The organism is Methylophaga sp. (assembly GCF_048266885.1).
In the GTDB taxonomy this organism is placed as follows: domain Bacteria; phylum Pseudomonadota; class Gammaproteobacteria; order Nitrosococcales; family Methylophagaceae; genus Methylophaga.
In genome coordinates, this window is sequence record NZ_JBLWYR010000003.1 from 1 (window position 1) to 115,343 (window position 115,343).

114 protein-coding genes, 1 tRNA gene and 1 other RNA gene (1 of these 116 running past the window's edge) are annotated in these 115,343 nt (G+C 44.9%); 52 read left to right on the plus strand and 64 right to left on the minus strand.

From position 1 onward, the window contains the following. From ACN0V2_RS02010 to ACN0V2_RS02025, 4 genes are all read left to right on the plus strand, one after another. Positions 1–813, plus strand: an 813-nt coding sequence (locus ACN0V2_RS02010) for a hypothetical protein (RefSeq protein ID WP_417549121.1), incomplete at its 5' end; no start/stop codon positions are given. Positions 814–1,108: 295 nt separating this feature from the next. Then, positions 1,109–2,419, plus strand: coding sequence for an ergothioneine biosynthesis protein EgtB (gene egtB, locus ACN0V2_RS02015; RefSeq protein ID WP_417549122.1), 1,311 nt, complete (start codon positions 1,109–1,111; stop codon positions 2,417–2,419). Beyond that, entirely contained in the window at positions 2,419–3,435 is a 1,017-nt protein-coding gene (gene egtD / locus ACN0V2_RS02020) for an L-histidine N(alpha)-methyltransferase (RefSeq protein ID WP_417549123.1), read from the plus strand. The genes egtB and egtD overlap by 1 nt, the downstream gene beginning before the upstream one ends. Before the next feature lie 92 nt (positions 3,436–3,527). Further along, on the plus strand, positions 3,528–4,403 hold the full coding sequence (locus ACN0V2_RS02025; protein ID WP_417549124.1) for an ADP-polyphosphate phosphotransferase: 876 nt from the start codon (positions 3,528–3,530) through the stop codon (positions 4,401–4,403). Between the two features lie 24 nt (positions 4,404–4,427). On the opposite strand, the gene ACN0V2_RS02030 is transcribed toward ACN0V2_RS02025, so the two are convergent. After that, on the minus strand, positions 4,428–4,898 hold the full coding sequence (locus ACN0V2_RS02030) for an Lrp/AsnC family transcriptional regulator (RefSeq protein WP_417549125.1): 471 nt from the start codon (positions 4,896–4,898) through the stop codon (positions 4,428–4,430). 332 nt (positions 4,899–5,230) lie between these two features. Between ACN0V2_RS02030 and leuA the strand changes: the two genes are divergently transcribed. The 4 genes from leuA to ACN0V2_RS02050 all read left to right on the plus strand — a co-directional run bounded on the left by leuA (position 5,231) and on the right by ACN0V2_RS02050 (position 10,929). Further along, complete coding sequence (leuA, locus tag ACN0V2_RS02035) at positions 5,231–6,910, plus strand: 2-isopropylmalate synthase (RefSeq protein WP_417549126.1); 1,680 nt, start codon at positions 5,231–5,233, stop codon at positions 6,908–6,910. A 240-nt stretch (positions 6,911–7,150) separates the two neighbouring features. Further along, positions 7,151–7,507: a hypothetical protein gene (locus ACN0V2_RS02040; protein ID WP_417549127.1), complete on the plus strand. Its 357-nt coding sequence runs from the start codon at positions 7,151–7,153 to the stop codon at positions 7,505–7,507. Between the two features lie 163 nt (positions 7,508–7,670). Further along, complete coding sequence (locus tag ACN0V2_RS02045) at positions 7,671–8,141, plus strand: LEA type 2 family protein (RefSeq protein WP_417549128.1); 471 nt, start codon at positions 7,671–7,673, stop codon at positions 8,139–8,141. 679 nt (positions 8,142–8,820) lie between these two features. After that, complete coding sequence (locus tag ACN0V2_RS02050; RefSeq protein WP_417549129.1) at positions 8,821–10,929, plus strand: methyl-accepting chemotaxis protein; 2,109 nt, start codon at positions 8,821–8,823, stop codon at positions 10,927–10,929. A 42-nt stretch (positions 10,930–10,971) separates the two neighbouring features. Here the strand turns inward: ACN0V2_RS02050 and ACN0V2_RS02055 are convergent, their stop codons facing one another. After that, positions 10,972–11,766, minus strand: coding sequence for an SDR family oxidoreductase (locus ACN0V2_RS02055; protein ID WP_417549130.1), 795 nt, complete (start codon positions 11,764–11,766; stop codon positions 10,972–10,974). A 587-nt stretch (positions 11,767–12,353) separates the two neighbouring features. Between ACN0V2_RS02055 and ACN0V2_RS02060 the strand changes: the two genes are divergently transcribed. From ACN0V2_RS02060 to ACN0V2_RS02085, 6 genes are all read left to right on the plus strand, one after another. Continuing rightward, positions 12,354–12,818 (plus strand): DUF2383 domain-containing protein, encoded by a 465-nt coding sequence (locus ACN0V2_RS02060; protein WP_417549131.1) that lies wholly within the window; start codon positions 12,354–12,356, stop codon positions 12,816–12,818. Positions 12,819–12,908: 90 nt separating this feature from the next. Next, entirely contained in the window at positions 12,909–13,316 is a 408-nt protein-coding gene (locus tag ACN0V2_RS02065) for a hypothetical protein (RefSeq protein ID WP_417549132.1), read from the plus strand. Positions 13,317–13,459: 143 nt separating this feature from the next. Beyond that, positions 13,460–14,164: a hypothetical protein gene (locus tag ACN0V2_RS02070; RefSeq protein WP_417549133.1), complete on the plus strand. Its 705-nt coding sequence runs from the start codon at positions 13,460–13,462 to the stop codon at positions 14,162–14,164. A gap of 196 nt (positions 14,165–14,360) precedes the next feature. After that, positions 14,361–18,059: a methionine synthase gene (gene metH / locus ACN0V2_RS02075; protein ID WP_417549134.1), complete on the plus strand. Its 3,699-nt coding sequence runs from the start codon at positions 14,361–14,363 to the stop codon at positions 18,057–18,059. A 74-nt stretch (positions 18,060–18,133) separates the two neighbouring features. After that, positions 18,134–18,337 (plus strand): SlyX family protein, encoded by a 204-nt coding sequence (locus tag ACN0V2_RS02080; protein ID WP_417549135.1) that lies wholly within the window; start codon positions 18,134–18,136, stop codon positions 18,335–18,337. Between the two features lie 48 nt (positions 18,338–18,385). Further along, on the plus strand, positions 18,386–20,383 hold the full coding sequence (locus ACN0V2_RS02085) for a tRNA(Met) cytidine acetyltransferase TmcA (protein ID WP_417549136.1): 1,998 nt from the start codon (positions 18,386–18,388) through the stop codon (positions 20,381–20,383). On the opposite strand, the gene ACN0V2_RS02090 is transcribed toward ACN0V2_RS02085, so the two are convergent. From ACN0V2_RS02090 to ACN0V2_RS02125, 8 genes are read right to left on the minus strand one after another with little or no spacing between them, the layout of a single operon-like run. Next, the gene (locus tag ACN0V2_RS02090; RefSeq protein WP_417549137.1) at positions 20,372–20,719 is read right to left on the minus strand and encodes a Rieske (2Fe-2S) protein; all 348 of its coding nucleotides are present in this window, start codon (positions 20,717–20,719) and stop codon (positions 20,372–20,374) included. The genes ACN0V2_RS02085 and ACN0V2_RS02090 overlap by 12 nt on opposite strands. A 2-nt stretch (positions 20,720–20,721) precedes the next feature. Next, entirely contained in the window at positions 20,722–21,576 is an 855-nt protein-coding gene (locus ACN0V2_RS02095; RefSeq protein ID WP_417549138.1) for a PfkB family carbohydrate kinase, read from the minus strand. A 12-nt stretch (positions 21,577–21,588) separates the two neighbouring features. Beyond that, positions 21,589–22,236 carry an adenylate kinase gene (locus ACN0V2_RS02100; RefSeq protein ID WP_417549139.1) on the minus strand — a complete coding sequence of 216 codons (648 nt, stop codon included), beginning with the start codon at positions 22,234–22,236 and terminating at the stop codon, positions 21,589–21,591. Between the two features lie 40 nt (positions 22,237–22,276). Next, positions 22,277–23,116, minus strand: a complete 840-nt coding sequence (locus ACN0V2_RS02105) for an HDOD domain-containing protein (RefSeq protein WP_417549140.1) — start codon at positions 23,114–23,116, stop codon at positions 22,277–22,279. Further along, complete coding sequence (locus tag ACN0V2_RS02110; protein ID WP_417549141.1) at positions 23,107–23,286, minus strand: hypothetical protein; 180 nt, start codon at positions 23,284–23,286, stop codon at positions 23,107–23,109. Before ACN0V2_RS02110 ends, ACN0V2_RS02105 begins: the two co-directional genes overlap by 10 nt. Then, positions 23,271–24,254: a S49 family peptidase gene (locus tag ACN0V2_RS02115; RefSeq protein WP_417549142.1), complete on the minus strand. Its 984-nt coding sequence runs from the start codon at positions 24,252–24,254 to the stop codon at positions 23,271–23,273. Before ACN0V2_RS02115 ends, ACN0V2_RS02110 begins: the two co-directional genes overlap by 16 nt. Positions 24,255–24,298: 44 nt before the next feature. Further along, positions 24,299–24,961, minus strand: a complete 663-nt coding sequence (locus ACN0V2_RS02120; protein WP_417549143.1) for an HAD-IA family hydrolase — start codon at positions 24,959–24,961, stop codon at positions 24,299–24,301. Then, positions 24,958–25,917, minus strand: a complete 960-nt coding sequence (locus ACN0V2_RS02125) for an RluA family pseudouridine synthase (RefSeq protein ID WP_417549144.1) — start codon at positions 25,915–25,917, stop codon at positions 24,958–24,960. The genes ACN0V2_RS02120 and ACN0V2_RS02125 overlap by 4 nt, the downstream gene beginning before the upstream one ends. 542 nt (positions 25,918–26,459) lie before the next feature. Here ACN0V2_RS02125 and ACN0V2_RS02130 point away from each other — a divergent pair. Next, on the plus strand, positions 26,460–28,880 hold the full coding sequence (locus ACN0V2_RS02130) for a ribonuclease E/G (RefSeq protein WP_417549145.1): 2,421 nt from the start codon (positions 26,460–26,462) through the stop codon (positions 28,878–28,880). Positions 28,881–28,896: 16 nt separating this feature from the next. Continuing rightward, positions 28,897–29,157 (plus strand): hypothetical protein, encoded by a 261-nt coding sequence (locus tag ACN0V2_RS02135; protein WP_014708114.1) that lies wholly within the window; start codon positions 28,897–28,899, stop codon positions 29,155–29,157. Here ACN0V2_RS02135 and kdsB read toward each other — a convergent pair. Genes kdsB through ACN0V2_RS02170 form a run of 7 tightly spaced genes read right to left on the minus strand, consistent with a single transcriptional unit; the run spans position 29,125 to position 36,170 of the window. After that, positions 29,125–29,883, minus strand: coding sequence for a 3-deoxy-manno-octulosonate cytidylyltransferase (gene kdsB, locus ACN0V2_RS02140; RefSeq protein WP_417549146.1), 759 nt, complete (start codon positions 29,881–29,883; stop codon positions 29,125–29,127). The genes ACN0V2_RS02135 and kdsB overlap by 33 nt on opposite strands. Next, positions 29,883–30,062, minus strand: coding sequence for a Trm112 family protein (locus ACN0V2_RS02145; protein ID WP_417549147.1), 180 nt, complete (start codon positions 30,060–30,062; stop codon positions 29,883–29,885). Before ACN0V2_RS02145 ends, kdsB begins: the two co-directional genes overlap by 1 nt. After that, entirely contained in the window at positions 30,063–31,043 is a 981-nt protein-coding gene (lpxK, locus tag ACN0V2_RS02150) for a tetraacyldisaccharide 4'-kinase (RefSeq protein WP_417549148.1), read from the minus strand. Continuing rightward, complete coding sequence (gene msbA, locus ACN0V2_RS02155) at positions 31,043–32,797, minus strand: lipid A export permease/ATP-binding protein MsbA (protein WP_417549149.1); 1,755 nt, start codon at positions 32,795–32,797, stop codon at positions 31,043–31,045. Before msbA ends, lpxK begins: the two co-directional genes overlap by 1 nt. Then, positions 32,794–33,219 carry an ExbD/TolR family protein gene (locus ACN0V2_RS02160; RefSeq protein ID WP_417549150.1) on the minus strand — a complete coding sequence of 142 codons (426 nt, stop codon included), beginning with the start codon at positions 33,217–33,219 and terminating at the stop codon, positions 32,794–32,796. The genes msbA and ACN0V2_RS02160 overlap by 4 nt, the downstream gene beginning before the upstream one ends. Beyond that, a complete protein-coding gene (locus tag ACN0V2_RS02165; RefSeq protein ID WP_417549151.1) occupies positions 33,216–33,851 on the minus strand; it encodes a MotA/TolQ/ExbB proton channel family protein in 636 nt (211 codons plus the stop codon). The genes ACN0V2_RS02160 and ACN0V2_RS02165 overlap by 4 nt, the downstream gene beginning before the upstream one ends. Before the next feature lie 51 nt (positions 33,852–33,902). Beyond that, positions 33,903–36,170, minus strand: coding sequence for a DNA internalization-related competence protein ComEC/Rec2 (locus ACN0V2_RS02170; protein ID WP_417549152.1), 2,268 nt, complete (start codon positions 36,168–36,170; stop codon positions 33,903–33,905). A gap of 89 nt (positions 36,171–36,259) precedes the next feature. Between ACN0V2_RS02170 and ACN0V2_RS02175 the strand changes: the two genes are divergently transcribed. Continuing rightward, positions 36,260–36,760 (plus strand): DUF2062 domain-containing protein, encoded by a 501-nt coding sequence (locus ACN0V2_RS02175; protein ID WP_417549259.1) that lies wholly within the window; start codon positions 36,260–36,262, stop codon positions 36,758–36,760. A 1-nt stretch (position 36,761) separates the two neighbouring features. Here ACN0V2_RS02175 and lolD read toward each other — a convergent pair whose 3' ends face one another. The 3 genes from lolD to rpiA are packed head-to-tail and all read right to left on the minus strand — an operon-like array spanning position 36,762 to position 39,393. Further along, positions 36,762–37,442, minus strand: coding sequence for a lipoprotein-releasing ABC transporter ATP-binding protein LolD (gene lolD / locus ACN0V2_RS02180; RefSeq protein ID WP_417549153.1), 681 nt, complete (start codon positions 37,440–37,442; stop codon positions 36,762–36,764). Beyond that, entirely contained in the window at positions 37,435–38,682 is a 1,248-nt protein-coding gene (locus tag ACN0V2_RS02185; protein ID WP_417549154.1) for a lipoprotein-releasing ABC transporter permease subunit, read from the minus strand. Before ACN0V2_RS02185 ends, lolD begins: the two co-directional genes overlap by 8 nt. Before the next feature lie 48 nt (positions 38,683–38,730). Continuing rightward, the gene (gene rpiA, locus ACN0V2_RS02190) at positions 38,731–39,393 is read right to left on the minus strand and encodes a ribose-5-phosphate isomerase RpiA (protein WP_417549155.1); all 663 of its coding nucleotides are present in this window, start codon (positions 39,391–39,393) and stop codon (positions 38,731–38,733) included. A gap of 116 nt (positions 39,394–39,509) precedes the next feature. On the opposite strand from rpiA, the gene ilvA reads away from it, so the two are divergent. Further along, on the plus strand, positions 39,510–41,024 hold the full coding sequence (gene ilvA, locus ACN0V2_RS02195) for a threonine ammonia-lyase, biosynthetic (RefSeq protein ID WP_417549156.1): 1,515 nt from the start codon (positions 39,510–39,512) through the stop codon (positions 41,022–41,024). On the opposite strand, the gene ACN0V2_RS02200 is transcribed toward ilvA, so the two are convergent. After that, complete coding sequence (locus ACN0V2_RS02200) at positions 41,025–41,735, minus strand: SIMPL domain-containing protein (protein WP_417549157.1); 711 nt, start codon at positions 41,733–41,735, stop codon at positions 41,025–41,027. Positions 41,736–41,875: 140 nt separating this feature from the next. Here ACN0V2_RS02200 and pgl point away from each other — a divergent pair, with 140 nt between their 5' ends. From pgl to apaG, 3 genes are read left to right on the plus strand one after another with little or no spacing between them, the layout of a single operon-like run. Next, positions 41,876–42,586 (plus strand): 6-phosphogluconolactonase, encoded by a 711-nt coding sequence (gene pgl / locus ACN0V2_RS02205; protein WP_417549158.1) that lies wholly within the window; start codon positions 41,876–41,878, stop codon positions 42,584–42,586. Between the two features lies 1 nt (position 42,587). Beyond that, positions 42,588–43,559 carry a glucokinase gene (glk, locus tag ACN0V2_RS02210; protein ID WP_417549159.1) on the plus strand — a complete coding sequence of 324 codons (972 nt, stop codon included), beginning with the start codon at positions 42,588–42,590 and terminating at the stop codon, positions 43,557–43,559. Between the two features lies 1 nt (position 43,560). Beyond that, positions 43,561–43,941 carry a Co2+/Mg2+ efflux protein ApaG gene (gene apaG, locus ACN0V2_RS02215; RefSeq protein WP_292362304.1) on the plus strand — a complete coding sequence of 127 codons (381 nt, stop codon included), beginning with the start codon at positions 43,561–43,563 and terminating at the stop codon, positions 43,939–43,941. 9 nt (positions 43,942–43,950) lie between these two features. On the opposite strand, the gene ACN0V2_RS02220 is transcribed toward apaG, so the two are convergent. After that, positions 43,951–44,811, minus strand: a complete 861-nt coding sequence (locus ACN0V2_RS02220) for a pentapeptide repeat-containing protein (protein WP_417549160.1) — start codon at positions 44,809–44,811, stop codon at positions 43,951–43,953. Positions 44,812–44,874: 63 nt separating this feature from the next. On the opposite strand from ACN0V2_RS02220, the gene ACN0V2_RS02225 reads away from it, so the two are divergent. The 3 genes from ACN0V2_RS02225 (at position 44,875) to ACN0V2_RS02235 (ending at position 48,745) form a co-directional block, all read left to right on the plus strand. Then, complete coding sequence (locus tag ACN0V2_RS02225; RefSeq protein WP_417549161.1) at positions 44,875–46,446, plus strand: flagellar hook-length control protein FliK; 1,572 nt, start codon at positions 44,875–44,877, stop codon at positions 46,444–46,446. Further along, positions 46,443–46,721 carry an EscU/YscU/HrcU family type III secretion system export apparatus switch protein gene (locus ACN0V2_RS02230; RefSeq protein WP_417549162.1) on the plus strand — a complete coding sequence of 93 codons (279 nt, stop codon included), beginning with the start codon at positions 46,443–46,445 and terminating at the stop codon, positions 46,719–46,721. Before ACN0V2_RS02225 ends, ACN0V2_RS02230 begins: the two co-directional genes overlap by 4 nt. A 212-nt stretch (positions 46,722–46,933) precedes the next feature. Continuing rightward, entirely contained in the window at positions 46,934–48,745 is a 1,812-nt protein-coding gene (locus tag ACN0V2_RS02235) for a putative bifunctional diguanylate cyclase/phosphodiesterase (protein ID WP_417549163.1), read from the plus strand. Positions 48,746–48,791: 46 nt separating this feature from the next. On the opposite strand, the gene ACN0V2_RS02240 is transcribed toward ACN0V2_RS02235, so the two are convergent. From ACN0V2_RS02240 to ACN0V2_RS02355, 24 genes are all read right to left on the minus strand, one after another. Beyond that, entirely contained in the window at positions 48,792–49,178 is a 387-nt protein-coding gene (locus tag ACN0V2_RS02240; protein ID WP_417549164.1) for a DUF2802 domain-containing protein, read from the minus strand. A gap of 18 nt (positions 49,179–49,196) precedes the next feature. Further along, complete coding sequence (locus ACN0V2_RS02245) at positions 49,197–49,379, minus strand: hypothetical protein (RefSeq protein WP_417549165.1); 183 nt, start codon at positions 49,377–49,379, stop codon at positions 49,197–49,199. Between the two features lie 8 nt (positions 49,380–49,387). Beyond that, positions 49,388–49,867 (minus strand): chemotaxis protein CheW, encoded by a 480-nt coding sequence (locus ACN0V2_RS02250; RefSeq protein ID WP_417549166.1) that lies wholly within the window; start codon positions 49,865–49,867, stop codon positions 49,388–49,390. A gap of 105 nt (positions 49,868–49,972) precedes the next feature. Beyond that, the gene (locus ACN0V2_RS02255; protein WP_417549167.1) at positions 49,973–50,554 is read right to left on the minus strand and encodes a chemotaxis protein CheW; all 582 of its coding nucleotides are present in this window, start codon (positions 50,552–50,554) and stop codon (positions 49,973–49,975) included. Then, positions 50,547–51,344: a ParA family protein gene (locus tag ACN0V2_RS02260; protein WP_417549168.1), complete on the minus strand. Its 798-nt coding sequence runs from the start codon at positions 51,342–51,344 to the stop codon at positions 50,547–50,549. Before ACN0V2_RS02260 ends, ACN0V2_RS02255 begins: the two co-directional genes overlap by 8 nt. Continuing rightward, complete coding sequence (motD, locus tag ACN0V2_RS02265; protein ID WP_417549169.1) at positions 51,341–52,255, minus strand: flagellar motor protein MotD; 915 nt, start codon at positions 52,253–52,255, stop codon at positions 51,341–51,343. Before motD ends, ACN0V2_RS02260 begins: the two co-directional genes overlap by 4 nt. A 4-nt stretch (positions 52,256–52,259) precedes the next feature. Beyond that, on the minus strand, positions 52,260–53,000 hold the full coding sequence (locus tag ACN0V2_RS02270; protein ID WP_417549170.1) for a flagellar motor protein: 741 nt from the start codon (positions 52,998–53,000) through the stop codon (positions 52,260–52,262). A 2-nt stretch (positions 53,001–53,002) separates the two neighbouring features. Continuing rightward, positions 53,003–54,040, minus strand: coding sequence for a protein-glutamate methylesterase/protein-glutamine glutaminase (locus tag ACN0V2_RS02275; protein ID WP_417549171.1), 1,038 nt, complete (start codon positions 54,038–54,040; stop codon positions 53,003–53,005). Positions 54,041–54,048: 8 nt separating this feature from the next. After that, positions 54,049–56,046, minus strand: a complete 1,998-nt coding sequence (locus ACN0V2_RS02280; RefSeq protein ID WP_417549172.1) for a chemotaxis protein CheA — start codon at positions 56,044–56,046, stop codon at positions 54,049–54,051. A gap of 12 nt (positions 56,047–56,058) precedes the next feature. Continuing rightward, the gene (locus ACN0V2_RS02285; RefSeq protein ID WP_417549173.1) at positions 56,059–56,790 is read right to left on the minus strand and encodes a protein phosphatase CheZ; all 732 of its coding nucleotides are present in this window, start codon (positions 56,788–56,790) and stop codon (positions 56,059–56,061) included. An 18-nt stretch (positions 56,791–56,808) separates the two neighbouring features. Beyond that, entirely contained in the window at positions 56,809–57,198 is a 390-nt protein-coding gene (gene cheY, locus ACN0V2_RS02290; RefSeq protein WP_176718893.1) for a chemotaxis response regulator CheY, read from the minus strand. A 16-nt stretch (positions 57,199–57,214) separates the two neighbouring features. Next, positions 57,215–57,943: an RNA polymerase sigma factor FliA gene (locus ACN0V2_RS02295; protein WP_417549174.1), complete on the minus strand. Its 729-nt coding sequence runs from the start codon at positions 57,941–57,943 to the stop codon at positions 57,215–57,217. Position 57,944: 1 nt separating this feature from the next. Beyond that, the gene (locus tag ACN0V2_RS02300; protein ID WP_417549175.1) at positions 57,945–58,817 is read right to left on the minus strand and encodes a MinD/ParA family protein; all 873 of its coding nucleotides are present in this window, start codon (positions 58,815–58,817) and stop codon (positions 57,945–57,947) included. Continuing rightward, complete coding sequence (gene flhF / locus ACN0V2_RS02305) at positions 58,810–60,006, minus strand: flagellar biosynthesis protein FlhF (protein WP_417549176.1); 1,197 nt, start codon at positions 60,004–60,006, stop codon at positions 58,810–58,812. Before flhF ends, ACN0V2_RS02300 begins: the two co-directional genes overlap by 8 nt. A 15-nt stretch (positions 60,007–60,021) precedes the next feature. After that, positions 60,022–62,100 (minus strand): flagellar biosynthesis protein FlhA, encoded by a 2,079-nt coding sequence (gene flhA, locus ACN0V2_RS02310; RefSeq protein ID WP_417549177.1) that lies wholly within the window; start codon positions 62,098–62,100, stop codon positions 60,022–60,024. Between the two features lie 3 nt (positions 62,101–62,103). After that, complete coding sequence (gene flhB, locus ACN0V2_RS02315) at positions 62,104–63,243, minus strand: flagellar biosynthesis protein FlhB (protein ID WP_417549178.1); 1,140 nt, start codon at positions 63,241–63,243, stop codon at positions 62,104–62,106. Beyond that, the gene (gene fliR, locus ACN0V2_RS02320) at positions 63,236–64,018 is read right to left on the minus strand and encodes a flagellar biosynthetic protein FliR (RefSeq protein ID WP_417549179.1); all 783 of its coding nucleotides are present in this window, start codon (positions 64,016–64,018) and stop codon (positions 63,236–63,238) included. Before fliR ends, flhB begins: the two co-directional genes overlap by 8 nt. 2 nt (positions 64,019–64,020) lie before the next feature. Next, on the minus strand, positions 64,021–64,290 hold the full coding sequence (gene fliQ, locus ACN0V2_RS02325; protein WP_417549180.1) for a flagellar biosynthesis protein FliQ: 270 nt from the start codon (positions 64,288–64,290) through the stop codon (positions 64,021–64,023). 2 nt (positions 64,291–64,292) lie between these two features. Then, positions 64,293–65,030 carry a flagellar type III secretion system pore protein FliP gene (gene fliP / locus ACN0V2_RS02330; protein ID WP_417549181.1) on the minus strand — a complete coding sequence of 246 codons (738 nt, stop codon included), beginning with the start codon at positions 65,028–65,030 and terminating at the stop codon, positions 64,293–64,295. Then, positions 65,027–65,446 (minus strand): flagellar biosynthetic protein FliO, encoded by a 420-nt coding sequence (gene fliO / locus ACN0V2_RS02335; protein WP_417549182.1) that lies wholly within the window; start codon positions 65,444–65,446, stop codon positions 65,027–65,029. The genes fliP and fliO overlap by 4 nt, the downstream gene beginning before the upstream one ends. After that, on the minus strand, positions 65,443–65,901 hold the full coding sequence (fliN, locus tag ACN0V2_RS02340; protein ID WP_417549183.1) for a flagellar motor switch protein FliN: 459 nt from the start codon (positions 65,899–65,901) through the stop codon (positions 65,443–65,445). Before fliN ends, fliO begins: the two co-directional genes overlap by 4 nt. Next, entirely contained in the window at positions 65,898–66,920 is a 1,023-nt protein-coding gene (gene fliM, locus ACN0V2_RS02345) for a flagellar motor switch protein FliM (RefSeq protein WP_417549184.1), read from the minus strand. The genes fliN and fliM overlap by 4 nt, the downstream gene beginning before the upstream one ends. Positions 66,921–66,922: 2 nt before the next feature. Further along, positions 66,923–67,432, minus strand: a complete 510-nt coding sequence (locus tag ACN0V2_RS02350; RefSeq protein WP_417549185.1) for a flagellar basal body-associated FliL family protein — start codon at positions 67,430–67,432, stop codon at positions 66,923–66,925. A 49-nt stretch (positions 67,433–67,481) separates the two neighbouring features. Continuing rightward, positions 67,482–67,889, minus strand: coding sequence for a flagellar basal body-associated FliL family protein (locus ACN0V2_RS02355; RefSeq protein WP_417549186.1), 408 nt, complete (start codon positions 67,887–67,889; stop codon positions 67,482–67,484). 239 nt (positions 67,890–68,128) lie between these two features. Between ACN0V2_RS02355 and asd the strand changes: the two genes are divergently transcribed. Next, complete coding sequence (gene asd / locus ACN0V2_RS02360; protein WP_417549187.1) at positions 68,129–68,866, plus strand: archaetidylserine decarboxylase; 738 nt, start codon at positions 68,129–68,131, stop codon at positions 68,864–68,866. A gap of 63 nt (positions 68,867–68,929) precedes the next feature. Here asd and zwf read toward each other — a convergent pair whose 3' ends face one another. Continuing rightward, on the minus strand, positions 68,930–70,399 hold the full coding sequence (gene zwf, locus ACN0V2_RS02365) for a glucose-6-phosphate dehydrogenase (protein WP_417549188.1): 1,470 nt from the start codon (positions 70,397–70,399) through the stop codon (positions 68,930–68,932). Positions 70,400–70,477: 78 nt separating this feature from the next. Between zwf and glgA the strand changes: the two genes are divergently transcribed. Continuing rightward, complete coding sequence (gene glgA / locus ACN0V2_RS02370; RefSeq protein WP_417549189.1) at positions 70,478–71,944, plus strand: glycogen synthase GlgA; 1,467 nt, start codon at positions 70,478–70,480, stop codon at positions 71,942–71,944. Then, complete coding sequence (ppc, locus tag ACN0V2_RS02375) at positions 71,941–74,784, plus strand: phosphoenolpyruvate carboxylase (RefSeq protein WP_417549190.1); 2,844 nt, start codon at positions 71,941–71,943, stop codon at positions 74,782–74,784. The genes glgA and ppc overlap by 4 nt, the downstream gene beginning before the upstream one ends. Here the strand turns inward: ppc and ACN0V2_RS02380 are convergent. The 7 genes from ACN0V2_RS02380 to trxA form a co-directional block, all read right to left on the minus strand. After that, complete coding sequence (locus ACN0V2_RS02380; protein ID WP_417549191.1) at positions 74,781–75,998, minus strand: DEAD/DEAH box helicase; 1,218 nt, start codon at positions 75,996–75,998, stop codon at positions 74,781–74,783. The genes ppc and ACN0V2_RS02380 overlap by 4 nt on opposite strands. 106 nt (positions 75,999–76,104) lie before the next feature. Next, positions 76,105–76,977, minus strand: a complete 873-nt coding sequence (locus ACN0V2_RS02385; RefSeq protein WP_417549192.1) for an EamA family transporter — start codon at positions 76,975–76,977, stop codon at positions 76,105–76,107. After that, on the minus strand, positions 76,977–77,504 hold the full coding sequence (locus ACN0V2_RS02390) for a DUF411 domain-containing protein (RefSeq protein ID WP_417549193.1): 528 nt from the start codon (positions 77,502–77,504) through the stop codon (positions 76,977–76,979). The genes ACN0V2_RS02385 and ACN0V2_RS02390 overlap by 1 nt, the downstream gene beginning before the upstream one ends. Continuing rightward, the gene (locus ACN0V2_RS02395) at positions 77,491–77,742 is read right to left on the minus strand and encodes a hypothetical protein (protein ID WP_417549194.1); all 252 of its coding nucleotides are present in this window, start codon (positions 77,740–77,742) and stop codon (positions 77,491–77,493) included. The genes ACN0V2_RS02390 and ACN0V2_RS02395 overlap by 14 nt, the downstream gene beginning before the upstream one ends. Before the next feature lie 2 nt (positions 77,743–77,744). Continuing rightward, positions 77,745–78,842 (minus strand): TRAP transporter substrate-binding protein, encoded by a 1,098-nt coding sequence (locus ACN0V2_RS02400; protein ID WP_417549195.1) that lies wholly within the window; start codon positions 78,840–78,842, stop codon positions 77,745–77,747. Positions 78,843–78,857: 15 nt separating this feature from the next. Then, complete coding sequence (gene uvrD, locus ACN0V2_RS02405; protein ID WP_417549196.1) at positions 78,858–81,020, minus strand: DNA helicase II; 2,163 nt, start codon at positions 81,018–81,020, stop codon at positions 78,858–78,860. Positions 81,021–81,148: 128 nt separating this feature from the next. After that, a complete protein-coding gene (gene trxA, locus ACN0V2_RS02410; RefSeq protein WP_417549197.1) occupies positions 81,149–81,475 on the minus strand; it encodes a thioredoxin TrxA in 327 nt (108 codons plus the stop codon). Between the two features lie 100 nt (positions 81,476–81,575). Here trxA and rhlB point away from each other — a divergent pair, with 100 nt between their 5' ends. From rhlB to ACN0V2_RS02425, 3 genes are read left to right on the plus strand one after another with little or no spacing between them, the layout of a single operon-like run. Then, entirely contained in the window at positions 81,576–82,892 is a 1,317-nt protein-coding gene (gene rhlB / locus ACN0V2_RS02415; protein ID WP_417549198.1) for an ATP-dependent RNA helicase RhlB, read from the plus strand. Continuing rightward, positions 82,879–83,205 carry a hypothetical protein gene (locus ACN0V2_RS02420; RefSeq protein ID WP_417549199.1) on the plus strand — a complete coding sequence of 109 codons (327 nt, stop codon included), beginning with the start codon at positions 82,879–82,881 and terminating at the stop codon, positions 83,203–83,205. Before rhlB ends, ACN0V2_RS02420 begins: the two co-directional genes overlap by 14 nt. Then, positions 83,192–83,884, plus strand: coding sequence for a hypothetical protein (locus ACN0V2_RS02425; protein WP_417549200.1), 693 nt, complete (start codon positions 83,192–83,194; stop codon positions 83,882–83,884). Before ACN0V2_RS02420 ends, ACN0V2_RS02425 begins: the two co-directional genes overlap by 14 nt. A 5-nt stretch (positions 83,885–83,889) precedes the next feature. Here the strand turns inward: ACN0V2_RS02425 and ACN0V2_RS02430 are convergent, their stop codons facing one another. The 4 genes from ACN0V2_RS02430 to ACN0V2_RS02445 are packed head-to-tail and all read right to left on the minus strand — an operon-like array spanning position 83,890 to position 88,124. Further along, on the minus strand, positions 83,890–85,062 hold the full coding sequence (locus ACN0V2_RS02430) for a UbiH/UbiF/VisC/COQ6 family ubiquinone biosynthesis hydroxylase (protein WP_417549201.1): 1,173 nt from the start codon (positions 85,060–85,062) through the stop codon (positions 83,890–83,892). Next, positions 85,059–86,261 carry a 2-octaprenyl-6-methoxyphenyl hydroxylase gene (gene ubiH, locus ACN0V2_RS02435; protein ID WP_417549202.1) on the minus strand — a complete coding sequence of 401 codons (1,203 nt, stop codon included), beginning with the start codon at positions 86,259–86,261 and terminating at the stop codon, positions 85,059–85,061. The genes ACN0V2_RS02430 and ubiH overlap by 4 nt, the downstream gene beginning before the upstream one ends. Positions 86,262–86,265: 4 nt before the next feature. After that, complete coding sequence (gene pepP, locus ACN0V2_RS02440; protein WP_417549203.1) at positions 86,266–87,576, minus strand: Xaa-Pro aminopeptidase; 1,311 nt, start codon at positions 87,574–87,576, stop codon at positions 86,266–86,268. Next, positions 87,576–88,124 (minus strand): UPF0149 family protein, encoded by a 549-nt coding sequence (locus tag ACN0V2_RS02445; RefSeq protein WP_417549204.1) that lies wholly within the window; start codon positions 88,122–88,124, stop codon positions 87,576–87,578. Before ACN0V2_RS02445 ends, pepP begins: the two co-directional genes overlap by 1 nt. Positions 88,125–88,229: 105 nt before the next feature. On the opposite strand from ACN0V2_RS02445, the gene ACN0V2_RS02450 reads away from it, so the two are divergent. The 3 genes from ACN0V2_RS02450 (at position 88,230) to ssrS (ending at position 88,966) form a co-directional block, all read left to right on the plus strand. Next, entirely contained in the window at positions 88,230–88,439 is a 210-nt protein-coding gene (locus tag ACN0V2_RS02450; protein ID WP_069294960.1) for a TIGR02449 family protein, read from the plus strand. Then, the gene (locus ACN0V2_RS02455; RefSeq protein ID WP_069294959.1) at positions 88,436–88,741 is read left to right on the plus strand and encodes a cell division protein ZapA; all 306 of its coding nucleotides are present in this window, start codon (positions 88,436–88,438) and stop codon (positions 88,739–88,741) included. The genes ACN0V2_RS02450 and ACN0V2_RS02455 overlap by 4 nt, the downstream gene beginning before the upstream one ends. Before the next feature lie 40 nt (positions 88,742–88,781). After that, positions 88,782–88,966: non-coding RNA, 6S RNA (gene ssrS / locus ACN0V2_RS02460), on the plus strand. Between the two features lie 24 nt (positions 88,967–88,990). On the opposite strand, the gene ACN0V2_RS02465 is transcribed toward ssrS, so the two are convergent. Then, positions 88,991–89,491: a MarR family winged helix-turn-helix transcriptional regulator gene (locus ACN0V2_RS02465; protein ID WP_417549205.1), complete on the minus strand. Its 501-nt coding sequence runs from the start codon at positions 89,489–89,491 to the stop codon at positions 88,991–88,993. A 146-nt stretch (positions 89,492–89,637) separates the two neighbouring features. On the opposite strand from ACN0V2_RS02465, the gene ACN0V2_RS02470 reads away from it, so the two are divergent. From ACN0V2_RS02470 to sodC, 3 genes are read left to right on the plus strand one after another with little or no spacing between them, the layout of a single operon-like run. After that, positions 89,638–90,813: an efflux RND transporter periplasmic adaptor subunit gene (locus ACN0V2_RS02470; protein ID WP_417549206.1), complete on the plus strand. Its 1,176-nt coding sequence runs from the start codon at positions 89,638–89,640 to the stop codon at positions 90,811–90,813. Next, the gene (locus tag ACN0V2_RS02475; protein ID WP_417549207.1) at positions 90,810–94,019 is read left to right on the plus strand and encodes an efflux RND transporter permease subunit; all 3,210 of its coding nucleotides are present in this window, start codon (positions 90,810–90,812) and stop codon (positions 94,017–94,019) included. The genes ACN0V2_RS02470 and ACN0V2_RS02475 overlap by 4 nt, the downstream gene beginning before the upstream one ends. Positions 94,020–94,074: 55 nt before the next feature. Continuing rightward, positions 94,075–94,587 carry a superoxide dismutase [Cu-Zn] SodC gene (gene sodC, locus ACN0V2_RS02480; RefSeq protein WP_417549208.1) on the plus strand — a complete coding sequence of 171 codons (513 nt, stop codon included), beginning with the start codon at positions 94,075–94,077 and terminating at the stop codon, positions 94,585–94,587. Between the two features lie 26 nt (positions 94,588–94,613). Here sodC and ACN0V2_RS02485 read toward each other — a convergent pair whose 3' ends face one another. Both ACN0V2_RS02485 and ACN0V2_RS02490 read right to left on the minus strand, forming a co-directional pair. Further along, positions 94,614–95,960, minus strand: a complete 1,347-nt coding sequence (locus ACN0V2_RS02485) for an ATP-binding protein (RefSeq protein ID WP_417549209.1) — start codon at positions 95,958–95,960, stop codon at positions 94,614–94,616. After that, positions 95,957–96,643 (minus strand): response regulator, encoded by a 687-nt coding sequence (locus ACN0V2_RS02490; protein WP_417549210.1) that lies wholly within the window; start codon positions 96,641–96,643, stop codon positions 95,957–95,959. Before ACN0V2_RS02490 ends, ACN0V2_RS02485 begins: the two co-directional genes overlap by 4 nt. A gap of 185 nt (positions 96,644–96,828) precedes the next feature. Here ACN0V2_RS02490 and ACN0V2_RS02495 point away from each other — a divergent pair, with 185 nt between their 5' ends. After that, positions 96,829–97,302 (plus strand): Spy/CpxP family protein refolding chaperone, encoded by a 474-nt coding sequence (locus tag ACN0V2_RS02495; protein WP_417549211.1) that lies wholly within the window; start codon positions 96,829–96,831, stop codon positions 97,300–97,302. A 61-nt stretch (positions 97,303–97,363) separates the two neighbouring features. Here ACN0V2_RS02495 and aroE read toward each other — a convergent pair whose 3' ends face one another. Together aroE and hemB are read right to left on the minus strand one after the other, a co-directional pair. Then, positions 97,364–98,185 (minus strand): shikimate dehydrogenase, encoded by an 822-nt coding sequence (aroE, locus tag ACN0V2_RS02500; RefSeq protein WP_417549212.1) that lies wholly within the window; start codon positions 98,183–98,185, stop codon positions 97,364–97,366. 3 nt (positions 98,186–98,188) lie between these two features. Next, positions 98,189–99,199, minus strand: coding sequence for a porphobilinogen synthase (gene hemB / locus ACN0V2_RS02505; protein WP_417549213.1), 1,011 nt, complete (start codon positions 99,197–99,199; stop codon positions 98,189–98,191). Between the two features lie 166 nt (positions 99,200–99,365). On the opposite strand from hemB, the gene carA reads away from it, so the two are divergent. The 11 genes from carA to ACN0V2_RS02560 all read left to right on the plus strand — a co-directional run bounded on the left by carA (position 99,366) and on the right by ACN0V2_RS02560 (position 110,749). Continuing rightward, a complete protein-coding gene (carA, locus tag ACN0V2_RS02510) occupies positions 99,366–100,496 on the plus strand; it encodes a glutamine-hydrolyzing carbamoyl-phosphate synthase small subunit (RefSeq protein ID WP_417549214.1) in 1,131 nt (376 codons plus the stop codon). A 6-nt stretch (positions 100,497–100,502) separates the two neighbouring features. Beyond that, a complete protein-coding gene (gene carB, locus ACN0V2_RS02515) occupies positions 100,503–103,721 on the plus strand; it encodes a carbamoyl-phosphate synthase large subunit (RefSeq protein ID WP_417549215.1) in 3,219 nt (1,072 codons plus the stop codon). Next, the gene (greA, locus tag ACN0V2_RS02520; RefSeq protein WP_417549216.1) at positions 103,721–104,197 is read left to right on the plus strand and encodes a transcription elongation factor GreA; all 477 of its coding nucleotides are present in this window, start codon (positions 103,721–103,723) and stop codon (positions 104,195–104,197) included. The genes carB and greA overlap by 1 nt, the downstream gene beginning before the upstream one ends. Before the next feature lie 3 nt (positions 104,198–104,200). Continuing rightward, on the plus strand, positions 104,201–104,665 hold the full coding sequence (locus tag ACN0V2_RS02525; protein WP_417549217.1) for a DUF4149 domain-containing protein: 465 nt from the start codon (positions 104,201–104,203) through the stop codon (positions 104,663–104,665). Position 104,666: 1 nt separating this feature from the next. After that, positions 104,667–105,284, plus strand: a complete 618-nt coding sequence (gene rlmE / locus ACN0V2_RS02530; RefSeq protein WP_417549218.1) for a 23S rRNA (uridine(2552)-2'-O)-methyltransferase RlmE — start codon at positions 104,667–104,669, stop codon at positions 105,282–105,284. A gap of 45 nt (positions 105,285–105,329) precedes the next feature. Further along, positions 105,330–107,231 carry an ATP-dependent zinc metalloprotease FtsH gene (ftsH, locus tag ACN0V2_RS02535; protein WP_417549219.1) on the plus strand — a complete coding sequence of 634 codons (1,902 nt, stop codon included), beginning with the start codon at positions 105,330–105,332 and terminating at the stop codon, positions 107,229–107,231. 12 nt (positions 107,232–107,243) lie between these two features. Beyond that, positions 107,244–108,083, plus strand: a complete 840-nt coding sequence (gene folP / locus ACN0V2_RS02540) for a dihydropteroate synthase (RefSeq protein ID WP_417549220.1) — start codon at positions 107,244–107,246, stop codon at positions 108,081–108,083. After that, positions 108,076–109,425, plus strand: coding sequence for a phosphoglucosamine mutase (glmM, locus tag ACN0V2_RS02545; protein ID WP_417549221.1), 1,350 nt, complete (start codon positions 108,076–108,078; stop codon positions 109,423–109,425). Before folP ends, glmM begins: the two co-directional genes overlap by 8 nt. 103 nt (positions 109,426–109,528) lie before the next feature. After that, a complete protein-coding gene (gene tpiA, locus ACN0V2_RS02550; protein ID WP_417549222.1) occupies positions 109,529–110,308 on the plus strand; it encodes a triose-phosphate isomerase in 780 nt (259 codons plus the stop codon). 8 nt (positions 110,309–110,316) lie between these two features. Further along, a complete protein-coding gene (gene secG / locus ACN0V2_RS02555; RefSeq protein WP_417549223.1) occupies positions 110,317–110,643 on the plus strand; it encodes a preprotein translocase subunit SecG in 327 nt (108 codons plus the stop codon). Positions 110,644–110,664: 21 nt separating this feature from the next. Continuing rightward, positions 110,665–110,749, plus strand: a tRNA-Leu gene (locus tag ACN0V2_RS02560). Between the two features lie 115 nt (positions 110,750–110,864). Here the strand turns inward: ACN0V2_RS02560 and rarD are convergent. Then, complete coding sequence (gene rarD, locus ACN0V2_RS02565) at positions 110,865–111,737, minus strand: EamA family transporter RarD (RefSeq protein ID WP_417549224.1); 873 nt, start codon at positions 111,735–111,737, stop codon at positions 110,865–110,867. 200 nt (positions 111,738–111,937) lie between these two features. Here rarD and ACN0V2_RS02570 point away from each other — a divergent pair, with 200 nt between their 5' ends. The 4 genes from ACN0V2_RS02570 to ACN0V2_RS02585 form a co-directional block, all read left to right on the plus strand. Beyond that, positions 111,938–113,869 carry a putative bifunctional diguanylate cyclase/phosphodiesterase gene (locus tag ACN0V2_RS02570; RefSeq protein WP_417549225.1) on the plus strand — a complete coding sequence of 644 codons (1,932 nt, stop codon included), beginning with the start codon at positions 111,938–111,940 and terminating at the stop codon, positions 113,867–113,869. A 335-nt stretch (positions 113,870–114,204) separates the two neighbouring features. Next, complete coding sequence (gene ndhC / locus ACN0V2_RS02575) at positions 114,205–114,561, plus strand: NADH-quinone oxidoreductase subunit A (RefSeq protein ID WP_417549226.1); 357 nt, start codon at positions 114,205–114,207, stop codon at positions 114,559–114,561. Further along, positions 114,552–115,040, plus strand: a complete 489-nt coding sequence (locus tag ACN0V2_RS02580) for a NuoB/complex I 20 kDa subunit family protein (RefSeq protein WP_417549227.1) — start codon at positions 114,552–114,554, stop codon at positions 115,038–115,040. Before ndhC ends, ACN0V2_RS02580 begins: the two co-directional genes overlap by 10 nt. Positions 115,041–115,049: 9 nt before the next feature. Beyond that, positions 115,050–115,343, plus strand: the 5' end (the start) of a protein-coding gene (locus ACN0V2_RS02585; protein WP_417549228.1) for an NADH-quinone oxidoreductase subunit C. 375 nt of this gene lie beyond the right edge of the window; 294 of the gene's 669 nt are visible here — the first part of the coding sequence; it begins with the start codon at positions 115,050–115,052; the stop codon falls past the right edge of the window.

Sequence of the window (115,343 nt, forward strand, 5' to 3'; positions counted from 1 at the left end):
GCCATTTTCGCCGGTGCTGTCAGCGCAGCTGCTATGACCTTAATCATGTTAATTCTTGGTTTTGGATTAGGTTTTTCAGTTATCTCGCCCTGGCAGAATGAAGGCTTCAGTATGGAAGCCTTTGGTTGGTCAACGATAATCTGGCTGACGGTAACTCAACTCGTTGCCGCTGGATTGGGCGGTTATATAGCCGGTCGATTAAGAACCCGATGGACTGACATCAATATTGATGAAATCTACTTTCGTGATACCGCTCATGGCCTTATTAGTTGGGCGGTGGCAACACTTTTAGTCGCTCTATTAATTCTATCAAGTGTTGGGGCTGTGATTAGTGGCACTGCCAAAGCGGGCGCTTCTGTAGCTCAGGGCGCAACCTCAGCAGTACCTGCGATCAGTGAAGCAGCATCTAATTCATCAGATTACTTCACAGATGTACTTTTACGTACTGAACCAGGTGCAGAAATCGCTGAACGTGCCGATGGGAATGTTCGTGATGAATTATCCAATATTGTGGTTCAAGCGTTACGTGACGGTGAATTAAATGAAGACGACAAACAATATGTCGTGGGCTTGGTAGCAAACTATACCGAACTGGATGAAGCTGCAGCAGAGCAACGTGTTAATAATGTTATTGAGCGTGCAGAACAAACTGCAGCGGATGCTGAACAAACAGCTCGTGAAACAGCTGATGCAGCATTGGATAGTGCAACATTCGCGTCATTGTGGTTATTTGTGGCGTTATTGATTGGTGCTTATATCGCTAGCTTTATGGCTACCGTAGGTGGTCGTCAACGTGATTCAGTTATTCATTAATCGAAGCAGCACGACGTCAAACTTTTTTAAGGAGAAATAACATGCGATCTATTCTTTTATGGTTTTTAGGTGTGCCAATTCCCATCATTATTTTATTGGCTATTCTGCTTTGATTTAACAGTGAAAGAGTAACGGAGTCGAAGGTCGGCTCCGTTAATACTGGAGTTAAATAAAGTTTCTCACCGATGCAAGCCGCAGGTGTTTGCTATTGAGCTCTTCGGCTCTTAAGTTAACCAGCTTATCGCGACTTCAAACAGGTCAGGTGGTTGATAAAACCCACTATGGAGTTGAATCAATGACAAGAAATAATAGTGCAATAGACCCCAAATCAATTGGGCAAGCAAACGAAGAAGCAAAACCTTCTTTGCAAGAAGCGTTTATAGAAGTCCGCCAACAAACTGAACATATTTGTGCCAATCTTGAAATCGAAGATTTGGTGGTACAGCCAGCGGCTTATGTAAGTCCACCTAAATGGCATTTGGCCCATACCTCATGGTTTTTTGACTGTTTTGTTTTAGAACCACTCAAAATGGCTCAAACCAGTAAGTCTCCGCAGTATCATTATTTATTCAATTCATATTATAAAAGTCAGGGTGCCCATTGGATACAGTCCAATCGTGGTCAGTTGTCACGTCCGACTGTTAACGAAATCATGGGTTATCGTCAGCTGATAACTAGAGCGATTGTCGATCTTTTTGAGTCTGATTCACTGTCCAAACAACAATTAGAAATCATTGCCACCGGAATACAACATGAACAACAGCATCAAGAGTTGCTGTTAATGGATATAAAATTTATTCTCGGCAATCAGCCTTGGCCCGAAGCTTATGAAGCAGTTGCTGATTCAGATAAAATCATACTCCCCGCCAGAGCCTTAGGCTGGATAGAGTCGACAGAAAATATTTCTCTTTTCGGTGCTCGTCTGGATGATTTTTCCTATGACAATGAACGCCCTCGCCATAGGCGTTGGATCAGTGGTTTTCAATTAGCTGATCGATTGATTAATAATGCCGAATATATGGATTTTATGACCGATGGTGGCTATCGACGTCCAGAACTGTGGTTAAGTGATGGCTGGGACTGGGTGCAGCAAAATCAAATGACTCATCCGCTTTATTGGCGTAAACAAAATCATCACTGGGAAGAGTATCAACTGCGTGGTTTAGAGCCGTTAAACCCTAATTTACCGGTGAGTCATATTAGCTTTTATGAAGCTGATGCCTATGCACGCTGGATGGGCGCGCGATTACCCACCGAGTTTGAACTGGAAACTTATTGTTCAAAAGATAAAAATCTTTTTGGCAAAGAAACGGCTTTTTGGGATCCCTCAGAATCAGTTTATCCCTCACCTCAAAGAGCGTGTGATGAATTTGATACCGGTTTGTTATGGCAATGGACTAATAGCGCTTATTCGCCTTATCCGGGTTACAAAACAACCAATACCGCTTTGGGTGAATATAACGGTAAATTCATGGCGAACCAATATGTTTTAAAAGGTGGCTGTGTCGCGACGCCCAAGCAACATATGCGCGCCAGTTATCGGAATTTTTATCGACCATCTGATCGCTGGGCATTCACCGGTATTCGTTTAGCGAAGGATTTGTAATGACCTATCTGGTTTTAGATTCATTACGATATCAAACACAAGACGCCTTGAAAGAACAGTTTGCTTTTGATGTATTAATGGGCTTTTCAGCACCCTCTAAATATTTGCCGAGCAAATATTTTTATGATGCTAAAGGTAGCCGACTTTTTGAACAAATCACCGAGCTGGATGAATATTATCCAACACGGTGTGAATTTGAGATTCTCAATAAGGTTGGCGGTGAGATCGCTGAGTTTATGCAGGATGAGCCTTTTGAAATCGTTGAGCTGGGTGCAGGAGATGGCCGGAAAACCAAGGTTTTGCTTAACCAGTTATTAGAATTCAGCGGTCAATTTTCCTATATTCCTATCGATATATCTGAATCCGCGATGGCAGATCTGGTGAGTTCGTTAAATCAATCTCATCCGTCGCTGACTACGCACGGTATTGTCGGCGATTATTTTGCCAGTATTCGACACCTTGAAAGCACCTCAGATAGTCGCAAGCTGGTTCTTTTACTGGGCTCTAATATCGGCAATTTTGATTTGCCTGGCGCAAAACGCTTTTTGCACAGTATTTGGAAGTGCCTAAATCATAATGATCTATTTTTGATCGGTTTTGATTTGAAAAAAGACATTGATGTGCTTACCAAAGCTTATAACGATAAAAAAGGCATAACTCGAGATTTCAATCTGAATGTGCTGACGCGTATCAATAACGAGTTAGATGGTGAGTTTGATATCTCGTTATTTTCGCATCATGGAATGTATAACCCGCGGCATGGCGCGATGGAAAGTTATTTGGTCTCACTTGTGCAACAGGAAGTGCATATCGGGGCATTAGAAAAAACATTTGTATTTAACCCCTACGAAGCGATTCACCTGGAGCTTTCTCATAAATACCTGTTATCCGATATGCAGCATCTAGCTGATCAGACTGGTTTTACGGTATTGAAAAACTGGCAAGATTCACAAGGTTATTTTGCTGACGGGCTATGGCAAGTTAATAAAGACTTTCCTGAAAAAGATTTTGCTTAACATAAGCAAAATTTTTGAAATTTGTTATTGAGGCTTTTCAAGCGTTTAATAAGCAAATAAACATAACGCCAATTAAAACTCCAAAGGCCATAATGATGCAGCTAAATATTAGTGATTTTCAGGCTCTGCCAAACCGCAAAGTGAAACTGAAGAAATGGCCCACTACTGTTGAACCGCTTTATAGCTCAAAGAAAAACTACCAAAAATTGCTGCAAAAAAATGTAGAGGCCTTAAGTGAGTTGCAACATAAGCTTTATGCCGATAATCAATTTTCGGTGTTACTGATTTTTCAGGGCATGGATGCTGCTGGTAAAGATGGGGCAATCCGTCATGTGATGTCCGGTATTAATCCGCAGGGGTTTCAGGTCTTTAGTTTTAAACAGCCCAGTGATAATGAGTTGGATCACGATTTTTTATGGCGAACAGCACGTTGTTTGCCAGAACGAGGTCGCATCGGAATTTTTAATCGTTCTTATTATGAAGAAGTGCTAATTGTAAAAGTGCACCCTGAGTTTCTGGTGAAACAACGATTAGCGGAAAAATTACCGCCTAAGCAAGCCTTTTGGCGTGATCGGTATCGTTCAATCGTTGATCATGAAGCGCATTTAAATCGCAGCGGTACTCGCATCATCAAGTTCTTTTTGCATCAATCCAAAGATGAGCAGGCCAGACGGTTTATGCAGCGAATTGATGATCCCGATAAAAACTGGAAACTCACTACCGCCGATATTGAACAACGCGAATTCTGGGATGATTACACCAAAGCCTATGAAGACTGCATCAATGCTTCAACAAGCAAAGAGGCTCCTTGGTACATCGTGCCAGCTGACGATAAACAAAATGCCCGGTTGATTATTTCGGAAATCTTTCTGAAGACACTCAGCGATTTACCATTAGCTTATCCTCAGGCCACCGATGCTCATAGGCTGGAGTTACAGTCCATTCGCGAACATTTAGAAAAATCCTGAAAACATAACGCTTACCAAACTTGATTAAGTTAACGGTAAAGCCGTCGATTTTATCGGTGACTTCATTACAAACGAGGTATGCACGCCGGTCACGCCTTCAATACGAGTGAGTTTCTGCAATAGAAACTGTTGGTAGGCATCCATATCTTTGACGATGACTTTAAGTAAGTAGTCAGCGGATTGACCGGTAATCAAGTGGCATTCCAACACTTCCGGGTAGCTGGCAAGCTTTTCTTCCAGGCCACTGAAACGTTCAGGCGTGTGTTTATCCATACTGATGCCAATAAAGGCCATCAATGTTAAACCGAGTTTGCGGGCATTCAATAACGCCACATAGCCATCAATCAAGCCATTTTCTTCCATTTGCTTAACGCGTCGCAAAGTTGGGGAAGGCGAGAGATTGATCGCTTCAGCCAATTCTTGATTTGAAATGCGTCCCTGCTTTTGCAGGATATCGAGAATCATCTGGTCATATCGATCCAGTTTTTCGGTCATTATTTACTCCAATAAATTACATTAAAAGCATTTTATGCTTAAAAACTAACTTTATCAGCAATTATATTTGTATTAGGTTGAATTTGATGCAACTTTAGCAATTTAATTCTGCAGCTGACTCTCTATACTATTTCACATGCCTGAACCGGTTGTGTTATGAGCCACAAGCTTTATTTAACGCAGTGATCTCAAGTTCATCACAAGTGAGCGTCGGAAACTGAAAAAGGGACTGGAAACCCTCCAGCCATTGTTAAATAAACCTGCCGGAAGCGTTCTTAAATACACGTCATCAGGCAACTCTATTTTGCTTAACCAGACCCAGGAGTCACAAAATGATTGCCAATCCAGCTCAAAAGTACCGCCGCTTTGAGCCTGCACAGTTGCCGGATCGCCAATGGCCGAATCAGGTGATTGAAAAGGCGCCTATCTGGATGAGCACCGATCTGCGAGATGGCAACCAGGCCTTGATTGATCCAATGTCTGTGGAAACCAAAATCCGTTATTTCAAAGCTTTGGTAGAAATGGGCTTTAAGGAAATTGAAGTAGGATTTCCATCTGCGTCCGAGACCGACTTTAATTTAGTACGCCGGTTGATCGAAGAAAATATCATCCCGGATGATGTGACGATTGAGGTGTTAACCCAAGCCCGCCAGGATTTGATCGAACGGACAGTTGAGTCATTGAAAGGCGCTCGCCGGGCCATATTGCATATGTACAATCCGATTGCTCCGGCGTTTCGCAAAATCGTTTACAACACCGATAAAGCGGGTGTGAAAGATATTGCTGAACGCGGCACGCGCTGGGTAAAAGCCTTTACAGAACAACATCCAGAAACTGAATGGGTTTATCAATATTCTCCGGAAGTGTTTTCCAGCACGGAAATGGAATTTGCCAAAGAGGTTTGTGATGCGGTGTCCGCCATTTGGCAACCAACGCCACACCACAAAATGATTTTAAATTTGCCAGCCACGGTGGAGATGTCGACACCTAATACCTATGCCGACCAGATTGAGTGGATGCATCGCAATTTAAACAATCGAGACAGCATTATTTTGAGTGTGCATCCACATAATGATCGCGGTACGGCCGTGGCTGCAGCGGAATTGGCAGTGATGGCCGGTGCTGAGCGGGTCGAGGGGTGTTTGTTTGGTAATGGCGAACGCACCGGCAATGTTGATTTGGTGACATTGGCATTAAATTTATATTCTCAGGGTATTAATCCGGGTCTGGATTTCAGTCAGATAGATCAAATTCGCCAGTTGGCAGAGGAGTGCACACAATTGCCAGTTCACCCCCGTCATCCATATGCCGGAGAATTGGTGTTTACTGCGTTTTCCGGTTCACATCAGGATGCGATTAAAAAAGGCTTGGCCAAACAGGATCCGGATGGTTTCTGGGAAGTACCTTATTTGCCGATTGACCCTGCGGATTTAAATCGCAGTTACGATGCGGTGGTAAGGGTAAACAGCCAGTCCGGTAAAGGCGGAGTAAGCTTTTTGTTACAACAGCATGCCGGATATGAATTACCGCGCCGCCTGCAGATTGAATTCAGCAAAATAGTGCAGCAGCATAGTGATAACAGTGGCAAGGAAATTAATGCTGCGGCTATTACTCAATTATTTGATGAAGCCTATTTTGCTGTAAACGCACCGTACCGTTTCAGAAGCAGCAGTGTGATGGATGATTCTCAGGATAGTGCCATTGCAGAAGTTCAATTGGAGCACGGTACAACATCTTTGACGCTTCAAGCCAAAGGTACCGGGCCAGTCGATGCGGTGGCAAAAGCCTTGTCTGAGCATATTCAACAGACTATTTCGGTAGTGGATTACCATGAGCATGGTATGGGAAGTGGTTCAGATGCTGTTGCGGTTAGTTATGTTGAATTGAAGGTTGGAAATGCCAACCCGGTTTTTGGTGTTGCACAAGATAAAAATATCACTCGGGCAGCCATCAAAGCGATTCTGAATGGTTTAAATCGGTTTCTTTCAGCAGCAGAACGTGAGGCTGCTTAGGTTTGAGTCACAATTGTTAAACAACTGACATCAGCGATAGGCAAGGAAGATTTTCATTACATTTCTGGTTATTATCCTTAAAATAAGCTGATAATTATGGTTAAGTTTATGTTTTATATGAGGTTGTATCGTTTTTTGGCGGTTTGAAATAAGAATGGAATTTCATTAGGGTGTAATAAGAGTAAATGGTTAACAACCATTTTATTCAAGCTGTTTTTTAACTCTAAGAAGGAGGCCACCATGTTAAAACAAGGTTTTTACACAGTAGCCCTGACAACATTATTTGCCTTGAGTCCAGCATTTGCGGCTGATGACACAAGTCAGCATCCTGCTCATAAAATGGACGACTCTGTTTCGCCAAAAGCTGCTGAGATAGATCAACAAGCAGAATACGAGTGGCAGAAAGAAAAAGCTGCAGAGAAATCAAACGAAGGTAACCATCCGGCTCATGAGATGGGCGAATCTGCAGAACGCATTAATAAAGAATCGAAAGATGATTACCAAGAGAATCGATTGAATGCAGTAAAGGAAGGTAATGCCATGCATCCTGCTCATGAAATGGATGAAGTTGAGCCGGTGCAGAAACGCGGGCAATAATTAATTCTATAGTCCAATCCCTAAAAAACGCGGCAGCTCTCTTTGGTACTGGCAATTTCTCTAGTGAATTTGTTTGGTTTTCAATGAGAATGCCGCGTTTTTCTTTTAACCATCTTCAATGCTTTGGTTTAGACTTGTTTTTTAACACCAGATTGGAAACAACATGCCTTTGATAAGAATATTTTGTTTGTTAGCGATAGTATTTTTATCAGGATGTGCCAGCTGGTCACCCAGCTATGAAAAACCACAGGTCAATATCACTTCATTTTCATTCGCACCAGAATCCAATGGTCTGGCGCCGAGGTTTATTATCGGTTTACAGATCATTAATCCGAACCGCAATGCATTACCGTTGGAGGGCATGAGTTATTCGGTCGAAGTAGAAAATAATCGTGTACTAAGCGGTGCGACACCAGATTTACCACGCGTACCTGGGTATGGGATGGCGGATTTTACTATTGAAGCTAGTCCAGATTTACTGGGTAGCGCCCGATTAATTAATAGATTGTTAAGTAGCCAGGCGAACAGCCTTGATTACACCTTTAAGGCAAAATTAGATATGGGAAGGTTAGTGCCTTATCTAAATATAGAAGAGAGTGGTCAATTCGATTTGTCGAACACTTCGGAAAATTAGGTTTTGCTGGGGCTGGTTTATCTTTCATCTTCTCCTCTGTTGTGAGCTGAAAAAGCTTCAATCAAGGCACGAGGAGCACCTTTTAGTTATTCTAAATAAGTGACGAGCAACGCAGACCGGCGCGCGCCTCCCTGGCGCGCCGGCATACAGTCCATCCGTGAACATAAGTGACGCTTTTTCAGTCACAACCAGAAGGGCTGGGACTATTTTTGCGACCGCCTGCGTTGTATGAAATACATCGCTGTATTTCACCGTTGCGCGGCCAGCTAAGCTGTTCAAATGGGTTCCAGACTCAATTGTCAATCACCTATGTAGGCAGGCTACACCGCGTGCTTTCCGCCTTGTCGGACACAAAAATAGCCTCCAGCAATGGTGGATATAAAGATCAACAAGCCCTAAAAGTTAGGCATATTTCCATTATCAGGATTGCGCACCCGAAAAAAATCTGGCAAAGTCAGCGCGGTCTTGTCACATTGATAAGCACTTAAGGCATATCTCAAGCCTTATGGCTAAACAGCTTAATTGAGATCTTGTCACCGGACAGGGGTAAAGTCGGAATTTGTTGCCATCGTGGGTAACTTTTCGGCTGTTCAGTGAATACGATTATTGTGGTTTGAATTTTCAAGCTGCAAATTTAATGGTATGCCGGCATGACCGGTCCCTGATTACGGAGATAAAAATGCACCTTTCCATTCAACAGCGTTTTAGTATTTGGGCTGGCCTAAGTCTATTGACTGTGGTGATTGTCACTGCGCTGATTGGCGTTTGGCAATTTGGTTCGATCAAACAAAGTTTGGCTGAACAAAGCCGTGAGGTCACTGAGCAACAGGCTCAAAACTATTTACAAATACTGGCTAAAGATACTGCTGCCCAGTTGCGTATACCCCTTGAAAGAGCGCTATATACTGCTCAGGCGAATGCGGCGGCAATGCAGGCTGTGATAGCTGATTCAGCAATTACTGACAAGCGCACTCTCGCCGTCAGGATGCTTGAACAGTCTTTGACACTAAATAATGATTTCTTGGGTGCTTACGTCGCATTTGAACCTAACGCTGTAGACGGCAGTGATTTTTTGTCTCGCGATAGTTTAGGCAGTGATAATCGAGGGCGCTTTCTACCGTATGTTGTGCGTTCAGACAGCGACAGCTTTGTGGTAGAAAATCTGGAAGGTCTAGAGGATGCCACACCAGATGAAAATGGCGTGAGAGCCGGTGAATATTATCTTTGTTCAAAAGATAGCAAAAGTAGTTGTGTCATTGACCCATACCTCTATCCAATTGATGGTAAGCAAGTTTTATTGACCAGTCTGGTTGCACCTGTAATGGAAGATGGTCGCTTTATCGGAATTAGTGGTATTGATATTTCTGCTGCATTTTTGCAGTCAATGATTGCTGATGTGGCTACACAGCTTTATCAAGGTATTGGTCAAACCTTGCTGGTCAGTCCACGAGGGGTCATTGTTGGACATAGCCAGCAACCCGAGCTTATTGGTCAGAATCTTAATGCTTTGGATAATGAGCTTAGAGAAGCATTACTCGCTGTCAGTGAAGCAGGCCAAAGCCAAGTTTTGCAGCAACAAGGTCAGTTTATCGTGCTCAGCCCATTTACCATGCCCGGAAGTGAGCGGGGTTGGGTGACGTATTTGGCAGTACCGGAAGCCGAAGTATTAGCTGCTGTTGCTGAACAGGAACAATTTCTTGACCGTGCCCAAACTACCTTCATCAGCAGCACCAGCCTGCTGGGGCTGGTTTTGGCATTGATTGGCGTCGGTGTTGTTTGGCTGGTGGCTCGGAGCAGTATCCAGCCACTGTCGGATATGACCACTTTGGTTGCGTCAATTGCAGAAGGCGATGGTGATTTGACCCAGAAGCTTGATATTCAACGTAAGGATGAGACCGGCAAATTATCGGGTTTCCTGAATATCTTTATCGGCAAACTACGCAAGTTAATTCAACAATTAATCCCACTTGGTGAAAATGTCAGCAAGCTTTCTGCTGAGGGTCGTCAAATCAGCGAACAGACACGAGTAGAAATGGATCAGCAACAGCAATTGCTTGAAGAAATGGTTTCTGCAGTAACAGAAATGGCTGCGTCTGCTCAACAAATCGCCGGTAATGCTGATCGCACTTCACAATTTGTCGGCAAAGCCAATGAGTCATCTCAATCTGGCGCAGGGCTGGTAAAACGCACTTCAGAGTCCATTCACGAAGTCAGTAACAGTGTGCAGGAATCTCAATCTGCCATGTTGGAACTGGAAAAAAACAGTGAGGCTATTGTCAGCATTTTGTCAGTGATACAGGGCATTGCGGAACAAACCAATCTGCTGGCACTCAATGCTGCAATTGAAGCTGCCCGGGCTGGCGAGAAAGGCCGAGGTTTTGCTGTAGTAGCCGATGAAGTCCGGGCGCTGGCGAGCCGAACTCAGGTGGCCACCGTGGATATCAAAGACAAACTAAGTGTGTTGCAAAAAGGCAGTCGTCAAGCCGCCGCAGCGATGCAGCAAAGTGGACAGCAAGTAACTGAAACCGTTGACCTAGCACGTGCGGCGGAAACAGCATTGCAGGATATTCAGCAAGCTATTATGGAAGTAACGGAAATGACTTTTCAGATTGCTTCGGCCACCGAAGAACAAAGTGCAGTATGCGAGGATGTTAGTAAAAATCTTACTAAAATTTCACAACTTGTCGAACATACTACCGAAGGTGCCCGTCAGCTAAACCAAGTCGGTAATCAGCTAGACGAAGCGGCCAACAGCCTGAAACAACAGTTAGGTTCGTTCAAAGTTTAACTGTTTTCAAATTTCAGGCTGGTGGTGATGGCAGGCAATAAATTACATTTGAATACGGCCCCCGGTGACACCATAAATTTCACCGGTGACATAACTGGCGTCTGCTGAAGCTAGAAATACATAAACCGGTGCCAGCTCCGCCGGCTGGGCCGGGCGTCCAAATAAGGTATTAGCACCAAAGTTTTTCACTTTTTCATCCGGCATAGTGGTCGGGATTAACGGTGTCCAAACCGGGCCCGGAGCAACACCGTTTACTCTGACACCCTGATTAATGGCTTCAGAGGCGAGTGATAGGGTGAAATTGGCAATAGCTGCTTTAGTTGCGGCATAGGGTGAAAGATTGCTACTGGGTTCAAACGCTTGGATAGAAGTGGTATTTATAATCGAACCGCCGGGCGGAATGTGTTTTAGCGCTGCACGAGAAAAATGGAAAAATGCTTCCACATTAGTTTGGAACGCGTAGCTTATTTCATCATCTGGAATATCTTGGATGGAATTATAGGTCTGCTGAAAAGCGGCGTTATTTACTAAAATATCGAGTTGGCCAAAATTATCTATGCATGCTTCCACAACTCGATCACATCCCGGGCGATTATTAGACTGGTCCATTTTTATCGCAATGACTTCTCTGCCAGCTTCCTTTACCAACTGCTCTGTTTCATTGGCATCATCTTTTTCGCTGAGGTAAGTAAAGACGATATTGGCGCCTTCACGCGCATAGGCGAGGGCAACCGCCTTGCCGATACCACTGTCACCTCCGGTAATTAACGCTACTTTTCCGATTAATCTCTCATGACCTTGATAACTGTTTTCACCATGGTCAGGTTTCGGATTCATTTTGTTTTCATGCCCCGGCAGTTTTTGAGGCTGAATCTCGAACTCTGGACGTGGATAGCAATTTCTTGGATCAGACGAAGTATTTGTTGGGAATGTTGTCATTTCAGCAGACCTCGTAGATGAATAACAAAGGGGCGTTGCAAAACGCTTAGTGGATAGCCGACCAGATGCAAATGCTATTCCGTTTACCCTACCATCTGGAAAGAGGCTGGATTGTGTTATTCAACAGGGGGGGAATTCAGAGCATTGAGATTTGCAGGGTAAAAATTACTTGGGCTAGGAATTTTTTATATAACTGCAAGCATTAAAAAACTATCCACCTTTTATCACTATTGTTAGCTAAGCCAGATATACCGTTATTCAGCAAATTAATAATGTACTGGCATGGAGATTGCGAAGATTACTTAATAAATAACGAGTGATGCAGCAAGAAAACGACGATTAATATCAAAATTGATGAATGATGGATGCTGAAAAAAATGTATAGAAGCGTTTCGGGAAATATCTACTTAATTTATAAAGCTGCAACATAAGTAGAGTAAATCAGCATAAATAAAACATTAATTTTTACTATAAGTGATAAGTATATGATGGACGTAATTGAAAATAACGATGTCATGAATTCAAAAGATGTCATTAGCAAGTTAAGTGATTTAGTGGCTCTGGAGTTCAATGCCATCGAAACCTATGAAGCGGCGATTGAACGTCTGGAAAACCTCGACCACCGAGCGAAAATGACAGAATTTCTTGGCGAACATGAGCGTCATTTAATGAGTCTGTGTGATGCCATCATACAAGAAGGTGGGGCCCCTCCAGAAGGCGGTGATTACAAACAATTTCTCACTAAAGGACCAGTAGTTATTGCAGGGATTGGCGGTGATAAAACCATCTTAAAGGCGATGTTGTTCAATGAGAGTCTGACCAACAAACTTTATGAAAGCGCTAATGATGAAATATTTCCTGGTTACATTCAGTTAATGCTGAAACAGGCCCTCGGCGATGTCCGTCATCATCGAGTCTGGATTGAGTCAGCAATAGAGCAGTTTGAATAAAAAGTTATTAGTTAAATAAATATTATGTTTGAAACAATTGTTTATATAGAACTGTCATTTTGATAGCTAGCTTAAATAAGGATTAAAGAAATGTTTAAAACATTATTCCTTACCGCAACCGTTTCAACGGTATTCGCGGTAAATCCAGTAATGGCGGAAGATTTGAATCAGCCACAAGATCATCGTTCTACGATCAATCAGCAGCAACATAATCAGGTCGGGCAGCCAATTGATAATCGAATCGATAGTCAGATTAGGCAACAAAATGAATCATCTACTATTGTCACTCCACCAACCACCCAACCGCTGCCTACAACTCCTCCTTCCCGTTCGGTAATGACTCCTGAACCACCGCCACCACCGACTCGGATTAATCCACAAACCCCGCAAACTAACGATCGAGATTCATCGGATAGCTTATCACCATCAACCAATTCGCCTGCTTATCCAGGCACTACCTATCCTGATGATGCTTATCCGGATTCGACCACACCCTAATGCTGTAATGAAGTGTGGTATTAACTATGAGAATATCTAAGCTCAAATTGGTGGAGCATATGAAGTTGAGGGAATCATAACTTTAACGCTGTTGTAACCAAATGGAGCTACTAATAAGGTCAAACAGATAAAAGGACACTGCCATGCCACATGCTAGAAAATTAGATAATCATTTTGGTGAGAGCCAATCTCATCGCTTTTCAAAAACGGTCACGGATGATGAACTAACGACCAAATCTTCTGCACAGAACACAGTAAAAACGATGCTCCATCCTGAGTTTGCGATAGATGAAATGGAATTGGAGGCCTTGAGCAAATCAGTTCCTGATGGAACAGTAGGTACTATCAAAAAAGTGCACCAGCATAATACGGAGTTGTTATTGCACAAACTTGGTCAGCGCCTGGCCTTTGAACGTGCCAGCGTTAGATTGTATGAAGCGCTAATTTTTAAATGTCTTGCATTACGAGACGGTAAAAAATCAGTTGTATCCATCGACAAGTTGCGACAATTTCGTGATGAAGAAGTGGACCATAGCCTCTTACTCAAAAAAGCAATTGAAACCTTAGGTTATGAAGCTGATGAATGGATTCCAGATACCGATTCCAGTTTGCTTTCAAGTTTACAAATCCCCAAAGTATTTACCAAAAAAGATAGCAATATTCTGACCTGTTTAGAAGCCGTATTGATATTTGCAACAAATGACAATGCGGAATGGCATAACTTGCATGAACTGTTTACTAACATGGGTTTGCAAGATTTAGCAGAAGAGTTTAATCAAGCACTTGAAGAAGACAGCAGACAGTTGGAAACTATTTCGCGTTGGATTTATCAGCTGTCTCACGCATAGAAACTTAATTATTTTATGAAGACAAACGATGGGAGAAGTATTTTTTCTTCTCCCTCAAGTTGTATTGCCTAAATCCGTAAAATTAATATTTTCTAGCATGTTCAAAGCAAATGCCTGAACATGGCAGAAGCCCCAGGAGTATCTGGTATAATCAGACGTTTTTTCTATCCCCTATCTGCCTGACAGGAAAACCGTTTTGACCACAGCTTCTCATCAAATCCGCAGTCTACTTGAACAAAAGATCCTGATCCTTGATGGCGGCATGGGCACCATGCTGCAAAGTTACAAGTTAAGCGAAGCGGATTTCCGCGGCGAACGTTTTGCCAATCATCCCTGTGATGTCAAAGGTAACAACGATTTACTGTCTCTGACCCAGCCGCAGATCATTCGTGATATTCATCGGGCCTATTTTGAAGCCGGTGCTGATATTGTCGAAACAAATACCTTTAATGGTACGTCGATTGCGATGGCCGACTACCAGATGGAAGATCTGGTTTATGAACTGAATAAAGTCTCGGCGCAACTGGCCCGCGAAGTGGCCGATGAATTTACTGCCAGCAATCCCGATAAACCGCGTTTTGTCACTGGCGTATTAGGTCCTACCAATCGTACTGCCAGTATTTCTCCAGATGTAAATAATCCCGGTTTCCGTAATGTGAGTTTCGACCAGTTGGTTGAAGCCTATCTTGAAGCGATCCGTGGTCTGGTCGATGGCGGCAGTGATCTGCTATTGGTTGAAACGGTATTTGATACCTTGAATGCCAAAGCCGCTGTGTTTGCCATCGAGCAGTATTTTGAACAACATGATGTGCATTTGCCAGTGATGATTTCCGGCACTATTACCGATGCCAGTGGCCGCACGCTTTCTGGGCAAACGGCCGAAGCATTTTGGAATTCACTGTCACATGTGCAACCAATATCGATTGGTTTGAACTGTGCATTAGGTGCTGAACAGTTACGTCAGTATGTTGAAGAACTGTCGAATATATCCACCAGTTATGTCAGCGCCCATCCCAATGCCGGTTTGCCAAATGAGTTTGGTGAATATGATGAATCACCGGAAGCCATGGCAATTCATATTAAGGAATGGGCCGAAGCCGGTTTCCTGAATATTATCGGTGGTTGCTGTGGCACCACGCCAGCACATATCAAAGCCATTGCCGAGGCCGTAGAAGGTGTTAAACCACGCGAGCGGGTTGAAAACAAACATTATTGTCGCTTAAGTGGTCTGGAGCCTCTTACCATCACACCGGAAAGCCTGTTTGTGAATATTGGTGAGCGGACCAATGTGACGGGTTCATTGCGGTTTGCCAAACTGATCAAGGAAGGTGATTACGACACGGCACTGGAAGTTGCCCGTCAGCAGGTCGAAAACGGCGCGCAAATCATCGATATCAATATGGATGAAGGCATGCTCGACTCGCAGGATGCGATGGTGACTTTCCTTAATTTGGTTGCTGCAGAGCCTGATATCAGTCGCGTGCCGATCATGATTGACTCCTCCAAATGGGAAATCATTGAGGCCGGTCTCAAATGCATTCAGGGCAAGGGCATTGTTAACTCAATCAGCCTGAAAGAGGGTGAAGCCAAATTTATTGAACAGGCCAAACTGGTACGACGTTATGGCGCAGCCGTTATCGTCATGGCGTTTGATGAAGATGGTCAGGCCGATACTCGTGAACGTAAACGCGAAATCTGTACCCGCAGCTACGAAATCCTCACCGAAAAAGTACATTTTCCAGCCGAAGATATCATCTTCGATCCGAATATTTTTGCCGTGGCGACCGGCATCGATGAGCATAACAATTATGCTGTTGATTTTATTGAAGCCACCCTTGATATCAAGCAAAGCCTGCCGCATGCAATGATCAGCGGCGGCGTCTCCAATGTATCGTTTTCGTTCCGGGGTAACAATCCGGTACGTGAAGCCATCCATGCGGTGTTTCTGTACCACACCATCAAAGCCGGTATGGATATGGGGATCGTCAATGCCGGACAGCTGGCAATTTATGATGATTTACCCGAAGAGTTACGTGAGCGGGTTGAAGACGTTATCTTAAACCGCCGTAACGATGCCACTGATCGCTTGCTGGAGATCGCTGATAAATATAAAGGCGATGGCAGCGTTGAGAAAAAAGAAGATTTGGAATGGCGCAGTCTGCCAGTCGTCAAGCGGTTGGAATATGCCTTGGTCAAAGGTATTGCCGATTTTGTCGAAGAAGATACCGAGCTGGCGCGTCATGAGTATGCCAAACCACTAGAGGTCATCGAAGGGCCGTTAATGGACGGCATGAATGTAGTCGGCGATTTATTCGGTGAAGGCAAAATGTTTTTACCGCAGGTGGTCAAGTCCGCTCGGGTAATGAAAAAAGCCGTCGCCTATCTGATGCCGTTCATCGAACTGGAAAAAGACGACAGTACCGTTAGTAGCAGTAACGGTAAGATCTTGATGGCCACGGTAAAAGGCGATGTTCACGATATCGGCAAGAATATTGTCGGCGTGGTATTGCAATGTAATAACTTTGAAATCATTGATCTGGGCGTGATGGTACCGGCGCAAAAGATTTTGGATGCCGCTCGTGAGCATAACGTCGATATTATCGGTTTGTCAGGATTGATTACGCCTTCTCTGGAAGAAATGGCGCATATGGCCAAGGAAATGGAGCGTCTAGGCTTTGACATTCCATTAATGATTGGCGGTGCGACGACTTCGCTGATTCATACGGCAGTAAAAATTGATCCGAATTATCACGGTCCGGTGATTTACGTAAAAGATGCGTCACGTGCGGTCGGTGTGGCACAGAATCTGGTCAGTAAAATCACCCGGGAAGACTTTGTCGGCAAAATCAAAACTGATTATCAAACCAAACGGGAGCAGCATAAAGGCCGTAAATCTACGCGCCGTTTGCTGACCTTGAAACAGGCTCGTGCCAATAAAACCAAGATCGATTGGCCTGCATATAAAGCGGTAAAACCTGCACAGACGGGAATTCAGGTGTTTGATGATTATCCCTTGCAGGAACTGGTGGATCGCATCGATTGGACACCATTTTTCCAGTCATGGGAATTAGCCGGTAAGTACCCACGTATTCTGACTGATGAAATTGTAGGTGAGCATGCCACGCATTTGTTTGAAGATGCGAAAAAAATGCTCAAACAGATTGTTGATCAGAAGTGGCTTAAAGCACGTGCAGTAATTGGTTTATTCCCAGCCAACAGTGTCGGCGATGATGATATCGAAATTTATACCGACGACAGTCGCCAGCAGCTATTAATGAAATTGCATTCATTGCGTCAGCAAGCCGAGAAACCACCTGGTCGGCCTAATGCTGCACTGGCAGATTTCCTGGCACCAAAAGATAGTGGCGTTGAAGACTATATCGGTGCATTTGCCGTCACTGCCGGAATAGGTATTGATGAGCATATTGAACGCTTTGAGGCCGATCATGACGATTATCACAGCATTATGCTCAAAGCATTGGCGGATCGTTTGGCGGAAGCCTTTGCCGAGCGTATGCATGAACGGGTACGTAAGGAATTCTGGGGCTATAAAAAAGACGAACAGTTGGGCAATGAAGATCTGATTGACGAAAAATATCAGGGCATTCGTCCGGCACCGGGTTATCCAGCGTGTCCGGATCATACCGAAAAAGGTCTGTTATGGGATTTGCTGGATGTAGAAACACGCATTGGCATGACCTTAACTGAAAGCTTTGCCATGTTGCCAACAGCAGCGGTCAGTGGCTTCTATTTTGCTCATCCTGAATCACGTTATTTTGGTCTGGGTAAAATCAGTGAAGATCAGGTTAATGATTATGCAAAACGCAAAAACTGGACGCTTGATTATGCTGAACGTTGGTTGGCGCCAGCACTATCCTATGATGGCGATGATTGATAACGGATAAAAAATAAGCCCATACCTAAAACTGTTTTTAAACCAATTAACTATAAGAAAGGGGAGGTTTAGCTATGCATGAAGATATCGTAGATTTACAAACCCGCATGTCGTTTCAAGATGGTGTGATTGAACAACTCAATCAGGTGGTCACCGACCAGCAACAGCAGATAGATCGGCTGGAACGTCGAATGGAAAAATTGCTGGGCCAGGTGGAAGCATTACAGGCAGATCAATTGATCCAGCAGGCGGATGAACCGCCACCACCGCATTATTAATTCTGTCCAGCGTCGATGAAGTTGAATAAGCCGTCCAGGCGATGTTTGTTGATTAAAGAAGCGGTTGGGCTCGGTCATCAAACTGCAGAAGCCTTGTTGGCATTCTGGCAACCCGCTTCACATCTCTGGCTCACTGATGCTTCGCAAGCTTCAGCAGATAAAAAAATTCAAAAACAGGCACGTCAATTCCTCGGGCAAGAATTTGATGTTGTGGTTTTTGACGCGACTCAGGAATTTAATGCCGATAGTTTTGCAGCCATTATTGGCACTATTCGCGCGGGTGGTATTTTGCTGATGTTGTTGCCTGAAAAAAGCCCGTCTTCCAATTGGTATCAACGGTTTGAGCAGGTTATTGAGCGTTATCAAGCCGACTTTGCAGAGTTTCATCAATGGCAGCCAGGCAACATACTGCCAGGTGATTTTCGTCCTGAACAAAACCCTGATAAAGCGTTTCAATTGACCCCTGATCAACAAAATGCATTAAGTCTTATCCATAAAACAGCCTTTGGTCATCGGCGGCGACCCTTATTAATTACTTCTGATAGAGGTCGTGGCAAAACAGCCTTGTTGGGAATAGCAGCTGCGGAGCTGATTCGCCAGGGAAAACAAAAGATTTTGGTCACAGCGCCCAGCTATGCCAGTGTCGAAACCTTGTTTAAACATGCTGCCAGCGAATTAAAAAATGCCCAGCTTGGACATGGGCAGTTATTCAGCGATGGCTGCGAGATTCAGTTTGTTGCTCCGGATGCCCTGCTGGAGAATGAGCTGGAAGCCGATGTTTTGCTGGTCGATGAAGCTGCTGCCTTGACCTTGCCTATGCTCAAGCTGATGCTGCAACGCTATTCACGTATTATTTTTGCAACGACACTGCATGGTTACGAGGGCAGTGGCCGTGGATTTAAATTGCAGTTCCAGCAAGTCCTTGATCAGCAAACGCCAGATTGGCGACAAATTGAATTAATGCAACCAGTTCGTTGGAATTTAGGCGATGTATTGGAACAATTCAGCTTTGAACTCTGTTTGCTGGATGCCGAACCGGTCGCAGAACAATTAATTGTTGATCTGGGGATAGAAAAGCTTCAGGTTAAAAAATTGAATCCAGCAGAATTATTACAGGACGAAGCGCTGTTAAGACAATGCTTTGGCCTGATGGTGACGGCGCACTACCGCACTCGACCATCTGATCTGCAAATGTTGCTGGATCGTGATGATATGTGGCTACTAGGGGTATTTAATCAGCAGCAACTGGTTGCCAGTGCCTGGTTAGTAGCTGAAGGACCGATTAACCCGCGATTGGCCGCCGCAATATTTGCCGGTGAACGACGGCTAAATGGACATCTGTTACCGCAGACATTGTTAGCTCATTCAGGCATCAGTATTGCCGGTGAATATCATTATCAGAGAATTGTGCGGATTGCTGTACATCCTGCCCTGCAAAGTCGTGGCATCGGACAGTATTTGTTAAATGCTTTGGTAACTCATTTACCAGAAAAGACCGATATTTTAGGTTGCAGTTTTGCTGCCAGTGAAGCACTGATGCGCTTCTGGCAAAACAGCGATTATCGACTTATGCGAGTGGGAGCTCATAGTGATCATATCAGTGGACGTCATGCGGTCATTCTGGCAAAACCGATCAGTTCGGCCGGTCAGCAACTGGTTGAGCAAACCCAGCAAAGACTGATTCAGCAATGGCCAGATTTGCTCAATAGCCAGTTATCTCATCTGGAAGCAGGTTTGATCCCATTATTGACGCAGCTTTTGCCCGAAGCGGAGTTGCCAATAACGACTGCTGATGAAGAGGAGATCACCGCTTTTGCCTTTCAAAAACGACATTACGATGCTTGCCAGATAGCCATCAGAAAATTTGTGTTAAATTGTGTAGCACAGCAGCGGTTTTTATCATTACCATCCTTACTGCAATCTATCTGTTTAATTTTTGTATTACAGCAGCAGCCAATAGCCACTGTTTGCAGACAGTTAAATCTGAAAGGTAAACAGGATCTGCTGGGACAGTTACGTGAGGCAATACGGATTTTATTGCTCTGAGACCAGGTAAAGATCGCCCTGATCATCAATTTCGGTTTGCAGGGCTGTCAGGCTCTGCCCACGACACGGACCGGAAATACAATAACCTTCTTCAAGCGTAAACAACGCGCCATGTGTTGAGCATTGAATATGCGTTTCTTCCAGCGAGAGAAATTTGTCAGGCTGCCAGTTCAAGGGTATGCCCAGGTGTGGGCAATGATTCAGATAGGCGCGGATCAGCTTGCCCTGACGAAGCACAACAATATCGAGCTCATTGTCTTCTGCTAAGGGGATCTGAAAGCCATAGCTTTGATGATCTTTCAGGTCTTTGGTGTGGCAAACAAATTTTTTCATCATAATTAAACGAGATTTTCAAAACCATATTGTTGGCATTTACTAGCGGCGAGCTGACTGGCAAATTGCAGACTATCCTGTCGCGAATTTTCCGCTACCAGGCTATGGATCATTCCAGCATTAAAGCTATCACCAGCACCCAGACTATCAACCACGTGCTCTATCTTAATTGCTGGAACATACATAACTTTTCCATTGTGCCAGCCATAAGCACCTTCTGCACCCCAGGTAAGTGTTGCCTGATAGTTAACCGGCAGCGAAGCCAGCATATCCTCTGCAGTCATATATCCTTTGGCCTGAGCGTAATGCTTGGAAAAAAATAACCAGTCAGCCCAATCAAATATGCTTTCAATATCTTCGCGAGGTTTCTCTATTTCTAATGAGATAGGCACATTTGGTGCCTTTTGCCGACAATATTTAAGTATTTTATCTAATTCAGCAATATTACGGCCTTCAAAATGTAACCAGTCAAATACTGATAAGTCGATATGCTGGAATGTGGCAAAACTCAATTCGGGACAATCACGGTGATGCACAATCGTACGACTGCCAGTTTGCCGGTTTAACGTGATGTAGGATGTGGGCATTTTGCCCTCATTCAATCGAGGGCAAAACTGTGTATTGATTTGATAGCGATTTAGATCGGCTTCGATAACCTGACCATTGGCCTCATTAATCAGTGTTGCCGCCAAATAACTTTGATGGCCCAGCTGACTTAACACACAAAGGGTGTTACTGGCATTACCACCACGGCGGATGCGCTGTGATAATGCCCGAACTTCTGCATCCTCTTCCGGATAACTGGCAACTTCATTGACAATATCCAGCGTCGCAATGCCGGTGGCCAGAATGCGTGCCATCAGTAAAACAAATCAGATGTCGTCGAAAATGGCACCGACTGCATCAGTAATGGCATCAATATCGCCGGTACCTTTAATCGTGTGCAGTTTATTCTGTTGTTGATAGAAGCCAACCAATGGCGCGGTTTGTTCTTCATAGACTTTCAGGCGATTTTCGATGGTGGCTTCGTTATCATCTTGACGCTGGAATAACTCACCGCCACAGTTATCACACACGCCTTCTTTAGCTGGTGGAGATAAATGTACGTTAAAGATAGCACCACAATCTTTACAAGTACGACGTCCGGTTAAACGTTGCATCAATTCGTTGAAAGGCACATCCAGCAACACAACACCTTGCAGTGGTTGACCCAGATCAACAAGCATTTGATCCAATGCTTCGGCTTGAGCGATATTGCGTGGGAAGCCATCCAAAATATAGCCGTTTTTGGCATCATCGTGGGTCAGGCGTTCACGGATAAGACCAATCACGATTTCATCGGAGACCAGCGCGCCGGCATCCATCGCGGACTTAGCTTGTTTACCCAATTCTGAGCCGGCCGTGACCGCGGCACGCAACAGGTCGCCTGTTGAAATTTGGGGGATATTAAATTTTTTCGATAGAAAAACACCCTGAGTACCTTTACCAGAACCCGGCGCGCCAAGTAATACTGTTCTCATGTTTGCCTCTTGCTTGTTTACTGTTCGTTTATGTGAGTTTTTATAATAAGTTTGCTGCTAAATGTTCCAATTGAATGGCAACTTTACGTAGTAGTGGTGGAATAATCTCCGGCTGTAAACCTAATCTTTCCCACGCCACAGGATCCAACGGTGGCACATGTTGATCACCGCTATGCCCAAAAGGTACGGCACTCACCAGGACATCAGCGACATGGACGATACATACTTCAGCTGCATAGCCTGATGCCACAGGGGTATGGTGGTGGCGTGCCACAAATCCTAAAGATTCGGGCAAGCGCCAAGCCTGTAATAACGCTTCGCCAACGTCGGTATGGTCAAAACCGATAACTCGCTGTTCTGCGAGATGTAAAACTTCGTGCCCAAAACGAGCGCTTTTGATGGCTTCTGCAGAAAGTTCTGGTACAGATTGATATAACACTAAACTGCCAATGTTATGTAGTAATCCAGCTATTAGATATTGTTCACTTTGTTTATGGCCGGCTGCTTCCGCTAATAACTTTGCAGAAATCGCGCAGGCTAGGCTATGGCGCCAAAAGATATTCATTTCCATTAGCGATTTGGGAATACCAGTAAAGGCATTGACCACCGATGTTGCTAACACTAGGTTGATTAATTCACGTGTACCGATGACGGTAATGGCACGGGAAATGGTATTGATTTGTGATGGAAAACCATAAAACGGACTGTTGACGATTTTTAATAATCGAGTTGTCAGTGCTGGGTCGGTATTAATGATATTACTGATGTCATCAATAGCACTATCAGGATCATGAATTAATTCATCAAGCCGAGCGTAAGTGCTGGGTGGTGAGACCAATTCCAGCGATTTATTGACTAATGATTGAGGTGTCAAAGCCATGATGATGGGGCCGGCTCATCTGGTGTTAATTTTTCCAATGTTGCCTCTTTGAATAACAAGGCAACCAATGGATGATTCAGATCGGCATAACGAAATAACTCTTTGCGTTCAGCTAGAGCTTTCGCGGCCAATTCGTCATGATGACCGGCTTCCATTAACGTAATGTCCAATATTGACTACTGATAAGGGTTTCACTGATCTTTACCCCGAGACTACCGGCAAAGCGATCTAAGTAGCTTGGTCTGGGTGTGTAATCAACTATTTCTTCTGCGCCAACAATATCTCTTGCAACGGTGCTGCTATTTGCCAGGCCATCAATCAGGCCTAATTCAAGTGCTTGTTCTCCAGACCAAAATAGACCAGAGAAAATTTCATCATTATTTTTCAAACGATCACCACGACCCGCTTTCACTACATCAATAAACTGCTGATGAATGTTGCTAAGCATTTGATTGGCATGCTCAACATCTCTTTCTTTAAGCGGCATAAACGGATCGAGGAAGGCTTTGTTGTCGCCAGCTGTTAATGAGCGTCTTTCCACCCCCAGTTTATCCATTGCTTCGGTAAAGCCAAAACTGTCCATACGCACGCCGATAGAACCGACAATACTAGCTTTATCGGCATATATTTCATCAGCTGCTACAGCGATATAGTAACCACCCGAAGCACAGACATCCTGAATAACGGCATATACCGGGAAATCAGGTCGGGTTGCTCGTAAACGCGTGATTTCATCGTTGATCACTCCTGACTGGACAGGGCTTCCACCGGGTGTATTCATTCGAATAATTAAGGCTTTTGCATCCGGGCTTTCAAAAGCTTCACGTATCCCAGTGACTACACGGTCGGCACTGGCTTCCATATCTGGAGCAATTACACCATTCACATCAACCAAAGCCGTATGTGGGCCGGATGGCAGGCTACTATCCCCAAACGGTCTGGTGACCATGAATATAGCAACGAGATAAAGTAACACTAAAAATTTAAAAACATAGCCCCAGCGGCGGCTAGCGCGTTGCTCTTTGATAGCAGCAAAAGCGAGATCTTGTAAAACTTTACGTTCCCATTGGTCATTTTGCGCTGCAGTATTATTTGGATCTTGTTTGTGTTCTGGTGGGAAGTCGCCAAAAGTTGCCATTGTGTTTCATCCTGAACAATAAAGTTGATTGGGTCACATCATAATCAAAAGCGCACGTTGTTACCATGCAACCAATCATCCAATGCATATAAGTCATTCACAATATGCAGTGGTTTGCAGGCTTCAAGCCTGTCCAACGCATGCGCACCATGCGTGATAGCAACGCTTTTCGCCTTGGCATTGTGAGCCATCAGCAAATCAAATTCGGTGTCACCAATCATAATCGTGTCCTCTGCTTTAACACCGCAGAAATCCATTAACTCTTCCAGCATTTGCGGGTTTGGTTTGGAATGACATTCATCCGCACAACGGGTTGCTGTAAATAAGTCAGCCAAGCCGGTAGCCGCCAGAACTTTATCCAGACCACGGCGGCCTTTACCGGTTGCTACGCCGAGAAAAATATTCTGCTTTGCCAATTTATGCAATAACTCAATGGCATTTTCAAACATTGGGGAGTCATAAGGATGATCCAACCAGATTTCTCGATAGGCCATTGCCAGTCTTTGAATATCGTCATCTGTACTATGTGGATACAGCGTACGAACGGCTTCAGATAAACCTAAGCCAATAATTTGCTGGATAGCCGTATCGGTTAATGGCGATAGCTGCAATTTATGTATTGCTTCGCGCATGCAAAATACAATATGGCTGGTGGAATCCATCAGCGTGCCATCCCAGTCAAAAACGATCATTTGGTATTGGCTCATGATCGGCCTTCCAATTGTTTTAATACCTCATTCAATGCGTCAGGCAATTCAGCATTAAAGGTTAATGGTTGTTGGGTTATTGGATGTTTAATTGAAAGCTGCCAGGCATGCAGAAACATGCGTTTTAAGCCAAATTGTTTGAGACGTTTATTAAATTCGCGATCACCGTATTTTTCATCACCACCGACTGGATGTGACTGACTGGCACTATGCACTCGAATTTGATGCGTTCTCCCTGTATAAAGTTTTGCTGCAACCAGCTGACACCCAGTAAAGTCCTGCTTTACCTCAAACAAGGTTTTAGATTTTTTGCCGTTCACATCAGGTACGACCATACGCTCTCCTGAACTCAAGTTGTTTTTTTGCAATGCCAGATCAACAATATTTTCCGTTGCCGGCCAACGGCCCTTAGTTAACGTCAGATAGCGTTTATCTGTTTCGGCGTTTTTCATCTGTTCCTGCAGATTTAACAGTGCTTCCCGGCTTTTGGCCATGACCAAACATCCAGATGTATCCCGATCTAAACGATGTACCAATTCCACAAAACGATTGTCCGGTCGGATAATGCGCATCGCTTCGATGAGGCCCAACTGGATTTGACTGCCAGCATGTACGGCCAAACCAGAGGGTTTGTTAATCACCAATAAGTCATCATCTTCCAGTAAAATAGCGTTTTCGAGCGCATCTGAAAGCGATTCCGACAATTCCGTGATAATGACTTTTTCGCTGACTCTTAGCGGAGGGATTCGCACTTGATCACCGGCCTGCAGTCTGTAGGTCTGTTTGATGCGACCTTTGTTGACCCGAACCTCACCTTTGCGCAAAGCACGATAAATCCGGCTCTTGGGAACGCCTTTTTCTAATGTAATCAAAAAATTATCGATGCGTTGACCTGCCTGATCGGCACGAATATCGATAAATTGGACAGCCGGTGATGCTTGTGGAGAATTCGCCATAGAATATTGTTAGGTTATTTCTTGCTGATGTGGTTGCAGACTGATATATTTCGCCGTTGGTCTGTACGTAAAATGAGGTCAGTATACCGACTTTCTGACGATCAGACTGAAGCAAACGTCGCGCCCCCTAGGAATGGGGTTGATGCGGCTAAGGACACGAAACGAATTTGAATACGCTGAACAGGGGTTCAGTGATGCAGGGCTCCCTAAAACGGAGCTTGTTTTTGAGAATAAATGGTTCCCACGTCTGGTTACAGCAAAACAAATAGCAGAAAATGTACAAGACAGGGCGACGAAGTAAATAATCAAACGTAATGCGACTAAAGAGAGTCGTAAAACGTTATGTAGCGTTGCAGAACCCTATTGCAGCCACAATGTGATGACATTGTATTAATGACCAGTAATCTGATGATTCGATGCTGGCAGTGCTCGACTAGTTGATTATATTGCTAATAAAACGCCGTTCTGGATGCTCTGGGCAGGCTGATGCCGCCCGACTTACTGGCTGTACTGACGCGTGAACCTCTAACTGAGGTTTATGAATGAAACGAATTTTAATTAACGCAACGCACGAGGAAGAGTTGCGTGTTGCGATGGTCGATGGCCAACGCTTGTTCGATCTAGATATCGATACTCCTTCCAGAGAACAGAAAAAAGGCAATATTTATAAAGGTAAAATCACTCGCGTAGAACCCAGTCTTGAAGCAGTTTTTGTTGAATACGGTTCTGAGCGTCAAGGCTTTCTGCCACTTAAAGAAATCAGCAAAACGTATTTTAGACAAAGCAAAGATGACGGCGATAACAATGGCCGAATCAATGTGCAGGATGTGCTTTCTGTTGGCCAAGAACTGGTTATTCAGATTGAAAAAGAAGAGCGTGGTAACAAAGGCGCAGCACTTACAACCTTTATAAGCTTAGCCGGTCGTTACTTAGTGCTGATGCCAAACAGCCCACGCGCAGGTGGTATTTCGCGTCGTATTGAAGGTGATGATCGCGCTGAGTTACAAGAAGCCTTGCGTGAACTGGAAATCCCCGAAGGCATGGGCATGATTGTCCGTACCGCTGGCGTGGGCAAGCAAACCGAAGAATTGCAATGGGATTTGGAATATCTAGTTCAGTTATGGACCGCTATTGATTTAGCCACCAAAGACCGTAGCGCACCCTTTTTGGTGTATCAAGAAAGCAATATTATTATTCGCGCTTTACGTGATTATTTACGTAAAGATATTGGCGAAATTCTGGTGGATTCCCCCGAGGTTTATCAAACGGGTTACGATTTCATGCGCATGGTGATGCCGCATGAACTCAGTAAATTCAAGCTGTATCAAGATAAAGTCCCATTATTTACTCGTTACCAGTTAGAAAGCCAGATTGAGAGTGCCTTCCGTCACGAAGTGCGTTTGCCTTCCGGTGGCGCTCTGGTCATTGACCCGACAGAAGCCTTAATTTCAATCGATGTGAACTCGGCTCGTGCTAATAAGGGTGGGGATATCGAGGAAACCGCACTTAACACCAATCTGGAAGCTGCTGAAGAAATTGCCCGTCAATTACGCTTGCGTGATTTGGGTGGTTTAGTGGTTATCGACTTTATTGATATGGGGCCAACTCGCAATCAACGTGAAGTTGAAAATCGTCTGCGTGATCATCTCAAATCAGATCGTGCACGGGTGCAAATTGGCCGTATTTCACGCTTTGGTTTGCTGGAAATGTCTCGTCAACGTTTGCGTCCTGCTTTAGGCGATGCGCATCAGGAAGTCTGCCCACGTTGTGCCGGTTTAGGCCATGTGCGTGGCGTAGAATCTTTAGGTTTAGCGGTATTACGTCTGGTTGAAGAAGAAGCGACTAAAGATAACGTCAGCCAATTGGTCATTCAGTTGCCCGTGTCCGTGGCGACCTTTATGCTGAATGAAAAACGTGCCCAAATTGATACCATCGAGAAGCGTCATAGTGTGCGTTTGGTGTTGATTCCTAACCCACATCTGGAAACACCACACTACGATATCGAACGTATTAAAGATGGCAATGAGAAACAAACCAGCAGTCATCAATTAATTACTACGCCTGAAATTGAAGCAACTGTCGTCTTAAAAGAAAAAACTGTTATGGAGCAACCTGCTGTAACTGGTATTGCACCTATTGCTCCGGCACCGATTATCAAACCTGCAGTTGCTGAACGTAAACCAAGTCTACTGAAACGTTTGTTAGGGGTACTAACCGGCGCTCCAGTAGAAACGCCTGCAGACGCAACAAAGCCACGTTCAGCAGAAAAAGAAACGGATGAGGAGAGGGAAGCGCGTCATCAAAACCGTCGTAATCGAGGCCGTAATAATACAAACCGACGTAACAATAATCGTCCTCGTCGCCCGGAAGCTACTAACAATAGTAGTGATGAATCGCAAGCTCCAAAAGCAACTGAATCCGCTCCAGTGAAATCGGATAAGCCTGATAGTAAACCGGTAACAGATGCAACAGGTGATGATAAAACCCGCAATCCTAATGCTAAACGTTCACGTCGAGGTGGACGTCGACGTCGTGGACGTGGTGAAGGCGAGGCAACTCCAACAGGTGAGGTAACGGCTGATAATGTTGAGAAAGCGGAACCGGTCGAAAAAGGTAATGCTATTCCAGCACCGCCGCCGGAAATTAATGGTAATGCTATTCCTGCACCCGAACCCGAAGTGAATGGCAATGCCATTCCGGTCTCTACCGAGCCAGAAGTCGACGGCAATAAAATTCCACCCAAATCAGCGCCACGTCGCTCACGTACCAGTACAGGTGCTACGACTAATAATCGCCGTCGCCGTGGAGCACCACCGAAAGACAAAGAAAACCGTGAAACAAATGAGGTAGAAAAAAATCCTGCTTCGGCTGATAATGAGACTCAGAAGGTTGAAAAACCAAAACCAGTTGAAAAAACAAAACCAACTGAAGAGAGTCCTAAAGCAGATGCCAAGGAATCATAAATTTAGCTGTGACGACTTGCTGAACCTTATTGGTCAGCAAGTCGTATACCATCACCAACGCTGTGAAATTATAGAGTTGCTGGATGGTTGTGAGCTGGTATTACAAGAGCTTAATCAGGATAGTAATATCCAGCCAACACAATATGGAGAAGGGCATCGTCCGGTTCCTGTAACCCATGTTTTACCGGTTTTTGATGGTGAGGGTGAGTTACATGCCGAGTTAGTCTCAGCTGGCCTGGACCAATTACTGAGAGAGCAAGGCCTCTACGGCCAATAAATCCTGCTCTGTATCAACCCCGTGTCCCGGATCAACCTGAGCTTCTGTCAAATGAATCCGATTGCCATGGTAAAGCGCTCGAAGCTGTTCCAATGATTCAAATTGTTCCGGCGGTGCAGGTGGTAATTCATGATAACGATGCAAAAAATCTGCTCGATAGGCGTACATGCCAACATGCTTTAAATGCGGCATAGTGATGTTGTCGAGTGCCTGTTTGTTATTAAAATGCTCGCGTAACCAAGGAATAGGGGCGCGGCTAAAATACATCGCATAACCTTTAGCATCCACCACCACTTTAACGATATTAGGATCAAATACCTGTTCAGCGAGTTTTAACGGGCTGTAAAGCGAAGTAATGGCTGCTTCACGATGGTGGGCCAGATCCGCTGCCACCTGATTAATCAACACTGCTGGCAAACAGGGCTCATCTCCCTGGACATTCACTACTAAATCATCGCCATGAAATGCTCTTAACTGAGCTACTTCTGCCAAACGATCAGTGCCTGAAATATGATCATCCCGAGTCATGCAGACATCTGCACCAAAACTTTTCGCCGCCTCGGCAATACGCTGATCATCTGTTGCGATAATAACTTCACTGGCTTCACTTTCCATGGCTCTTTCATAGACATGTTGAATCATCGGTTTACCGACGATTTGACATAAAGGCTTTCCTGGCAGCCGGCTTGAAGCAAAGCGGGCCGGAATAATGATTTTAAATTTCATCAGTAGGTTTCTTCAGCCGTCAGTTCGCGTGCTTCATCAACTAACATCACCGGGATTTCATCACGAATGGGATACGCTACACGGCAGGCTTTACACACCAGTTCCTGGGATTGTTTCTGATATAAAATACTGCTCTTACAGACGGGGCAAGCGAGTATTTCCAATAAGGTTTTATCCATTTAAAGCTCTCTTAATTTTTTGTCGATTGCTGGCCCAAGTGATGGGCTCAGTTTAGCCTCCGCTGGCACATACCACATGTTTTCTGTGGCAAAGCCCTGACATTTTACCGCATCTTTTTCAGTCATCAGTATGGGATAGGTTTCTGCAAACTGGAAATCCGTTTCAGTATAGGCATGATGATCAGCAAATGCATGGGGAATGATGGTTAAACCGAGTTGTTGCAACTGGTCAAAAAAACGTTGCGGGTGACCGATTCCGGCGACGACATAAATAGGGGTTTCAGCAAATTCAGTTAATGATTTGTGAAGATTATTATTTTTTAACTGGACTGCTTGCTGGAGTTGCAGTTGCATGCTTAGCCGCTGAGAATCGGACTCACCATGAAAAATAGTAAAATCAACGGTTTCAAGTCGGGACAAAGGTTCACGCAGTGGCCCGGCTGGTAGACATAATTTATTACCCAGCCCACGATTAGCATCAATAATGACAATTTCTATATCACGCTGAAGTCGATAATGTTGCAGACCATCGTCGGTGATAATCACATTACAGGAGTTGTCTGCTAAGAGTTGTTGGCCTGCAGCCACCCGATCTGGAGCCACCACCACTGGACACTGTGTACGCTGATGAATTAATAAGGGCTCATCACCAACTTCTGCAGCCAGACTATCGAGGTGAACACTGCAGGGATAATCATCTGCCTTGCCACCATAACCACGACTGATAATGCCCGGTTGCCAGCCCTGCTTTTGTAAATATTGGGCCAGCCAGATCACAAAAGGTGTTTTACCACTGCCGCCAACACTGATATTACCGACTATAATCACAGGTACCGGTAGTGAATATTGCTTGAAGATACCGTAACGATAAGCCTGACGTCGCTGCCAGATAATTAACCGATATAACCAGTTGAATGGTCTCAATAACCAGCTTAATAGAGAGGGACGATACCAACTATTAGTTAGCCAATCTGTCTTCATTATTGCTGCTGAAACTGCAACCGGTGAAGCTCTGCGTAATGATCACCTTTAGCAATCAATTGCTGATGGGTACCGGTTTCAACAATTCGCCCGTCATGCATCACCACAATAAGATCGGCTTTTTCGATAGTCGAAAGCCGGTGAGCAATCACCAATGTGGTGCGACTATGCATCAGGTTTTCTAAAGCTGATTGGATATGTCTTTCTGCTTCAGAATCCAATGAAGCGGTCGCTTCATCGAGAATCAGAATAGGCGTATCACGCAATAACGCCCGGGCAATCGCCAGTCGTTGTCGTTGTCCACCGGAGAGCAGTACGCCGTTCTGTCCCACCTGGGTTTGCAAACCCTCTGGCAGCTTTTGAATAAACTCCCAGGCATGCGCCGCTTTAGCCGCTTCAATAATACGTTCTTCAGCAACAACTGTTTTCTGGCCATAGGTAATATTATTGGCAATGGTGTCGTTAAATAAAATTACCTGTTGGTTAACTAATGAAATCTGTTTGCGTAAATCAAGCAATTTAAGCTGACTGATATCGATTTCATCGATAAAAATGTGTCCGCTGGTTGGCATATAAAACCGCGGTAGTAAACTCACCAAGGTGGTTTTCCCACTACCAGAGTGCCCAACAAAAGCAATGGTCTGGCTGGCTTTTACTTCAAAACTGATATTGTCCAGAACCTTTCGTGAGTTTGCGTTGTACTCAAAGCCAACCTGTTCGAAGCGAATGTCTCCCTTCGCACGTTCCAGTTCTTGTGTGCCCGTATCTGCTTCCGGTTTTTGATCCAGCATGGTAAATACACTATCGGCGGCTGCGATACCGGCCTGAAGTTTGGAATTGAGTTTAGTCAGGCGTTTCAACGGTGTCAGGATCATAAACATCGCTGTGATAAATGAAATGAAGGTACCAACAGTAATTTGTTCTAACATTTGCGGTAGGGTAGCCAGATAAATTACTACCGCCAGCCCCAGCACGGCGATTAATTCGATAATCGGCTGACTGGTGGCTTCTGTGGCGATTTTTTTCATTCGTTGGCGACGGTTAAGCTGATTGACCTTGTCAAACCGTTTGGCTTCATAATGCTGGCTACCAAAAGTTTTAACTTCGCGATGACCTTCAATGACTTCACTCGAGGTGTGGCTGACATCCCCCATAGAATCCTGAATGGTTTTACTGATGCGCCTGAAACGGGAACTAATTTTGTAAACTAACAGACCGATAAACGGTACCGTCAATAAAATAATTAACGATAGCAGGCCATTAAGATAAACCATCCAGGCAAGCAATCCGACTATCGTCAATGTGTCACGAACTAAAACGAGAATGGCGTCAGTTGCCGCATCGGCTACTTGCTCTACGTCGTACAACAATTTAGACATCAGTTGTCCCGATGTACTTTTATCGTAAAAGCTAGCGGGTAATGTCAATAAACGGTCAAACATCTCGGTGCGCAACGTCATTATCACATTCCGTGCGATCCAGCCTAAACCATATGTGGTCACAAAGTTGGCGACACCACGAACCAGAAAAATTCCAATTAATGCAACTGGGATCCATTTAATAATAAACGGGTCTTTTTCGACGAAGCTGCCATCCATTAGTGGTTTCATTATCGCAGCCATGGCCGTTTCACTGCCGGCATAAACCAGCATAGACAAAATGACTGCAGAAAATACCAGCCAATAGGGTCTTACATAAGTCAGCAGGCGCTTATAAAGTTGTACAGCGCTCATCTCATTGGCAATTTGTTTCATGGGGTCTCAGTGGTTTTCTGGCGTGTTGCCAAGGTCAAACGAGTAAAGCCCAGTAATTGAGCAGCATCCATAGCCGTGACAATATGTTGATATTCGGCATTAGCATCAGCGCTGATAATGATGTGTGGATCAGCATTATCGCCTGCTGTGGTTTTGAGCAAATCACGCAATGCATCTCGCGTCGCGACAGCAATTGGCGTGTCATTGACCAGCACTTCACCGTTGGCCCGAATAATGATATCAATCGGTGCTTCCTGTTCAGCTAATGCTTGACCGCTGGCTTCGGGTAAATCCACTTTCAAAGAACTTTCCCGGATAAAACTGGTGGATACCATAAAAAACAGTAATAACAGGAATACCACATCAATCATCGGGGTGAGATTGACGTCGGGTTCTTCAGAATGCCGAGGCAAAAGTTTCATAGACCACGAGCCTCATCGGGATCAAAGTCACGTTCTCCATGTAGCATTTCAATTAATTGCATGGCTTGTTCTTCCATGCTGACCACTAGTTGATTAATTTTTCCACGGAAATAGCGGTAAAAAATCACGCTGGGAATCGCCACTACTAGGCCGGCTGCTGTAGTGAGTAACGCTTCTGAAATGCCGCCTGCTAAGGTTTCTGGATTTCCTACACCTTCCAACGTAATGGCGGCAAACACTTTAATCATGCCAATAACGGTACCTAATAAACCAAGTAAAGGAGATATGGCAGCAATGGTACCCAGGGTATTGAGATTACGTTCCAATTGTTGTGTTACATGACGACCGGTATCTTCAATGCTTTCCTTGGTGATATCGCGAGAGCTATTACGATTAATCAAACCAGCCGCGAGGATCTGACCTAATGGCGAGTTTTTTTGCAGAGAGTTAATACGGTATTGGTCAATTTGCTTAAACTGTAACCATTGCCAGATTTGGGTAATTAATTCAGGTGGTGCGATTTTGCGTTGTTGAAGGCTCCAAAAGCGCTCTGCAATAATCGCAATAGCAATTATTGAGCAGCCAAGTAGCGGTAACATCAGCCAGCCACCTGCTTTAAATAGTTCCAGCATGCTCCATCCGTCCCAGTTAATGAAATGTTGCCATGATACGTGAAAACGCATTTATTCAGTAGCGTTACGCATCCATAATCTGCGTTGTTGTTCGCGCCAGCCTTTAGGACTTAAATCTAGTTGTTGATCAAGTTTGATAAACAATGCACCGTGCGTTCCCGTTTGAAAGGTTTTGCTACCAAAGTTGTGATATCGATTGACCACATCGGTGGCTGGAAAGTTAAAACGATTTTGATAACCACTGGCAAATAAAACAGTTTGTGGCTCAACCTTCTGAATAAATACCTTAGAAGATGAAGTGCGACTTCCATGATGGGGAGCTACAAGAATGTTTGCGTTGAGGTTCACGGCCTGGTTTCTGACCAGATTGATCTCGGCTTCTCGTTCAATATCCCCCGTCAATAAAATCGTACCGTATTGACTGGTTATTTTGAGTACGCAGGACAAATCATTACGACTACCGACCTGATCCAATACCGGATGCAATATCTCAAATTCAACCTGATCCCATTGCCATGACTGACCCTGTTGACAGAGCTGACTGCCATTCAACTTGTCGGGGTCGCTACTCAGAATATGTTTGGCAGGGTAACTAGACAAAACTGCATTGGCTCCACCGATATGATCATTATCGGCATGACTAATCACCAATGTATCCAAGTGTTTGACACCAAGCGAACGAAGATACGGTACAACCACGGCCGAGCCAGTATCAAAATCACCAAATGCCGGACCGGTATCAAACACAAGAGTGTGATGTTGGGTTTGTATTACCGCTGATAAACCTTGGCCTACATCTAATAATGTAAACCAAACTTCTGCAGAATCAGGTCTCTTCGGGCTATAAAAGAAGATAGGCAGAATTAAAATAACGCCAAGCCAGCGCAATGGCCATCCACGTGGAGCGAGTATTAATACGATGCCAATTATTGAGAGACTAAGCAGCCCGATGGAAAATATCGGCGTTTGCCAAACCGATAAGGGCAATTGGACAAGCCATTCCAGATACCACCACAGTAAAGACAATAACTTTTCGGTGAGCTGCAAAAACCACTCAGCTATTGGTAAATCAAAACTCAACAGCAACATCGACAATAACAGTAATGGCACAATTAAAAAGCTTACCAAAGGCACAGCAAGCACATTGGCCAGTGGAGCGATAAGTGATGTTTCTTGAAAAAATAATAAGAGTAAAGGTGTTAAACCAACCGCTATCCATAGATGAATATGCAGCCAAAGCCATTTGGTAGCAGGTTGTCTATTTTGTGCAACATACAAAATGCACAGTACCGCAGCAAAAGACAGCCAAAACCCGGCTGATAATGTCGCGAATGGGTCGATGAGCAACACCAAAATCAAACTCAGACTTAATACCTGCAGAGGCTCAACTCGGCGTTTAATAAAGATACTCAGCATAACCACGCTGACCATCACCAAAGCACGTTGGGTTGGAATCGATAAACCAGCAAGCAATGCATAGAACACAGCCAACAACAGACCGCCAATTGCACCTGCTTGTCGATCACTTAACGTTAATAATTGTTTGCTGCGAATACGCCAAAGTATCTTGGTAGCAAAAAAACCTAAGGCTGCTGCTAGGCCAATATGCAGGCCGGAAATTGCCAATAGATGGCTGGTTCCGGTTTGTCTTAAGGTATTCCACTGTGCTGGCTGCATGCGATCTCGGTTACCGACGGCCAAACCTTCAACCAACGCTAAATGAGGACTGAGTTCTAATATGGCGGTCATTTTGCCGATCAATTGTGCCCGCCAGTAATTAATGTCAAAAGGGGAGGCAGATTGTAATTTTTGATTTTGTTCAGAAGAACGAATATAGCCGGTGGCACCTATTCGCTGTTGAAACAACCATGATTCGTAATCAAATCCACCTGGATTAGCCATACCCCTAGGGGCTTTTAGCCGCACCATGAATTGCCATTTTTCATTAGTTTTGGGCGTAATTTCTGGAGGGAAATACCAGCTTAAGCGAATTTTAGCCGGTAAATTTAGGCTGTTACTTTCCGGTTCGAATTCAAAACGTAGCCGTTGATCGTTATGATGGGGAACGGAAGCAATGAAACCAGTGACCAGAATATCTTGTCTCTCAAGTGTTGCATCAAGTTGGTTGTCTAACCTAAGCTGAGCTTGAACACTTGTCCACAGCACTGCAACGATAAACCACACAATGGCCCATTGTGACCGACGCCAAGCAATAAAAACCAAGGGGAGTAAAGTGAGCAGCCAATACAACGAGGGTAGCTGCGGCAACCATACCACCAGTAAACAGCCCAACAAAAATGAAATGGCAGGTTTGACCATATATCCCTATAATGACCGCCGTTTGTCCTTAATACTGAGACGTAATGCCTCGTAAATTCCTGAAACGAATAATGCCAGATCATGTGACTATGCGCGAGCATAAGCATTTTCGCCGTTTTGGGGAAAAGATTATGGCTCCAGAATTGTGGCATCTTAATCGTAGATCGGTCTCTGCGGCGGTAGCGATAGGGGTTTTCTTTGCCTTTATACCGATGCCAGGTCAAATGGTGGTGGCGGGCCTACTGGCTATCTGGTTCAGGGTAAACTTGCCCATCGCAGTGATGTGCGTTTGGATTACTAATCCGCTTACAATGGCACCCATTTACTTTTTCACTTACAAAGTCGGTGCGATGATATTGGACGTGCCACTGCGTACCCATGAGTTCGCTTTTACTCTTGAATGGTTATGGGACGAATTAGGCTTTATCTGGCAACCGTTATTACTGGGATCGTTTATTTGCGGTGTGCTGGCGGCACTCTCCGGCGTCATAATCGTTCGGTTGATATGGCGTTTAGTGGTTATCAACAGCTGGTTAAAGCGCTATCACCGTCAAAAATCTCGTCAGCAGAACGACAATAATAAGCCCTGAATTAGCTTTGTAGTTTGCCATCAATCAATGTGAATTGCTGATTCATTCTCGCAGCCAATTGAGTGTCATGCGTTACAATAATCAGTGCTGTTCCCAGCTCTGTATTTAACTGCATAATCAAATCAAAAATACCTTCAGCTGTATGATGATCCAGATTTCCGGTGGGTTCATCAGCCAGAAGACAAGCTGGTTTGGTAATCAACGCTCGAGCTAAAGCTGCACGTTGACGTTCACCACCCGACAATTCACTGGGTTTGTGATGTACACGGTGCCCCAGCCCAACCTGCTTTAATAACTCAACTGACTGCTGTTTAGCCTGTTTCGGATGCATGCCACCAATAACTAGAGGCATTGCCACATTTTCTTCTGCGGTAAATTCGGGCAATAAATGATGAAATTGATATACAAAACCAAGCGATTGATTACGTAATTTACTTAAGGCACTCACCGAAAGCTTACTGATATCTTGTTGCAATACCTCGATTGTTCCATCCGTGGGTTCATCTAACCCACCTAGCAGATGTAATAATGTGCTTTTACCGGAACCGGAGCTTCCCACAATAGCAATACGATCACCTGCAGATACGGTTAAATTAACATTCTGTAAAACAGGTGTTTCCAGATTGCCATCTTTATAGCGCTTAACCAGGTTTTGGCAGCGAATTACGGTGTTATCAGTCATAACGTAAAGCCTCAGCCGGTTTCACCTGAGCAGCACGCCAGGAAGGGTAGATAGTCGATAGAATGGATAATACAAAGGCTGTAATACCAATCACAGTTACATCATTCCAATGTAAATCGGATGGCAGGTCACTGATGTAATACACCTCTGCTGGTAAGAATTGGTAACCTAAAATAGTTTCTATCCATGAAATAATGTTAGAAACATTCAACGCCAAAATGACCCCACCTATAACACCAAGCAGCGTACCGATCAGGCCTATCACAATACCCTGCACCATGAAGATACCCATGATGCCGCCCGGTGACATTCCCAATGTTCTCAGAATGGCGATATCCGAATATTTATCGGTGACCATCATCACTAGCGTTGAAACAATGTTAAATGCGGCAACCGCCACAATCAGCATCAAAATGACAAACATCACCGTTTTTTCAGTCTTTAAGGCACGGAAAAAGTTAGCGTGTTGATAAGTCCAATCTGCTGCACGATATTCGGCCGGCAAACTTTGTAATAAATCACGGGTAATGCGTGGCGCCTGATAAACATCATCCAATTGCAAACGTAGGCCAGTCACTTTGCCTGGGATACGGAATAAATTAGCCGCATCCTCAATGTTCATGATGGCTAAGGCGCTGTCATATTCATACATGCCGATTTCAAAAACACCGGAAACGGTTAAACGTTTCAGTCTTGGAATCACCCCAGCAGGCGTGGGAGTTACATGTGGCGTTATCACGGTGATTTTATCGCCGGTACCAACGCCCATGGCAATGGCTAAATCTTTACCCAGAATAATGCCGTAACTTCCCGGTTGCAGTGAGTCAAAACGGCCCTGGATGATTTTGTCGCCAATGCTGGAAACCTTTGGTTCCAAGGTGGGATCCACACCACGAATCTGGGTGCCTCGAACCCGGCTGCCTTGATTTAGCATCGCCTGGCCTTCAACAAAAGGTGCTGAGTTGATAACGCGGGGGAAACCATCAATAAGTGATTCGGCTTTTTGCCAATCGGCCAGGGTGCCGTCTGAGCCAGTAACAAAGGCATGGGATGTCATGCCCAGGATGCGTTCGCGTAATTCCTTTTCAAAGCCGTTCATCACCGATAACACGGTAATCAAAGCGGCCACACCAAGTGCGACGCCCAGCATGGAGGTCATGGAGATGAACGAAATAAAATGGTTACGACGTTTGGCCCGGGTATAACGGGCGCCAATATAGACACTTAGTGGTCTGAACATAAATCCGCTCTGGCAAAGAGCCCGCCGTGGTGGCGGGCCAGGTGCATATTATTTAGGGTGGACGGTTTGGGTACCGTTTTCGGTGCCTAGCAACAACACGTCTGCGGGACGCATTGCAAACAAGCCATTAGTCACTACGCCAACAATATCGTTCAGCGTTTTTTCTAATTTGATCGGCTCCATAATATCCAGACCATGTACATCTAGAATAACGTTATGGTTATCAGTGATCACGCCTTCACGATAAACCGGCTGCCCACCTAGTTTGACGATTTCACGCGCGACATAACTACGTGCCATCGGAATAACTTCAACCGGTAATGGGAATTTACCTAAAACATCAACCAGTTTAGTTGCATCCGCAATACAAACAAATTTGTCAGCAACGGCAGCAATAATTTTTTCGCGGGTTAATGCGCCACCACCACCTTTGATCAGTTGCAGGTTATGGTTGGACTCATCCGCGCCATCAACATACACCGCAACTTCTTTGACGTCATTTAAATCGAAGACGTGAATACCATAATCTTTTAAACGCTGTGTTGAAGCATTAGAACTGGAGACGGCACCTTCAATGCGATGTTTAATCGTAGCTAACGCATCAATAAAGTGATTGACAGTAGAACCGGTGCCTACGCCCACTACACCGTCAGTAGTAATGTATTCCAAAGCCGACCATGCAGCTTGTTTCTTCATTTCATCAGCAGTCATTGCGATTCCTTGTTAATTTGAATGGCTTGATTTATCCAGCCAATTATAGAGATAAATGGTCGGCAATGGTAACGTAGTCATCTTTGTTTAACTTAACAGACTGAATCTGGAACCCCATGCTCACAGGCTATGTAGAAAAAATCCTCAAAGCGCGCGTCTATGATGTTGCTATCGAAACACCTTTGGATTTAATGCCAAGATTATCCAAGCGGGTGGATAATCAGATTCTGATTAAACGCGAAGACTTACAGTCGGTGTTTTCCTTTAAGTTACGTGGCGCCTATAACCGGATGAGCCATTTAACCGAAGCAGAAAGAAAGCAGGGCGTTGTTGCTGCTTCAGCAGGCAATCATGCGCAAGGCGTGGCACTGGCAGCCAATAAAATGGGTATTTCGGCAATGATCGTGATGCCAATTACGACACCACCTATCAAGGTTGAAGCGGTGCGTATGCTGGGAGCCGATATTACCCTGCATGGTAACAGTTACGATGAAGCGTTTGATTTTGCCCAGCAGGTTTCAACCGATCAGAGACGAGTGTTTATTCATCCTTATGATGATCCTTTGGTGATTGCCGGACAGGGCACTATTGCAATGGAAATCATGCGCCAGCATCCGGATCCAGTTTATGCGGTATTTATTCCTGTGGGTGGTGGCGGTTTACTGGCGGGCATGGCGGCGTATATCAAAGCCATTTGGCCTGAAATTAAGATTATTGCCGTGGAACCAGCGGATGCAGCCAGTCTAAAAGCTGCTCTTGATGCCGGTGAGCGAGTCAAATTGGACCAAGTGGGGTTGTTTGCCGATGGCACTGCGGTAAGGCAAGTGGGTGAGGAGCCTTTCCGAATAGCCCAAAAAACCGTTGATCATGTTGTTACGGTCGAAACCGATGAAATCTGCGCTGCCATTATGGATGTATTTGACGATACCCGTTCCATTGCAGAGCCTTCGGGAGCGTTATCGATTGCCGGCGCCAAAAAATATATTCAGCAAAATGGTTTGCATGACAAGACCATGGTGGTTATTAACAGTGGCGCCAATATGAATTTTGACCGGCTTCGTCATGTAGCGGAACGTGCGGAGATTGGTGAGCGCCGGGAAGTATTATTTGCTGCAACCATTGATGAGCAGCCAGGTAGTTTCCAACGCTTCTGCAAGACTTTGGCGGATCGAGGCATAACCGAATTTAATTATCGATATGCTGATAAGCAGCAGGCGCAGGTATTTGTTGGGGTGCGTATGTCGGGTCGTGAAGAAGAGCGGCAGATCCTGTTTGAGAACTTAACTCAAGCAGGGTATCAGTGGATTGATTTCACTGATAACGAAATGGCCAAATTACATGTTCGTTATATGGTCGGCGGGCACGCACCGCAAGCTGAAAATGAACGGTTGATTCGTTTTGAATTTCCGGAACGCCCAGGAGCTTTGTTACGTTTTCTGACCCATATCGGTCAACGCTGGAATATCAGTCTGTTTCATTACCGTAACCATGGTGCTGCTTATGGCAGAGTCTTGGTGGGTATCCAGGTGACGCCTGAATTCAATAATGAATTTCAGGCGTTTCTGGATAATCTGGGCTATGTCTACTGGTTGGAAACCGATAACCCGGCTTATGATTTATTTTTAAAGTGATTAATTGGTTACAGTCGTGGTATCGCTGATTAATTGAATCTGTCCATTGACGTCGACAGAAACTTTATTGCTGCCTGCTTCGAGTGCGGCTGGTGCACTTTTGCTGCTCATATCGGCTGACATCATCATTTGGCTTTCCATGCGATATATCGGGGCATAACCACTGGTATTAACGGACATATTGACCAGGCGGTAACCGGGTTCATTGAATTGTTGCTGCACTAATGAAGCCTTGTCACGAAACTTACTGATAGCTTGCTGCATTAATTCGTTCTGGGTGGTTTCGATTAAGGCATCCGACAGGGAAAACTCGATCGATTGCACCGTGCCTAAGGCTTGCACTTCGCCTAATAACTCACTCATTTGGGTGAAATCATGGCTATGCAGACGAATCTGCTGACTCACTTGCCAAGAGACGATTTGACTATCTTTATACATGGGGCGGGTTTGATAGCCGGTAGTTTGGGATTTGACCGAATCATAAGCTTTAATTTTTTCCAGCAACTGATTGCTGCGCTGGTTGACTTGTTGCCCTAATTTAGCAGGGTCTGTGCCATTGAGCATGACCTGAATCACGCTGGTCACCTGATCATTTGCTACTTCAGTAGCGGCGGTTGCATTCAAATTGATTAGGTTAAAGTGTAATTCTTGTTCAGCCGTAGCAGTGGCTGAGAAAAACAGCATACCTATAACAAAAAAAGTATTTTTCATAGATTGAGTGTTCCTGTGAGAGATAAGTTGAAGTCGAGTTTTGCTTGCTGTTAGTACAGCATGGTTGCTAAATTAACAGGATTTGGCTGACACTGTCAGCGGATTACCGCACAAAAATTATTTTAACGTTGAGGATAGACATGAAAGCTGTACAAAAAATTCTGCCTGATTCAGAGCGCCTGATCGAAGCCGCCGCCGAACATTTTGTCGTGACTGCTCGCTCTGCCATTGCTAAACGAGGCGTATTTTATGTGGCACTAGCTGGTGGGTCGACTCCTAAAGGTTTGTACCAAAAACTCGCAACCTCACCGTATATTGAGCAAATTGATTGGGCAAGAGTACATATCTTTTTTGGCGATGAGCGCTGTGTGCCTGCGACACATGATGATAGCAATTTTAAAATGGCCAAACTGGCCATGCTCGACCATTTACCCATCCCCACTGAAAATGTACATCGCATGCCCACCGAAAGTGGTGATGCCGTCGAAGTCGCAAGCCGATATGCCGAGACCATCAAGTTGGTTATGGAAGATAAACCTTTTGATTTAGTGTTATTAGGTTTAGGTCCGGATGGCCATATCGCCTCATTGTTTCCTGAAACTCCGGCACTTGAAGTAACCGATACGTTAACCGCCAGTTTGTTTGTGGAAAAATTTCAATCTTGGCGGGTAACGTTGACCTATCCAGTCATTAATGCGGCCAGACAGGTAATTGTATTTATTGCCGGTGAAGCTAAAGCGGACATCGTTAGAGATATTACTTCCGAAGCTGTCACGGGGTTACCTGTACAGCGACTAGCCCCAACAGGTGATTACTTCTGGTTTATGGATAAAGCGGCCGCAACAGAATAATATGAAAACGTTGTTAGCTGCTGATATCGGTGGGACCAAAACTCTGCTGCAATTGAGCCATATTGATGGCGAGGTGATAGCGCAACAGCGTTTTGATAACAAAGCCTTTACGGATTTTGAAAGTTTACTGACAACATTTTTATCATCAATAGTAGCAACTTATCTTCCGGTCAGCAGTGCTTGTTTTGCCATTGCCGCACCGATATTGGGCCGAAAAGTTCAATTAACCAACCTCCCTTGGATAATTGATAGTAATAAATTGGTAGATGAATTTCCGATTGCCGAAGTAATTTTAGTCAATGATTTCGAGGCAGTAGGCTTTGGTATTAGTGAGCTGGATAATGAAAGAGATGTCATTGTTCTGCAGCAAGGTAAACCGGAGCCTAAGGCTCTAAGAGCGGTTATTGGCGCGGGGACTGGCTTGGGACAAGCTATTCTGTCACCTATCCATAAAGGTTGGAGAGTGTGGCCAACCCAAGGTGGTCACACCGACTTTGCACCGTTAGATCTTACTCAACAATCTTTGTTGGAGAAGTTATTCCAGCAATTCGAACATGTCTCTTATGAGAGATTATTATCTGGTTCCGGGCTAGAGATGTTGTATCAGTTTATTGCAGAGCAACAGGGAATCAAGGCCAACGAAATTTTAACGGCTGAGCAAATCAGTGAAAGCGCAATCGTGCGAGCTGAACCCTCAGCAATAAAAGCTGTTCATTTGTTTATACAAATCTATGGTGCACAAGCCGGTAATCTAGCGCTGACAACCTTGCCAAGGGCTGGGCTTTTTGTTGCTGGCGGCATTGCAGCAAAGAATTTAGCATTTTTTGAACAGGGATATTTTATGTCATCTTTCCTTGCAAAAGGACGGATGCGAGAGGTTTTGGAACAAATTCCAGTCTACCTCATTACCAATCCTGAGGTGGGTCTGTTAGGCGCGCGCTTGTTGGCCCAAAAAGCGTTGTATAATGCTTAACATGACGGATAAAAAAAATCACATTTTAGTTAACGTAGAAACCACCTATTTGGATCATGAATCTGATCCTGCAAGGGCACGGTATCTTTTTGCTTACACAATCACGATTACCAATGAGGGAGACACTCCTGCTAGATTGTTATCACGTTACTGGAAAATCACTGGTGGTGATGGTCATGAGCAGGAAGTTGAAGGTGATGGTGTAGTAGGTCAGCATCCTTATTTGGCGCCAACGGAAACCTTTACCTATACCAGTGCGGCAATGCTAGATACCCCTGTTGGCATGATGCAAGGTCACTACAATATGATGGATGATAATGGCAGCCGCTTTGCAGTTGATATACCGGCATTTACTTTAGCCGCGCCCCAAAAACTCCATTAATTGCAATGGTTATAAACATTCGCCAACAGAACCTGCCGCACAAATACGTCCATCAATCCAGATAGCTTTGTCCAATTTAGCATTTTGTAAATCACTGCCGCCCAGGTTGGCATCACGCAAATTAGCAAAACTCAAATCACTGTCCGCTAAATTACTATAGGACAGATCAGCTTGTTGCAGGTTGGCACCTTTTAGATTAGCTCCCTGCATACTGGCATAACTTAGATTGCTCAGTTGTAAATCGGCGTAGCTCAAGTCAGCCTCAAACAGTTCAGCACTCATCATATTCGACATAGCCAGACCACTATTACGCAGATTGGCGCCCGTTAGAGTGGCAGAAGGAATATCCATTCCGGGCTTCAAACAGTTTTCCCAATTTACCGCTGCCGCAGGAGCACTTTCACAATTAGCTTCAGATAATGTTGAAGGTGTTGGGAACAGTACAGCACTGGCAAAAATTCCGATTAAAATTAAACTGATAATGAGCACTGGCCAGAAACGGGTAGGGCGCTTTGGTTTGAGTTTCTCTAATAACTCACTGCGTTGTTGTCGCTGTTGGATTAAAAAGTCCGGTTCCTGTTTACGCCGTTGTTGTCGACGCATTTCGCGTTCGGCTTCTGTCAACGGCTGATCATTACGCCGATCAAAACCATCACGTTCGTCAATGGTTAATGATGGAGGAATAATGGGCTCGACCATTTCGAGTTCGAGAACATCGCCTAATGCTTGCCAGTGTTGTTGGTCGGTACTAATCTCTGTTTGAGCATCAATTCTACCCAATTGCAGATTACTTTTTAGTAGAGCCATTGTGAATGGCCCACTGATATTGGTGCTTTGGCGGGTATACCATTTTGTGCTGAAATTTTTCATTAGCCGGTCTTTGGCAACAAGTTGGTTGTTATACTAGCATTGTGTTTAATGCTGGGTGAATTCATGCAAATACCTCAGACCTCACAGGCTGCTCAGGTCACTGTAACGGAAACCGCAAGTCGTACACTGTCATTGGCACCCGGACAGGTTGCGCAAGCTGTGGTGGTATCAGCTGGTAAAGCCGGTGAAAATGTCGATATTCAGTTGGCTGGAAAAGTTGTCACCATTCAGGCAGGGATGGATTTGCAGCGAGGTCAGACGATTGAATTACAGCGAACTGATACAGGCGACAGACCGGCTTTTAAAATACTCTCAGTGGCAACTGTTCCACCGGCTTTAACAGAGTTTAAACCCGGTCAAAGCTTATTAGCTGAAGTTATTAAAATTCTGCCTCAGCAGTCCATGTTATTAACCTTGCAACAACCTGGTCGATTACCAATCCCTCTTGAGTTAGATATCAGCCATTTGAGTTCGAATTTTAAGCCGGGTCAGCAGCTTTTATTACAAATTCTCAGTACTTCACCGTTGAGCGTTGCATTGCAAACTCCCACCGCCAATTCAGTGGACACCCTCAGCTCTCAACAGCGTCGATTGTTGCCGCTGGTTTTTGCGCAGCCGCCACAATTACAGAATGTCATTAATGCCTTGCCGGAATTAAAATCCATGGTGCCGGTGCAAAATGCAGTGACTCAACTATGGCAAAATATCCGGGAAATGCAAACCGTCCAACAATCAGCGAATTTGCAACAAGCTATACAACAGTCTGGGGTATTTCTAGAACGTCAACTATTGCAGCCTAATCCTCAAGTAAATGGCGATTTTAAGGCTAATCTGCTGAAATTGGCTACCGCTCTGGAAGGGCAAATCCGCCAAACGGCTAATGGTCAAATCAATGCGCAGAATCTCCCTGTGGAGATTCGCACGGCTTTAATAAATCTGCTCAATCAACCATCGGCTTTGCAACAATTACCATCGCATATCACGAATGCACTTTTGGCAAGCGGACAGACTCCCGCCCAGTTACTAACTATGTTACTTGCCGGGCAAACGTCAGTCGCTACTACCCCTGCCAATAGCCAACAAGCCCTTACTGCACAGAGTCAACCTGCTCAACAAATCGCTCAGAATGCCCAGCTGCAGGCTGGGGTAACCGAATTAGCCAGATTACAGGTGTTACTGCGCGAGGTAGAGACTGCCATTGCCAGGGTGCAAATGAACCAGCTAACAATGGTCAGAGAAGCCGACAATCCTACTCAACCACAAGTATGGTTAATGGATGTGCCTTTACGAGATAAACAAGAATTACACTGGATGCAGTTACAACTTCAACAAGGGTCTAAGCAGAAGCAGCAGGAAGAGGAACAATGGCAGGTCACCCTGAATTTGGAAACGCAGAATCTCGGTAAACTTCGCGCTTCTATAGGTCTTCAAGCCAGCATAGTAAGTGTGGCATTAACCGCCGAAGATCCCATAGCCGTGGCTTTGCTAGAAGCAAATATCGATTTACTGCAGGAAAAACTCGCTGCACTTAATTTACAGGTGCGTCAATTAAGTTGCCATTGTGCTCCGGTAGAGTGGCTGAACCCAGTTTCTCAGTCTTTCGACTCAGATGCTTTACTGGATATTTCCGTATGAAACAGCAGCCCCAACCTATACGCGCAATTGCCTTACATTATGATGGTGACAATGCCCCCACCGTAACGGCCAGTGGAGAAGGTGACATTGCTGCTGAAATTATCCGGATTGCAAAATTACACAATATCCCGCTACGTGAAGATGCTGCTCTTGCAGATATGCTCAAAGATATGCAATTAGGTGAAGCCATACCTGAGGCGTTGTATCGCGTTATCGCAGAAGTGATTGCTTATGCTTATATTGTTTCAGGAAAGTTTCCCAAGGATAAAGGTTAAATTCCTGTAATAAATCTTCCTCGTAAAAGCATCATCCAACAGTTTTAGCAGGTGTTTTTTCTTCTATACTTTATAAACCGCATTATAAAAATGTCATTAAGTGTTGATTTTAAAATATAAAACAGCTATTTTCATTTGCATGTATTTTACAACCGGTCATAAGAAACCGCATACAAAAACAGATGAATACGCTACTCACCATTGAGTCACCGATGTCAAAGACATCCGAGCAGAGCCTGACGGCACCGATCTCTGCTGCGGAAGTGAATGATTTATTGGCAGCACGTATTCTGATCGGTGGCACCCGATTATCAGATCTAGCTTTTCTACAAACGATGTTGTCATTGAGTGGTTTTACCAACATTACCACCGCAAATGGTCCTGAAAAGTTGATGCAGGTACTCAGGCAAACCATTACCGATGATCAATGTGATATCGATTTGATTATTCTGGACTGTCGGCTTGGTGATTGTAATGCACGGGAATTGCGTCTCAAATTAGATCAATTTGACGAATGGCGATTAATTCCAGTGATTGCGTTAACTGAAAAATCTCCTTGGAACCATAATCAGCTATTAACCGATTTGGGTCATGGTGTAACTTCTTTGCTTTACCGCCCTTTAACCGCAGAATCCTTACCTGCTTCAGTAATGACAACTTTGGCTATCAAGCGAGAGCGGGATCACTATCATCTTCGCCAACAACAGATTGAAGATGAAAACTCCCAATTACGAGTCATGGAAGCGCGGTTACAATTTTCAGTGAACCATGATGATTTGACCGGTTTGGCAAATCGGCGCCGTTTGGAACAGGCGCTTGATATTACGCTCACTCAAGTACGAAATTTCCACACCAGCAGCGCTCTGTTTTATATCGATCTGGATAGCTTTAAAGTACTAAATGACGCTGAAGGGCATGAGGCAGGCGACAGCTTGTTAGTGCAGGTGGCCAACTCGCTACGTGGTTTTTTTAAAGTTCGTGATACGTTGGTCAGAATCGGTTCAGACGAATTTGCTGTATTAGTTGATACCATTGATCCCGATACCGCCATTGCTCGTGCCGAAGGGCTACGAGATCTGTTTGATGGATACAGTTTTACCTTTCATGATCATGAATATCATTTATCCGCTAGCATTGGTGTTAAATGTATTACCGAGGCAAATCTCTCGACAGTTGGTGAGATTCTTTCGCATGCCAATCAGGCTTGTTACACAGCCAAAAAACGCGGGCGCAACCGGGTTCATGTATATAGCCCAGCTGATCGGGAAATGTATGCGTTAAGGCATAGTGTCGAATGGGCTCCAAGGATTCGGGCTGCATTAAAACAAGAAAATTTCATTCTTGAATTTCAACCTATTTACTCGCTCAAAGAAAACAAAATCAATCACTATGAGTGTTTGATTCGAATGCGGGGTCAGGGCGATAAACTATATTATCCCCAGGATTTTATTCCAGTAGCAGAAGCCATGGGATTGATTCATCAGATCGATCTTTGGGTGGTCAATCATGCTTTTGAGTTGCTGAGAAACATACCGAAAGATACGGCTTTAGCAGTGAATTTATCTGGCAATATTTTTCTCGACAAAAATCTCTATCCACTGGTTGAGCGTAAATTACTTGAGACTGGTGCCGATCCCTCTCGCTTAGTGTTTGAAATAACTGAAACGTCAGCTATATCCAATTTTGACCAGACCAAACAAATGGTTGATCGTCTGCGAAATTTAGGCTGTCGCTTTGCGTTGGATGATTTTGGCGCTGGATTTAATTCTTACAGCTATTTAAAACATTTCCCGGTGGATATTCTGAAAATCGATGGTGGGTTTATCACCAATTTACATAATGATCCGGTCGATCAGTTATTAGTGAAATCGATGATTGATATATCACATAGCCTTGGCAAAAAAACTGTGGCTGAATTTGTCGAAGACAGAGAAACCTTAAAAATGCTCCAAGACTTTGGAGTGGACTTTGTACAAGGTTATTTAATTGGCAAACCTCAAAGTACACTGCCCAACAGAACCTAGCTTTAGCGGGTCTTTAATCTTTTCAGACTAAAAGAATATAGAGCGCCTAATGTAAATCAGTGGCCGAATGACGTTGGGCTCCGTGCAAACGGGTAATCAGTAGAGCCTCTTCTTCACTCAAATTACAATTATCGATAAGCTGATTGATATCAACGCCTTTTCTAGCCAGCCGAATAGCATGCTCATAGCTTTGCTGTTGAGGTTGACCCAAATCCATGGTGTTTTGCTGTTCTTTGATTTTCATCAGGGACTGTTCAAAACGCACAATACGTTCATCTGAACCTACAGCGGCACTGCATAAGGCTGATAGCTGTTGCTGCAAGGCACTGATTTGATTGGCTTGTGAGCGGTTTAAGCGAAAGAAACGGTAGCTGGTTGCAAGCAGAACAATAGCAAGCAGACCTACCAAACTATATAAGATATATAACATCATGATATGTCTCCTGAGACATCACACATATTCATCAATAATGCCCGTTTTAGGTGGCCGTTTTGGCGGATTATTTTTTTTCTCATTATCTTCAGCATGATTTTCATCCTGCTCATTTTGTGGGTGACGCCGTTTCTCATCCGCTGGAACATCCACTCTTGTAGTGGGAACAAGGGGGAGAGTGGGATGAATTTCGTCAGCCATGATTCATATTAGAAGCTGGCGATATCTGCTATTTCTTCATCATTAAGCAGCTTATTGACGTCCACCAAAATCAATAAGGTTTTATCGCGACTACATACACCTTGAATAAATCGTGAACTGTCATCACTACTCACATTTGGTGCTGTGTCAATTTCGGATTGATGCAAATAGACTACTTCGGCAACGCTGTCGACTAACATTCCAATAACGTTACCACTTACTTCAGCAATGATAATACGCGAGTCATCATCGGCTTCACGGGATGGCAAACCAAAACGTTTACGGGTATCAATGACGGTAACCACATTGCCTCGAAGATTGATAATGCCTAAAACATAATCGGGCGCACCTGGTACAGGAGCAATTTCAGTAGGTCGTAATACTTCCTGCACCTGCATTACATTGATACCGTACACTTCCTGTTCCAACTGATATGAAACCCATTGCAGAATAGGATCATTACCGGCCTGATTATCTTGTTCGCTCATTTTATTTTCCTTATTCACAAAATATTGACCTCAGTGAAACTGCCAATTTTATGACGTTCATTATTTATAATCATCAAGCACAGTTTGTGCCAATTTCTCATTCATTCAGCGCAACATTTTCAACAGTTCTGTTAATGAAATAATACTGCTTAAAGGTGACATCAACATACCCGCCAGCCAGGGTCTTTGACCAGGTTCACGTCGCCAACGCACATTATCAGGTTCCAGTTTTACCACATGGCGTATAGTCGAAACTGCCAGTCCTAACTGTTTATTGTCTACTAATAATATGTAGCGGTTATTTTCTGAATTACTTGATTGATTAGTAATCAATGTTGTTAGGTCAATCACTTGAGTATGTTGTTTGGGGCGGCTTAAGGTACCCACCACATAACTTGGATGACCGGGAATTTGTGACAGTCCATCCTCTGGCCAGTTCTCAATACCATCCAGTTCATCCAGGCTCAAGGCTAGCTGCATCCCTGCCACTTCGAATAATAATGCCTGAGTATTTTTGTCAGGGGTATTTTCGATACTGGCGAAGACCTCTGGTTCAGTAACAAGGGGAGTTTGTTCTATTTCAAAGGCAACCTGTTCTAAAATTTCAGGTTCACTCTCCAGTAACAGCTCCTGCAGATAGGCTGCCAGCGCTTGTTTTGGTTCTTTGATTTGTGTTGGCTTAGACATTCTGATCTGACTTTAACACTGGAGAGACTTTTATGAGTTTTTTCATTAAACGTTCATAGGCCATGCTGCCTCGACTCTCAGGATTTAGTGCTGGCAGAGGAATACCAGACTTACTGGCATCACGAAACTGTGTATCAATTGGTATTGCATCTGACCAAAGATTCTCTTCATAATCCTGCTGCATTTTTCGTAAGGTTTGTGTACCGGCACGGGTACGGCGATCAAACATAGTGGGCACAATCAAATAAGGCAGTTTTTGCTGTCGGGAATGATTTATTAAATGCAGGGTATGTAACATGCGTTCCAAGCCTTTTAAGGCCAAAAATTCAGTTTGGACAGGTATTAAAAGCTCATCACATGCGGCCAACGCATTCACCATCAAAACCCCTAACATCGGTGGGCAGTCTATTAGCACATATTCAAAACGGTCATTGAGTTGCTGCAGCGTTTTTTGTATGACTAAACCTTTACCACTTTGAATGCCTAGTTGACGATCCAATGTCGCCATGGCGGTGGCTGCAGGTAATATGTAAATATTTTCCTGACTGGTTTTCTTAAGTGTCTTGAATATAGCATTCAGCGGTTGCTGTTCTGACTGCTGAAACAGGGTGTAAATGCTATGTTCGATATTGTCAGGATCAAAGCCAAAGTAAGTCGTTAACGAGCCATGCGGGTCCATATCTAGCAATAGGGTGGAATGACCTTTCAATGCAAGATGACTCGCCAGGCTAACAACGGTAGTCGTTTTGCCCACGCCACCTTTTTGATTCGCTATCGCCCAGACCGTCATGGTGACGACTCGCCAGTATTGCTGGGTACCAGCAATGGGGATGTCAGACTGTCTGTAATCGGTGTGCTGCTATTTTCATCATTTGATGCAGGAGGATTTAATTGATCATCAAACACTTCCAGTGTTCTTCGGCTCTCTGAACTTCCTAAAATAACTAACACGACCCGGCGGTTTTTTTGCCGACCTAACTCAGTTTCATTATCAGTAATTGGTTTGAATTCTCCGTAACCAATGGCCGACATTCGCCCCGGCTCGATACCAAAGCGATCCAGCAAGTTCACCACACTGGCTGCTCTGGCGGCGGAAAGCTCCCAATTGGATGGAAAACGGGGTGTATTAATCGGTTGATCATCGGTAAAACCTTCTACCTGGAGAGGGTTAGACACCGGGGCAAGCACATCAGCAATCTGACCAATTACCGGCACGGCTTCTCGAGCCAAACGTGCATCACCACTGGCAAACAAGAAGTTGGAATTGATTTCAACCTCTAACCAGTCTTCAGTTTGTTTGATGCTGACATCTTCATTGGTAATCAAATCAGAGAGTGCACTACTGAGTTGCTGTGAAATATCATTGATGGTACGTAAATTTTGTTCGGAAATGGGAGGGCGTTCTTTGGGCAGTTCTGGCAGTTCAATTTCAAAGTCTGGAACATCGGGTTTACCTGGTGAGGCGACCATTTCTCCCTGCCCGCGGCTGACTTCTCCCATCTGAATAGGATCGGTGCTTCGAGTAGGCTGCGAAAAAACGCTCTCCAACGTTTCCGACAAGACGCGGTACTTGCCTTCATTGACTGATGAAATGGAATACATCACCACAAAAAACGCGAATAATAACGTAATGAAATCAGCATAGGAAACCAACCAGCGTTCATGGTTTTCGTGTTCTTCATGCCGTTTTCTACGGGCCATCAGATTAACTCAGATACGCCTGCAGACGGCTTTCAATATTGCGTGGATTATCACCATCAGCCACGCTAATCAAACCATCAATTAACATCATTTGTAATTGGGTACGCCGTTGCACCAGCGTTTTGAGTTTATTACCAATTGGTAAAAACAATAAATTAGCCAAGCCAACACCATAGATAGTGGCAACAAATGCCACGGCGATCCCCGAACCTAGTGATGAAGGATCTGCCAGATTACCCATGACGTGAATTAGACCTAATACCGCGCCAATAATCCCAATTGTGGGTGAGTATCCCCCCATCGCTTCGTAGACTTTTGCGGCTTGCAGATCATTGTTTTCCATGATGTCGAGATCGGTTTCTAAAATTTCGCGGATGATTTCCGGTTCTGCGCCATCAGCAATCAGTTGCAGACCTTTCTGGGTAAAAATATCAGTTTCTTCCATCGCCATGGCTTCTAGGCGGAGTAACCCCTCACGTCGGGCAATTTGGTTCCAGTCGAGGATTTTATCTAATAAACGTTTAGCGGATTGCTGAGGCGGTTTGAATATCCATACGGTCATTTTCAGAGCTCGTAAAAAAGTATTCATCGGTGTCTGTAACATTACAGCACCTAGTGTTCCCCCCAAAACAATCAATAACGCCACTGCATTAAGTATGGTATCGAGATGACCACCTTCCAGATACTGACCAACGATAATGGCGCCAAACCCAATCAGTAAACCCAGAATGCTGAGGATATCCATGACTATTTAAGCGCCGTCAGTAGTTTACCGATTTCAGTTAGACTCAAAATTTTATCAGCTACGCCGGCTTTAGCGACAGCCATCGGCATACCATAGATCGTACTGCTTTGCTGATCTTGGGCCCAAACGGTTGCGCCTTTTTGATGCATTTTTATTGCACCTTCGCATCCGTCAGCCCCCATGCCCGTCAGAATAATGGTTAAGGTTTGCGCTGGACAAATCTGAGAAACTGATTCCAAAGTGATATCAATACAAGGTCGGTATGTCGCATTTTCCGGACCAGGATCCACCTGCAAATAAAGTTGCCCCCGACGACCTTTGAGTAATAATTGTTGGCCACCAGGTGCTAAATAAGCAACACCAGGACGTAAGACATCGTTTTGTTGAGCTTCTTTAATCTGAATTTCGCACTGCGAATTTAACCGTTCAGCAAATGAAGGTGTAAATGTCGCAGGCATGTGTTGCAACAAAACAATTGGAAACGGAAAATTAGCCGGCAATTGAGACAAAACATTTTGTAAGGCAACGGGGCCGCCGGTAGAAGTACCAATCACCACGAGTTCAATTTTTTTCTTTTCGAGCGGAGTGACAGTGACGGGGGGCTCAGATGTTTTGATCAGGGTGGTGTGTTTATCAGGCTTTGAGTGCGTTGCTAGAAAATTAATACGATCACATAATTTTTGCCGGGCACTGGCTTTGTCCTGTGCTAGATCTTCAAAACGTTTTGGCAGAAAGTCCATCGCCCCAGCATCTAATGCCTCAAGTGTTGCTTTGGCACCATCAGTGGTCCAAGTAGACAGCATTAAGACTGGCGTAGGGCGACGACGCATGATTTTTTTTACCGCGCCAATGCCATCCAAAAGAGGCATTTCCAAATCCATGGTGACCACATCGGGTCTGTAACGAGATACATGCTCTACAGCTTCCAAACCATCAGCCGCACTGGCAATGACTTCAAGCCGTGGATCGGCGTTAATGATTTCAGTCAGTCGCCGGCGAAAAAATGCTGAATCATCAACAATCAGTACCTTTACAGTCACAAATATCCTTAATAATTACGGTGTGCGTAGGTATTCATTAACTCAGGAAAATCCAGAATAAGTGCAATACGCCCATCGCCAGTAATGGTCGCTCCAGCAAAGCCTTTGGTGGTATGAAGTAAGGCGCCGAGCGGTTTGATGACCACTTCTTCTTGACCAATCAATTGGTCCACAACAAACCCCACTTTCCGAGTACCCACATTGACGATGACCACATGTTCCGTTGTTGCTTTTCGTTCAGCAACATTATTTTTATTGAGCCATTTACGGAGATAAAACAGCGGCAATGCTTTGTTTCGTACAATAACAGTTTGTTGCCCATCAACGGTATTGGTTTTATTCAGGTCTAAATTAAAAATCTCATTAACGCTGACCAATGGGAAGGCAAATATCTGATTGCCCAACATCACCATCAAGGTTGGCATAATGGCCAACGTTAAAGGTACTTTGATAGAAAGGGTTGTGCCTTTACCGATTTCAGATTGGATATCAATCACGCCGTTTAATTTGGAGATACTGGTCTTGACCACATCCATCCCCACACCACGTCCGGAAATATCAGAAATTTCCTGTTTCATCGAAAAACCTGGTGCAAAAATAAGCGCAAAACATTCTGATTCTGTCAGACGAGAAGCTGCCTCTTCATCCATCATGCCTTTTTCAACGGCTTTACGGCGTAATACTTCAGGATTCATGCCGGCGCCATCATCTGAAATGGTCAACAGAATATGATCACCTTCCTGAGCGGCGGCGAGGACGATTAGGCCTTGTTTCGACTTACCTGAGGCTTCCCGCACATCCGGCATTTCGACACCGTGATCTACTGCATTGCGTACCAAATGCACTAACGGGTCGGCGAGGGCTTCAACCAGATTCTTATCTAAATCGGTTTCTTCACCTCGTAACTCAAGGTTAATGTCTTTTTTCAGACTGCGAGCCAAGTCACGTACCACACGGGGAAAGCGACCGAATACCTTTTTAATGGGCTGCATCCGCGTTTTCATTACCGCAGTTTGCAAGTCGCCTGTTACCACAGCCAGATTATTGACTGCTTTGGCCATTTCTTCGTTTTCAAAAGCGGCTTCGAGAGTATTGATGCGGTTACGTACCAAGACCAATTCACCCACCATATTCATAATGTCATCAAGTCTTGCGGTATCTACCCGTACACTGGTGTCAGCTGTTGCCTTTGCTTGTGGTGCGGCTGCGGCCTGTGCTGCAATTGCTGGTTTTACTGCGGTAAGGCTCTCCCCATCATCGTCAGAAGCTGCTGTATCTACTGTCGGAGTCGTAGGTTGCTTTGCTGCCTGAACAGCTGGTTTTGAGGCTGGTGGTGGGGTTTTAGCTGCCGGTTTTTTACCTTGTAATTCATCCAGCAGTGCTTCAAATTCTTCTTCGGAGATTTCATCATCACCGGTCATTTTGGTAGGCTCTGCCTTAGGTGGTGCTTCGGGGGGACTAATACCTGGAGGCGCATTACCATGGAGCTGATCCAACAACGCCTCAAATTCGTCATCAGTAATATCATCGCTTTCTGCAGAACTCTCTGTTGGAGCTGCAACAGCAACGGGTTCAGGTTCGGGAGTAGGGGCTGGTTCAGGTATGGCTATAGGAGCATCACCAGATAAATAGGCTGCCAATTGTTGAATAATCTCGGGATCAGCTTCGGTTGGGAATGAACCGGCTTTAACCTCAGCAAACATACTGTTAAGGCTGTCCAACACCTTGAGAAAGGTGTCCATCATTTCTGCATCTACTAAGCGTTCACCTTGGCGAAGCAGATTAAAAACATCTTCACCTTTGTGACACAAGTTGACCATAGCCTCAAGGCTTAAAAAACCGGCACCACCTTTAATGGTGTGAAAGCCACGAAAAATGGAATTCAGTAAATCTTTATCTTGTGGCTGTGTTTCCAGAGCAACCAATTGCTCATTTAAACCATCAAGAATTTCTTCTGCCTCAACCAGAAAATCCTGCAGAATTTCATCATCTGTATCTAAGGCCATGCTCCTGTCCTTCTAAAAACCAAGGCTGGATAACAAGTCATCCACATCATCCTGGTTGTTGACCACATTCGGTTTATTTTTAGCGTTTATCTGTGGTCCTTCTGCTTTTAAGGGATCAACGACTTTCGTTTCACCACTTTGCTGAGTTTGTCCTGCCACCTTAACCAACTTAACCAGATTATTTTCAACTTCTTCCACCAGTCCAATGACCTGGCGTAAAACTTGTCCGGTTAAGTCCTGAAAGCCCTGTGCTAGCGTCATTTCAGATAAATTATTGTGGATCTCTCCAGCATGCGTATTCACCACAGGTAAGTAAGCTTCAATTTCCCGGCTCAAATCACGGAATTCTGTTGCTGACATCTCCCGATTTCGAAAGCGTTGCCAGCTTTCACTGAGCTTAGCGGCAGTTTGTTTCAATTCATTAGCCAAAGGTAGGGTTTTATCAATGTACCCCAGCGTTTTATGTGCAGCTTCTTCGGTGGTTTGAATAACGTAGTTCAGGCGATCCCGAGTATCTGGCATATCATTTTGAGTCAGATCAACTAGCCGGGCATCGACTTTGAAATTATTCAATGCTTCGTGAAGTTCACGAGTTAGTTTGCCGATTTGTTGAAATAATGCACTTTCACGAGCATTGGTTAAGGCCATCAACTCGGATTTAATGCGATCATCATCATCCTGTTCGATCGCATTAATCAGCGCCCGGGCGGCTTCAAGTTGTTCTGTTTTATTCAGAGCTTCCATAACTTCCTTTCCAGCGTTTTATTGGGCGTTAATACGTTCGAAGATTTTCTCTATTTTTTCTTTTAATGTCGCGGCCGTAAACGGTTTGACAATATAACCATTGACGCCAGCCTGGGCCGCTTCAATGATTTGTTCTCGTTTGGTTTCGGCAGTAACCATTAAGACCGGTAATGTGGATAATTTAGGGTCGGCGCGCACCGTTTTTAACAGGTCAATGCCTTGCATGCCTGGCATATTCCAATCAGTCACCAGGAAATCTATACCACCTGCGTTCAAAATTGGCAGGGCGGTTAAACCATCATCGGCTTCGATAGTGTTATTAAAGCCAAGATCGCGTAATAGATTTTTGATAATCCGTCGCATTGTAGAAAAGTCATCCACAATGAGGATTTTCATATTTTTATCCAAGGTATACCTCCCAAAATTACTGCATCCAATCGCGAAGTTTACTACGCAATCTCACCACAGTTTGTGTGTGGATTTGACTGACACGTGACTCACTGACGCCGAGTACTTCACCAATTTCTTTTAAATTTAATTCTTCATTATAGTACAGGCTCATCAATAGTCGCTCACGTTCTGGTAGAGCGCCAATTGCTTCTGCTAAAGCCTGTTCAAAATTGTTATTTTCCGTAATTTCAGCGGGTCCGATTTCGTCACTGCCAAACGAATCGCCATCGGTCAATTGATTATCGGTCATATCATCCAGGCTGAACACCTGATGTCCTGATGCGTCTTGTAATTGCTGGTGGTAACTTTCCAGTGTTATACCCATTGCATCAGCCACTTCCAAATCAAGTGGCGATCGACCAAGTTGTTGTTCCAGCTGGTGCATAATTTCAGCAATTTCACGTGCTTTACGATGAACTGAACGGGGCGCCCAATCATTACGACGAATTTCATCAAGCATCGCCCCCCGAATACGAATACCCGCATAGGTTTCAAAGCTGGCGCCCTGGCTCGCTTTGTACTGGTGGGAAGCATCCAGTAAACCTATCATGCCCGCTTGAATTAAATCGTTCACTTCCACAGTATGCGGTAAGCGGGCAACAAGGTGGTAAGCAATACGTTTAACCAAACTACCATGTTGCTCAATCAACTGATGCTGGCTGAGTTCAGAGATATGATTGGAATACATGCCTACACCAATCATCCTAACCTGCTTCCAGGCTAGCCTGTATCAGACGCTCTACAAAAAATTCCATATTCCCCCTCGGTTGTTTCGCTACCGGCCAATAATCGATTTTTTTGGCCAAATGTTGAAAAGCGGTTGCAGATTTACTACGCGGTAAAAACTCGACTACAGCGCGTTGTTTTTTGACTGCCCGGCGTAGATCTTCGTCAAACGGCACAATACCCATAAAGTTTAAGGTTACATCCAGAAAGCGATCACATACCAGAGAGATTTTATCGAATAATTCACGACCTTCCTGAATACTGCGTCCCATATTGGCAATAATGTGGAAACGTTCAACACCGTGCTCACGGCTCAGTAATTTGATTAATGCATAAGCATCGGTGATTGAGGCGGGCTCATCACAGACCACAACAATGACTTCCTGGGCTGCTTTGGTAAAACTGACTACGCTGTCGGCAATGCCTGCGGCACTATCAATAAGTAGGATATCAATATGCTGATCCAGTTCACTGAATGCCTGAATCATTCCAGCATGTTCTGCCGGGCTGAGCTCAGCCATCTTTTTTACGCCAGAAGCTGCTGGAATAATCTGTAAGCCGGAAGGGCCATCGACCATAATGTCTTTCAGGCTTTTATCGCCTTCTAAAACATGCAGAAGATTAAATTGCGGATGTAAGCCAAGCATGACATCGATATTCGCTAAACCGAGATCCGCGTCAAGTAGCACGACTTTTTTCCCCTGAGTAGCAAGCGCGACACCGATATTGACGGTGACATTGGTTTTACCCACGCCACCTTTGCCACTGGCAATCGCAATTACTTTCACAGGTTTTGGCACGTGAGCCATTTTTCGCAGACCACTTGCCTGGTCGAGGGGTGTGTCAGCCATAAGCGGCAAAACCTCCGTAGCTGGATACTGTTTGAGGATCCAGTGCTTGTTGTTCAGATTGCATCAACTCGCTGGCTTGATTCACTAAACTGTTAGGCCGTGCCAGACCGAGGTCTTCAGGCACTTGTTGGCCATCGCAGACATAGGCAAGAGGCAGTTGATGTCGAATGATTGCAGAGACCGCGCCTCCTAAACTGCTGCTTTCATCCGTTTTAGTCAGGATGCAGCCGCTTAAGGTAAGGTGCGAAAACGCTTTAATGATATCACTCAGAGCATGACTCTGGGTGGTAGCAGACAGTGTCAGAAAATGACGAATGCGTGGTGAATGTTGCATTAACATGGCAACTTTTTGTGTTAATTGCATATCACGAGGGTTCATACCTGCAGTATCGATCAGTATAAAGCGCCGATCAAGCATATCGTTTAGTGCTTCACTAAGTTCTTGATGATTTCTCGCCACCCGTAGTGTCACACCTAAAATGCGGGCATAACTACGTAATTGTTCTTGACCACCAATTCGATAACAATCAGTGGTAATCAAGCCGACCTGGCGTGCGCCGTGTTTCAACGCACAACGTGCAGCTAGTTTGGCAATGGTAGTGGTTTTTCCAACACCTGTCGGACCAACCAAGGCCATGATGCCGCCCTTTTCGATAATATCTTGATCAGACAATGGGATCTGCGCAGCGAGTTTGCCTAAGGATTGACGCCAAGCAGTTTCTAAATCATCAATTCCCTGACTTGCTTGCACCAATTGTTTGGCGAGTTCAACATCAGTTCCCATACGCATATGCCGCTGCAAAACCTGCATTTGAATTGGGCTTTGTCGAGCCATGTCTTTCCATGTCAAATCGGATAACTGGTTCTGTAACATGTCCCGCAAACTGGCAATTTCTTTACGCATTTGAACCAAGGTCGGTTCCTGTGACCAGATATTCTGCTGGGGGGGAACATACGCGGGCGCAGTGGGTTGTGTCGGATCAATTTCAATTTTGGGCTCTTCTACCACCTGACGTGTAACAGCAGTCTGACGTCGGAATTGCGTTTCGTCATAATCGGTTGCCGCTACGATTTCCACACCACCGTCTACTCGTGTGTTTGAGAGGATAACGGCATCCGGACCCAGTACTTCGCGTACTTCGCGGATAGCCTGACGTACATCTGCCGCCTGGAAACGTTTAATTTTCATCACATCACCTTCTTGTTATCGACCCACATTTGCCACAATGCGTATTTGTTTATCATCTGGTATTTCGTTGTAGGACAGCACATGCAGTCCTGGTATCGCATGTCGAATAAAGCGGGAAATCCAACCTCTTAAGCCTGCTTGAACCACCAATATGGCGGATTCGCCAGACATTTCCTGCCGTTGAGCCGCTTCTTGCAGATTTTTATGCATATTCTCTGCAAGACCAGGTTCCAAACTTGCACCACCTTCTCCAGAAGCCTGTAATGTTTTTAGCAATATCTGTTCCAGCTCTGGATCTAACGTGATAATTGGCAGATCGGGTTGCGTGCCATTGATGTGCTGCACAATAGAGTGTGCTAATGCCATGCGTGTCGCGGCAGTAATGGCTTCGGGGTCTGGATTACGAGCTGCTTGTTCAGCAATCGCTTCACTGATAGTACGGATATCTCGAATCGGAATATTTTCTTGCAACAAGTTTTGCAATACTTTTTGTACGGTTCCTAAGGGCACAGTGTCTGGGACCAAACCTTCTACCAGTTTCGGTGCGATTTTGGCGAGATTGTCCAGCAGATGCTGCACTTCTTCACGGCCCAATAAATCATGTGCATGGTTTTGTAAGATTTTACTTAAATGGGTGGCGACCACGGTATCGACATCCACCACGGTATAACCTTGGGCCTGAGCATGCTCTCTTTGGCCTGGTTCAATCCAGATGGCATCAAGTCCAAAAGCGGGATCTTTGGTTTTAATCCCATCTAGTTGAGCAAATACCTGACCGGGGTTGATCGCCAGCATCCGATCTGGATATACCTCAGCTTCGCCAAAGGTCACCCCAAATAACGTGACTTGATAGGACGTGGGCGATAAATCCAGATTATCGCGGATATGTACTGGTGGGATTAAAAAGCCCATTTCTTGCGAGATCTTTTTGCGAATACCCTTAATGCGATTCATTAATTGGCCACCCTGGTTTTTATCTACCAGAGGAATAAGCCGATAACCCACCTCCAAACCAATAGGGTCAACTGGACTTAAGTCATCCCAGCTCAAATCACGTTGCTCGCGACTAGCTTCCTGTTGTGGCGGTGGAGCTGCAGCCAGCGTGGCGGCTTTTTGACGCTGAGCAATTAACCAGGCACTGCCAGCACCAGCGCCTGCTAATAGCAAAAACGGCACATTAGGCATACCTGGGATTAACCCCATGCCACCGATAATTCCTGAGGTGATGGCTAACGTTTTGGGTTCTTTCAACAGTTGAGAAAATATCTGTTCGCCAATATCTTGATCGGCTGTTGAACGCGTGACCAATAAACCCGCTGCGGCAGCAAGTAATAAAGAAGGGATTTGGGCAACCAAACCATCGCCGATGGTCAGTAGGGTGTAATTGTGGGCGGCTTCAGAAAAACTCAGGCCATGTTGCATCACGCCGATGATAAAACCACCAATGATGTTGATAAAGAGGATCAGGATCCCGGCTATAGCATCACCGCGAACAAATTTACTGGCACCATCCATTGAGCCGTAAAAATCCGATTCCTGCATGATTTCTTCACGACGCCTGCGGGCTTCATCCTGATCAATCAAACCAGCATTCAAGTCAGCATCAATCGCCATTTGTTTACCGGGCATTGAATCTAAGGTAAAACGGGCGCTGACCTCAGCAATACGAGTGGCACCTTTGGTGACCACCACAAAGTTGATAATTACTAAGATGGCAAACACCACTAGACCGACAGCATAATTACCACCGATTACAAACGAACCAAAGGCTTCAATAACATCACCTGCAGCGGCGGTGCCAGTATGACCTTCTAACAATACAATACGGGTAGAGGCCACATTCAAAGCAAGTCTTAACAAGGTTGCTAATAATAAGATGGTCGGGAATGCTGCAAACTGTAAGGGTTTTCTGACATAGACACTGGCTAGCACGATGGTCAGCGATAACGCGATATTAAAGCTGAACAGCATGTCCAGCATGAACGCGGGTAGGGGGATAACCACCATGGCCAGCAGTGCCACCAAAAACATTGGTGTCGCGACATTACCGTTTAAAGCAACGCCTAAACGGCTGGTCAGGCTTGTATTCTCCATTGACTACTCATCTCGTTTAAATTCATCAGGTATTGGCAGGTCTTCAGTATTGAGATTTGGCTTGTTACCGCCTGTATTTTTGTAACGTCTCAATTGGAAAACAAATGCCAGTATTTGAGCTACTGCAATATATAGACCAGATGGAATTTCCTGACCGATCTCCGTGCTGTAATACACGGCCCGAGTCAGCGGAGGAGCAGAGATAATGGGGACTTCGTGGTGATCGCCAACCATTCTGATTTGTTGGGCAATCAGATCGGTACCTTTGGCTAGTACGACAGGTGCGCCGGATTTTGATTGGTCATAACGCAACGCCACCGCATAGTGTGTTGGGTTGGTAATAATCACATCGGCTTTGGGCACATCTTGCATCATGCGTTGCTGTGATAATTGGATCTGCATTCTGCGGATGCGCCCTTTGACTTCAGGGCTACCTTCAGATTCTTTATTTTCGTCTTTAAGTTCCTGTTTTGTCATACGTAGTTGTTTGGTGTGATTCCACATTTGGAAAGGTACATCAATCAATGCAATCAAAATCAGGCTGGCACAAATGGCCAAAAAACCCCATAAAACGATAAAGCCCAACTCGGTCATGGCCGAGTTAACTTCCTGACGTCCGAGTGTCAATAATCGGTCACGCAGGTTCCAAAGAATTACTGTACCGATGCTGCCAACCAGCAAAAACTTACCAAGAGCTTTGCCCAGTTCCACTAGACCTTGAGGTCCAAAAATTCGTTTCAGACCTCGTAATGGACTCATCTTTTCCAGCTTGACTCCAATGGCCTGGGTGGAAAAATTCCAGCCACCGATCAGTGCCGGTGCAGACAGAGCTGCTATCAGAGTGATGGCGAGAAAGGTGCCGACATCGACAGCCATGATTTTCAAGGCGAGAATCAGTTGCTGCGCCATCATATGAGGATCCATGATCAGTTTCCGATTCAGCGAAAACGATTGCGTCATCACTTCACCGAGACTACTGATCAAATTGCCTCCGACAAATAACATTGCCACAGCACTAGCTATCAATACCACAACGGTACTTAATTCTTGAGAGCGAGGAACTTGACCCTTTTCCCGAGCATCCTGGAGTCGTTTACCCGAGGGGGCTTCGTTACGTTCTTGACCGCTATCCTGCTCAGCCATTGTTCTGTACCAGCAAACGAGTCATTTGCAATATTTGATCAGCAAGATTGACCAAATGATTGCCAACAGCGGGTAAGGTGATATAAATGATGACAAAGCCCAAGCCAATCGTCAGTGGAAAACCAATGGAAAATGGACTGATTTGTGGGGCAGCGCGCGATAAAATACCAAAGGCCAGATTGACCATCATCAGCGAACCAATCGCTGGTAACGCGATTATGACGCCAGCGGCGTACATCCAACTAGCCAAACCGGCGATATCCCGAAAGCTCTCAACCGCAATGCCGCCGGCACCAATTGGCAGCGTGATAAAACTCTCTGCCATGACTTGTATTAATACTAAGTGCCCGTTGATACTTAAAAACATTAGCGTGATAAAGATCATATAAAACTGACTGATAACGGGAACGGTCGTACCGTTTTGTGGATCGACCATGGAGGCAAAACCAAGCCCCATCTGCATCGCAACAATCTGGCCTGCGACGATGAATGCGTTGATTAACAGTTGCAACATAAACCCCATGCATATGCCAATCATTACTTCTTGGGCGATCATCAGGATGCCCTGAGCACTTAATGGTGAGACCACTGGGATTGGGGTGTTTATAGTTGGAACCACCACTAACGTTATGGCCATAGCAATAATGAGTCTGGTTCGGACATTAATAAAATTACTGCTGAAGATGGGAGCGACCATCACCATGCCACCGATACGAAATAACGGCAGCAGATAAGTACCGAGCATCGCACTAATTTCTGCGATCGACAGGTTCATCACTAACCTATCAGGTAGGGAATGTTTTCAAACAGACGGATGGTGTAGTTGGTCACCAAACTCAACATCCAGGGGCCGGCCATCATTAAAACGAGAATAGTGATCAGTAATTTTGGGATAAAACTTAAGGTCTGTTCATTGATAGATGTGGCAGCCTGAAACATACTGACAATTAAACCGGCAACTAACGCGGGGATTAAAATAACGATGATTAATAAGGTAATCACTTCCAACGTTTGTTGCATGACAGTTAAAACAGTTTCAGGTGTCATGGCTAAATATAAAAGCTGGAGGCCAGCGTTCCCATCAACAATGCCCAACCATCGATCAACACAAACAACATCAGTTTAAAGGGGAGGGAAATCAACATCGGGGACAACATCATCATACCCATCGCCATTAACACTGAGGCGACCACGAGATCGATAATTAAAAACGGTACGAAAATTAGAAAACCAATCTGAAAAGCAGTTTTTAATTCGCTGGTTACAAAAGCAGGCAACAATAGAGTAAACGGAACATCATCGGGGCTTTCAATCGCCTCATAACCTCCAATTTCGGCAAATAACGCGATATCACTCTCACGTGTCTGTGCCAGCATAAATTCACGAAAAGGCAAGCTGACCTGTTCTATCGCCGCTGTAGCTTCTATATCGCCATCAAGATAAGGCTTAACACCATTTTCATACGAGTTGCTAAAGACCGGGGACATGATAAAAAAGGTCAAAAATAAAGCCAGACCAATCATGATCTGATTAGATGGAGTGGATTGCACCCCCATAGCTTGTCGCAGAATGGCCAGCACAATAATGATTCGAGTAAACGAAGTCATCATTAACAATGCTGCTGGCAACAATGTCAGCACGGTCATTAGAGCCAGGATTTGCAAAGTTAACGAATAGCTTTGTGATCCGTCTTCGCCGGTGGATAAGGTCAAAGCAGGAATACCAGGTTCTGCTAGTACCAACCCTGGCAACAAGATACAGACCAGCAATAATCCGAGACGAATCATGAATTGCCTCGCTGTTGCATCATTTGTTTTAGTCTTTCAGCGAATGAATCAGTATTTTTTACATTGGATTCTCGGATTGAAAGCGGTTCAGGCAGTGTATATAGCGTATTGATTTGTTGTGAGGTGACGCCTAGTAAAAGCTGTTGTTCACCCACTTGAATCAATACCGCTTTTTCACGAGTCCCCAATGAAATGGCTCCCAATACCTTTAATTGACCATGATGCGCGGCATGAAAGTACTGAGTGCGTTTTAATAGCCAGCCTAAAAAGACGATGATTGCCAACACTACAATTAAACCAAAAATGGTTTGCAGCAATGTACTGGCATTGACTGGCGCAGAGTTCATAGTCTCGGCATATATCGGTAACGGCAACACGGAAACTAAGGCCGTTGAAATAACGTGCCAGAATTTCATCGCAGTTTTTTAATCCGTTCTGCGGCACTAATGACGTCAGTTAGTCGAATACCAAATTTATCGTTTACCACTACCACTTCGCCATGAGCAATTAACGTATCGTTTACTAATACGTCCATAGGCTCGCCAGCTAAACGATCAAGTTCTACTACAGAACCCTGGCTTAATTGCAGCAGGTTACGAATACTGATGCGGGTACGACCGATTTCCATTGAAATGGTGACAGGAATATCCAACACCATATCCAGATTAACTTCAGACCGTTGTTTGCCTTCATCATTCAGTTTATCGAGGGGAGCAGGGCTGGCTTGTGAACTGGACGCTTCGGCTTCTGACTGTTCTTCCAACGCAGCAGCCCAAGGATCTTCTGCCGAATCATTATCGCCTTGATCTTCAAGTGCCGCAGCCCATTCGTCAGCCAGATCCTGATCGGATTGTTTAGTATCTTCACTCATGATTTTTTAGCCTTTGCCAACTGATAGCTTGGTGTATTGTCTTTTGGATGTTCAATAATTGAGGTGATCTTTAACGCTGCTTTGTCATTGTGTTCACCATAACTCGCCCGAAACACCGGGATGTTTTCGACCATTGTGGTGACTGTTTTGGGCATGCTGATAGGAATAATGTCGCCCACTTTTAACTTGCGAACATCTTCTAATGTGAGTTTGGTTTGAGCCAATGTGGCGGATATGGTGACGTCTGCCAACATCAGTTCTTCACGCATGGACTTGGCCCAGCGGCCATCATCATTAGACCGATCGCTTTGCAAACCGGTATCCAATAATTCGCGAATCGGTTCCAGCATGGAATAGGGCAATGTAATGTGTAAATCGCCACCACCACCATCCAGCTCTATATGAAAGGTCGAAATAACCACGACTTCGCTTGGACTAACAATATTTGCAAATTGAGGATTCACCTCATGATTGACGAATTCAAATTTGACCGGCATCACCGGAGACCAAGCTTCGGTTAAATCGTTAAAGCAGAGGTTTAACACCATACGGATAACGCGCAATTCAGTAGCAGTGAACTCGCGGCCTTCGATACGCGCCTGAAAACGGCCTTCACCACCGAAATAATTATCAAGGATGGTGAATACCAATTTTGGTTCAAATACGATGAGCCCAGTACCGCGAAGTGGATGTAATTGAATTAAGTTAAGACTGGTCGGCACAAAAAGGGTATGCACGTACTCAGAAAACTTCATCACCTGAACACCGCCGACGGAAATCTCAGCCGACCGACGTAACATGTTGAATAAATTTATCCGTAGATAACGAGCAAATCGCTCATTGATCATTTCCAGCGTCGGCATGCGGCCGCGAATGATACGTTCTTCGTTACCAAAATCATACCGACGAGGTTTGCCAAACTCGTCTAGTTGTGGCTCATTCTGCTTAATATCGTCACCGCCCAGTCCGTTTAACAGGGCGTCGACTTCATCTTGTGACAATATATCGTGAACGGCCATAACTATTGCATTACCAGACTGGTGAAATAAACCGCTTCAAGGCCGGTGATCGAGCTATCCTGCTGCTTAAGGAAGTTATTAATGGTTTCCAATGACGCTTGCTGTAAAGCTTGTGTTCCTTCGGTTGTGCTTAATTCGTCATAATTTTGACTATAAAACAACATCAGCAATTCATGAACCAGAGCCGGTTCGTGCAAAGCAAACAGGCTAATGGTTGCCTGATCACGTGCCATCACTTTCATCTTAATTTGCAGATAACGAACCTGGTTATTGCTTTGTTCAGAAAAATTAACAATAAATGGCGAAGCCACCTCGTGGTAAACCGGAGTTGCTTTCTGTACAGCTACCTCAGCATCCTCGGTCGACTCCTCCGAGGCTGCATCTTTAGATAGCCACCAGTAAACGCCTGCACCTATGACAGATAACAGCACAACAATCCCAACAATCATGATGATTTTGGTTTTTTTGCTCATGCCTTGTTTGAGTTCGATATCTTTTTGTATTTCAGCCATGTTGTCTATGTCCTATCGATAAATTATTTAAAGCAAATACCGTGCCTGTTCATTGCCAGAGGAAGGTAGTGAAATACACTGCTTCAAGATTACTGTTACCTGTTTCCTCTTCAAAAATGGCTTTAATACGCTGATATGCTTCTTCTTGAAGCTTGCTGCGACCATCAAGGCTTTTAACGGTATCCATATCTTGCTCCGCGAAAAGGATGCGAAGTGTGTCCTGAATCATGGGCAAATTGCTTTCAGCACTGGTTAGAATGGCTGGATCACTCGACTTTAAGGCGACTTTGATTTGCAGGTAGCGAGCTTTCTCGTCACTTTGTCGCAAGAAATTAATAGTGAAAGGTTCTTCAATAACGTAATACAAGGGTAGAGTCGACTGGCCGCCTCCCGCATAGCTGGCAAAGCTGATAAAACTGAGCAATGTGATTACCAATGCGTTCAGCAGATTTTTCATGACTTGGTATACTCCTATTCGGAAAGATGCTGGTGATATCAAGAGTTGATTATGACAAGCTTAAGGAATGGGTGAAAGGGGGCAATTTGTCTAATAACGATCTAAAGCAAACTGAGATACCAAAAGCGAGTAAAAAAGATTTTTGGCTTACACTTCCACAACATTGCCTACCGCAACATGCATTGTCACGTTTGATGCATAAGATTTGCCGATGTCGAATTCCCTGGCTTAAGAATCAAATGATTTCAACCATTATTCGCCAATACAAAGTGGATATGAGCGAAGCCGTCCAACCTGATATCAATCACTATGAACACTTCAACGCTTTTTTTACACGTAAGATTAAAGCTAAAGCCAGACCTATCAGCATAGGTAGCGACGTAATTACTTCACCAGTAGATGGCTGTATTAGCCAAATAGGTCCAATTACTGCAGGAAGAATAGTGCAGGCTAAAGGTCATGATTATTCGACATTGGAGTTACTTGGTGGTGATCAAGAATTAGCAGCAAAGTTTGAGGGAGGACAATTTGCAACAATTTATTTGTCTCCCCGAGATTATCATCGCATTCATATGCCGCTATCCGGAAAGTTGATGCGGATGCGCTATTTACCCGGTAAGTTATTCTCAGTTAACCCGCTCACTGTGCGTGGTGTTCCACGGTTGTTTGCGCGAAATGAGCGAGTGGTCACAATTTTCAAAACCGATTTTGGTCCTGTCGCGTTAATTCTTGTCGGTGCTATTTTTGTTGGCAGTATGGAAACGGTGTGGCATGAAGGTGAAATTACGCCGCCCTACACCAAAGATATTCTGGACTGGCATTATGCTGATTCCAATATTCGCTTGAATAAAGGTGAAGAAATGGGACGCTTTAACATGGGGTCCACAGTAGTACTGCTGTTACCTCAAGCAGCACCCGAGTGGGCCGAGCAATGGAAAGCAGAGATGAAGATAAAATTAGGTCAGGCTTTGACTTGATATTTCAAAATATTATCCAAAAAAAACCGGACATTGTCCGGTTTTTTTTGGATTGTTACTTAGTTAGGCATTATTACGCCATGCGTGACAGCTGTTGTCCTTTAATTGCTCAACTTCTTCGGGACCCCAGGTACCAGCTTTATAGGTGTGAATGAAGTCTTTTTCTTCAGACCATTTCTCCAAAATCGGATCAACCGCTTTCCAGGCCAGATTAACTTCGTCAGCACGCAGGAATAATGAACGATCACCTTGGATAGCGTCCAGGATTAATGCTTCATAAGCATCCAGCTTATGCTTGTTGTCGTCGGTTTCCATTGTTTCCAAACCAACAGTGTGCGCTTTCATTTCCAGACCAGGTTGTTTGGCCTGTAATTCAATACGCAAGGTATTGTCAGGTTGCAGACCCATGACAATCCAGTTGGCATGACTTTCACCCACTTTGGTGTCTTTGAACAATTCCAATGGTGGTTTTTTAAAGCGAATGGCAATCATCGCTTTTGATTCCGGCATGCATTTACCGGTGCGCAGGTAGAAAGGCACACCATGCCAGCGCCAGTTATCAATGTAGACTTTCATCGCAGCATAGGTTTCGGTCACACTGCCTGCTGGCGCATCATCTTCTTCCAGATAGCCTTTGACCGGTTTGCCGTTGATTTCACCTGCCGCATACTGACCGCGGAAAGCATGTTGATCAACGTTATCTTTGGTGATTGGACGAATTGATTTGAGAACTTTTACTTTTTCATCACGTAATGATTCGTCATCCATATCGGCAGGTGGTTCCATTGCAACCAATGCCATTACCTGCAATAAGTGACTTTGAATCATGTCACGTAGCGCACCAGAGCCATCGTAGTAACCGGCGCGACCACCAACACCTTGCTGTTCAGCATGCGTGATCTGTACATGATCAATGTATTTGTGATTCCACAATGGTTCCAACAACAGATTGGCAAAGCGGAAAACAAAGATATTCTGAACCGTACCTTTACCCAGATAGTGATCAATCCGGTAAGTTTGTTCTTCTGTGAAGTTTTTGCGCAGAATGCGTTCCAGTTCAGCGGCACTTTTCTGATCGTAACCAAACGGTTTTTCGACCACCAGATGACGCCAGCCATCCTGTTCCTGATTCAAGCCAACGGCAGAAAGTTGATCGCCCACTACGCTGAATAGAGAAGGACTGATGGAGAGGTAAAAAACGATATTCTGAGAGAAACCATTTTCCGGTGTGGTGATCAGTTTTTTCAATTCGTGATAGCTGAAGGCTTCATTGATATCACATTTGAAATAATGCACTTTCTTTAAAAAAGTCTGCAGTAAATCGTTATCGATACCACCACGGACCCGCGGAGTAACGTATTCTGTTACCAGCTCCTGCCACTCTTCCTGGGTGCTTTCTTTGCGTCCCATACAAATGATGCGGGTGTCGTCGGTTAAACGATTTTCCGCTTGTAAATGATACAAAGCTGGCAGCAGTTTTTTCTGGGACAGATCGCCGGTGGCGCCGAAAATAACAATAGTACAAGGTTGCATGGTTTCTCCCGTTACAAGGCTGTGACTATGCCTTTGAGCGTATATAATTTAGCAATTGTACAATTTTGGGAGAGCATAGTGCGAAAAATTCTGTTTGCCAGCAGTGAAGTCCATCCGCTAATGAAAACTGGCGGTCTTGCTGATGTATCAGCCAGCCTGCCATTGGCACTTTCACAGATGCAGCAGGATATACGCATTATCATGCCAGCTTATCGCGCCACATTGAATCAGCTAGGCGACTGTCCGCTGGTGGCGAGCATCAAACTGGATGGTTATCACCAACCTATTCATATCCTTCAAACACAATTACCTGACAGTGATGTGATTGTCTGGTTAGTTGATTCAGTAGATCATTTTGATCGGGATGGTGGACCGTATTGTGATCCAAATGGCGCAGACTGGGCCGATAATGCGGCGCGATTTACTTTATTTTGTCGGGCCGTTGTCGCCGTAGCCGTCAATGAAGTCGGGTTAAGCTGGCAACCGGAAGTCGTGCATTGTAATGATTGGCAGACTGGTCTGATACCAGCCTTACTCAGTATAGAAAAGCGTCGTCCAGCAACAGTTTTTACGATTCACAATATGGCCTATCAAGGGCTGTTTTCTCGTGAAGTATTTGAGATGCTCGATTTGCCTGAATCGCTATGGCAGGTAGAGGGCATTGAATTTTACGGCATGATGTCGTTTATGAAAGGTGGTTTGATCTATGCCGATCATATAACGACTGTCAGCCCCACCTATGCGCAGGAAATTTGCCATTATGATTATGGATATGGCCTTGAAGGGTTGTTAGAACTGCGTGCAAAGCAATCCCGACTGAGTGGGATTGTTAATGGTATAGATACCCATGAGTGGAATCCACAGACTGACAAATTTATCAGTCATCAATATAGTATTAAAAACTTAAAGCCCAAAACCCTTAATAAAAAAGCGCTGCAACAGCATTTCTTTTTACCTGAATCGAACGAAACACTGCTGTTTGGCATGATTAGTCGACTGGTGTCACAAAAAGGTGTTGACCTCACCATTGACGCTATTAATCGTTTATTGGCCGAGGGAAAAGATATTCAATTAGTTTGCCTGGGAAGTGGTGAAGCAGGATTTGAACAGGATCTGCGTGTTTTAAGAGCCAGATTTCCTGATAAAGTGGGTATTCAATTTGGTTACGATGAAGCATTAGCGCATAAAATCGAAGCGGGTGTTGATGCGTTTTTGATGCCATCACGATTTGAACCCTGTGGTTTAAACCAAATGTATAGTTTGCGCTATGGCACATTGCCTGTGGTTCGAAACACTGGTGGTCTGGCGGATACGGTAGTCGATGCCAGCGAAGACAATCGCAAGCAAATGCTGGCAACGGGGTTTAAATTTGACCAGCCCACAGTAGAAAACTTTTACGATACTTTGTTAAAAGTAGATGAATTATTTTCACATCCCCGTTTGTGGCGACGGATGATGCTGACTGCAATGGTGCAGGATTTTAGTTGGCTAAACAGCGCGCAAGCCTATCAACACCTGTATCAGCAATTAGTGGATAACTCATGACAACAAGACAAGTTGATTTTACCAATGTAGTAGATCTAGAACTGCTTACCGATAAGGATCTGCGAGCGCATGTGCGATTTCTGGTGAATTTGTTGGGCGAAGTCATCGCAGAACAATCCGGAGATGAGGTTTATAAGGCGGTTGAACAATTACGCAAAGGCTTTATAAAGCTGCGTAAGGAAGATGATGCTGAATTGCGCCAAACCTTAAAAGATAAAATTGAATCGCTGGATGAATTTACTTTACGGGAAGTTATTCGCGCTTTTAATCTCTATTTCAGTCTGGTCAATACGGCTGAAGAGGCCTATCACCACCATAACCGTCAAATCCAGCTGCGTAATGGTGGAAGTCTTTGGCACGGTTCATTTCTCGATACATTGAGCCAATTCAAAAATGAAGGTGTGTCGCTTGAGCAATTGCAGCAGTTAATGGGAAAACTGGTTTATATGCCAGTGTTTACTGCGCATCCGACAGAATCCAAACGTCGCACGGTAATGGAGATGTTACGCCGGGTGTTTTTGCTCGATGAAAAGCTTACCGATGGTTTGTTAACGGAGTTCGATCAGCAACAAATTCGCGCCCAGTTAAAACGTCAAATCCAGTTACTTTGGTCAACTGACGAAGTCAGAGCGGTGAAACCGTCAGTACGCGATGAGATCAAAAACGGTTTGTATTATTTCAATGTCAGTTTGTTTGATGCGGTGCCCAGAACCTACCGAAATCTGGAAAACGCGCTGCGTCGAGTGTATGGCGATGAACTGGATCCGGAAACCCCGATTGTTGTGCCGGATTATTTGCGCTTCGGTTCATGGATTGGCGGCGACCGTGATGGCAATCCTTTTGTTACCGCACAAACTACAGAAATGGCAATCGCACTGCAGAAACGTACGGTGATTCGCCGTTATCTGGATGATGTCACCAAGCTCAGTTTTATTCTGACCCAATCGCAACCACTTTGTCATATTAGTGAAGCCTTGGCAGCCGATATTGAACAATGCGAAGAACGTTTTGCTGGGGCATTTTCAACTAATCCACAACGTTTTGTGAATGAACCCTACCGGCGCAAGCTTTATATGATGCGTTACCGATTGAAAGATAATTTGGCGGTGCTGGAAGAGTTTTTCCGACCGGATCTGCAAATTGAAAGTCTGGGTGTTGCTTATCACAATGAAGATGAATTTCTGGCAGATTTGCACCTGATACATAAATCACTGGTGGAAAATGGTGATATTGCGATTGCCGCTGCAGAACTCACCGATCTGATTCGACTGGTCAAAACCTTTGGTTTTTATCTGTATAACTTGGATATCCGTCAGGAGTCCTCTAAGCACACCGATGCAGTGGGTGAGATATTGGCATTAACCGGCCTTAATCGCCATTATCTGCAAATGAATGAAACTGAGCGGCAGGCTCTGTTGAGCGATTTATTGGCAGCCCCGCGCTTGCCTGAGATCTACGGGGATTTGCAGCCAGATTCTCTGGAAATACTCAATGTATTTAGACTGATTGCCCGATTACGGGTAGAAGTCAGCGAAAAAGCCTTTGGCAATTATGTGATCTCAATGACCCATCAGGCCAGTCACATTCTGGAAGTGATGCTGCTGGCTAAATTTGCCGACTTAATTGGTCAGGACGAACATGGCTGGTTTTGCCATATTCGTGTAGCGCCATTATTTGAAACCATCGAAGACTTGGAGCATATCGAGCCAGTGATGTCGGCCTTGCTGGAAAACAGTCAGTATCGAACCTTATTAACGGCTTCAGGCAATATGCAGGAAGTGATGCTCGGTTATTCCGACTCTTGTAAAGATGGCGGCATTCTGGCATCAGCGTGGAATTTATATCAGGCACAGAAAACTGTTAGCCGGCTTTCAGAGCAATATGCCATTGGCTGTCGAATGTTTCATGGCAGGGGCGGTACTGTTGGACGTGGAGGCGGTCCAACCCATGATGCAATTCTGGCCCAACCGGTTGATACCGTTCATGGCCAGATTAAATTCACCGAGCAGGGCGAGGTATTGTCATTTAAATATGGCAATACCGAAACGGCATCGTATGAGCTGGGTATGGGCGTGTCTGCGTTAATTAAAGCCAGTAGAGGCCTGGTGACCGATTCAGCGCAAGAAAAAACCGAATATCTCAGTATCATGCAGCAACTTGCCGAGTTGGGTGAACAGCAATACCGCAAGCTCACTGAACAGACACCGGGCTTTCTGGATTATTTTTATGAAGCCTGCCCAATCAGTGAAATAGGCTTGATGAATATCGGTTCACGACCTTCACATCGCAAAGCAGGTGATCGCTCAAAATCCTCTGTCAGAGCTATCGGTTGGGTATTTGCCTGGGCACAATCCAGACATACCTTGCCTGGCTGGTATGGTATAGGTAGTGCGATTGCTTTATGGGTTGCTGAAGATCCGAGCCGCCGCGATATTTTGCAAAAAATGTATTTTGAATGGCCGTTTTTCCGGGCTATGGTCAGTAATACGCAGATGTCTCTGTCCAAGGCCGATATGGAAATCGCTGCGGAATATGCTGATTTATGTTTAGATAAACAACAGGCTGCTGATGTATTAGAGGTGATTAGAAAGGAATACCAGCAAACAGTCGGTCAATTATTACAACTCACAGGAGCCGATAAGTTGATGGCGGAAAATCCATTATTAGCGTTGTCTTTGCGTCGACGTCAGGCTTATTTGGATCCGTTAAATCACATTCAGTTGCTGTTATTAAAACGTTACCGGCATGGAGGTTATACCGAAACTGAAACGGCCAAATGGCGCGACCCGCTATTGCGAAGTATCAGCGCCATTTCACAGGGAATGCGTAATACAGGTTAACTATCGCTTGGCCGGTCTTTTTTTGGAATATAACGCGGTTTTTCATCTTTTGTTTTGGAACGCGCCTTATTGGCTTTGGCCTTAGGCGCCAAGCCTTTCAATTTGCGGATCGGTAAACCATGACCCAGGTGGTATTCGATGCGTTCCAGATTTTTCAGATCATGTGGTTCAACCAAATTAATCGCCGTGCCGTGTTTATCAGCACGACCGGTGCGGCCAATGCGATGAATATAATTATCACCGCGAAACGGCAGGTCGTAGTTAATGACATGGGTAATGTCTGCTACATCCAGTCCGCGGGCGGCCACATCAGTGGCTACTGTGACTTTGATTTGGCCAGCGCGGAATTTACGAATACGTTCACGGCGCACTGATTGATCAAAATCACCATGTAATAACTGAGCGGAAATATTCTGTGATTGCAACCAGTCGCAGACCTCTTCAGCACGGGTTTTTTTATTGCAGAACACCAGAGCGCGTTGGCAAGTTGGTGCATTGATAAACGCCAGTAACAGAGCCTGTTTATGCTCACGGTTGTCAGCCAGATACACCTGCTGAGTCACATTTTCTGCCAATTTATTGGCCGCGTTGATGTGAATTTCCTGAGGATCGGTAAGCAGTTCGTCGGCAAAAATTCTGACACCACTACCCGCTAAGGTTGCTGAGAATAATCCGGCTTGGAATTTGGATTTGATCGCGGCAAGCGCCATCAGCACATCCGGTCCCTGTCCCATATCGAGCATGCGATCGGCTTCGTCAATAATGACCAATTCAACTGCGGATAAATCAACCGATTCATCATTCACCAAGCTTAGTAAGCGACCTGGAGTGGCAATGATAATGTCGCATTGAGCACTGGCATGCTGCACCTGTGCCCAGGGCGAAGCACCACCCGTCAGCATCGCTATGGTTGGTTTAAAGGCTTTACCTAACTGGTGAAACACATGCTGGATTTGAAATGCCAATTCACGAGTAGGTGCAAGAATCAGGATTCGCGCTTGATCGTGTTTATGTCTTTCATCATTGAGGCGTTGCAAAATCGGCAGAATAAATGCGGCAGTTTTTCCGGTACCGGTTGCAGCGCAGGCCAGCACATCTTGACCGGCTAATAGTGCCGGGATTGCCAGCTGCTGAACGTCAGTGGGTTTTTCAAAACCGCTGTCGCGAACGGCGGCAATCAATTCATCATCAAGAAAGAGATCGTCAAAAGTCATGGTGTTTATCTTATCAGTCGAAAGCGCCTGCGGGATCACAACAGGCAGAGAAGTGGCGGGCAATATACCACAATATCAATTGCAAGCCTGAACGAGGAGCAGTCACTCAAGTGGTAAGCACCAGTAAACACCCAGCAATCATTACCCCACAGGCTGATAATCGTCGAAGTATATGTTTCTCATGAAAAATCCGATAACCAAGAAATACCTGCAATACCATGCTGAGCTGAAACAATGCTAACGAATACGCCACCAGTAATTGCGAAAACACCAGCATAGTGGTGTATTGCATCAAAAAGATAAAACTACCTAACCAGAGAAAATGACTACGGTGTTGTTTGGCGGTTTGCCAATCGACTTGCAAGCGTTTTCCACCAAACCAGTAGTACAGAACCACAGAGAATGGCAAACCAAACAAACACCAGTAAAGAGTGGTTGCTAAGGCACCACCACTGAGCACGGCATTTTTAAGCGGCAAGGTACCAATTGAAAATAACAGAATCGATAGAAACCGATATTGCACACCGCGTTGTCTGAACAAATTCCATAGTCGGTTTGAGGAAGAGCTGGCCGCTGGCGGAAATAATAAAAAACTGCCGAGCAAAATAATCATGACGCCACTGAAACCTTGCAGGCTGGGTACTTCGCCCAGAAAAATCACCGCGAGGATCATTGAAATCACCACTTTATAAGCGTTCAGTGGTCCGAAAACCGACAGGTCAGTTTTGGATAAAGACACCACCAGAAACAACGTACCGGCCATATCCAGCAAGGCTGCCAGCAGAATATTGAGCCAGAAACCGTCTTCAATTACGCTATGCTCAACCAATATTAATAAAGGCAGGCTGATTAGCATTAAAACGATATAGGAAAGCATCACAATAAACAGTGAATGCAAACCTTGATGAGTAAAATTTTTCTGGAAAACGTTTGCGGCTGCTGAGGCAAATACTCGCCCGAGGACGATCAATAATTCCATTACTGAGTGGGGTTTAACGGCAGATAGTTATTTTCATCATTGGTTTGATAAGCATTAAATAGCTGGTACTCGTCGTCTTGATCGAAACTAAAGACGATAAAATGATCCTTGCGAGGCCCCATCTCCATCCCCGGTGTGCCTACTGGCATTTGCGGTACTGATAATCCTTTGATATGGCCAGGCTGATCAATCAATAACTGTTTTATATCATCAGCCGGCACATGTCCTTCAATCACATACTCATTAATCACGGCGGTGTGACATGAGGCCATATTGTTAGGAACGCCCAGTTTTTCCTTGATTTGGCTCATGTTATTGCTGATGGTATCGATTACTACAAATTGATGCTTTTCAAGATGTTCAATCCATTTATGACAGCATTGACAGTTGACATCACGATAAACGGTAATGGTTTGAGGTGTTTCAAGTTGTAAGCGGGCCTGATCCCATTCACTGGCATGCAGCGTGGACACAAAAGCCAGATTCAGCATCAATGTCAGGCTGAATACTAAATTAAGGGCACTCAATCATAATCTCCTGATCGTCACTATTTTTCTCAACATATTCCAAAGCCCATAATGTCGACTTGTTATTATCAACATCGATCATCTGCGGCAATTCAACGCAGTTGATGCCATGGCTTTTAAATTGATCACGTTCAATTTCTGTCAAAAGCTGCGGGTTGTGCCAGATGGCCGAGATATCATCACTGATTTCTGCCTTAAATGCATCCAGACCTTCACGAGTAAAAATAATGAGTACCATGATTATGGGATATCCAAATAGGCTTTTTCAGAAATAGTTGCCCAATCTTCATCTTGTTCACGAAAGTTTTTATAGGCTTCATGAACACGTTTGAATTTAGGATTTTGAGCGGCTTCGTCAGCCAGCGTTTGTTCAGTAATTTCTTTCAGTGTTTTCAGTACATCGGAAGGGAAAGGCACAATACTAATATCATCACGCTGGCGTAACTCTGCCAATGCTGTCACATTCTTTTGTTCCATTTCGGATGCCATAAGCAGATTTTCAGCTTTTGCTGCATTTTCAACAATAGCTTGTAAATCAGGTGGCAATAAATCCCAGGCGCGTTTATTAATACTGAGCTCAAGCACTGCACCTGGTTCCTGCCAACCAGGATAGTAGTAATATTTTGCCGCACGATGCAGACCCAGACGCTGGTCATGATAAGGCGCAATCCACTCGGTTGCATCAATGGTATTGCGTTCCAGTGCGGTATAAACTTCGCTTCCGGCGAGCAGGATAGGGTTACCACCAGCCTTGGCGAATACTTTGCCACCTAAACCAGGAATGCGCATTTTCAGACCCTGTAAATCGGCCATAGAGGTGATTTCTTTATTAAACCAGCCGCCCATTTGGATGCCAGTATTCCCAAGTGGAAATGGTACGACATTATAAGGCGCATAGACCTCACGCCACAGATCTAAACCACCACCATGATATAACCAGGCATTCATACCGCGCGGTGTCATACCGAAAGGGACTGTAGAGAAAAATTGCGCTTCAGGCACTTTACCTGCCCAATAATAAGCACTGCCATGGCCCATTTCTACAGTTCCCTGTGAAACAGCATCAAAGGTTTGTAACGCTGGAATCAACTCACCTCCGGCGAATACTTTTACTTTGAGTCGACCATTGGACATGGCTTCAAGATTTGCGGCAAAACGTTCAGCGCCTTCCTGTAAAACAGGAAAGCCTGGAGGCCACGCTGTGACCATTTTCCAACGATAAATTTTACTGGTATCAATTTCTTCGTTGAATGGGCCCGCGTCATCCGGACCACAAGCAGCGAGTAAGCAGATACTTATCAAAATGGCCAAGCGTCGTGTAAAAACAGATAATTGCATTATGGTTTTCCTGAATTACAAGGTTTCAAGGTTGGCGTAGGCCAAAACCAGCCATTTGCTTCCAGCTTGTTTGAAATTCACATGAACCCGAGCGTGGCTGCCGTTACCTTCAGTGTCAATAATGACACCTTGACCAAATTTCTGGTGCATCACCTGTTGGCCGGTTCTGAAACCCGTATCATCAGCTGAATGGCTGCGACTGGCAATAGCTGTTAAACCTGGCGACGCCATATTTTTTTGAGAACGAACTTGATGCAACCGCTCGACAGGGATTTCACTGAGGAAGCGAGAAGGGCGAGGATGCATCTCTTGCCCATACAAATAACGTGATTCGGTGTACAGCAGATACAATGTGTTGCGGGCTCGAGTCATGCCGACATAGCACAGACGGCGCTCTTCAGCGAGCCTGAGTGGATCGTCAGAGGATTTTTGACCTGGAAATAGTCCTTCTTCCATACCCACCATAAACACGATTGGAAATTCCAGGCCTTTAGCTGAATGTAACGTCATCAACTGCACACAATCCTGCCATTGATCCCCTTGATTCTCTCCGGCTTCCAATGCGGCATGCGCAAGAAAAGCATCCAGTAACGGCATTTCTTCTTCATCATCGGAACGCATAAATTCGCGGGTCGCGTTGATCAGCTCATCCATGTTTTCAATGCGGCCTTGGCCTTTTTCGGTTTTATCTTTGGCAAAGTGGGTACGCAGCCCACTTTCATCGATAACCAGAGCCGTCAGTTCGTGTAACGACATGCTGTCGTCTTCCGGTGTTAATGAATCAATCAACGTTAAAAACGCCGATAACGCGTTGCCCGCACGCACAGGTAAGGTTTTTTGCTGTAAAAAATCTACTGAAGATTGCCACATAGATTGATTGGTTTCGCGGGCATATTGGCGCAGCTGAGTTAGGGTTGCGGCACCGATACCGCGAGTGGGGATGTTCACAATGCGTTCAAAAGCCGCGTCATCACGCCGATTACTTATCAGACGCAGATATGACAAAACATCCTTGATCTCAGCGCGTTCAAAGAATCGTAGTCCACCATAAACCCGATAAGGCACAGCGGATTGCATCAAGGCTTCTTCAATCACTCGTGACTGGGCATTGGAACGATATAACACAGCAATTTCACTGCGCTTGCCACCCTGATTCATCCAGTTGCGAACTTCTTGCACCAGATAGGCAGCTTCATCACGCTCGTTGTAGGCGTTATAGAGCTGAATGGGTTCACCATCAGCATCTTCAGTCCATAATTCTTTGCCCAGACGCTCACTGTTATTGGCAATAACTGCATTGGCGGCAGCAAGAATATTACCGGTAGAGCGATAGTTTTGTTCTAACCTTACGGTACTGGCGTCAGGATAATCTTTATGGAATTTCTGAATATTCTCAATTTTGGCGCCGCGCCAGCCATAGATAGACTGATCATCATCACCGACTATGAATAAATGTCCGGTCTGGCCAGCCAATACTCTTATCCAAGCATATTGAATGGTGTTGGTATCCTGAAACTCGTCGACCAGAATTTGAGAAAAACGTTGTTGATAATGCGCCAGAATATCAGGGCGTTTCAGCCATAACTCATGACTGCGCAGCAGTAACTCGCCAAAATCCACCACACCCGCGCGTTCACAGGCTTGTTCATAGGCCAGGTAAATTGCCAGCATATTTTGCGAATAAGGATCCTCCCCAGCTTGCAGATGTGCTGCTCTGAGACCTTCGTCTTTCTGGCCATTGATATACCATTGGGCCTGTTTTGGCGGCCACTGCGCTTCATCCAGGGACATGCCGCGGATAATACGTTTGATCATGCGCAACTGGTCATCACTATCAAGAATTTGGAAGCCTTGAGGTAGGCCTGCTTCCTGCCAGTGTGACCGCAGCAAGCGATGCGCTAAACCGTGGAAAGTACCAACCCACATTCCGCCAATCGGATAACCCAGCATCTGTTCAATGCGGCCACGCATTTCAGCGGCCGCTTTATTGGTGAACGTAACGGCAAGGATATTGGCAGGAGATAAGGCTTCGGCCTGAATCAGCCAGGCAATACGATGAACCAAAACTCGTGTTTTACCGCTACCAGCGCCAGCCAGTATACGTGTATGGCCAAGTGGTGCGGCAACAGCTTCACGTTGCGGTTTATTCAGATCATCGAGTAGTTCAGATACATCCATCAGCTTGGTAACAATTCGGAGTGGTTGCCTAGATCAGCGTTAGCTGGCATGAATATGCAAGGCTTAGAGTGAGGCATCTATAGATACAACTATCCCCACTGGTGTGGGGATAGGAGTACATCACAAATTTAGATGTTGCTGTCGAGAAACGCAGCCAATTGTGATTTGGTCAATGCGCCAACTTTAGTCGCTTCTACTTCGCCATCTTTAAACAGCATCAACGTAGGAATACCACGAATGCCGTAGCGTGGAGGTGTATCTGGATTTTCGTCAATGTTCAGTTTGCAGACTTTTAATTTGCCTGCGTATTCCGCACCAATTTCTTCTAGCACCGGCGCAATCATTTTGCAGGGACCGCACCATTCTGCCCAGTAATCGACTAATACAGGCAAATCAGACTGTAGAACCAGGCTGTCAAAGTCGCCATCGGTCACACTAGTGACGTTTTCGCTCATGTTTTATCTCCAGTGGTATCTAAAGTATTGGACCGCTATACTCGCAAGCCAACATTGAGTAACATTTTTTCTTATCAGTAAAGGTAATGCAAGTATTTATATGAGTGCTCACCTCACCGACACGGCATTTTCATCGCTGCCACTTCATCCGCTACTGCAGAAAGGCTTGCAGCAAGCGGGCTTTGAATTTTGCACGCCGATACAGGCTAAGTCATTACCATTATTGCTGGCAAACCACGATGTCGCGGGTCAGGCACAAACGGGTACCGGCAAAACTATCGCCTTTTTATTAGCCACATTTCAGCGCTTATTAGCTAACCAAGATGCGCAAAATTCACCGCCTAAACAACCTCGTGCTTTGATTTTGGCACCCACTCGAGAATTAGCAATTCAGATTGTTAAAGATGCCGAATTATTAAATAGCCATGCCGGATTGCGCATTGTGATCGCGCATGGTGGTAAAGATTATCAACGTCAACGCGATGCTATCACTGACGGTTGCGATGTATTAATTGGCACGCCGGGACGACTGTTGGATTTTCATAAACAGCGGGTATTCAACCTTAATAATATTGAAGTTGTGGTGCTCGATGAAGCGGATAGGATGTTTGATCTGGGCTTTATCAAAGATGTGCGTTTTTTCTTGCGCCGTCTGCCAAGTCCGGAAAAACGTTTAGGCATGTTGTTCTCTGCCACTCTCAGTTATAAAGTGACTGAGCTAGCCTACGAGCACATGAATAATCCGGAAAAAGTGCAGGTTGAACCGGAAAAAATGATGGGTGACCGGATTGAAGAGTGGGTTTACTACCCTTCAAACGAAGAAAAAATCCCATTGTTACTGGCGTTAATTAAACGTATTAAGCCTTTGCGCAGTATTGTTTTTGTCAACACAAAACAAGTCGCTGAACGTGTATGGGGTTATCTGGAAGGTAATGGTTACAAAGCGGCATTACTCTCCGGTGATGTACCACAGAAAAAACGTGAAAGCCTGTTAAAACATTTTCAGGATGGTGAATTTCCCTATCTGGTCGCTACCGATGTGGCGGCTCGTGGGTTGCATATCCCGGAAGTCAGTCATGTGTTTAACTTTGATTTACCTCAGGATGCAGAAGACTATGTGCATCGAACTGGCCGAACAGCGAGAGCGGGTGCTAGTGGTATTGCGATAAGTCTGGCCTGTGAAGAATATGCCTTTTCATTGCCTGATATTGAGCAATATATAAAACATAAATTACCGGTAGCGCAAAGCTCTGATGAGCAGCTGGAAACACCGCAACCGAGAATCAGAGCAGAACGTAATCCGACACCTCGTCACCAAAATAAATCACGTGGCGATAACAGCAAAGACAATCGACCTCGACGTAACAAATCCTCTAAGGGATCGAGCAAACCGGTAACTTCGGATGCAAATCAATAGTAATTTACCGGTACTTTTCACCCCGAGCAGACAGCCGGAAGAGTCGTCTGTTCGACTCCCGGTGGTGTTTGATAAACAATCTGAATTTAATAATGTAAACCGTCCACCTGTTATCAGCCGTCCGGTTATCGGAGTGACGGATAATTACGATAGCCAGCAGGCACGATATATTCGTAACTTCAGCTTGGTCAATCGTGAAACTGAACGTGACGACACACAAACCAGACTGCCAGCTCAAGTACAAGCCTACTTGCAGGTAGAGGCAATCAAGGATGTTTCAACTCAGGAGAGACTATTTGATGCGATGGCTTAAGTTTGCCTTAATCAGCAGTGCTTTTTGGTTTTTAACGGCTTGTGCCACCAATACAAATGACGGTTCACCTGCTTTTTCAAATTTCGCCAAGAGTAATATTGACGATATTATTGAGTTACACCAACAACGGGTCATGCAGGATCTAAAAACGCTGACCATCAAACTTTATCAACGTAATCCCAATCAGCGTCATGATCGTCATATGCGGACATTGGAAGACAGCGTGGCCAGATTATTCATCTATCCCGCAAATGTAGGTTTTGATAAATGGGATGGGTTTGAGCCAACTGAAATTATTCGTCTGGCATTGACCGACGATTATGATGGCGATAGAGTGCTCGCATTTACTGTGGGCATGCGACGAATGTTAATGACTTCATATAACAATCAGTCAAAATTCTATTATCTGTCTTCAATTGACCAGCAAAAGCTTTACAACAGTGCACGGAATATCGAAATTGCGGCTTGGATGCTGGCGGAAAAACGTGATCAAAATAACAAACGTTTGTTGTTAAGCGATAGCTTGCAGGATGAGTCGAGAAATTTGAGTTTTCAACGCATTATTGGTGGCATGATTGCGACTCAGGATAATATGTCAGCGATTATCGCGCAGAAAAATGGTCGGCTGGTAAAAACAGTGGTGGTACAGGCAGCCTCAATGATGTTTCTGCCAATCTGACCAATTTATCTTGATCCTATTGCTTGATGCATAAAATGGTTTTTCAGCCACTGTGATTTGTTGACTTGTCGCATACCAGTTGTTCTTAACCAGCTGATGGGGCTGGCAGTCTGGGTAAACAGCCGATGAAAACCGTCCATACTGAATTGCATCAGCAGATTTTCTGCGAGTCTCCGCCGTTGATATTTCTTTAGCGTATGTAAACTGCCAATCCGACGCTCATTCTGTACCGCCCAGGTAAGGATTTCGGACAACGCTTCAGCATCCTGCAGACCAATATTCACGCCTTGCCCAGCAAGGGGATGTATTGTGTGTGCTGCATCACCCAATAGAGCAAAACCTGGTTTTACATACTCTCTGGCATGGGCCAAGGCCAGTGGGAAACTGGCGCGATCAGAAACCAGTTCAACTTTGCCCAGCCGATGCTCAAATGCTTCAGCAAGCGTTTGTTCAAAGCTGTGTTTATTCAAGGTTTTGAGGTGTTCTGCCTGCTCGGTTGGAAGGGACCAGACAATGGAGCACAAATGCGCATCATTTAGAGGTAAAAAAGCGAGCGGTCCGCCCGGCAGAAAACGTTGCCAGGCAGTTTTCTGGTGCGACTGTTCAGTACGTATGGTTGCGACAAGACCATGCTGCTGGTAAGTCCAGCCCCGGCTAGAAATTCCAGCTTGTTCTCGCAATACGGAATTTGCTCCATCAGCAGCAACAATTAATTCAGCGGTTAATAAGCGACCGCTTTCCAAGGTGATCTGGCCTGCTTGATAATGCTGTAGTTGAGCTGGACAGATAAATTCAATTTGTGGATGCAATTTGGCTGCTGCCAATGCCTGCTGTTGAATATGCTGGTTTTCAACAATATGGCCCAGATAATCAACACCGATATCTGCAGCAGAAAACTGCAGATCACTGTCAGCCGTTTCCCAAACCTGCATGTTTTCAAACGGACCCAAACGGCTAGGGTGAAGTGTCTGCCAGACATTAACCTCACTCAGAATTTTCTGACTGGCGGGGTTAATCGCACTGACACGTTGCAGTGGTGCATCATCAATGGCTACAGTGGCAGGTTGATGTGCTTCGATTAACGCTATCTTTAAATCAGTTTGCTTGACAAGTAACAGCGCAAAAGCAGTGCCGACCATGCCACCACCGACAATGATTACATCAAAGTCATTTTTCATAATGGCAGCCCTCGGCTAAGTCTGGTTTGTTTGTCGCTGAGGCCCATACTGGTTTTTGCCAGCCGGCTTTTTAATGCCGGGAGACCATTAAGTAATGCCAGGCTGAGCGAGCGGCCATGGCCCAACAGAAAACTGTTATTACTAAAGGTTTTCACCAAAAAGTCTGTGGCGCTGACTACTTTATCCTGATCCCGCTGTTGCCAGTCTGCGTAGTCATGTAACACACTAGCGTGACCACAATCTTCACGATGGGTTGCTATTAACTCTGCCAGCACTGCCGCATCACGTAAGCCAAGGTTAAAGCCCTGACCAGCAATCGGGTGCAGACTGTGCGCCGCGTTACCAATTAACACTACTCGGTGTTGTACCGGCTGATTAGTTTGCATCAATCCCAATGGGTAGCTGCTGCGCTGGCCGATTTTTTCGAAATGCCCCAGTCGATAACCAAAAGCTGTTTGTAATTGTTCGGCAAATTGCTGTTCGCTACATTCCAATAAGGATTTTTCTTTACCGGTTTGAACCGTCCACACCAGGCTGCAGCGACCTTCCGACATCGGCAATAATGCGAGCGGACCATGTTCCGTAAACCGTTCGTAAGCCCAATTTTGATGTGCACGTTCAGGTAGGACATTGGCGGTAATGGCAGTTTGCTGGTATTCACGCTGCCAGCTGGATAAGCCCAGTAATTCGCGGATAGTGGAAAATTGCCCATCGGCGCCTACCAGTAATTTTGTGGTAAGTTGCTGGCCATCAGATAACGTGACAGTGACCGATGTAGCGTTTTGCTCAAGGCTATCAACCTGTAGCGGTGTCAGAATGCTTAATGTTGGATGTTGCTGTAATGCCTGATTTAATTGAATGCCCAGATGCTTAGCGGTCATCACCTGGCCCAATGCCGGTACATTTTCTGCTTCGGCAGTTAGCCGGGTAGCACCAAAGTGACCGCGATCCGAAATATGTATGCCTTTAATCGCGGAAGCTTTATCAGCTAATTGAGGCCAGAGTTGCATGGTTTCGAAAATCCGCTGCGAGCCATAGGATAAGGCAATACCACGATCATCAAAGCCCGGCTGGTGGTGTTCCAGCAAATCCTGGGCTTCTACCAGAGCAATTCGCAGGCCACTATTCTGCAATGCAATAGCTAGACTTGAACCCACCATGCCTGCGCCAACAATCAGTAGATCAAAATCTGTATTCACGACCTTAGCGGGCTCCCGCCATCAGCGATTCGATCTCGTCAATTTCCTTGGGAGCACCAGCAGTTAACACTTCGTGTCCATCTTTGGTGACCAGCACATCGTCTTCGATACGAATACCGATAAAATGCCATTTTTTGTCAATGTGTTCGGGATCGCGAATGTATAAACCTGGCTCTACCGTCAGCACCATACCGGGTTCCAGTAAACGCCATGCTCCACCAACTTTATAATCGCCGACATCATGCACATCCATGCCCAACCAGTGACCGGTTCGGTGCATATAAAATTCACGATAAGCCTGATCTTCGATTAACTGTTCGACATTACCCGTCAGTAAACCAAGTTTGACTAAACCTTCGGTGAGAACCTGAACAGCTGCTTCATGTGGTTGATTCCAGTGATTACCTGGTTTGACTGCATCGATTGCAGCATATTGGGCATCCAACACGATTTGATACAAGGCACTCTGTTCAGTAGTGAACTTGCCATTCACCGGAAAGGTTCGGGTGATATCTGCTGCATAACATTGGTATTCAGCGCCGGCATCGATTAACAGCAGATCATTGTTTTTCAATTTACTGTCGTTTTCGATGTAATGTAGGATGCAGCCATTTTCACCGCCACCTACAATCGAAGGATAAGCCGGACTGCGACAACCATGTTTCATAAATTCATGAATCAGTTCAGCTTCGACTTCATATTCAAATTTACCCGGCTGGGTAAACTGCATGGCGCGGATATGCGCTTTAACTGAGGCCTCGGCAGCGTATCGCATGCTCTTGATTTCCTGACTGCTCTTAAACAGTCGTAATTCATTTAGGCAGTGCTCGAGTTCGATGATTTCAGTAGGAGAATGCTTGCCAGACCGTGAGGCCTGACGCAAATGGTTGAGCCAGCCCACCATATGTTGATCAAAGGCTGCCTGATTACCCATGGTGTAATAGACTTTTTCTTTGTCTTCCATCAAGCCCGGCAAAATATCATCCAGATCGGCGATTGGATAAGAATCATCTGCATCATAGATGGCAATAGCACCTTCCTGACCGGCGCGGTAGCCATCCCAGATTTCTTTATCCAGATCGCGTTCGCGACAGAAAATAATAAACTCACCATGTTCGCGGCCAGGAATAAGCACCAGAACCGATTCCGGTTCATCAAAACCACTTAAATAGTGAAAATTACTATCGCTGCGAAAAGGAAAATCTACATCGCGGTTGCGCGGATGGACCAGCGAGTTAGGTAATACAGCAATACTGTCTGGGCCCATGATATCCATCAGTTTTTGACGGCGTTTGGCGAATTCTTTTTTAGTCATTAATGCTCAATTTTTTTGTCTTCAGGGGCGATGGGATGCATTTCGCCATAAAGTAAAAACAAACCCATTCGAAGATATTCCACTAATTCTTCATAGTTATTGTCATCATCTTCACTGGTTTGCAATTCGATATCATCGATCTGGCTAATCTGTAACACATCTGTCAAGTATTCCTGACAATCTGCTGGTAATTCAGTTTCATCAGTTAATCCGGAAACACCCAGACCAAATACTAGTCCTTGGCACCAATCACTTAGTGCGGCCAGGCGAGAGCCGATCGGTGCATCATCATCTGGCAGTTCAAGTTGAAAATCAAAATCCAAACTGTTGAGTGATTGAATGGTTTCATCAAACAGACCCAGCAGGTTTTGTTTTTCTTCCTCGCCAGGGCGGTAGTCCTCAAACAAGTCGCTATACCAGGTATTGCGATTGGCCTGAGAATCCATACATAGCAAACCACATAATGCGCCTTGCAGTTCGGCTGTGCTGGCAGGACCGTCGACGGTCACGTTTTCCGGTGAGAGGGATGGAAAATATAATTGAGACATAGAGATACAACCTGAAATTAAAAAACACATCATGCAGTTGTTGACCGGGTCAACGGCGCACGTCTATAGTTAGCCATTATTCTCGCATAGCCAAGACGCATATTAATGGATAAAAACCCGATTCAACAATTGGAACAGCAGCTGGATGAGCTGCTACGGGCCAGCAGACGCTTGCGTGAAGAGAATATGTTACTTCGTTCTCAACAGGCAGCCTGGCTTAGTGAGCGCGCGCAATTAGTTGAAAAAACTGAAATTGCTCGTAATCGTATCGAGAATATGGTCAACCGTCTGAAACAGTTGGATGAAGAACTATGAATGTACCTGTTCACGTCACGATCCTGGGAAAAGAATATCAAGTTGCCTGTCCTGAAGATCAACAAGATGCGCTAATTGCGTCTGCGCGGATGGTGCATCAGAACATGGAAAAGATTCGTAACAGTGGCAAAGTCGTGGGTGTTGATCGGATTGCGGTAATGGCTGCATTGAATATTGCGCATGAGTTACTGACTTTGCAACAGGACGAAAGCCAGGACATCAAAAAAGTGAATGAAAAGATTTCTCTGCTTAAAGAGCGGGTTAGTGCATTTATTAACGAAGATCGGCAATTGGAATTATAAATTTCTGGCGACTTGGCAAACAAATTTGCGTATCATTTAACTAACCCTGCGGTGAGCGATAGCGACATGTGTTGTCTTGAGCCGATAAGCAAATGCTTTAGGAAACCAAATTTACGGGGTTGAAAAACAAGCCCGCTCCGACGGGAAGTTTGCCATCCCCATGCGGTTTCCCACTTGAACCAACAGGTTCAAGAACCCCGTTCGTAACGCCACTGTGGGGCCTTTATTTTTATTTCTCTCTCGCTTTTATCAGCGAACACCTAACTGATTTATTTTCATCAATAACCTATTGAGCATGTCGCGCTCTTCCCGGCTTAGTGCTTCGCTAAGTTGTTTTTCGTGCCTAGCCAGAACTATCTCCAGCGCTTCCTCAATCAGTTTTTTTCCTTTGTCTGTTAATTTGACCAGACGACTACGCTGATCATCGGAACATTGCCGACGACTTATTAAGCCGGTTTTTTCAAGACTGTTGAGGACTTTGGTTAAACCACCCGAACTTACCAAATTAACCTGGCATATATTAGAAGGCGTTTGTTCGTAAGGTGGTCCTTGCAAGCGCAATGATGCCAGTGCATCAAATTCCCCCACATTAAGATTAAATTGTTCCATCACAATTTTGGCGTCAGAAAAAAATAATTCACGAGCGCGGAATAGCCGTTTAATTGTTTCTGCCACAGCAAGATGCTCGCCATGCCAACAACTGCGCATTTTATCGAGTGCTTCTTCAATACTTAATATGCGATCTGCCAATTGATGCTCTCCTAATATGGCAAAATTATGACAACAAAATTAACTTGCACGTGAAAGAATCTTGCATTAACCTTTCCAGAAACCTTTCTAGAAAGAATTCTAAGCTATTCCACTCGCTTTCACCAGCGAATAACAAAGGATCTGTCATGTCAGACTATTCCGCTCCATTAAAGCCCGCATTCCTGCGGAGTTTTGCCATCACTGCATTATTTTCGCTGAGTCTGCTAAGCCAAGTTGCTAATGCAGAGCAACCCCTTCCCAAGGTTCAGGTTGTACAGCCTGAAATTCGCGAATTAACTGAATGGAAAGAGTTTACTGGCCGATTTGAAGCAGTTGAAATGGTTGAATTGCGAGCCAGGGTGACAGGTTATCTGGATAGAGTGCATTTCCAGGACGGGCAGATGGTTAAGAAAGGGGATTTGTTGTTTGAGATTGATCCTCGTCCCTATGAAGCGGCATTAGCAAGAGCAGAAGCGGAACTGGCCAGAATGCAAAGCCAGTTAAAATTAGCAGATCTCGATACCAAACGTGGTGAGCGTTTGTTAACTCAAAGTGCTATATCTCAGGAAGAAGTAGATACGCGTCGTGCAGGCTTTCAGGAAGCCAATGCCAATGTAGCATCGGCTGCTGCAGCAGTTAAAACAGCCCAATTAGATCTGCAATACGCCAAAATTATCGCACCGGTTAGTGGCCGAATTTCAAATCGTCGAGTTGACGTAGGAAATCTGATCGGCAGTGGTGATAGTGGTGAAGCATTGAGCACGATTGTTTCATTGGATCCTTTGCATTTTGTATTTGATGTCTCCGAAACGGAATATCTCGAATTGATTCGACTGCCGGGGGGCCAGGATCAACTTGCCAATGGCAGAACCATGCCAGCCGAGCTTAAATTAATTGATGAAAAAGACTGGAGCCGGGAAGGCCGCATTGACTTTGTTGATAATCGATTAGATGAAAACACCGGTACATTGAGAATGCGGGTCATTGTGGATAATGCTGATGGGGTATTGCGTCCTGGTATTTTTGCAAGATTACGACTGCCAATAAGTCAGAATGAAGAAGCTATGCTTGTTCCAGATAAGGCGATTGTGACCGACCAAGCGGCCAAGATTGTAATGAGTGTCGATGCTGAAGGTAAAGTCATTCCTAAACCAGTTGAGCTCGGAACTTTACAAGGAAATATGCGGGTTATTCGCAGTGGCTTGGATCCATCTGACAAGATTATCGTTGAAGGTTTGTTGAAAGCGCGGCCAGGGGTAGAAGTAAACGCTGTTCCATACCAAGCGGATGAACAGGCCAATAACGATGGACAAGACTCATGAAGTTCACCCATTTCTTTGTCGAAAGGCCTATCTTTGCGGCTGTTATCTCAATCCTCATCGTATTGGTTGGTTCAATTGCCTATAGCAATTTGCCAGTTGCTCAGTATCCGGAAATTGCACCACCAAGTATTGCCGTTACGGCGACCTATCCCGGTGCGACTGCCGAAACAGCTGGGAATACTGTAGCAACGGTATTAGAACAGCAAATTAACGGTGTAGAGAACATGCTCTACATGAAATCTGAAAATACCTCAGATGGTCGTACATCACTGAATATTACCTTCAAGCCAGGTACAGACTTAGATACGGCTCAAGTTTTGGTTCAAAATCGTATTGCGATTGCAGAGCCTTTGCTGCCAGAGGAAGTGACACGCCAAGGTATTGATATTCGCAAAAACTCCCCTGACTTAATGATGGTTATTCATATTCTGTCATCGGATGGCAGTCGCGATAACCTTTATGTATCAAACTACGCAAGAACCCAGGTTGTAGATCGATTAGCCCGTATTGACGGGGTTGGTGAGGCTCGAATTGTTGCCGAACGTGCTTATGCCATGCGGATTTGGATTGACCCTGAACGTGCTCAGTCGTTTGGTATGACCGCCACGGAAGTGGTGGCTGCACTGCGTGAGAATAATACCCAGATAGCGGCAGGTACCATCAACAGAGAACCGATTGAAACGAAAGGCGGTTTTGAGTTGAGTGTGGAGACGCAAGGGCGTCTGCTGGAAGAAGATGAATTCAGCAACATCATCGTTAAACGCGGTACGGATGGACGTACCGTAAGGTTAAGGGATTTAGCCAGGGTTGAACTGGCAGCCCAGGATTACAATAACATTGGCTATCTAGATGATAACTTGGCATTACCGGTTGTTATCTTCCAACGTCCGGGTTCTAACGCCTTAGAAACCGCTCAGGCATTACGAGCAGAGATGAAAGATATTGCTCAAAGTATGCCTTATGGCGTCGAATATCAAATTATTTACGATCCAACTGAGTTTATCGCTAAATCCATCGAGAAGATTTATCACACCATTTTAGAAGCCATTATTCTGGTTATTTTGGTCGTAATGCTGTTTCTGCAAAGCTGGCGTGCATCGATTATTCCGATTTTGGCGATACCAGTGTCGCTGATCGGTACGTTTGCCGTAATGTCCATGCTTGGCGTCTCATTAAATAACTTGTCGTTATTTGGCTTAGTATTGGCAATCGGTATTGTGGTCGATGATGCGATTGTTGTGGTTGAAAACGTGGAGCGTTATATCCGAGAAGGATTGAGTCCTCGTGAAGCGGCCCATAAAACCATGGATGAGGTGGGCGGCGCTTTAGTTGCGATTGCCATCGTATTAACGGCCGTATTTATTCCTACAGCGTTTATTACCGGTATATCGGGAGCGTTTTATCAGCAGTTCGCTCTTACTATTGCGACTGCAACGGTTATTTCATTAATAGTCTCATTAACACTGTCACCTGCTTTATCAGCACTGTTATTAAAACCGCATGTTGAAGGGCATGTTCCGGGTGGTGTGTGGGGCAAAGTCGGCTACCCATTCCGTGCGTTTGGCAATGGTTTTAACCGTGCATTTGAATGGATGGGTGATCGCTACTCGGCCATGACACGCAAATTGTTACGCATGATGGCGGTTATGCTATTGATTTATGTTGGTTTGATCGTACTGACTGGTTATCAGTTTAATAAAGTGCCAACAGGCTTTATTCCTGAACAGGATCAAGGATATTTGATCAATGTGTTGCAGTTACCACCAGGTGCAACGTTGGAAAGAACCGATGCTGCTGCTCGTGAGGCATCAAAAAGGTTGAGAGACGTTCCGGGTGTTGCACATGCCGTACTGTTTGTTGGTCTGGATGGTCCCACATTTACTAATGCGTCTAACTCAGCGGTTATCTTCACGCCACTGGATCCATTTGAGGACCGTATCGCTGCTGGTCTTTCAATTGACGATATTGTGGCGAGCTCTCAGCAAGCTTTATCTCAGGTGGATGCGGCGATGGCTTTTGCTATTAAACCACCACCAGTGCGGGGTATGGGGAACTCAGGTGGTTGGAAACTTTATGTTCAGGATCGTAGCGGTCTCGGACTTGAAAGGTTACAGGCCGTTACCAATGAAGTAATCGGTGCAGCCAATCAGACAGATGGTTTATCGGCCGTATTTACCTTTTTTAACGCGGGTACACCCCGAATTTACGCCGATATTGATCGTACCCGTGCGGAAATGCTCAATGTGCCAGTAGGCAATGTTATCGATACTCTGGAAATCTATCTGGGCTCACGTTATGTCAACGATTTTAACTTCCTGAATCGGACTTATCGTGTTGTTGCCCAGGCGGATGGCCCATATCGTGATGAAATTGAGGATATTGGTAAATTACGCACTCGTTCTGATAATGGGGCGATGGTACCTATCGGAACAATTGCCACCTTTGAAAATATCACAGGGCCAATACGTTTGCCGCACTACAATTTGTATCCGGCCATTGAAGTTCAAGGAAGTACTGCTGCTGGCTTCTCTAGTGGTGAATCGCTGGCCATTGTTGAACAATTGATGAGTGACACGTTACCTGAAGGCATCAGCTTTGAATGGACTGAATTGGCGTTGCAGGAAAAATTGGCAGGTAATACCGCGTTTCTCAGTTTTTCGTTGGCCGTAATATTTGTATTTCTATTACTGGCGGCACTATATGAAAGCTGGTTATTGCCCCTTGCCGTTGTATTGATTGTACCTATGTGTTTATTGGCCGCGATCCTTGGCGTCAGTTTGCGGGGTATGGATAACAATATTTTGGTACAGATTGGCTTTGTGGTATTAATTGGTTTGGCATCGAAAAACGCGATTTTGATTGTTGAGTTTGCTAAGCAGGCCGAAGATCGCGGTTTAAATCGCCTGGATGCTGCGGTTGAAGCTGCACGTACTCGTTTACGTCCAATCTTGATGACTTCTTTTGCATTTATATTAGGTGTTGTGCCATTGGTTTTAGCTTCAGGTGCAGGTGCTGAAATGCGACAAGCGCTGGGTACAGCCGTATTTTTTGGTATGCTGGGTGTGACTTTCTTCGGACTAATCTTTACACCGATCTTTTATGTATTTTGCCGTTGGTTGGCATCATTAAGAGATAAACGGAATGTGAAGCATGATAATAGTGAAGATCCTTCCACACAGGATGACTCGCTAGTGGTTGACCGTTGAAACTACATGGATTCAACTAGGTCTGATTAGAAGTCACATCTTTTTAGGAGGGAATATGAAACTACTGACAAGTATTATGATCGCGCTGGCTTCTTCGACTGCAGCTGCCAATACGCAGATTGAATTATTCGAAGTGGATAAGCAGGGTGTAGGAAAAAGCTTAGGTTCCGTTGAAGTTCACCAATCTGCTTTTGGTTTAGTCTTTACTCCAGAACTAAAAAACTTATCGCCAGGTCTGCATGGATTTCATGTACATCAGAACCCAAGTTGCGATGCAGCAGAAAAAGATGGTGAGATGGTACCTGCATTGGCTGCCGGTGGCCATTACGATCCTTATGAAACCGGTAAACACGATACACCATGGGGCAGTGGTCATGCTGGGGATTTACCACCTTTATATGTGGCAAATGACGGTACGGCTTCCCATCCTGTTTTGGCGCCACGTTTAACGTTAAAAGATTTGGATGGACGATCTTTGATGATACACGCAGGTGGTGATAACCACTCTGATCACCCTCAACCACTAGGTGGCGGCGGAGCCAGAGTGGCTTGTGGTGTAGCCAACTAATTCTATTTAAATGGCTGACGCCAGCATCAAACCGGAAGGTTAATGGCTATTTTTAAGCCACCTTCCGGTCTGTTTTCTGCTGTGATTTCACCGCCATGAATTTCAATAGCACGATGGGCAATGGTCAGTCCTAAACCAATACCATTTTGATGTTGGTTTTCACGACTACGAAAGAAAGGCAGAAAAATCTGCTGTAAATCCTGCTCAGCAATACCCGGCCCTTGATCTTCAATAATGATTTGCAAATGCTTGGATAATGTATCTGTCGTAATATGGATAACACCTTTCTCGGGTGAATATTTAATAGCATTACGTAATACGTTTTCTATAGCGCTATGAATGAGTTCTGCTCGTCCAAACAGGCTGATTTGGCCAATGTTATTGTGATGAATCTGAATATGTTTATTTTGTGCTTCGAAACGAGCATCTTCAATAATATCCAGTAGCATCTCTGTCAGGTTAAAGTGTTGTCGTTCATCATTTTCGCTAGTTGGGTTCTCTAATCTGGATAAATTCAGTAGATCGCCGATTAAGCGATCAATTCGCTCTGATTCACGTTCAACTCGATCTAGCATTTTTGCTGTTTTATCTGGACTTTGTTGAGCCAAACCGATTGCGGCCTGCATCCTTGCTAATGGGGAGCGTAATTCATGAGAAACATCATGTAATAATCGTTTCTGGGCATTTAGTAACTGACTTATACGACTAGTCATATAATCAAAATTTTGTCCGAGATCAGCTAATTCATCACGACGTTTTCCCATAGCCGGTCGGATCCGTGTATCCAGTTTGCCATCCGCGACATCATTAAATGCTTTTTTTAAAATCCGAATCGGTTTGGTAAACCACCAGGCCAGCAAACCACTAAATAACAAGCCCGAGAGGACCCACATTGTGAGTAATAATAAGAAGGGCGGTGGTTTTGGCGGTTTAGGACGATCCAGCTTTTGGCCAACTTTTTCAGGAGAGGGGATGAATAACAAAAGTGCTCGGCCATCTTCAGAGATCACATTACGGACGGAACGAATTCTTTGATTTTCAAATAATAATTGTCGAGTAGTTGCGAGTAATTGTTGATCGACCTTACGTCCCAAAATATCCTGATTATCTTGGTTAACGGCATAGAGGGTAATGTCGTTTAATTGATATTCATGCAAGTATTTTTTTAAGGGCTCAAACCCAGCGAAACGGACGATATCGGCAGCCGTGTCTACAAGGTCGGCTGCTTTCCAACCAACTTGCACTGGGATGGCTTCAAAAGATTGTCGCTCTGCATTATGGCGTAACCACATGCCGCTAGCCACGCCAATACTGGTGAGCAATAACGCCAGCAAAAAAGCAAAAAAGAATTTCCAGAATAAACTACGCATCATTTAATCAGTTGATAACCTTTACCACGCACAGTTTGAATGTACGAATGACCATCCTGCTGTTGTCCAAGCTTATGGCGAATACTACTCATATGCACATCAATACTCCGATCAAAACGTGCCAAAGGCCGGCCTAATGCTGCTTCTGACAATGCATTTTTACTAACAATCTGTCCTGCGTTTCTAGCTAATGTTTCCAGTAAGCTGAATTCGGTACTAGTCAGTTCAAGTGAAACATCAGCCCAGACAGCCTTTCGTTGCTGCGGCCATAGTTGCAAGGGGCCAGTTTGAATAACGGTTTCATCTTGTTGTTGCTGGCGAGTGATTTCGCTGCGGCGTAAAATGGCTTTGATTCGGGCAATCAATTCTCTCGGCGTACAGGGTTTTGGCACATAATCATCAGCACCCGATTCCAATCCCATGATGCGATCCACGTCGTCTCCCTTGGCGGTAAACATTAATATGGGTACATGGCTCTGTAAGCGTATAGCCTTCAATACTTCGGTGCCACTCATATCTGGCAGCATCACATCAAGAATTACAATATCAAATTCACCCTGCAAAGCGAGCTGAAGTCCCTCGGTAGCTGTGTCAGCTGTACGAACCTGAAATTTTTCCTCTTCCAGATAATCCTGAAACAGTCCGGAGAGAATGACATCATCGTCAATGATTAATACGTTACTCACAGAGATATCCTCATATTGTGTGAAGGCAATGATACGGTCTGAATAATTAATCAGCTAATTGATAATCCGTTTTTTACCTGAATTTACATATCAAAACAGTCATTTACAGTTTTTCCATCAATACTGTCAACGGCCTGTCAGTAGACAGAAAACAGTTAAAAGAAATCGTTTTAGGAGCAACAAAAATGCGTAATAAATTAATGATGGTAAGTTTGATCCCTGCTTTGTTTTTAGCCGCACCTGCTATGGCAGATGAACATAAAAGCTGTGAGGTAGGCGGCAAATATAGCGAGATGAACAAAAAACACAAAGAACATGATGGTATTCCGCGCATGCTCAAAAGTATTGATTTAACCGATGCACAAAAAGCGGAAATCAAAACATTGGTTGAAGCTCAACATAAAGATAAAAAATCAACTATGAAATCTCATTGGCAAACCCATAAACAACTTGCCGAGTTGAGTTTTGCCGAAACGGTAGATCAATCTAAACTGGATGCGATTATTGCCGATACAACTGCAGCACACGAAAAACGTTTGGCTGATAGAGCACAACTCAATAATCAAATTTTCAAACTGTTGACACCGGAACAGCAACAACAGTTACAACAAAAAATAGCTGAATACGAGCAAAAAATGCAGGATAGAAAAAAGCTATAAATTTTATTGCCAACCTCATCCTGGTCACTAGATCAGGGTGAGGTTTTTTTGTGCGTGACGTTTAGGATTTATCTCGCAGCATTGAGATCACTGCAGTGGTTTGTGGACGCACATCTCGCCAAATAAAAAAAGCTTCAGCTGCCTGTTCAACCAACATGCCTAGGCCATCAATTGTTTTGGCAGCGTTATGCGCTTTGGCCCATTGGATAAATGCCGTATCGGTATCGCTGTACATCATGTCGTAACAACAGGCACCGCTTGCCAGCACTGAATCAGGCAATGGTGGCACCTCGCCTTGCAGACTGGCAGCAGTAGCATTAATCACCACGTCAAATTCACCGTCGATTTGGTCAAACCCTCCGCCATGGACATTACCATGTTCTGCAAATAACTCTGCAAGATGACTGGCCTTTTCCACCGTTCGATTGGCGATGAATAGGTTGGCTGGTTGATATTCCAATAATGGAGCAATCACTCCACGTGAAGCGCCACCGGCTCCCAGCAATAAAATACGTTTACCAGCAAGTTCAACCTGATGATTGACTGTTAAATCCCGACACAGGCCAACCCCATCCGTATTATCACCGAACAGGCTGCCATCACTGTTAAATACAACTGTATTTACTGCACCTGCTAATTGAGCACGAGCGGATTTTTGATTAGTAATCGCCCAGACCTGCTCCTTAAAGGGGACCGTAACATTCACCCCTTTAAGTTTGAGCACATCTCGCAGTTGACACAAACTGCTCTGCAATTCATCTAACGGCACTTCAATTGCCGTGTATTCAATATTTTCGCCAGTTTGTCTGGCAAACTCAGTATGAATTAACGGGGATTTGCTATGGTGGATCGGGTTGCCGATCACGGCGTATTTATCTGTCATGATTTAGCGTTGTAACTGTTGTGCAATATCTTTGGCGAAATAGGTGAGGATACCGTCAGCGCCAGCGCGTTTAAATGCCAGCAGGCTTTCCATAATCACTTCTTCACTCAGCCAACCATTCATCACCGCTGCTTTGAGCATCGCATACTCACCACTGACCTGATAAACAAAAGTTGGTTTCTGAAATGTCTGTTTGACCCTGTACAAAACATCCAGATAGGGCATGCCAGGTTTGACCATGACCATATCAGCACCTTCCTGAATATCCAACGCCACCTCATGTAATGCCTCATCAGAATTGGCGGGATCCATCTGATAACTGAATTTATTGCCACCGGCTAAATTGCCAGCGCTGCCCACGGCATCGCGGAATGGACCGTAAAAACTCGAAGCATATTTTGCTGAGTAAGCCATGATCCGGGTATGAATATATCCGGCATTTTCCAGGGCGTTACGAATTGCACCAATCCGTCCATCCATCATATCTGAGGGGGCGACAACATCCGCTCCCGCTTCAGCATGAGATAATGCCTGTTTGATTAATACCTCAACCGTTTCATCGTTAATGATGTAGGCATTGTCATCAATCAAACCATCCTGACCATGGGTGGTAAAAGGATCCAGGGCGACATCGGTCATCACACCCAAATTGGGAAAAGCTTTTTTCAGTGCTCTTACGGCGCGTTGCGCCAGACCATCCGGATTAAAGGCTTCGGCAGCGTCCAGTGATTTTTGCTCCAATGGTGTTACTGGAAATAATGCCATCATTGGAATGCCCAATTTGTGGATAACTTCAGCTTCCTGAAGCAGCAGGTCAATACTCAGTCTTTCCACGCCAGGCATTGAGGTCACTTTCTCGCGTTGATTTTGGCCTTCGAGCACAAAACAGGGATAAATCAGATCATCCACGGTTAACTGATGTTCACGAACCAGCCGCCGCGAGAAGTCATCTTTGCGCAAACGGCGTGGTCTTTGTTGCGGAAAGCCAGAAAAATTAAAATACTGTTGGGTCATAAGTTCTGCCAGGTCAATAAGCTGCGCTTCATACTACCGTTGGCAAGGTAACTTGTCATCGTTTTTAGCGTGGACGCATAGGCTGCAGATAGGCTAAAATTGCAAAGATTTTGTCTGGGGAGAACGTCAAGTCCCCTGTTCCTTTTTTATCTGGTGGAGGTTCCCCTTGCGTACAACTGCGCTACTTGCTCTTGAAGATGGCACGGTCTTTCACGGCGAATCAATCGGTGCTGTGGGTCAGTCAGTTGGTGAAGTGGTTTTCAACACCGCGATGACAGGTTATCAGGAAATCATTACTGATCCGTCTTACTGCCGCCAAATCGTCACCCTGACCTATCCGCATATCGGTAATGTTGGTGTCAACAAAGACGATGAAGAATCCGAGCAGATTTATGCCAGTGGTTTAATCATCCGTGAATTGTCACCGGTGATGTCCAGCTGGCGTGGTGAAGAAGCTTTAGATAAATACCTGGAACGCCACAATGTCGTGGGATTGGCTGGTATTGATACCCGTCGCCTGACACGTCTGTTACGCGAAAAAGGTGCACAGAAAGGCTGCATCATTGCTGGCGATAATATCGATGTGGATGCGGCCATTGCCGCTGCCAAAGCGTTTGCCGGTTTAAAAGGCATGGATCTGGCCAAAGAAGTTTCTACTAAACAGGCTTATGAATGGACTGAAGGTGTCTGGCATATTGACAACCAATCTCGTAAGGCCGAAGCGCGTTTCCATGTGGTTGCCTATGATTATGGCATCAAGAAAAACATTATGCGTATGCTCACCGAACGTGGCTGCAAATTGACGGTAGTGCCTGCACAGATGCCTGCTGAAGAAGTCATGAAACTGAATCCGGATGGCATTTTCTTGGCCAATGGCCCAGGTGACCCGGAACCTTGTGATTATGCGATTAAAGCGATTCAATACTTCCTTGATAAAGAGATGCCGATTTTTGGGATCTGTCTGGGACACCAATTACTGGCATTGGCCTGTGGTGCCAAAACCGAAAAAATGAAATTCGGACATCATGGCGCTAACCATCCGGTGCAGGAATTGCTGGCAGGGCTGGTGATGATTACCAGTCAGAACCACAGCTTTGCCGTAGATGAATCCACTTTGCCTGACACCGTTGAAACCACGCATCGTTCTCTATTTGATGGCACATTGCAGGGTATTCATCATAAAACCAAACCAGCATTCAGCTTCCAGGGACATCCGGAAGCCAGCCCTGGTCCGCAGGATGCATCACCTCTATTCGATCACTTTATCGACCTACTCGAACAAGCGACAGGTAAATAACACACAATGGCTAAACGTACTGATATTCAAAGCATTCTGATTCTGGGTGCTGGTCCGATTGTTATCGGTCAGGCCTGCGAATTTGATTATTCTGGCGCACAGGCTTGTAAAGCTCTGCGAGAAGAGGGCTATCGCGTCATTCTGGTCAATTCCAACCCAGCCACCATCATGACCGACCCTAATATGGCCGATGCAACCTATATAGAGCCAGTTACCTGGGAAGCGGTCAGCAAAGTTATTGAAGTAGAGCGTCCTGACGCTATTCTGCCGACTATGGGCGGGCAAACAGCGTTGAACTGTGCACTGGCACTGGAAAAACACGGCGTATTGAAAAAATACGGCGTTGAAATGATCGGTGCTGACAGTGAAGCCATCAACAAAGCCGAAGACCGTGATTTATTCCGTGCGGCGATGCGTAAAATCGGCTTGGATATGCCGCAATCTGATATTGCTCACTCGCTGGAAGAAGCGCTTGAAGTACAACAGAAGTTCGGCTTCCCAGTTATCATCCGTCCGTCGTTTACCATGGGCGGTAGCGGTGGCGGTATCGCCTATAACCGTGAAGACTTTGTCGACATCTGCCAACGTGGATTGTATCTGAGTCCGACATCCGAGTTGCTGATTGAAGAGTCAATCATCGGCTGGAAAGAATATGAAATGGAAGTGGTGCGTGACAAAAAAGATAACGCCATTATCATTTGTTCGATTGAAAACTTTGACGCGATGGGTGTGCACACCGGCGATTCGATCACGGTAGCACCGGCTCAAACATTGACCGATAAAGAATACCAAATCATGCGTAACGCCTCGCTGGCAGTTTTGCGTGAAATTGGTGTGGAAACCGGTGGTTCGAACGTGCAGTTTGCGGTGAATCCCGAAACAGGCCGTTTGATCATTATTGAAATGAATCCACGGGTGTCACGCTCATCTGCATTGGCTTCGAAAGCAACGGGTTTTCCAATTGCCAAAGTTGCAGCGAAACTGGCAGTTGGTTATACCCTTGATGAGTTGCAAAACGAAATTACCGGTAATGCCACGCCGACGTCATTTGAACCGACTATCGATTATGTGGTCACCAAAATCCCACGCTTTACCTTTGAGAAATTCCCGTTAGCCGATAATCGTCTGAGCACTCAGATGAAGTCTGTCGGTGAAGTCATGGCCATTGGTCGTAACTTCCAGGAGTCTTTGCAAAAAGCACTGCGCGGGTTGGAAATTGACCGTGATGGTTTCAACGAAATTCTGGATCTGAAAGCAGAAAATACCGCTGAAGTATTACGTCGTGAATTGAATTTACCGGGCTCAGATCGCCTTTGGTATGTGGGTGATGCTTTTAGATTTGGTATGAGCTTCGAAGAAGTTCAGCAGCTGACGCACATCGATCCATGGTTCCTGATCCAGATTCAGGAATTAGTGGAAATTGAAAACCAGCTTAAAGAACGTTCGTTGAACGATATTGATGAAGCCGAAATGCGTGCGTTGAAACGTAAAGGTTTCGCTGATTCACGTCTGGCAAAATTGTTACATAAAACTGAAAAACAATTCCGCAGCCATCGTCATGCGCTGGGAGTACGTCCAGTTTATAAACGTGTTGATACCTGCGCCGCAGAGTTTTCAACCTCTACGGCGTATATGTACTCAACCTATGATGAAGAGTGCGAAGCCAACCCGACCGATCGTGAAAAAATCATGATTTTAGGTGGTGGCCCAAACCGCATTGGTCAAGGTATCGAGTTTGATTACTGCTGTGTTCATGCGGCATTGGCATTACGCGACGATGGTTATGAAACCATTATGGTCAACTGTAATCCGGAAACCGTTTCTACCGATTACGACACGTCAGATCGTCTGTATTTTGAATCATTGACGCTGGAAGACGTGCTGGAAATTGTTGCACTGGAAAAACCTAAAGGCGTAATTGTGCAGTTTGGTGGTCAGACGCCACTTAAACTGGCGAGAGCATTGGAAGCTGCTGGCGTGCCGATTATCGGAACTTCGCCAGATGCGATTGACCATGCGGAAGATCGTGAACGCTTCCAGCAAATGGTTGAAAAACTTGGTTTATTGCAACCACCAAATCGTTTGGCGCACTCCGTTGATACCGCTGTGTCACTGGCTGCCGAAATCGGTTATCCATTAGTAGTTCGTCCGTCTTATGTATTAGGTGGCCGTGCTATGGAAATTGTTTATAACGAAGAAGAATTACAACGTTATATGCTGACCGCAGTATCGGTTTCCAATGATTCTCCGGTATTGCTGGATCGTTTCCTTGATGATGCGATTGAAGTCGACGTCGATGCGATTTGTGACGGTAAGGAAGTGCTAATCGGCGGCATCATGGAACACATTGAACAAGCCGGTGTGCATTCAGGTGACTCAGCCTGTGCGTTACCGCCATACAGCCTTAGCCAGGAAATCATGGACCAGTTACGGGTTCAGGTGAAACAGATGGCGCTTGAGCTGGGCGTAGTGGGACTGATGAATACTCAGTTTGCCATTCAGGGTGATCGCATTTTCATTCTGGAAGTAAATCCACGTGCCTCTCGTACTGTGCCATATGTATCAAAATCTATCGGTGTACCGTTGGCGAAAGTTGCCGCACGCTGTATGGCCGGCATGAGTCTGGCAGAGCAGGGCGTCATCAAAGAAGTGATCCCTTCTTATTACTCTGTTAAAGAAGCGGTATTCCCATTTATTAAATTCCAGGGTGTGGATCCGATTCTCGGGCCAGAAATGAAATCCACTGGCGAAGTTATGGGCGTAGGTCGTACCTTTGGTGAAGCATTTGCCAAATCACAGTTGGCTGCTTCGGTCAGTCTGCCGGTTGGAGGTAAAGCCTTTATCTCGGTGCGCGATGCTGACAAGCAAACGGTTATCAGTATTGCCAAAGATTTGTTAGGCTTGGGTTTCTCGTTGTTAGCTACACGTGGCACACAGCAAACATTGATTGAAGCAGATGTGCCTTGTGAACGAGTGAAGAAAGTTGCAGAAGGCCAGCCGCATATTGTGGACATGATTAAAAACGATGAAATTGCCCTGATTGTAAATACGACGGAAGGTCGTCAAGCTGTAGCTGATTCGAGAGAGATCCGCCGTGCGGCATTGCAACATCAGGTGAACTACACCACAACGTTAGCTGCTGCCCGCGCTACGATTCTGGCCTTGAACTGTGAAGACAGTGTGTCAGTAAATCGTTTGCAATCGTTACATGGAGAATTGATTTAATGGCCGTTCCTATTACCGCACGTGGTGCTCAGGCACTGAAAGATGAATTACACGAACTGAAAACCGTTCGACGTCCAGCCATCGTTAATGCGATTTCGGAAGCGCGCGCCCACGGCGATTTAAAAGAAAACGCTGAATACCATGCAGCGCGCGAGCAGCAAAGCTTCACCGAAGGACGTATTCAGGAACTGGAATCGACGTTGGCGGATTGTCAGGTAATTGATCCAACAGTATTGCCTAAAGATGGTCGTGTGGTGTTTGGTGTGACCGTTGATTTACTCAATATAGATACCGATGCTGAAGTGCGTTATCAGATTGTTGGTGATTACGAATCGGATATCAAACTGAACCGTATTTCTATTTCCTCACCGATAGCACGCGCATTGATTGGTAAAGAAGTGGATGACATTGCAACAGTACAAGCACCGGGCGGTGCGATTGAATATGAAATTACCGGCATTCATTATCTGGGCTAACTGTTGAATCGCTCTGAAACCATTGGCGAGCGCTTATTACTGACTTTGTGGGTAGGTGCTTTATGGTCAATTGGTTATATGGCAGTGCCGCTGGCATTTGTCAGCCTTGAGACCTTGGCGGCGGCAGAGTATGCCGCTAAATTGTTTTTTGCTGTCAATGTTATAGGTTTAATCAGTGGTACATTAATTCTCATTGGCAAAGTCATTATCCAGCGGGGAAAGGTTTTATATTCCTGGCGCTTTTGGGTATTGGTTGCCATGCTAGTCATTACGTTGATATTCAGCATGTATGTTCAGCCGGAGATGGCCAGCATTAAAAGCATCGATAATTGGCGTCTCAATACAGATCTTGCTCAGAGTTTTGAACGCTTACATCTGCTTAGCCAAAATCTCTATCTGATGTTAAGCATTGCCGGCTTATTATTAGTGCTTAGTAGTGATAAGCATCACGTGATACAGAAGACCTGATATGGCGCGAAGTAAATCTAGTAACAATTGGCTTAGAGAACATTTTGATGATCCATATGTCAAAAAAGCTCAGCAGAAAGGTTATCGCTCCAGAGCAACGTTCAAACTGGAAGAAATCGATCAGAAAGATAAATTAATTCGTAAAGGTATTTCAGTCGTCGATTTAGGTGCAGCACCTGGCGGCTGGTCAGATTATGCTTTGCATCGTGTGGGTGACAACGGTAAAGTCATCGCATTGGATATTTTGCCAATGACACCATTAACCGGTGTACATTTTATTGAAGGTGATTTTCGTGAAGATCATGTTCTCGAACAATTGAACGAAGTATTGGCCGGACAATCAATAGACCTTGTATTATCGGATATGGCCCCCAATATGACAGGTGTAGATGCAATTGATCAGCCTGGTAGTATGCATCTGGTTGAGTTAGCCTTGGATTTTGCAATAAATAACTTAAGTAAACAGGGCGATTTTCTGGTCAAAGTTTTTCAAGGTGAAGGCTTCGACGATTTTTTGAAGTCCATGCGTGCTCACTTTAATAAAGTGACTACCCGAAAACCGGATGCTTCACGTGCACGCAGTCGGGAAGTTTATCTTCTCGGACGTGGATTGAAATGACAGCAAAAAGACTAACGTTACTAGGGGTAACAAACATTGAGTGACATGATGAAAAACATTGTTTTATGGGTCGTCATCGCGATGGTATTGATGTCGGTATTTAACAATTTCGGTCCGCAACAAAGCAAGCAAAGCGAGATGGATTATTCGACCTTTATCAGCAACGTGCAAAACGGGGCGGTATCCAGTGTCGATATTCAAGGGCGAACCATTACCGGTAAATTATCTGATGGCAGCCAATTCACCACTTTCAGTCCAGAGTATGACCCCGGTTTGATTGGTGATTTGCTGGATAATGGTGTGGCCATAAAAGCGGAGCCCGTCGAGAAAACCGGTTTGTTGATGCAAATCTTTATTTCATGGTTCCCGATGTTACTGCTGATTGGTGTCTGGATTTTCTTCATGCGTCAGATGCAAGGCGGTGGTGGCAAAAACCCCATGTCGTTTGGTAAAAGCAAAGCACGCTTGCTTAATGAAGACCAAGTAAAAGTCACATTTAAAGATGTTGCTGGTGTTGAAGAGGCCAAAGAAGAAGTTTCTGAATTGGTTGATTTCTTGAGAGATCCAAGCAAATTTCAAAAACTTGGTGGTCGCATTCCACGCGGCATCCTGATGGCGGGTTCACCTGGTACAGGTAAAACATTATTAGCGAAAGCCATTGCTGGTGAAGCAAAAGTGCCTTTCTTTTCTATTTCTGGTTCTGACTTTGTCGAGATGTTTGTTGGTGTAGGTGCTTCTCGCGTTCGTGATATGTTCGAACAGGCCAAGAAACATGCTCCCTGCATTATCTTTATTGATGAGATTGATGCGGTGGGTCGTCACCGCGGTGCAGGCATGGGTGGCGGTAATGACGAGCGTGAACAAACCTTAAACCAACTATTGGTTGAAATGGATGGTTTTGAAGGCAATGAAGGTGTCATTGTTATTGCTGCGACTAACCGTCCAGACGTATTGGATCCCGCTTTATTACGTCCAGGTCGTTTCGACAGACAGGTGGTTGTGCCATTACCGGATATTCGTGGCCGTGAACAGATTCTGAAAGTGCATCTTGGTAAAGTCCCTGCAGACGAAGATGTTAATCCAAGTGTTATTGCACGAGGAACACCGGGTTTTTCAGGTGCTGATTTAGCGAACCTTGTAAACGAAGCTGCCTTGTTTGCTGCTCGTTCCAACAAACGTTTAGTCGCGATGGTGGATTTGGAGCTAGCTAAAGATAAAATCATGATGGGCGCTGAACGTCGTTCTATGGTGATGAGTGATAAAGAGAAAGAATTGACCGCCTATCACGAGGCTGGCCATGCGATTGTCGGACGTAGTGTTCCTGGACATGATCCTGTCTATAAAGTCAGTATTATTCCACGTGGTCGGGCTTTGGGTGTCACCATGTTCCTGCCAACAGAAGATCGTTACAGTTATACCAAACAACAATTGGAAAGCCAGATCTCCAGTTTGTATGGTGGTCGATTAGCAGAAGAGATGATCTTTGGTTCGGAAGCGGTAACAACTGGTGCTTCGAATGATATCCAACGTGCAACTGAACTGGCGCATAACATGGTCACCAAGTGGGGCTTGTCCGATAATATGGGACCGTTAACTTATGGTGAAGATGAAGGTGAAGTGTTCCTGGGTCGCAGCGTGACTCAACATAAAGCCGTATCAGATTTAACGGCTAAGCAAATTGACGAAGATGTTCGTGCATTGATTACCCGTAACTACGATCGGGCAAAAAATATACTGACCGAAAATCTCGAAAAACTGCATACCATGGCAAAATTGTTGATCACTTACGAAACCATCGATAGTGATCAGATTGATGCGATTATGGAAGGTCGTGAACCGGGTGCACCAAAAGGCTGGGATGATAAATCATCGACACCGCCTCCATCTGCAAAAGCTGATGAAAATGGCCCAGAACCCACTGGTAAACCAGCTGATCAATTAAATTGAGATAGTTAAATCATGATGATGGACTTTGCGGGCAAATCTTTGGATTTGTCCGCCCCACACGTCATGGGCATCGTCAATGTAACGCCCGACTCCTTTTCGGATGGCGGGCGTTTTTTTTCCGCTGATAAAGCCCTTGAGCAAGCACGAAAACTAGTTGCCGACGGTGCTACCATTATTGATATTGGTGGCGAATCGACTCGGCCTGGTTCAGAACCAGTTGGATTTGAAGAAGAAATCCGCCGTGTTGTTCCCGCGATAGAAGCCATTCATAAAGAGCTGGATGTGGTTATCTCAATTGATACCATGAAAGCTGAAGTCATGCGTGCCGCTGTTGCGGCTGGTGCCAGTTTGATAAACGATGTGAATGCATTGCGTGGTGAAGGTGCATTACAAGCGGCTGCTGAACTAGGTGTTCCAGTTTGCTTGATGCATATGCAAGGTACTCCCCAAACCATGCAACAACAGCCTCACTACGAAGATGTTGTAAGTGAAGTTAATCATTTTCTGTTAGAACGAGTTGCTGCCTGTGAAGCAGCTGGAATTTCTCGTGCGAAAATTATTCTGGATCCAGGGTTTGGATTTGGTAAAACCGCCCGTCATAATTTACGATTAATGAAACATTTAGCTGTTTTTATTGAGTCAGATTTGCCGGTGTTAGTTGGGGTGTCACGTAAATCCATTATTGGTGCAATGTTGAATGTATCGGTCGAAGAGCGATTAGCAGGAAGTTTAGCGTTAGCGTCGATAGCAGTTTGGCAGGGTGCAGCAATTATTCGCAGTCATGATGTAAGAGAAACAATACAAGCTATTCGATTGTGTGAACATGTAATGCAGGTAAGTGATTTTGATTGAACAAAAAAGACGTTATTTTGGCACCGATGGCATCCGAGGCCGAGTGGGTGATGGTGCTATTACACCGGACTTCGTATTAAAGCTCGGTTGGGCGGTAGGGCGAGTTTTAGCCAAAGAACGCAACAGTAAAGTGCTTATCGGTAAAGACACGCGTATTTCAGGGTATATGTTTGAATCTGCCCTACAGGCTGGGCTTTCCGCGGCCGGTGTAGACGTTTATTTGATGGGGCCTATGCCAACTCCAGCAGTTGCGTATTTAACCCGAACATTCCACGCACAAGCTGGCATTGTTATTAGTGCTTCGCATAACCCGTACCACGATAACGGTATTAAATTCTTCTCCGATCAGGGTACCAAATTACCCAATTCAGTCGAGCTGGCAATCGAGGCAATGCTCGATAAACCGATCAAAACGGTCGATTCTGCACATCTCGGGAAAGCACATCGGATTTCCGATGCAGCAGGTCGCTACATTGAATTTTGTAAAAGTACCATTTCTACCGGTGTTGATTTATCCAACTTAAAAATTGTTGTTGATTGCGCCCATGGGGCGACTTACCACATTGCACCGAATGTGTTCCGTGAACTCGGAGCAGAAGTCATTTTGATGGGCGCAGAACCGGATGGTCTGAATATCAATCAAAATTGTGGTTCAACCGAACCGCGATTGTTACAAGCTAGTGTTTTAGAACATAAAGCTGACTTAGGTATTGCATTGGATGGTGATGGTGATCGTCTGATCATGGTTGACCATCAGGGTGAATTAGTCGATGGCGATGATATTCTGTTTATCATTGCCCGTGGCAGACAGCGTGCTGGGCTTTGTAAAGGACATGTCGTCGGTACCCTTATGTCGAACTTGGGGTTAGAACATGCCTTAGAAAAACATGGCATCACCTTACATCGAGCTAATGTAGGCGATCGTTATGTCATGGAAAAGTTACAGCAGATTGATGGTTTGATCGGTGGTGAAGCATCTGGACATATTATCTGTCTGGATAAAACCAGTACGGGTGATGGCATTGTGGCGGCGTTACAAGTGCTAGCCGAAATCCAACAAACAGGTAGTAGTCTGCATGAACTGCGTTCTGCAGTCATAAAATACCCGCAGCGACTGATCAATGTGCGTATCAATAAAATGGTGAATATGCAGGATTATCCGCAGATTCAAACAGCAGTAGAAAGTATTGAGACCCAGCTAGGTAACGAAGGACGTGTGTTGTTGAGAGCTTCGGGTACCGAGCCTGTCATACGAGTGATGGTTGAGGGGCATGATGCAACGCGGACAAACCAATTAGCGAAGTCATTGGCAGAACAAATTGAGACAATTCTTCAGAGTTAATTCTGACATCATTTACATTAAAGATAAGAAGTGCCGATGACATTGCTTTATCAACAGTCAGTCGGTAACCTTTACGATTCATTCTTATTAAGAGTAGGTATCTGTGCGCAAACCGCTGGTCGCTGGTAACTGGAAAATGAACGGCTCTAGCGCAAGCAACAAATTGTTGCTTGATGCGATACTGGCGCAAAGAGATTCCTTTGCCTCAGTTGATGTTGCTTTGTTTCCTCCCGCACTTTATATACAACAGGTCCAGTCTGCCTTAACAGGCACAGGTATGTACTGGGGTACTCAAAACGTCTCGCAATTTGATTCCGGTGCGTATACCGGTGAAATCTCGGCAGCTATGTTGCGAGATTTTAGTTGTCAGTATGTGTTGATTGGTCATTCCGAACGTCGTTGTTTATATGCCGAGTTGAACCTTGATCAAGTATTTCTTGACCATATCATCGCCGAAAAATACGAGATGAGTATTCGTCACGGCATCACCCCGATTATTTGTATTGGTGAAAGCCCTGAAGAGCATTCAATGGGCCGCACCGAAGAGATGGTGGCACGACTGATGGACATCGTGATTGCGCAACAAGGTGTCGAAATGCTGTCAAAGGTCGTATTAGCTTATGAACCCGTTTGGGCCATAGGCACAGGTAAGACAGCCAGCCCGGAATGGGCGCAGGATGTACATTCTTTCATGCGCCAACGGGTAGCAAAACATGATGCGAAAATTGCCGCATCGCTCAGAATACTTTACGGCGGCAGCGTAAAAGGTAATAATGCTGCCCCATTATTTGCCAAGCCGGATATTGATGGCGGATTAATCGGCGGCGGATCACGTGATGCCGATGAATTTGTTCAAATCTGTCAGGCTGCAGCTCAAAATTAGGAAATTAAATGGATGCGTTAATTCTTGGGATTCACGTTGTGATCTCATTATTGTTAGTAGGTTTGATTTTAATCCAGCACGGTAAAGGTGCGGATGCCGGGGCTGCTTTTGGTGGCGGCGGTGGCGGCGGAGCTTCTGCAAGTTTGTTTGGTAGCCAAGGCTCAGCATCTTTTCTAAGCCGTAGCAGTGCGATTCTGGCCACAGTATTTTTTATCACCAGTTTGACCCTGGCATATCTGGCTGGCAACACAGAGCGCGTCCAAAGCGTTACCGACTCAGTGGTGATTGAGCAGCCTGTAGAAGAAACTCCTGCGGATCTTCCAGAGTTTCCGTAAAATATCCCTCAGTTTATTATTGCCGTCGTGGTGGAATTGGTAGACACGCTATCTTGAGGGGGTAGTGCTTTAGGGTGTGCCGGTTCGAGTCCGGCCGACGGCACCAAATACATAAACCCGCCAGTGTTAAACACTGGCCGGTTTTTTATTATCTAACTAATGAAGTAATTAATTATTAGACCAAATTATATATCGTTTATTTACGGGAAAAAGTGAGCGGATTAATTCTGCCGACGATGTTTTTTCCACATGCCCGCAATAAAGAATAGTAATGCTATCCATATTAGGCCGAAGGTCATCAGTCTTTCGGGGGGATATGCTTCTTTAAGTACAAACACACCAATCACAAATTGAATAGTCGGATTGATGTACATAATAAATCCCACTACCGATAAGTCGACTCGACTGGCCGCCATGGCAAATAGCACTAACGGCAGAGCGGTGAGTAGTCCCGAGCCGATCAATAACAGTGTTAACTGCGTGGAATCGCCAAACGCCAAATTGTAATCAGAGTTGGCTGCTTGCCAGAGGATCCAGGCTAACGCAACAGGTGCTAACCATAAGGTTTCGATCGTCAGGCCATTCACGCCATCTACTGGGTGCTTTTTACGGATCAATCCGTACAAGGCAAACGCCAGGGCCAGCGATAAACCTACCCATGGCAAGCTTCCCAAACTGAACCATTCCCAGATGATTGCCACAGTGGCAATCACCCCAGCCCAGGCCTGCAATGGATGTAACTGTTCTTTTAGCAACCATCTGGCCAATAAAAGACTCATTACAGGGGTTATGAAATAACCCAGGCTGGCTTCTAGTACTCGATGCTGTGAGACGGCCCAGATAAAAATTAACCAATTGACAGCAATCAGCAGTGAAGATAATGCCAGCCACAGCAGTAGTTTTTTATCTGCAAAAGTCTTGATTAGCTTACGGCCACGACCGAGCAGTAGACCCACAACAACGGTTGCTAACATAGACCAGAGTATTCGATGCGACAATACTTCGACTGCTGAAACGCTATTCAGATAACTAAAATACAGTGGGAAGCTGCCCCAGATAACGTAAGCAGCAATGGCGAAGATCAGTCCATACATAAAGGATTCAACTTTGAAAAATTAACATCAGTAATCTTAAGATTGAGATGTTGTGCTTGAATATATTCGGGTGGCTAAGTTTAAGTAATTATTATGTGTAAGTGATATTTTATCGAGCTATGGTGTCACAAAGTTAAATCATAGTAAGTTACTGTGGGATTAAACAGGGAGTTAATGTCATCAATACTAGGCTTAACCACATGCAGAACCGGCTCAATCAGTTACGAATAGCCGGTTATTTTTCGCCATTAAGAATCGCATTGAGTTACGCCCTTTTTGCCAATCTGTGGATAATCTTTTCCGATCAGCTGATGCAACGTTTAACCAGCGATGCTCAATTATTATCTCGGTTACAGACATACAAAGGTTTATTTTTTGTCACGATTACCACCATCATGGTTTGGCTGCTGGTACAACGCTTTTGGCGTTCGCAAAATAAACTTATCACGGCACTACAGGACAGTCAGTCAAGGTTAAACGTGATTTTCGATACTGTCCCGTGCGGGATCCAGGAATGTGATCTGCATGGGCGAATCACTTTTAGCAATCTTGCTCAGCAAGAGATTCTCGATGTTCAACCCAATTCATTAATTGGGTTTCAAATATGGGATTACCAACCAGACGAGAGCGCAAAGCAAAAGTTTAAACGTTTTTTCCATGATTTGGTTGCCAATCAACCACAGCCGGAGTTATTTGTAACGACCAATATCACTAGGGATGGTCAGCAAAAGATTTTGGAATATAACTGGGATTACATTTATGACGATGCTGGTGCCTTAACGGGATTAATTGCCGTTATTTCTGATATTACAATGCGTAAACATCAAGAAGAACGAATACTCCACTTAGCCCATTACGATACGTTAACTAGCTTACCTAATCGTTTCCTGTCGATGGCTCGGTTATCACAAATATTAGAGCTGGCGCGTCGCAATAATCATCCGGTAGGTGTGTTATGTCTGGACTTAGATGATTTTAAAAAAATCAATGAATCAATGGGGCATGAAGTCGGGGATAACTTATTAATTCAGGTCGCGCAGCGTATTCAAAAAAATATTCACCACGGCGATATGCTTGGCCGGCTTAGCGGTGATGAGTTTATTGTGCTGTTGGCAGAGTTGCAGACAATTGAAGAAATTAAGCCGATTGTGGAAAACCTGGTTCGAGAATTTCGCTTGCCATTTGACCTGCATGGACAATCTTTGACAATGACGTTAAGCATTGGCGTGGCAATTCATCCTGACGATGGAAATAATGCTTCACAATTACTGAGACAAGCTGATGCAGCTATGTTTTATGCAAAAAATAACGGCCGAAATACATTCGTTTATTACACAGAATCGATGAACAGTAATGCTGCTCGGCGTTTATTGATTGAACAGCAAATGTATGGAGCATTGGAACGTGGCGAGTTTTATTTGCTTTATCAACCTCAAATTGAATTAGCGACAGGGAATATGATTGGGGCTGAGGCCTTATTACGTTGGCAAAACGATCAGTTAGGCTCCATTGGGCCAGATGAATTTATTCCTGTAGCAGAGCAGACTGGTTTGATTGTGTCGATTGGTGAATTTGTGATGCATTACGCCATACAAATGGCCTCTAAATGGCAAAAACTGCAACCGGATTTTCGCATGGCGATCAATCTTTCTCCCTGCCAATTTCGTGATCCAGGCTTGTTAGGCTTTGTAGAACAACAATTACAGCAATATTCAATTCAACCGAATACGCTAGAGCTGGAAATAACCGAGGGTGTATTACTTAGCGGCTACCTGATGACCGATGAGTTATTCCAGTCGTTTACAGCCATGGGGATTGAGATGGCGATGGATGACTTTGGTACTGGCTATTCTTCACTCAGTTATCTGCGGCGTTATCCTTTTGCCATATTAAAAATCGATCGCAGTTTTATTAATGAAATGACCACTGATTCAGCAGATTGGGAACTGGTTAATGCCAGTATTGCCATGGCGCATGCTCTGGGATTAAAAGTAGTGGCTGAGGGGGTAGAAACTGAAAAGCAGGCTAATTCACTCAAAACGATGCAATGCGACTATGTGCAGGGATATTTTTACAGTCGACCAGTTAGTGCTGATGAGTTAAAAAGCCGTTTTGGTTTAAAAGCAGGTTAAGTTAACCACGACAATATTTTCAAATCTGGTCAACTTATAGTGATTTATGAGTTGATAAAACATTCGTTATTTGGGGTAACTACATATAAATCAATCATCTGAAGAATAGTATTTTGTTTGAGTGAGTCAGGCTTACAATTGAAAGTTTTCAGAACCTAAAATTGTTGGATGCAGGCAATATTTTGCAACGTAATATTATTGTTATTACATGCTTCAAATACACCACGTTAATGTGTACCATCAGGTGCTAATCAAATTAAGTTTGATTTCTCAAAAACAATAATAACTATCAGGTGTCACAAAGACACTAACTCTCGAGAGAATGGAAGGGCGACATGTTAGAGGGATACCTCCCCATTTTGTTGTTTATCATTATTGGCATCGGCTTCGGTGTAATGCCTTTGATTGCGGGCTTTATTATCGGTCCACATCGCCCTGATGCCGAAAAACGCTCTAGTTATGAGTGTGGCTTTGAACCTTTTGAAGACACTCATGGCAAATTCGATGTGCGTTATTACCTAGTTGCCATCCTGTTTATTATTTTCGATCTTGAAATAGCCTTTTTATTCCCCTGGGCCATTGTGCTTGATGAAATCGGAGTGTTTGGTTTGCTGTCCATGTTTCTGTTTCTAGGCATTTTAGTAGTGGGCTTTATCTATGAGTGGAAAAAAGGAGCCTTGGAATGGGAATAGAAGGCGTTCTCCACGAAGGCATTGTTACCACCTCAGCAGATAAGTTAATCAACTGGGCTCGAACCGGTTCGTTGTGGCCAATGACTTTTGGCTTGGCTTGCTGTGCAGTTGAAATGATGCATGCTGGAGCATCACGATATGATTTAGATAGATTCGGAGTGGTGTTTCGGCCCAGTCCACGTCAATCGGATGTGATGATCGTTGCCGGAACCTTGGTCAACAAAATGGCCCCCGCACTACGGAAGGTGTATGACCAAATGTCAGAACCCCGTTGGGTCATCTCGATGGGTTCCTGTGCGAATGGTGGAGGTTATTATCACTATTCCTATTCAGTTGTTCGCGGTTGTGATCGTATTGTGCCGGTGGATATTTATGTGCCGGGTTGCCCGCCAACGGCTGAGGCTCTGCTTTATGGGATCATTCAGTTACAGAAAAAAATTCAGCGTACCAATACCATCGCTAAAAGCCCACAAGCATAAGGTCGTTGCATGGAATCGCTTAAACATAACCTAGAAACACATTTTGCCGAACAACTGGTGGAATGTGAGTTTAATCGTGGCGAATTAACGATTCATATTGAAGCGGAGCAGATTATTCCCGTTTGTAAGGAATTACGCGATGAGTTTGCCTTTACTCAATTAATTGATTTATGTGGGGTTGATTATTCTGCCTACGGCAATAGTGGTTGGGAAACCAAGCAGGCGACCGAGCATGGTTTCAGTCGGGCCCGCGAACAATTTTCTGCTATAGACGAAGTCGATGAGGGCTTTCGTTACGCGGTG

What these genes read in the sequence shown, in the direction of transcription:
- egtB (WP_417549122.1), top strand. Translation starts at nt 1,109, where the DNA reads ATGACAAGAAATAATAGTGCAATAGACCCCAAATCAATTGGGCAAGCA.
- egtD (WP_417549123.1), top strand. Translation starts at nt 2,419, where the DNA reads ATGACCTATCTGGTTTTAGATTCATTACGATATCAAACACAAGACGCC.
- ACN0V2_RS02025 (WP_417549124.1), top strand. Translation starts at nt 3,528, where the DNA reads ATGATGCAGCTAAATATTAGTGATTTTCAGGCTCTGCCAAACCGCAAA.
- ACN0V2_RS02030 (WP_417549125.1), bottom strand. Translation starts at nt 4,898, where the DNA reads ATGACCGAAAAACTGGATCGATATGACCAGATGATTCTCGATATCCTG.
- leuA (WP_417549126.1), top strand. Translation starts at nt 5,231, where the DNA reads ATGATTGCCAATCCAGCTCAAAAGTACCGCCGCTTTGAGCCTGCACAG.
- ACN0V2_RS02040 (WP_417549127.1), top strand. Translation starts at nt 7,151, where the DNA reads ATGTTAAAACAAGGTTTTTACACAGTAGCCCTGACAACATTATTTGCC.
- ACN0V2_RS02045 (WP_417549128.1), top strand. Translation starts at nt 7,671, where the DNA reads ATGCCTTTGATAAGAATATTTTGTTTGTTAGCGATAGTATTTTTATCA.
- ACN0V2_RS02050 (WP_417549129.1), top strand. Translation starts at nt 8,821, where the DNA reads ATGCACCTTTCCATTCAACAGCGTTTTAGTATTTGGGCTGGCCTAAGT.
- ACN0V2_RS02055 (WP_417549130.1), bottom strand. Translation starts at nt 11,766, where the DNA reads ATGAATCCGAAACCTGACCATGGTGAAAACAGTTATCAAGGTCATGAG.
- ACN0V2_RS02060 (WP_417549131.1), top strand. Translation starts at nt 12,354, where the DNA reads ATGATGGACGTAATTGAAAATAACGATGTCATGAATTCAAAAGATGTC.
- ACN0V2_RS02065 (WP_417549132.1), top strand. Translation starts at nt 12,909, where the DNA reads ATGTTTAAAACATTATTCCTTACCGCAACCGTTTCAACGGTATTCGCG.
- ACN0V2_RS02070 (WP_417549133.1), top strand. Translation starts at nt 13,460, where the DNA reads ATGCCACATGCTAGAAAATTAGATAATCATTTTGGTGAGAGCCAATCT.
- ACN0V2_RS02080 (WP_417549135.1), top strand. Translation starts at nt 18,134, where the DNA reads ATGCATGAAGATATCGTAGATTTACAAACCCGCATGTCGTTTCAAGAT.
- ACN0V2_RS02090 (WP_417549137.1), bottom strand. Translation starts at nt 20,719, where the DNA reads ATGATGAAAAAATTTGTTTGCCACACCAAAGACCTGAAAGATCATCAA.
- ACN0V2_RS02095 (WP_417549138.1), bottom strand. Translation starts at nt 21,576, where the DNA reads ATGGCACGCATTCTGGCCACCGGCATTGCGACGCTGGATATTGTCAAT.
- ACN0V2_RS02100 (WP_417549139.1), bottom strand. Translation starts at nt 22,236, where the DNA reads ATGAGAACAGTATTACTTGGCGCGCCGGGTTCTGGTAAAGGTACTCAG.
- ACN0V2_RS02105 (WP_417549140.1), bottom strand. Translation starts at nt 23,116, where the DNA reads ATGGCTTTGACACCTCAATCATTAGTCAATAAATCGCTGGAATTGGTC.
- ACN0V2_RS02115 (WP_417549142.1), bottom strand. Translation starts at nt 24,254, where the DNA reads ATGGCAACTTTTGGCGACTTCCCACCAGAACACAAACAAGATCCAAAT.
- ACN0V2_RS02120 (WP_417549143.1), bottom strand. Translation starts at nt 24,961, where the DNA reads ATGAGCCAATACCAAATGATCGTTTTTGACTGGGATGGCACGCTGATG.
- ACN0V2_RS02125 (WP_417549144.1), bottom strand. Translation starts at nt 25,917, where the DNA reads ATGGCGAATTCTCCACAAGCATCACCGGCTGTCCAATTTATCGATATT.
- ACN0V2_RS02130 (WP_417549145.1), top strand. Translation starts at nt 26,460, where the DNA reads ATGAAACGAATTTTAATTAACGCAACGCACGAGGAAGAGTTGCGTGTT.
- kdsB (WP_417549146.1), bottom strand. Translation starts at nt 29,883, where the DNA reads ATGAAATTTAAAATCATTATTCCGGCCCGCTTTGCTTCAAGCCGGCTG.
- ACN0V2_RS02145 (WP_417549147.1), bottom strand. Translation starts at nt 30,062, where the DNA reads ATGGATAAAACCTTATTGGAAATACTCGCTTGCCCCGTCTGTAAGAGC.
- lpxK (WP_417549148.1), bottom strand. Translation starts at nt 31,043, where the DNA reads ATGAAGACAGATTGGCTAACTAATAGTTGGTATCGTCCCTCTCTATTA.
- msbA (WP_417549149.1), bottom strand. Translation starts at nt 32,797, where the DNA reads ATGAAACAAATTGCCAATGAGATGAGCGCTGTACAACTTTATAAGCGC.
- ACN0V2_RS02160 (WP_417549150.1), bottom strand. Translation starts at nt 33,219, where the DNA reads ATGAAACTTTTGCCTCGGCATTCTGAAGAACCCGACGTCAATCTCACC.
- ACN0V2_RS02165 (WP_417549151.1), bottom strand. Translation starts at nt 33,851, where the DNA reads ATGCTGGAACTATTTAAAGCAGGTGGCTGGCTGATGTTACCGCTACTT.
- ACN0V2_RS02170 (WP_417549152.1), bottom strand. Translation starts at nt 36,170, where the DNA reads ATGGTCAAACCTGCCATTTCATTTTTGTTGGGCTGTTTACTGGTGGTA.
- ACN0V2_RS02175 (WP_417549259.1), top strand. Translation starts at nt 36,260, where the DNA reads ATGCGCGAGCATAAGCATTTTCGCCGTTTTGGGGAAAAGATTATGGCT.
- lolD (WP_417549153.1), bottom strand. Translation starts at nt 37,442, where the DNA reads ATGACTGATAACACCGTAATTCGCTGCCAAAACCTGGTTAAGCGCTAT.
- ACN0V2_RS02185 (WP_417549154.1), bottom strand. Translation starts at nt 38,682, where the DNA reads ATGTTCAGACCACTAAGTGTCTATATTGGCGCCCGTTATACCCGGGCC.
- rpiA (WP_417549155.1), bottom strand. Translation starts at nt 39,393, where the DNA reads ATGACTGCTGATGAAATGAAGAAACAAGCTGCATGGTCGGCTTTGGAA.
- ilvA (WP_417549156.1), top strand. Translation starts at nt 39,510, where the DNA reads ATGCTCACAGGCTATGTAGAAAAAATCCTCAAAGCGCGCGTCTATGAT.
- ACN0V2_RS02200 (WP_417549157.1), bottom strand. Translation starts at nt 41,735, where the DNA reads ATGAAAAATACTTTTTTTGTTATAGGTATGCTGTTTTTCTCAGCCACT.
- pgl (WP_417549158.1), top strand. Translation starts at nt 41,876, where the DNA reads ATGAAAGCTGTACAAAAAATTCTGCCTGATTCAGAGCGCCTGATCGAA.
- glk (WP_417549159.1), top strand. Translation starts at nt 42,588, where the DNA reads ATGAAAACGTTGTTAGCTGCTGATATCGGTGGGACCAAAACTCTGCTG.
- apaG (WP_292362304.1), top strand. Translation starts at nt 43,561, where the DNA reads ATGACGGATAAAAAAAATCACATTTTAGTTAACGTAGAAACCACCTAT.
- ACN0V2_RS02220 (WP_417549160.1), bottom strand. Translation starts at nt 44,811, where the DNA reads ATGAAAAATTTCAGCACAAAATGGTATACCCGCCAAAGCACCAATATC.
- ACN0V2_RS02225 (WP_417549161.1), top strand. Translation starts at nt 44,875, where the DNA reads ATGCAAATACCTCAGACCTCACAGGCTGCTCAGGTCACTGTAACGGAA.
- ACN0V2_RS02230 (WP_417549162.1), top strand. Translation starts at nt 46,443, where the DNA reads ATGAAACAGCAGCCCCAACCTATACGCGCAATTGCCTTACATTATGAT.
- ACN0V2_RS02235 (WP_417549163.1), top strand. Translation starts at nt 46,934, where the DNA reads ATGTCAAAGACATCCGAGCAGAGCCTGACGGCACCGATCTCTGCTGCG.
- ACN0V2_RS02240 (WP_417549164.1), bottom strand. Translation starts at nt 49,178, where the DNA reads ATGATGTTATATATCTTATATAGTTTGGTAGGTCTGCTTGCTATTGTT.
- ACN0V2_RS02245 (WP_417549165.1), bottom strand. Translation starts at nt 49,379, where the DNA reads ATGGCTGACGAAATTCATCCCACTCTCCCCCTTGTTCCCACTACAAGA.
- ACN0V2_RS02250 (WP_417549166.1), bottom strand. Translation starts at nt 49,867, where the DNA reads ATGAGCGAACAAGATAATCAGGCCGGTAATGATCCTATTCTGCAATGG.
- ACN0V2_RS02255 (WP_417549167.1), bottom strand. Translation starts at nt 50,554, where the DNA reads ATGTCTAAGCCAACACAAATCAAAGAACCAAAACAAGCGCTGGCAGCC.
- ACN0V2_RS02260 (WP_417549168.1), bottom strand. Translation starts at nt 51,344, where the DNA reads ATGACGGTCTGGGCGATAGCGAATCAAAAAGGTGGCGTGGGCAAAACG.
- motD (WP_417549169.1), bottom strand. Translation starts at nt 52,255, where the DNA reads ATGGCCCGTAGAAAACGGCATGAAGAACACGAAAACCATGAACGCTGG.
- ACN0V2_RS02270 (WP_417549170.1), bottom strand. Translation starts at nt 53,000, where the DNA reads ATGGATATCCTCAGCATTCTGGGTTTACTGATTGGGTTTGGCGCCATT.
- ACN0V2_RS02280 (WP_417549172.1), bottom strand. Translation starts at nt 56,046, where the DNA reads ATGGCCTTAGATACAGATGATGAAATTCTGCAGGATTTTCTGGTTGAG.
- ACN0V2_RS02285 (WP_417549173.1), bottom strand. Translation starts at nt 56,790, where the DNA reads ATGGAAGCTCTGAATAAAACAGAACAACTTGAAGCCGCCCGGGCGCTG.
- ACN0V2_RS02295 (WP_417549174.1), bottom strand. Translation starts at nt 57,943, where the DNA reads ATGATTGGTGTAGGCATGTATTCCAATCATATCTCTGAACTCAGCCAG.
- ACN0V2_RS02300 (WP_417549175.1), bottom strand. Translation starts at nt 58,817, where the DNA reads ATGGCTGACACACCCCTCGACCAGGCAAGTGGTCTGCGAAAAATGGCT.
- flhF (WP_417549176.1), bottom strand. Translation starts at nt 60,006, where the DNA reads ATGAAAATTAAACGTTTCCAGGCGGCAGATGTACGTCAGGCTATCCGC.
- flhA (WP_417549177.1), bottom strand. Translation starts at nt 62,100, where the DNA reads ATGGAGAATACAAGCCTGACCAGCCGTTTAGGCGTTGCTTTAAACGGT.
- flhB (WP_417549178.1), bottom strand. Translation starts at nt 63,243, where the DNA reads ATGGCTGAGCAGGATAGCGGTCAAGAACGTAACGAAGCCCCCTCGGGT.
- fliR (WP_417549179.1), bottom strand. Translation starts at nt 64,018, where the DNA reads ATGAACCTGTCGATCGCAGAAATTAGTGCGATGCTCGGTACTTATCTG.
- fliQ (WP_417549180.1), bottom strand. Translation starts at nt 64,290, where the DNA reads ATGACACCTGAAACTGTTTTAACTGTCATGCAACAAACGTTGGAAGTG.
- fliP (WP_417549181.1), bottom strand. Translation starts at nt 65,030, where the DNA reads ATGATTCGTCTCGGATTATTGCTGGTCTGTATCTTGTTGCCAGGGTTG.
- fliO (WP_417549182.1), bottom strand. Translation starts at nt 65,446, where the DNA reads ATGAAATTCTGGCACGTTATTTCAACGGCCTTAGTTTCCGTGTTGCCG.
- fliN (WP_417549183.1), bottom strand. Translation starts at nt 65,901, where the DNA reads ATGAGTGAAGATACTAAACAATCCGATCAGGATCTGGCTGACGAATGG.
- fliM (WP_417549184.1), bottom strand. Translation starts at nt 66,920, where the DNA reads ATGGCCGTTCACGATATATTGTCACAAGATGAAGTCGACGCCCTGTTA.
- ACN0V2_RS02350 (WP_417549185.1), bottom strand. Translation starts at nt 67,432, where the DNA reads ATGGCTGAAATACAAAAAGATATCGAACTCAAACAAGGCATGAGCAAA.
- ACN0V2_RS02355 (WP_417549186.1), bottom strand. Translation starts at nt 67,889, where the DNA reads ATGAAAAATCTGCTGAACGCATTGGTAATCACATTGCTCAGTTTTATC.
- asd (WP_417549187.1), top strand. Translation starts at nt 68,129, where the DNA reads ATGATTTCAACCATTATTCGCCAATACAAAGTGGATATGAGCGAAGCC.
- zwf (WP_417549188.1), bottom strand. Translation starts at nt 70,399, where the DNA reads ATGCAACCTTGTACTATTGTTATTTTCGGCGCCACCGGCGATCTGTCC.
- ppc (WP_417549190.1), top strand. Translation starts at nt 71,941, where the DNA reads ATGACAACAAGACAAGTTGATTTTACCAATGTAGTAGATCTAGAACTG.
- ACN0V2_RS02380 (WP_417549191.1), bottom strand. Translation starts at nt 75,998, where the DNA reads ATGACTTTTGACGATCTCTTTCTTGATGATGAATTGATTGCCGCCGTT.
- ACN0V2_RS02385 (WP_417549192.1), bottom strand. Translation starts at nt 76,977, where the DNA reads ATGGAATTATTGATCGTCCTCGGGCGAGTATTTGCCTCAGCAGCCGCA.
- ACN0V2_RS02395 (WP_417549194.1), bottom strand. Translation starts at nt 77,742, where the DNA reads ATGGTACTCATTATTTTTACTCGTGAAGGTCTGGATGCATTTAAGGCA.
- ACN0V2_RS02400 (WP_417549195.1), bottom strand. Translation starts at nt 78,842, where the DNA reads ATGCAATTATCTGTTTTTACACGACGCTTGGCCATTTTGATAAGTATC.
- uvrD (WP_417549196.1), bottom strand. Translation starts at nt 81,020, where the DNA reads ATGGATGTATCTGAACTACTCGATGATCTGAATAAACCGCAACGTGAA.
- trxA (WP_417549197.1), bottom strand. Translation starts at nt 81,475, where the DNA reads ATGAGCGAAAACGTCACTAGTGTGACCGATGGCGACTTTGACAGCCTG.
- rhlB (WP_417549198.1), top strand. Translation starts at nt 81,576, where the DNA reads ATGAGTGCTCACCTCACCGACACGGCATTTTCATCGCTGCCACTTCAT.
- ACN0V2_RS02420 (WP_417549199.1), top strand. Translation starts at nt 82,879, where the DNA reads ATGCAAATCAATAGTAATTTACCGGTACTTTTCACCCCGAGCAGACAG.
- ACN0V2_RS02425 (WP_417549200.1), top strand. Translation starts at nt 83,192, where the DNA reads ATGCGATGGCTTAAGTTTGCCTTAATCAGCAGTGCTTTTTGGTTTTTA.
- ACN0V2_RS02430 (WP_417549201.1), bottom strand. Translation starts at nt 85,062, where the DNA reads ATGAAAAATGACTTTGATGTAATCATTGTCGGTGGTGGCATGGTCGGC.
- pepP (WP_417549203.1), bottom strand. Translation starts at nt 87,576, where the DNA reads ATGACTAAAAAAGAATTCGCCAAACGCCGTCAAAAACTGATGGATATC.
- ACN0V2_RS02445 (WP_417549204.1), bottom strand. Translation starts at nt 88,124, where the DNA reads ATGTCTCAATTATATTTTCCATCCCTCTCACCGGAAAACGTGACCGTC.
- ACN0V2_RS02450 (WP_069294960.1), top strand. Translation starts at nt 88,230, where the DNA reads ATGGATAAAAACCCGATTCAACAATTGGAACAGCAGCTGGATGAGCTG.
- ACN0V2_RS02455 (WP_069294959.1), top strand. Translation starts at nt 88,436, where the DNA reads ATGAATGTACCTGTTCACGTCACGATCCTGGGAAAAGAATATCAAGTT.
- ACN0V2_RS02470 (WP_417549206.1), top strand. Translation starts at nt 89,638, where the DNA reads ATGTCAGACTATTCCGCTCCATTAAAGCCCGCATTCCTGCGGAGTTTT.
- ACN0V2_RS02475 (WP_417549207.1), top strand. Translation starts at nt 90,810, where the DNA reads ATGAAGTTCACCCATTTCTTTGTCGAAAGGCCTATCTTTGCGGCTGTT.
- sodC (WP_417549208.1), top strand. Translation starts at nt 94,075, where the DNA reads ATGAAACTACTGACAAGTATTATGATCGCGCTGGCTTCTTCGACTGCA.
- ACN0V2_RS02485 (WP_417549209.1), bottom strand. Translation starts at nt 95,960, where the DNA reads ATGATGCGTAGTTTATTCTGGAAATTCTTTTTTGCTTTTTTGCTGGCG.
- ACN0V2_RS02495 (WP_417549211.1), top strand. Translation starts at nt 96,829, where the DNA reads ATGCGTAATAAATTAATGATGGTAAGTTTGATCCCTGCTTTGTTTTTA.
- aroE (WP_417549212.1), bottom strand. Translation starts at nt 98,185, where the DNA reads ATGACAGATAAATACGCCGTGATCGGCAACCCGATCCACCATAGCAAA.
- hemB (WP_417549213.1), bottom strand. Translation starts at nt 99,199, where the DNA reads ATGACCCAACAGTATTTTAATTTTTCTGGCTTTCCGCAACAAAGACCA.
- carB (WP_417549215.1), top strand. Translation starts at nt 100,503, where the DNA reads ATGGCTAAACGTACTGATATTCAAAGCATTCTGATTCTGGGTGCTGGT.
- greA (WP_417549216.1), top strand. Translation starts at nt 103,721, where the DNA reads ATGGCCGTTCCTATTACCGCACGTGGTGCTCAGGCACTGAAAGATGAA.
- rlmE (WP_417549218.1), top strand. Translation starts at nt 104,667, where the DNA reads ATGGCGCGAAGTAAATCTAGTAACAATTGGCTTAGAGAACATTTTGAT.
- ftsH (WP_417549219.1), top strand. Translation starts at nt 105,330, where the DNA reads ATGATGAAAAACATTGTTTTATGGGTCGTCATCGCGATGGTATTGATG.
- folP (WP_417549220.1), top strand. Translation starts at nt 107,244, where the DNA reads ATGATGATGGACTTTGCGGGCAAATCTTTGGATTTGTCCGCCCCACAC.
- secG (WP_417549223.1), top strand. Translation starts at nt 110,317, where the DNA reads ATGGATGCGTTAATTCTTGGGATTCACGTTGTGATCTCATTATTGTTA.
- rarD (WP_417549224.1), bottom strand. Translation starts at nt 111,737, where the DNA reads ATGTATGGACTGATCTTCGCCATTGCTGCTTACGTTATCTGGGGCAGC.
- ACN0V2_RS02570 (WP_417549225.1), top strand. Translation starts at nt 111,938, where the DNA reads ATGCAGAACCGGCTCAATCAGTTACGAATAGCCGGTTATTTTTCGCCA.
- ndhC (WP_417549226.1), top strand. Translation starts at nt 114,205, where the DNA reads ATGTTAGAGGGATACCTCCCCATTTTGTTGTTTATCATTATTGGCATC.
- ACN0V2_RS02580 (WP_417549227.1), top strand. Translation starts at nt 114,552, where the DNA reads ATGGGAATAGAAGGCGTTCTCCACGAAGGCATTGTTACCACCTCAGCA.